Origin of the sequence: Stenotrophomonas sp. P2112 (genome assembly GCF_041897515.1) — a bacterium.
Taxonomy (GTDB): Bacteria; Pseudomonadota; Gammaproteobacteria; order Xanthomonadales; family Xanthomonadaceae; genus Stenotrophomonas; species Stenotrophomonas sepilia.
In genome coordinates this window covers 2,741,599-2,854,938 of sequence record NZ_CP169216.1, presented here as the reverse complement: position 1 = coordinate 2,854,938, position 113,340 = coordinate 2,741,599, and the positions used below count along the sequence as shown (strand labels likewise).

Here is a 113,340-nt window from a genome sequence, read left to right as displayed (position 1 = left end):
CTGCTGAACAACAAGCTGAAGGCGCCGTACTCGGACCAGTTCAGCCTGGGCATGAGCAACCAGATCGGCGACTGGCTGACCGACGCCACCATCGCACGTACCCTGAGCTACGACGGCTTCGCCTTCACCTTGGGCAACCGTTATCCGACCGGCCAGTTCTTCGATGATCCGCGCCTGTGCGGTGGCACCTCCCCGGGCCTGAGCCAGGCCTGGAGCTGCAACGTACCGGGCTTCGGCAGCCTGATCATCGGCCAGCAGGGCATCAAGACCCGTGCCACCCAGGTCCTGCTGTCGGCGCAGAAGCCGTTCACCAAGGAAAGCGGCTGGGGCACCTCGATCGCCTATACCTGGACCACCGCGCGCCACAACCGCGACATCAACGAGAAGTACGCCTTTGATCGCGGTCTGATCGGTGACTACCCGACCATCCGCTCCAACGGCGCACCGCGCCACCGCCTGGTGGTGACCGGTTCGTACGCGGGCTTCTGGGGCATCACCTTCGGCGGCAAGATCACCCTGGCCACCCCGACCGCCGTCAACGACTGGTACCCGGTGATGCAGGCCAGCGGCTACACCCTGCCGACCCCGCAGGCGGCCGTGCCCAACGCAACCGGCAAGTTCCTGGTGGGTGGCAAGATCTTCGGCTACCGTTCGGTCGACCTGCAGGCGACGAAGACGTTCAAGCTGGCGGGCAACACCGAGCTGTACGCCCGCCTGGACATCATCAACGTGTTCAACTTCGACAACTTCTCCACCTACAACTACGTCAAGACCAACGGCAAGCTGCAGGCCAGCTACAACGAGACCGGCGACATCATCGGCACTCCGCGCCAGGTCAAGGCCGAAGTGGGCTTCCGCTTCTAAGCGGCGCCGCCTGTTGCTGTATCCGATGCCGCCGGTCCGCCGGCGGCATCGATTGTGTGAGAACGGCAATGGCCGGCCCCGTGCCGGTCCATTGCCCACGCCGCTGCCGGGCAGGGGGCAGCGGCGTGGGCAATGATCGCGGTGTCAAACCACGTTTTTCGTGGTTTTTTAAGAGCGCATCTTGTAAACGATTTCAGATCATTGGACGGTATGCTTTCCCATCGATCAGACCACCGGAGGAACCGCGCCATGCAGGCACGCCATCTGTTGTCCGCGGCAGCGTTGAGCCTGGCCGTCGCCGCCTGCCAGCCGGCCCAGCAGGAGCCTGCCAAGCCGCGTCCGCCGGTGATCCTGATCGAGGCCGATGCACCGCCGCGGCCGATGAAGCCGGAGCTGCCGCCGCTGTTCGATGACATCGAGCGCCGCACCTTCCAGTTCTTCTGGGACACCACCAACGAGATCAATGGCCTAACCCCGGACCGCTATCCGTCGCGGCCGTTCGCAAGCATCGCGTCGGTGGGTTTCGCGCTGACCGCTTATCCCATCGGTATCGAGAACGGCTGGGTCAGCCGCAACCAGGCGATCGACCGGACCCTGACCACCCTGAAATTCTTCCGCGACGTGCCGATGGGCCCGCAGCGCACCGGCAAGGCGGGCTACAAGGGTTTCTACTATCACTTCCTGGACATGCAGGAAGGCCGTCGCTACGACAGCTGGGTCGAACTGTCCTCGGTGGATACCGCACTGCTGATGATGGGCGTGCTGTTCGCGCAGTCGTACTACGACGGTGACGATCCGCGCGAGAAGGAAATCCGCCAGATTGCCGATACCTTGTACAAGAAGGTCGACTGGCCGTGGCTGCAGCAGCGTGCACCGCTGATCTCGATGGGCTGGTTCCCCGAGAGCGGCTTCATCGACCACGACTGGATGGGCTACAACGAGGCGATGATGGTCTACATCCTCGCCCTGGGCTCGCCCACGCACCCGGTCAGCCCGGACGCGTGGACGGTGTGGACGCGCACCTATGACAACGACTGGGGTGTCTACCAGGGCCAGGAATACCTTTCCTTCGGCCCGCTGTTCGGCCACCAGTACAGCCACGTCTGGATCGATTTCCGCGATATCCAGGACGCGTACATGCGCGAGCGCGGCAGCACCTATTTCCTCAACAGCCGCTCGGCCGCGCTGGCCCAGCGCGAATACGCCATCGCCAACCCGATGCAGTGGAAGGACTATGGCGAGAACGTCTGGGGCCTGACCGCCAGTGATGGCCCGCAGAACACCACGCAGGAGTACCGCGGCGAACAGCGCCAGTTCCGCCATTACTCCTCGCGCGGCGCCGGCCTGCGCGAGAACTTCGATGACGGCACCATTGCCCCGACTGCGGCGATCGCCTCGGTGGTGTTCGCGCCCGAGCAGGTGATCCCGGCCACGCTGGAAATGCACAAGCGCTACGGCGACTACATCTATTCCAGCTACGGCTTCCTGGATTCGTTCAATCCCAGCTTCAACTATGACATCCCGATCAAGACCGGTCGCCTGGTGCCGGATCGCGGCTGGGTCGCCAGCGACTACATCGCCATCGACCAGGGGCCGATCCTGACCATGATCGCCAACTACCGCAACGACTTCGTCTGGGAAGTGATGAAGAAGAATCCGTACATCCGCAAGGGCCTGGAGCGGGCCGGATTCAGCGGCGGCTGGCTGGCGCCGGAAGGGTCGTTCCAGCCGCTGGAACTGCAGAAGGACGAAAAGGCCGCGGCAGCACGCGCGGTGGGTATCGCCGAATCACGCGCGGCTGCCGCGCAGGAACAGAAGAACAATGCCAACCGCACCACAGGCCAGGGCAAGTAACCCGATGCCGAACTGGATCGACCGCCTGCGCCGCTGGGCGCTGCCTGCCCTGGCCGCCCTGGCCGTGGCCGGCTGCGCCCGCACCGAACCGGGCACCACCACCGTGCGCTTCTGGGCGATGGGCCGCGAAGCCGAGGTGGTCAGCGAGCTGATCCACGAGTTCGAGGCCGAAAATCCCGGCATCAAGGTGGATGTGCAGAACATCCCGTGGACCGCCGCGCACGAAAAGCTGCTGACCGCGTTCGCTGCCGACGGACTGCCGGACGTGTGCCAGCTCGGCAATACCTGGGTGCCGGAGTTCGCCGAACTCGATGCATTGACCCCGCTGCAGCCGTTCGTGCAGCGCTCCACCGTGGTCGACCCGAAAGATTACTTCCAGGGCATCTGGGACACCAACGTGATCCACGGTGAGCTGGTCGGCGTGCCGTGGTACGTCGATACGCGCCTGATCTACTACCGCAAGGACCTGCTGGCCAAGGCCGGCTACGACCACCCGCCGCGCACGTGGCCGGAGTGGGAGGAGCAGATGGCGGCGATCAAGCGCATGCAGGGCCCGAACCGCTACGCGGTGCTGATGCCGATCAATGAGTTCGAGCAGCAGCTGTCGCTGGCCCTGCAGCAGCCCGATCCGCTGCTGCGCGACGACGATACCCGCGGCAATTTCGCCAGCCCGGGGTTCCGCCGCACGCTGTCCTTCTACGCCAACATGTTCGAGCAGGGCTGGGCGCCGAAGATGTCCGAGACACAGATCTCCAACGTCTGGGATGAATTCTTCCGCGGCTTCAACGTGTTCTACATCTCCGGTCCCTGGAACATCCGCGAGTTCAAGAAACTGCAGCCGAAGGAACTGGAAGGGCAGTGGGGCACCGCTGCGCTGCCGGGGCCGGACGGTCCGGGCGCGGGCATCGCCGGTGGCACCAGCCTGGTGATCTTCCGCAAATCGCAGCAGAAGGAGGCGTCCTGGAAGCTGATCGAATTCCTGTCGCGCCCGGAAATCCAGGCACGCTTCCATTCGATCATCGGCGATCTGCCGCCGCGCCGCAGTGCCTGGAACGCGCCGTCGCTGGCCAACGATCCACTGGCCGCCGCGTTCCGTGATCAGCTGGAGCGGGTCAAGCCGACGCCGAAGGTGCTCGAATGGGAGCGCATCGTGCAGGAAATGCGCATTGTCACCGAGAAGGTCGTGCGCGGTGGCCTGCCGCAGGACAAGGCCGTGGCCGAACTGGACCAGCGCGTGGACAAGGTGCTGGCCAAGCGCCGCTGGATGCATGAACAACAACGCCTGCAGGAGCGCGCGCCGTCGCCGCGCTCGAGCAGCGCAGTGGCCGCCGGGAGCGCGCAATGAAACGTACTTCGCTGGCCGGCTGGATCTTCGCCGGCCCCTCGCTGATCGTGCTGGGCGTGTTCTTCGGCCTGCCGGTCGCCTCGGCGCTGGCGCTGAGCGTGACTGACTTCGACCTCTATGCACTGGCCGACAGCAGCAACCTGCGCTTCGTCGGCCTGGGGAACTACATCGACCTGCTGCAGACGCCGATGTTCTGGAAGTCGCTGTGGAACACCACCTACTTCGTGTTGATCGGCGTACCGTTGTCGATCGGCGTGTCGCTGGGCGCGGCCATGCTGCTCAACGCACCGGCCGCGCGCTTCAAGGCGCTGTTCCGTACGGCACTGTTCGCGCCGGTGGTGACCACGCTGGTGGCGGTGGCGGTGATCTGGCGCTACCTGTTCCATACCAGCTATGGCCTGGTGAACTACGGGCTGGGCCACCTGGGCATCAGTCCGATCGACTGGCTGGGTGATCCCAACTGGGCAATGCCGACCATCATGCTGTTCGCGGTGTGGAAGAACTTCGGTTACAACATGGTGATCTTCCTCGCCGGCCTGCAGGCGATCCCGCATGACCTGTACGAAGCCGCGCGCATCGACGGTGCTTCGCGCTGGAAGCAGTTCCTGCACATCACCCTGCCGATGCTCGGCCCGGTACTGCTGGTGGTCGGGGTGATCACCGTGTCCGGCTACTTCCAGCTGTTCGCCGAGCCGTACGTCATGACCCGCGGCGATCCACTGCAGAGCACCGTCAGCGTGCTGTATTTCATGTTCGAGGAAGGCTTCAAGTGGTGGAACCTGGGACGCGCATCGGCTGTAGCGTTCCTGCTGTTCCTGATCATCCTGGCGGTGACCACCGTGATGCTGCGTTTCGGCCGCAAGAGGCAGTTGGTATGAGTCGTGAAATCGGCCAGTCGCGCTGGTATCCGTGGATGATCAATGGTGCGCTGCTGGTGCTGGCCCTGGTCAGCCTTGCACCGCTGCTGTGGATGCTCTCGGTCTCGTTCATGCCGCAGGGTGAGGCCAGTCATTTCCCGCCGCCACTGCTGCCTTCGAGCATCACCACGCACAACTACCACGAGCTGTTCGCGCGCACCGGCATGGGCGGCAACTTCGCCAACAGCCTGCTGGTGTCGCTGGCTATCACGCTGGGTTCGCTGCTGCTCAACACCATGGCCGGCTACGCCTTCGCCAAGCTCAACTTCGTTGGCCGCGAACGCCTGTTCCAGGTGCTGATGGCAGCACTGGTGATTCCGGCGCAGGTGGCGATGCTGCCGCTGTTCCTGCTGATGAAGCAGCTGGGCCTGGTCAACAGCTTTGGCGGGGTGATCGTGCCGGCGCTGGCCAGCGTGTTCGGCATCTTCCTGGTGCGCCAGTACGCGCGTTCGATCCCGGACGAGCTGCTTGAAGCGGCGCGCATCGACGGCGCGGGGGAGTTGCGCATCTTCTTCCAGATCGTGCTGCCGATGCTCAAGCCGGTACTGGTGACCCTGGCGATCTTCACCTTCATGGGTGCATGGAACGATTTCATGTGGCCGCTGATCGTGTTGACCGACCAGGAGCACTACACTTTGCCGGTGGCGCTGGCCACCCTCTCGCGCGAGCACATCATGGACGTGGAAATGATGATGGCTGGCGCGGTCGTCACCGTGGTTCCGGTGCTGGCACTGTTCCTGGTGCTGCAGCGTTACTACATCCAAGGTCTGTTGCTGGGGAGCGTCAAGGGATGAAGCGAGCGATCGCCGTTGGACTGGGCCTGTTGTGGACTTCCCTGGCGATCGCCGCACCACCGGCACTGCCGGCGCCGAAGGTACTGGACGATTTCGACGACATCGGCGCCTGGAAGCTGGTGCTGTCCGACCAGGTCAGCGGTTCGCTGCGGCCGGTGAGCGGTGCCGGTGGCGGCCGCGCGCTGTGCCTGGACTACGATTTCCACAAGGTGTCGGGCTACGTCGGCATCCGCCGCGCGCTGGGCATCGAGTACCCGGCCAACTACCGCTTCGGCTTCCAGCTGCGGGGAGATTCGCCGGGCAACGACCTGCAGTTCAAGCTGATCGATGCCAGCGGCGATAATGTCTGGTGGGTCAATCACCCGGGCTACAGCTTCCCCAAGGCGTGGACGCCGGTCGAATACCGCCGTCGCCAGATCGACAAGGCGTGGGGGCCGTCGCCGGAGAAGGAGATGGCGCGCAGCGCTGCGGTCGAGTTCACGATCTACAGCAAGGTCGGCGGCCGTGGCACGGTGTGCTTCGACAAGCTGACCCTGCAGGGCCTGCCGCCGCAGGATGATTCGGCGCTGGTGCCATCGGTGATCGCCGACACCGCCACCGCGCTGCAGGACCGGATGATTGACGGAAAGAGCGATACGTTCTGGATCAGTGGCGGGGTCAAGCAGCAGACCATCAGCCTGGACCTGCACAAGAGCCGCGAGATCGGCGGTGCGGTGATTGACTGGCTGCCGAACCTGGAAGCCAATCGCTACACCGTGCGTACGTCCGAGGATGGCCGGGACTGGCGCACCGTGCGCGAGGTGGCCGGCGGTGCGGGCGGCCGCGACTGGCTGGCGCTGCCGGATACCGACGCGCGCTACGTGCGCTTCGATCTGCACGATGGCCCGAACTGGCGCTATGGCATCCGTGACATCACGCTCAAGCCGCTGGCGTTCGCGGCCACGCCGAACGCATTCCTGTCCTCGGTGGCGGCCGACCTGCCGCGCGGCTCGCTGCCGCGCGCATATGTGGGCGAACAGCCGTACTGGACCCTGCTCGGCCTCGATGGCGGCCAGGAGCAGGCACTGATCAGCGAGGACGGTGCGCTGGAACCGGCCAAGGGCAGTTTCAGCATCGAGCCGTTCATCCGCGTGGACGGCAAGTTGCTGGACTGGTCGAAGGTGGCCATCACCCAGTCGCTGCAGGATCGCTACCTGCCCATCGCCAATGTCGACTGGGTGCATGAGAAGGCCGGCCTGGCGGTAACCAGCTTCGTGCAGGGCACGCCGGAGCGCGCGCAGCTGATCGGTCGCTACCGGTTGAGCAATCCGGACAAGGTGGCGCACGAGTACACCCTGGCGCTGGCGATCCGGCCGTGGCAGGTGAACCCGCCGACCCAGTTCCTCAACACCGTCGGCGGCTTCAGTCGCATCGATGCGCTGGATGTGGGCGAACAGCTGGTGCGCATCAACGGTGAGCCGCGCATCTATCCGTTGCAAGTGCCGGATGCGCGCTTCGCCAGCACGTTCGATGGCAAGCTCGACGCGATGCATCTGGCCTCCGGGAAATACCCGGCCAGCACGGCGGTGAAGGACAGCACCGGCATGGCGTCCGGTGCGCTGCTGTATACGATCAGGCTGGAGCCTGGCCAGAGCCGAGAAGTGGCGGTGGTGTTGCCACAGACCGGAGGCTGGGCGCCGCAGGCGCTGGATGTGGCCAAGGCGCAGGCGCAGGTCGCAGAGCAGTGGCGGCAGAAGCTGGGGGTGGTCTCGTTGCAGGTACCGGCTGCGGGCCAGGCACTGGTCGATACCCTGCGCACCGCCGTGGCGCACATGCTGATCTCGCGGGTCGGCCCGCGCCTGCAGCCGGGCACGCGCTCGTACGCACGCAGCTGGATCCGCGATGGCGCGATGATTTCAGAGGGCCTTCTGCGCATGGGGCGCAGTGATGCGGTGCGTGATTACATCAACTGGTATGCGCCCTATCAGTTCGAGAATGGCAAGGTGCCGTGCTGTGTCGATGCCCGTGGCAGCGATCCGGTGCCGGAGAACGACAGCCATGGCGAGCTGATCTACAGCATTGCCGAGTATGGGCGCTATACCGGTGACAGCACCTTCGCCGAACTGATGTGGCCGCATGTGCAGGGCGCCTACAACTACATGGAACAACTGCGCGCCAGCGAGCGCACGGACGAGAATCGGACGCGCAATCCGGCGTTCTACGGGATGATGCCGGCGTCGATCAGCCACGAAGGCTATTCGGCCAAGCCGATGCATTCGTACTGGGACAATTTCTGGGCGTTGCGCGGCTACAAGGATGCGGCATCGCTGGCGGCCCAGCTGGGCAAGGTCGAAGCCATGCAGATTGCCGAATCGCGTGACCAGTTCCGTGATGACCTGCAGGCCTCGCTGCTGTCGGCGATGCAGCAGCACAACATCGATTACCTGCCGGGCTCGGCCGAACTGGGCGATTTCGATGCGACCTCGACAACCATCGCGCTGGCTCCGGGCGGTGAACAGGGGCGCCTTCCGCAGCAGGCGCTTGATGCCACTTTCGAGCGCTACTGGAAGGAATTCGTGGCCCGTCGGGACGGCAAGCGCGAGTGGAAGGACTACACGCCCTACGAGTGGCGCAACGTGGCCGCCTTCGTCCGCCTTGGCTGGCGCGATCGCGCCTGGCAGGCGACTGAGTTCTTCTTCAAGGACCGTGCGCCGCAGGCCTGGAACCAGTGGGCCGAAGTGGTCTCGCGCACGCCGCGCAAGCCGTTCTTCGTCGGTGACCTGCCGCATGCCTGGGTCGCCTCGGACTTCGTGCGCTCGGCCCTGGACATGTTCGCCTACAGCCGTGACATGGACGATGCGCTGGTGTTGGCCGCCGGCATTCCGACCGCCTGGCTGCAGGGCGACGGCATCGCTGTGCAGGGCCTGCGCACGCCGCAGGGCCAGCTCAACTACCGCCTGCAGCGCAGCGACAAGCAGCTGGTGCTGGAGGTGCAGCCGGGCCTGGTGCCACCGGTCGGTGGCGTGGTCTTGCCGTGGCCGTACGCCGGTGATCCGGGCGAGGCGACCATCAACGGCGAAGCGGCCGAATGGACCGACAGGGAACTGCACGTGCACCAGCTGCCGGCGCGGGTCGAGATCGATGTACCGGGCGCGGTGCGCCGCGCCGAGCGCAAGGGGCAGTAACGATGAAGCAGCAGGGGGGAAGGGTGCGCACGGCCGTGCGTGCCCTGGGACTGGCCATTGCATTGGCATTGCCGGGTGCCGTGATGGCAGCCGTGCCAACCGCCGCGACAGCGGCTGACATCGCCAGCGCACCAGGCATGAGCATGGTGACCTTCAACCTGCATCACGACCGCGAGGACTGGCCGAGCCGCCGCCGCACCATCCTGGCCGAGCTCAAGCGCCTGCAGCCGGATGCGGTTGCCCTGCAGGAGGTGATCCAGCGCCGCAACGTGCGCAACCAGGCGCAGTGGCTGGCCAGCCAACTCGGCTACAAGTACGTGTTCGTGTCCACCGATCCGGTGGGTGCGCCGAAACGTTACGGCAATGCGCTGCTGACCCGGCGACCGATCCTCGCCCAGGGTGAGCACCTGCTACAGCCGCTGGACGACTACCGGACGGTCGCCCATCTGCGCATCAATGTGGACGGCAAGGCGGTCAACGTCTATGCCACCCACTTCAACGAGCGCAGCGACGAAAATGGCCAGCGCATCCGTCGCACCCAGGTCGAGGACCTGCTGCGCTTCATCGCCAGCACCTCGGCCGGCGCACCGGTGGTGATCGCGGGCGACTTCAACGCGCTGGTCGATGCCAGTGACCTGAGCGAGCTGCGCAGCCATTACGGTGACAGCTACGGCAGCGTGCACGTCAACACCGACCTGGCCGGGGTCAGTACGCTGAACAGGCACTACTACCCGGTGGCCTCGCGGATCGACCACATCTTCTTCCAGCAGGACGCGATGGTCGCACGTGAGGCCAAGCTCCTGTTCGACCAGCCCGATGACAGCGGTCGCTGGGCCTCGGACCATTATGGCGTGTGGACCCGCCTGCAATTCGCTCCGGCGCACTGATGTCCTGGTAGGTGCCACCCTTGGTTGGCACGGACGTGTCCGCGTTCGCTCCAACAACGGCGCCGACCAGGGTTGGCCTCTGCCAGAGCGCTGCACGCGCCCGGCGCACAAACAGAAACGGCGGGGATCATCGATCCCCGCCGTTTTTTCACGCGATCAAAGCGCGATCAGTTCGCCGGCGGCGTGCGCTTGGCGCCTTCTTCATCTTCTTCGTCGGCCTTGGCTTCGGCCGCCTGGGCTGCCGCATCGGCGTGGCCATCGGCGACCGGATCGATCGACGGTGTCACCACTGCATTGGCAACCGGGGCCGCAGCTTCCACCGGTGCGGCTTCAACTGCCACCGGCGCGACCGGCTGTTCGGCGACCGGTGCGGTCTCGACGACCGGTTTGGCTTCAAATGCAGGAGCGGCTTCCGCCACCGGGGCAGCCTCAACGGCCAGCGGCTTGGCTTCGACCGCCGGAGCGGCTTCAGCGATCTCCGGCTTCGATTCCACGACCGCAGCAGCCTCGGCCTCGGCCACGGCCGACTTCACTTCGACCACCGCAGTGGCTTCAGCGACCGGGGCAGCCTCAACCACCACCGGCTTCGCTTCGACCGCCGGGGCTGCCGCTACCGCTGGCTGGGCCGGGGTTGCAGCGTCGATGGCATCAAGCATGCTGGTCTGCACCGGCGACGCCGCCGGTTCGGCCTTGGCGACGGCTTCGACCGGAGCCTGTACCTTCGCCACGACCGGTGCAGGAGCGTCGATCACGGCGCTGCTCACCACCGCGACCGGTGCGGCGACAGCAGCGGCGGCGGCGCGGACCGGCTTCTCGGCTTCGGCAGCGGTCGGTTCGGCTTCGTCATCGAATTCGAACTCCGGCTGCGAACGCGCCGGCTGTGCCGCGGCCACCGGAGTGGTCCCGGCAACGCTGTCGTTGCTCTGCCCGGCGACATCAGCGGCATCGGTGTCATCACCGTCGTCCGCGTCGTCCTGATCATCGCCCAGGCCATCGCTGCCGGCAGCGTTCTCGGCGCCACCACGACGGCGGCGACGGCCACCACGACGGCCACGGCGGCGGCGGGTTGCGCCTTCACCGGCCTGCTCGCCGTTGGCGTCGAGGGCAGCCTCTTCACCGGTCACGGCAATCGCCTCGGCCTCATTGGCGGCGTTGGCAGTGCTGTCGGCCGGTGCAGTGACTGCCGCCGGAGCGGAGGCAGCCGGTGCAACCGGCGCCACTGGCGCAGTGGCTTCCTGCGCGGTCACGACGTTGGCAGCGACGGCCGTAGCGGCTACGGCTGCCGCCACGGCCTCGGCCGGCAGCTCGGCGGCGCTGCGCTGCGGCTTTTCGGCCGGCTTGTCACCGTCCTGCTGCTGGCGCGGCTGCTTGGGCTGCTTCAGCTTCGGCTGGTTCTGGTTCTGGTTCTGGCCCTGCTGCTCGTTGCGCGGCTTGTTCTGCTGCTGCGGCTGCTGCTGGCCATCCTTCTGCTGCGGTTCTTTCTGCCTGCCCTGCTGTGGCTGCTGCTGGGCATTGCCGTTGTTGCCGTTGCGGCCGTCCTTGTTGCGCTGCTCACCACGGTCCTTGCGGTTGCCGCCATCCTTCTGCTGCTGCGCGTTACCGTTGCCACCGTTGCCACGGTTTTCGTCGCGACGGTCCTTGCGATCCTTGTTGCGATCCTTGTTGCGGTCCTTGCGACCACCGTCCTGCTGCTGGCGCGGAGCCGGGGCGGCCGGAGCCGGCGCTGGTGCCGGCTCGCCACCGAACACGCGCTTGAGCCAACCGATCACGCCGCCGCTCGAAGCCGGCGCCACTGGCGCTGCCACGACCGGAGCCGGAGCGGCTGCAGCCGGAGCCGCTTCCTCGCGCACCGGGGCGGGAGAGGTGTGCTTGACCTGGGTCACGGCCGGCGGCGGGATGTTCAGCTGGCCCTTGGTCAGGGCGTGCACCGGCAGCTTGCGCGGGGTGCCGCGCTGGTAGCTGGGCTTGCTGCTCTCTTCACCGAGCTCGTTCTCACGCAGGCGGGTGACGGCATAGTGCGGGGTGTGCAGCTGCTCGTCGGCGACGATCACGATCGGCGCTTCGTGGCGCTGCTCGATCTCGCGCAGGGCGCTGCGCTTCTCGTTCAACAGGTAGTTGGCGATCTCCACCGGCGCCTGGACCAGCACCTGCCCGGTGTTCTCCTTCATCGCGTGCTCTTCGGCGACGCGGATGATCGACAGCGACAGCGACTCGACGCTGCGCATGCGGCCGTGGCCGTCGCAACGCGGGCAGACGATCTGGCTGGATTCGCCCAGGCTCGGGCGCAGGCGCTGGCGGCTCATTTCCAGCAGGCCGAAGCGCGAGATGCGGCCGACCTGCACGCGGGCACGGTCGTACTTCAGCGCGTTGGCCAGGCGGTTCTCGACCTCGCGCTGGTGCTTGTTGGAGGCCATGTCGATGAAGTCGATCACCACCAGGCCGCCCAGGTCGCGCAGGCGCAGTTGGCGAGCCACTTCCTCGGCCGCTTCCAGGTTGGTCTGGAACGCGGTGTCCTCGATGTCGCTGCCCTTGGTGGCGCGCGAGGAGTTCACGTCGACTGCGGTCAGTGCTTCGGTCTGGTCGACCACGATCGAGCCACCCGACGGCAGGCGCACGTTGCGCTCGTAGGCACCTTCGATCTGCGACTCGATCTGGAAGCGGTTGAACAGCGGGATGTCGTCCTTGTAGTGCTTGAGCTTGCGCAGGGTCTGCGGCATCACCTGCTGCATGAACTCGCGGGCGTGCTCGTACATCTCCTCGGTGTCCACCAGGATCTCGCCGATGTCGGCGCGCAGGTAGTCACGCAGGGCGCGCACGATCAGGCGTGATTCCTGGTAGATCAGGAACGGGGCCGGCTTGCTCAGTGCGGCTTCGGCGATGGCGCGCCAGACGTTGAGCAGGTAGTCCAGGTCCCACTGCAGCTCTTCCGCATCGCGACCGACGCCGGCGGTGCGGATGATCACCCCCATGTCGTCGGGAATGTTCAGCTTGTCCAGGGCCTCCTTCAGCGCGGCACGGTCTTCGCCCTCGATGCGGCGGGACACACCGCCGGCGCTGGGCGAGTTCGGCATCAGCACCATGTAGCGGCCGGCCAGCGAGATGAACGTGGTCAGGGCGGCGCCCTTGTTGCCACGCTCTTCCTTGTCGACCTGGACAACGATCTCCTGGCCTTCCTTCAGCAGCTCGCGGATACCGGCCTTGTTGTGGTCGACACCGGCCTGGAAGTAGTCGCGGGAAATCTCCTTCAGCGGCAGGAAGCCATGGCGGCCACCGCCATACTCGACGAAGGCGGCTTCCAGCGAGGGCTCGATGCGGAAGATCCGGCCCTTGTAGATGTTGGACTTCTTCTGTTCCTTCGACGGCTGTTCGATGTCGATGTCATACAACGACTGGCCATCCACGATGGCAACACGCAGCTCTTCAGCCTGCGTGGCGTTGATCAGCATTCGCTTCATTGTTGCGTTCCTCGCAAGCGGCTACCGCGCGGAACGCCATGGGGTTTCGCCTCTGGACACGGCTCGCCGCCCATTCGCGCAAGCGCGGGGAGGGCGGCTTGGGTTTCCAGCGCTACGACACCACGGCAGGCCGCGGGAGCGCTTCACTCTTATGGGTTTTTGGGTGTTGCAGGGCCGCAGGCAGCTGTCAGCCAGGCTGGAGCGCCACGCGGGACATGTTCAGCACGGTTGCGTGTCAGGCATCCGGCGATGGCCGGGAAGGCCGGTGAGCCGCTAACATGGCCGCCCCGCGGGCGGTGGTCGCGCACTGTGCCGGATTCGTCGGAAGCTGGGCTTCTGGCCCTGAGTAACTTCCAACGAAATCAATCCCTTATCTCGCCCCCCGAGTGTAACAGAATAAACAGCCTGATGACCGCCCAAGACCCGACCAAACCCGCTGGCGACAAGCCTTCCGTGCGCATGATCACCGTTCCCGCCGACCGCGCCGGCCAGCGCCTGGACAACTTCCTGCTCGGCCAGCTGAAGGGAGCCCCGCGCAGTCTGGTGTACAAGCTGGTGCGCAGTGGGCAGGTTCGGGTGAACGGCGGCCGCGCCAAGGCCGAGCGCAAGCTGGAGGCGGGCGATGAGGTGCGTGTGCCGCCGGTCCGTCTCAGCGAGGAAGGAGACAAGGCCGGTCCGCCAGAGGCGTTCATGCGCCGCCTGGAGCAGGCCATCGTCTTCGAGGACGCCCGGCTGCTGGCCCTGAACAAGCCCTCCGGCGTGGCCAGCCACGGCGGCAGCGGCATCAGCTTCGGTGCCATCGAGACCCTGCGCGCCTTGCGCCCGGGACAGACACTGGAGCTGGTCCATCGGCTGGATCGCGACACCTCGGGCCTGCTGATCGTGGCCAAGAAGCGTTCGGCACTGAGCGAACTGCAGGCGCTGTTGCGTGAAGACCACGGCGCCGGCATCCGCAAGCGCTATCTGACCCTGCTGGCCGGCCGCATGCCGGACGGCGTGATGACCGTCGACGCGCCGCTGCACGTGGGCCTGCGCCAGGGCGGCGAGCGCCATGTACAGGTCAATGCGATCGGCAAGGAATCGATCAGTCACTTCCGGGTGCTGGAGCGCCGCGGCGGCCATTCGTACTGCGAGGTGCGCATCGAAACCGGCCGCACCCATCAGATCCGCGTGCATGCCCAGCATCTGGGCCATCCGGTGGCCGGTGACGACAAATACGGCGATCCTGCGGTCAACAAGCGGCTTCGTGAGCAGATCGGACTGAAGCGACTGTTTCTGCACGCGGCCTCGCTGGAGTTTGCACTGGACGACGGCAAGAGTCCGTATGTGCTGAACGCGCCGCTGGCCGATGAGCTGGTCGAGGCGCTGGACCGGCTGCGCTGACGGCGGTTCGGCGGCGCCGGGTGCTTGGTCGGCGCCGTCGCTTCCCTGCGGAGAGTGGGCTTGTCACTTTCTTTGCTCGTGCAAAGAAAGTAACCAAAGAAACACGCCGCCATCCGCGAGCCGGCGCCGCGCGCCGGTGCCCTGCGCTCCTCGGTCCGCCGAGGGACGGCGCGGAACTCGCTGCGCTCAGACACCCGCGCCTCTTCGCCCTCGCCGGACCTGCGGTGCTCGGCTCGCTACAAGGCGGACCCGGACATCCGCAGCGTAGGCCCATACCCGCCCGTGACCTCTCGATACTGTGGGACGTACCAGCCGCGAGGGGGCTCAGCCCGTTGGCTGCAAATCCCTCACCACTTGAACAGCACCAGGCTGATCGCCAGCGAGCCCATGCCCGCCACCAGCCCATAAACGGTCTCGTGGCCCTTCGCATAGCGCTTGGCGGCCGGCAACAGTTCATCCAGTGCCAGGAACACCATCACGCCGGCAATCAGCCCGAACACCCAGCCGAAGGTGGCGTGCGAAAGCGACCCGGACAGCAACCAGTAGCCGAGCGCCGCGCCCACCGGCTCGGCCAGACCCGACAGCAGGCTGGCGCTGAATGCATAGGCCTTGTTCTGGGTGGCGAAGTACACCGGCACCGCGATCGCGATGCCCTCGGGGATGTTGTGGATGGCAATCGCAAAGGCCAGTGGCATGCCCACCGACGGGCTTTCCAGCGTGGCGAAGAAGGTCGCCAGCCCTTCCGGGAAATTGTGCGCGGTGATCGCGACGGAAGTCAGCAGCGCGACCCGCTTCAGGTACTCGCGGCTGTTCTCGCGGAACGCAGGATCTTGCTTGTCCAGGCTGTCATGCGGGTTGGGAATGAAGTGGTCGATCAGCACGATCACGATCACGCCCAGCAGGAACGCCAGGGTGCCGTAGGTGAAACCGGTGCGTTCGCCATGGGCCAGTGCGAACGAAGCAATGGACTTGTTGAGGATTTCCGACAGCGACACATAGACCATCGCGCCGCCGGCGAAGGCCAGGCCGAAGGCCAGCAGGCGCGGGTTGGGGCGGCGCGAGAACAGCACCAGCAGGCTGCCGATCGCAGTGGCGAGGCCGGCCGCGAGGGTGACCGCCAGCGCAATCCAGATGTTTTCGGGGGGAATCTGCAGCATCTACCGACGCAGTCCTGGTCAACAGACAACCGCCCCGGACAGGGCCGGGGCGGCGAGGGCGAGGCGGGCGCCGGCTGGCCTCGTCGGGTGCGTGCGATCAGCCGCCGCGGCGCAGGCGCTCTTCAATGGCGAAGCACTGGTCCGGCTTCGGCTGCGGCGGGTTGAAGCTGACCGGCACCTGGATGGTGGCCGGCACCGCCTGGCCATTGCGTGTCGCGGCCTTGAACTGCCAGCCCTGCACGGCGGTTTTGGCCAGTTCGTCCAGCTGCGGGTTGCCCGCGCCAGTCAGCAGGGCGACCTCGCTCGGCTTGCCGTCGGTGCCGATGGTCACCTTGAACGTACTGGTGCCGCCCACGCCCATGCAGGCCAGTTCAAGCGGGTACTGCGGCGGCGGCGTCTTCACTGCTGCGACTTCGGTTGGCGGCGGCGGCGGTGGTGCCGGCGGTTCGGACGAGCCGCAGCCGGCCAGGCCGGCCGCAGCGATCAGGGACAGGCTCAGCAAGCGTACGTTCATGGCAGTTGCTCCGTCAGGGCCGAAGTCTTGGCCGCGCAGATGAAGTCGTTCTCGCTCAGACCGCCCACGTCATGGGTGGAAAAGCGCACGACCGCGCGGTCGTAGTGCACGCCCAGGTCCGGATGGTGGTCCTCGCGATGGGCAATCCAGGCCAGCGCGTTCACGAAGGCCATGGTGGCGTAGTAATCCTTGAAGCGGAAGGTGCGCGTCAGGGCCTGCCCGCCCTCGCTCAGCTCCCAGCCGGGAACCTGCGGCAGCAGTTCGGCCAGGCGGGCTTCGCCGAGCTTGTGGTCGCTGCCTTTGCGTGGCACGCAACGGGCCTGGGCCAGTGGAATCAGGTCGGCCATGGGAATCTCCACCTCGTGTTGACTGAACAATGCGCCGGACGGTGTATAAACCGAATGAGCGGCTGACGCTTACTTGGCTAGAATAGCCTGATGATCCAGATCTCCGACACTGCCCAGACCCATTTCCGCAAGCTGATCGAACGCGAGGGCGTGCCTGGCATGGGCGTGCGCCTGAGCGCGGTCGACCCCGGTACTCCGCGCGCCGATGCCCGGCTGGAGTTCGCCGAACCCACCGACCTGCTGGGCGACGAGTGGGCGGTGGACTGCGATGGCTTCACCCTCTATGTCGATGCTGGCAGCGTTGGCTGGCTCGACGGTGCCGAGATCGACATCGTCGCCGGCACCGCCGGTGCCCAGCAGTTGACCATCAAGGCGCCGCGCATCAAGGGTGAAGCGCCCGGTGATGCGGCCTCGCTGGTCGAGCGCGTGCACTGGGTGGTGGAGAACGAAGTCAATCCGCAGCTGGCCTCGCATGGCGGCAAGGTGGCCGTGCAGGAAGTCTCGGCCGACGGCGTGGTGCTGCTGCGCTTCGGTGGTGGCTGCCAGGGCTGCGGCATGGCCGACGTGACGCTCAAGCAGGGCATCGAAAAGACCCTGATGGGCCGTGTGCCGGGCGTGACCGCCGTGCGCGACGCGACCGACCACGACAGCGGCCACGCGCCGTACATCCCGCGCGACAACGTCGCCTGATCGCTGACGCGTGCCTCTGACCCGGGCCGAGCAACTCATCGATCTGCTGCTGGCCCGCCAGCAGCCCCGCGCCGTCCTTGAGAAGACCACGCGCCTGCCTTATGGCTGGGCGCTGTGGCTGCGCTCGCTGGGGCCGCTGCCGCGGCCGTTGCATGCCCGCGAAGTGATTGCGGTATTGCTGCCGCGTCCGCTGCCCGGCCGGCCAGGCCAATCGCCGCAGTTGTCACCGTGGCAGGCGTTGCGCCGTCTGTTCTGGCAGGACTGGGACGCTGCGCCGCGCGACCAGCGCTGGATGCGCTGGACCTCGGCGCTGATCAGCGCACTGCTGCACCTGCTGTTCTTCATGCTGCTGCTGTGGGTGGCGGTGATCCGCACCACTGCGCCAGACGAAGAGGGCGCCGAGGGCGAGCGCGTGCAGGTGGAGTTCGTCGGCCGCGCGACCCAGGAAGGCGGGGGCGATCAGCCCGGCGCCGAAGTCGCTGCGGCCGCTGCGGCAGGTCGGGTTGCGACGGGGCAGCAGGCGGACGCCGCCACAGCTCCTGCCCCGCGTCCGGCGGCTGCCGAAGCCGCCGCATCTTCCCCTGCATCCGCGCCGACCGCCGGTGTTCCTCCGCCGCCAGCCGAAGCCGAGCCGGCGCCGGTTGCCGCGCCGCCGCCTTCACCGGTCCAGGCCACCGAGGTGGCGCAGGCCAGCACGGATTTCGTGGTGCCGCCGGTCAGCGTGCCGCGAACCGAAGTCAGCGTCGTACCACGTGACAGCACGCCCGTTGTGCGCGAGCGCAGCGTGCAGCCGGTGCAGGCGCCGCCGACGCCAAGCCAGATGCGCAGCCCGGAACTGGCCGTGCGCACGCCGCAGGTGCGTGACATCCAGGTGCGCGAACGCGAAGTCAGCATCGTCGAAGCGCCCGTCGCGCCCAAACCGCTGCGCAGCCCTGAAATGCAGGTTCGCGTGCCACAGCAGGACGTGCAGGTGCTTGAACGTGAAGTGCAGGCCGTGGCCGATCCGCAGGTGCGGATGGCGGCGCTGGCCGGGCGTGAGCCCGCCGTACGCGCGCCCACCGGCCGTGATGTACAGGTGCGGGAGCGTGAAGTGGCCCCGGCACCGGCGGTGGCACCGGCATCCTCCAGTGGCAGTGCCACCGTGACGCCTGCGGCTGCGGCCCAAGGCCGCGCGGCGCAGACGAGCAGCAGCACGCGTCCGTCAGCCTCCAGCAGCACACCGGCAAACGCAGGAGCGCGCCCGGCCCCCGATCCCGGCAACTGGGCGACACCGGCCAAGGGCGATGACTGGGGATCTTCCAGCCGCAGCCGCGACGGCAGCAATGGCGGTGCCCGCCAGGCCAGTGCCGCCGGCAGGGGCAATGGCCTGTTCAATGCCGATGGCAGCGTACGCGTGCCGGGCCAGGACGGCGACGGCCACGCCGAGCGAGGTGCGCCCGGTGGCGCCAACGACGGCTGGAGCAAGGAGCGCATCGCGCAATCGGGCACATGGCTGAAACGTCCGCCGTACGACTACACGCCGACGTCGTTCGACAAGTACTGGGTGCCACAGGAATCGCTGCTGGCCGAATGGGTGCGCAAGGGCGTCAAGGCGATGGAGATTCCACTGCCGGGCACCAACACGAGGATTTCCTGCGTCATTTCGATCCTGCAGGCCGGCGGTGGCTGTGGCCTGACCAACCCCAACATGCAGGACCAGCCGGCCGTGGCACGGCCGCCGCCGGACATTCCGTTCAAGAAAGAACTGCAGGAAGACAACGGCAGCCGCTAGCGGCTGCCGTTGTCCACGCATGTTCCCTTATCCCCGCGCCGTTGGCGCGCCCCCTTGAACAACAAGGGGGCTTTTCGCTGGACCAACAGCGGGATGTGGCGGTCGTGCTGGCGTGCTTTGGTGGGTGCCAACCTTGGTTGGCACAGAAGCGCCGACCAAGGTCAGCCTCTATCAGGGCGTTGCCCTTACGTGCTCTGTGACAGGAACACCCAGAACGGTACATCGCGACCGACCCAATCGCGGCTGGCTTCATCCATCACGTCCAGCAGGGTGTCGAAGTCCCTCTGTGCGTTGGCACGCAGTGCATCCACGTCGGCCAGGAACAGCGCGTAGCCGTTGGCCGGCAGCCATTGCAGATCACGCAGATTGTCTGACAGTGCATCCCAGTTGCCGCCGAAACCGGCCGGGAAATCCAGTTGCGCGGCGAGCCGGGCGAGCAGGGTGCGCTTGTCCGTCACGCCTTCCAGATCAATGCGGATCACCTTCAGGCTGGCATCGCGCATTGCTGCGGCCAGTGCGCCGATGTCATCGCTGTCGATGGCATAGACGCCGGCATTATTGATGTCATGCAGGCCGAGGCCGAAATCATCGTGGCTCATCACTGCGCTCCCTGGGCCGGTACGGTGAAGCTGCGGAACGATTCGTAGTGGTCGTCGGTGTAGTACCACGCCTCCGGCGGATCGCCGCCGGTGACGATGCGGCGCGTGCCACGCGTGCGTGCACCGGGGGTGTTGACGGTGTACTCGCGGTAGTAGCCACGCGGACGTTGCGGCAGCTGCTGCTCGCGGTTGCCGAAGGTGGTGCCGTCCTGGCGGTGCGGGAATGGACCGCCTCGCTGGATCAGGGCAATGGTCTGGCGTGCTTCGGTGGGCAGGAACGCGGGGAGGCCGTTGTCCCGTCCGGGCGTGGCCGTGGCAGGCGCCCGTGCGGTCGGTGTTCCCTGCAGGTCCGGTGCGAACTGTGGCGCCGGCGGCCGCTGCAGGAAATGGTTGGCGACCAGGCCGAGCAGCAGCAGGGCGATGGCGGTGATCAGCAGCCGGGGGTTGCGCATGGGCAGGGGCGGGCGAGGGGTGGTGCACGCACTGTAGCGCCTGCGCGCTGCATGGCGCATGAGGAGGGCGCCGCGTCACTGCTGCGTAACAATTGCCGTCGTGCTCACTGGCAGGACGCAATTTCCTTTACATCCCCCTTGGTAATCTGCGGGTCTGTCCCCATCATTCACGGCGCACCGCCCGACATCGTCGGGTGCCCTCGCAATCAGGAGATGCATCATGGCCTACACCCTGCCCAAGCTGTCCTACGCCTACGACGCGCTGGAGCCGCATATCGATGCGGCGACGATGGAAATCCATCACACCAAGCATCACCAGACCTACATCAACAACGTCAACGCGGCGCTGGAAGGCACCGAATACGCTGACCTGCCGGTCGAAGAGCTGGTGAAGAAGCTCAAGTCGCTGCCGGAGAACCTGCAGGGTCCGGTGCGCAATAACGGTGGTGGCCATGCCAACCACTCGCTGTTCTGGACCGTGATGGCCCCGAACGCGGGCGGCAACCCGGTGGGTGACGTGGCCAAGGCCATCGACAAGGACCTGGGCGGTTTCGACAAGTTCAAGGATGCCTTCACCAAGGCGGCGCTGACCCGTTTCGGCAGTGGCTGGGCATGGCTGAGCGTGACCCCGGACAAGAAGGTCGTGGTCGAGAGCACCGGCAACCAGGACAGCCCGCTGATGGAAGGCAACACGCCGATCCTCGGCCTGGACGTTTGGGAGCACGCGTACTACCTGAAGTACCAGAACCGCCGCCCGGAATACATCGGCGCGTTCTTCAACGTCATCGACTGGAATGAAGTCGAGCGCCGTTACCAGGAAGCGATCGCCTGATTGCGGTGATGGGATGAGTGGAAAGGCCGGGGGAGACCCCGGCCTTTCCTGTTGCAGGATTCATTCGGTAGCGCCGGCCGCTGGCCCGCAATCGTGTGGTCCCCGGGGAGCCGGCCTGCGGCCGGCACGACCTATTCGGCAGTGGCCGTATCGTCCTGCAGGCGCAGGGTTGCCAACACGCCGAGGCGCAGTCCGGGCAGGTCGCCGTCGGCGGGCAGCAGGATCGGCTGCTGGCGGATGCCGCCGAAGTGCTTGACCTGGAACAGCACGTCCAAGCCGTGGCCACTGGCGCCGCCACCACTGGCTGCAGGCGGCTCGGCGCGGCCGCCGGGATTGCGCCGTGCCGGCTGGAAGCCGGGCGTGCTACGCACCAGCTCAACCGTGCTGGCCGAAAAGTCGCCCGCGATCAGGCTGGGCATGCCTTCGGCGGTGGCGCCGATCCAGGTCATCAGGTCGCTGGTCTGGTGTTGGCGGGCGGTGGCCTCGTCCGGGTCCGGGCGGAGCCGCGCCACATAGATGTTGACCAGCGCCTCGCCCAGCTTCAGCCGCATCATGCCGGCCGCACTGAAGGTGCCGGGAGGATGCAGCAGGGTCACGCCGTCCTCGCTCACCGGCAGCCGGGTCAGCATGGCGTTGCCATGGCGCAGTGGCTGGCTGGGTGGGTCGGCGGTGACGAAGTCGCAGCTGTAGCGCAGCCGGCTGGCCAGCCAGCAGGCCGGGTTGCGGCCTTGCTGCTGCAGCACCTGCTGCACCGAGATCACGTCCGGCTGCAGGTCGGTCAGCAGTTGTGCGACCTGCTCGCGGCGCTGCTTCCATTGCGCGTCATCGCGGCTGGGCAGCTCCAGCGCGGCTACCGTCAGCTGCCGAGGTTCGCTCTCACGGGCAACGGCGGCCGGCGCCTGTGGTCGTGCCTGCGCCTGCAATGCCAGCAACAGCGCAAGGCAGCTGAGCAGGAGGCGGGCGGGGGCGAGGGGGCGCATAACGATAAGTTTACGCTTTTGCCGTGCAGATGCCGTGACTTCCGGCAGGGCCTGCACTGCCTGCCACGGATTGGCACCGTTGTCATGCAGCCCTGCAGCGTGCTTCGCAAGCCCCGGTTCCGGTAACCTTGCGCCTTTCGCTTTGCAGGAATGCCTTACAGGATGAGCCACGACGCAGTCGCCCCCATCGCCGGCCAAGGAAAGATGCCGCGCCAGATTCCGTACATCATCGGCAATGAGGCCTGCGAACGGTTCAGTTTCTACGGGATGCGCAACATCCTGGTGCAGTTCCTGATCACCTCGCTGCTGCTGCAGGAAATCACTGCGGAAGGCCGTGCCGGTGAAGCCAAGGACATCATGCACAGCTTCATGATCGGCGTGTATTTCTTCCCGCTGCTCGGTGGCTGGCTGGCCGACAGGTTCTTCGGCAAGTACCACACGATCCTCTGGTTCAGCCTGGTCTACTGCGCCGGCCACCTGTGCCTGGCGCTGTTCGAGAACAGCCGCGAGGGCTTCTTCCTTGGCCTGGGCCTGATCGCGCTGGGTGCCGGTGGCATCAAGCCGCTGGTGGCCTCGTTCATGGGCGACCAGTTCGACCAGAGCAACAAGCACCTGGCCAAGATCGTCTTCGACGCCTTCTACTGGATCATCAACTTCGGCTCGCTGTTCGCCTCGCTGCTGATCCCGCTGGCACTGAAGAACTGGGGGCCGCAGTGGGCGTTCGGTATCCCGGGCATCCTGATGTTCATTGCAACCTTCGTGTTCTGGCTGGGCCGCAAGCGCTACGTGCTGGTGCCGCTGCCGCCGAAGGATCCGCATTCGTTCGCCAATGTGGTGCGTACCGCGCTGACCACGCGCGTGGCCGGCCAGGGCCGTCCGGGCCTGGTGATCGCCGTGCTCGGCCTGGCGCTGGCTGCAGCCTCGTTCGGCCTGGTCGGCTCGCTGGGCATCGTGATCTGCCTGTGCCTGGCGCTGGTGTCGATCCTGGCGGGCATCGGTGGTGGCACCTGGCTGCAGCTCGATCGCGCCCGCGGCCAGCATCCGGCCGAAGCCGTGGAAGGCGTGCGCTCGGTGCTGCGCGTGCTGGTGATCTTCGCGCTGACCACGCCGTTCTTCTCGCTGTTCGACCAGAAGGCCTCGACCTGGGTCCTGCAGGGTCAGCAGATGCAGATGCCGAGCTGGTTCACCGCCTCGCAGATGCAGGCGCTGAACCCGCTGCTGGTGATGATCCTGATTCCGTTCAACAACCTGGTGCTGTACCCGGCCCTGCGCCGCTTCGGCTTCGAGCCGACCGCGCTGCGCCGCATGACCGCCGGCATCGCCTTCAGCGGCCTGGCCTGGATCGTGGTCGGCGGCATCCAGGTGGTGATGGACGGCGGCAACGCCATGTCGATCTTCTGGCAGATGCTGCCGTATGCGCTGCTGACCTTCGGTGAGGTGCTGGTCTCGGCCACCGGCCTGGAGTTCGCCTACAGCCAGGCGCCGCAGGCGATGAAGGGCGTGGTGATGAGCTTCTGGAACCTGACCACCACCATCGGCAACCTGTGGGTGCTGCTGTCGAACGCTGCCGTGCGCAACGATGCCGTGACCCACAGGATTGCCAGTACGGGCCTGAGCGAAGCGGCGTTCCTGATGTTCTTCTTTGCCGGTTTCGCCTTCGTCGCGGCGTTGGCCTTCGGTTGGTACGCGAAACGCTATCGTATGGTCGACAACTACCGTAGCGCCTGAGCCTGACATGACCCCCGTCAATCTGCTGTTGATCGCCATCACCGCCATCCTGTCGTGGATGGCGTTCAACAACCGCAAGCTGGCCGATCGCCTGATCCTGTGGCCGCCGGCCGTCGACCGCCATCGCCAGTACGACCGGCTGGTGACCTATGGCTTCATCCACGCCGACTGGTCGCACCTGATCTTCAACATGATCACCCTGTTCTTCTTCGGGGGATTCATCGAGAGCGTGATGGTGCAGCTGACCGGCAGCTACCTGACCTACCCGGCGTTCTACATCGGCGCGCTGCTGGTCTCGATCCTGCCCAGCTACCTGAAGAACCAGAAGAATCCGAACTACCTCAGCCTCGGGGCATCCGGTGCGGTGTCGGCGGTCCTGTTCGCCTTCATCCTGATCAAGCCGTGGTCGATCATCCTGGTGTTCTTCATCCCGGCACCGGCGATCATCTATGCCGCGTTCTACGTCGGCTACAGCATCTGGATGGACAAGCGCGGCGGCGATCGCATCAACCACAGCGCGCACCTGGCAGGTGCGGCGTTCGGCGTGATCTTCATGCTGGCCATGCAGCCGAGCATCTTCAACCACTTCCTGCGCGAACTCTCCAACCCGACCTTCCGCCTGGGCGGCTGAAGCGTGCCGGGGTCGGATCCTGTGGATCCGGCCCCGGCGTATCCGGTTTCAGGCCTGGGTCGTGTGGCCGTAGGTATCCAGCAGGCGGGCGAATACTTCCTCGCCGATGCGCTGGAAATCCTGATCCTCGGTCTGCCCTTCCACCGCCAGTTGCAGCAGGCCCTCCAGCAGGGCGCGGTCGGTATCGGAATGGGAATCGCTGGCGTGCATGGGAGCCTCCACGGTGGTGCGCATGATCAACGGTCGCAAGGGTCGTGCCAGCCTAGCCGTACCCCGCCATAGGCGATAGCGGCCGGCGACCCTCCAGCTTGAGGGCGAAAACTGACGTGAATGGACTGGACTTGCCCCTGTTCAGGCTTCACGCGATCATGGCGCCCGGCTGCGCACCATCCACGCAGTCGCCGCAGGAGACAGTTCCATGGCTTCGGTCACGCCCCCCGGTCTGGCCTACGAGGTCGAACACGATCTGGCCAACCACCGCTTCACCGCCCGTGTGCGAGGACAGCTGGCGGTGCTGGACTACCAGATCAAGCGCAAGCGCATGGTCATCACCCACACCGAGGTGCCTGAGCCGATCGCCGGCCGTGGCATCGCCGGTGAACTCACCCGCGTGGCACTGCGTTTCGCCCGCGAGCAGAAGTACAAGGTGGTGCCGGCATGTTCCTACGCCGAGGCCTTCCTGCAGCGGCACGAGGAGTACCACGACCTGCTCGTTGGCTGAATGCCAGCGGGCCACGCTTCAGCCATGGCAGGCGATGATGTACAAACATGAACAGGGGATCCCGATGAAGATTGGAAACAACCGGCCACTGCACGGCAGCGTGCTGGCCGGCGTGGTGGGCGTGCTGTTGCTGGCCGGTTGCCAGCGTGAAAGCGAGCCGGCGCCGGTAACCGACGCGGCGCCCGCCGCCGAAGCCACCGCCGCCGGCGAGACGCCGGCCACGGAAGCGCCGCTGGACCTGCGCGACGTGATCGAAAACAACGAGCGCGAAGTGGTGGGCATCAGCTACCCGGCCGGTATCGACCGCTACCCCGGCCTGGCGCGCGCGCTGCAGAGTTATGCGACGAGTGCACGCAGTGACCTGCAGCAGGCTCTGGACGGGCTGGGCAATGACAAGCCGACCATGCCCTACGAGCTGTCGCTGAGCTTCGAGAAGCTGCTGGAAACCCCGCAGCTGGTGGTGGTCAGTGCCGATGGCAGCCGCTACACCGGTGGCGCCCATGGCGAACCGCTGGTGGCGCGCTTCGTATGGCTGCCGCAGCAGCAGCAGATGCTCAGTGCCGACAAGCTGGTGACCGATGCCAAGGGCTGGAAGGCAATCAGCGATTTCGTCTCCGACGAGCTGCGCGAACGCGTGGCCACGCGGCTCAGCGGCGAGGACATGGACCCGGCCCAACTGCAGGAATCGCTGCGCAACGCATCGCGCATGATCGCCGACGGGACTGGCCCGCAGGCCGACAATTTCAGCCAGTTCCAGCCACTGACCGACGACAAGGGGCAGATCACCGCGCTGCGCTTTGTTTTCCCTCCGTACCAGGTGGGTCCATACTCGGACGGCACCCAGACCGCCGATGTACCGGCGGCGGTGCTGTTGCCGCACGTGGCCAAGGACTACGTGGAGCTGTTCGCACGCGGTTGACCGCAGTCGAGGAGGTGACGTGGATACAGGGTTGCAGGAGCGGGTCGCCGGCCTGCTCCACGAAGCCGGGGTCCGCATCGGCGGTACCCAGCCACAGGACATCCAGGTGCATGACCCGCGCTTCTTCGCGCGGGTCATGGGCCAAGGCTCGCTCGGCCTGGGCGAGAGCTACATGGAAGGGTGGTGGGATGCGAACGTCCTGGATGAATTCCTCGCCCACCTGATGCAGGCGCACCTGGATGAACGGGTGCACGGCTGGCGCGAAGTGGCCGATGCGCTGAAGGCGCGCCTGTTCAACCTGCAGGCGGGGCAGGGCAGCTACGAGGTCGGGCGCCGTCATTACGACCTGGGCAACGATCTCTACCAGGCCATGCTGGGCCAGCGCCTGGTCTACAGCTGCGGCTATTGGCGCAACGCCGATGATCTCGACGCCGCACAGGAAGCCAAGCTCGACCTGGTCTGCCGAAAGCTGGGCCTGCGCCCGGGCCAGCGCGTGCTGGACATCGGCTGCGGTTGGGGCGAAGCGCTGAAGTTCGCCGCTGAGCGCTACGGTGTGAGTGGCGTCGGCGTGACGATTTCGCAGGAGCAGGCCGAGTTCGCGCGGAACCTGTGCGCGGGCCTGCCGATCGAGATCCGACTGCAGGACTATCGCGAGCTGGACGAACCGTTCGATGCGATTTTCTCGATCGGCATGTTCGAGCACGTCGGTGACAAGAACTACGCGGGCTTTTTCGAGGTGGCCAAGCGCTGCCTGTCGCAGCGCGGCCTGCTGCTGTTGCACACCATCGGCACCAACATCTCCCGGCATCGCACCGATCCGTGGATCGCGCGCTACATCTTTCCCAACTCGATGCTGCCGTCGGCGGCGCAGATCACCCGGGCGTTCGAAGGCCGTTTCGTGCTGGAAGACTGGCACAACTTCGGCACCGACTACGACCTGACCCTGCAGGCCTGGCGGCGCAACGTAGAGGCGGCGTGGCCACGGCTGGATGCGCGCTACGACGAGCACTTCCGCCGCATGTGGCGCTTCTACCTGGCCGGGTCGATGGCCACCTTCCGCTGCCGGCACGCGCAACTGTGGCAGCTGGTGCTGTCGCCGGAAGGCGTGCCGGGTGGGTACGTGGCGCCACGATGAAGCCAGCGCGGGGTCGGAGACCCCGGGGTCAGATCCCTTTTCACAGAAAAGGGCTCTGACCCCAACCACAACAAAAAAACCGCCCGGTCTCCCGGGCGGTTTTCGTTTCACGCTACCGCGCAGGTGATCAGTTGCCGGCGCCGGTCAGGCCACGCTTTTCCAGCAGCGGTTCGATCTGCGGCTCGTGGCCGGCGAAATCGCGGAACAGCTGCATCGCGTCGACGCTGCCGCCCTTGGACAGCAGGGTGGCACGGAAGTGGTCGCCGTTCTTGCGGCTCAGGCCGCCATTGTCCTTGAACCACTTCTGGGTGTTGGCATCGAGCACTTCCGACCAGATGTAGGCGTAGTAGCCGGCCGAATAGCCGCCCATGATGTGGCTGAAGTACGGGGTCTTGTAACGCGGCGGAACCGGAGCGTAGTAGATGCCGTCCTTCTCCAGCGCGGCGCGCTCGAAGGCCATCACGTCCTTGGCCGCCGGCACCTGGTCCGGGCCGATCTGGTGCCAGCGCTGATCCAGCATGGCCGCACCCAGGTACTCGGTGGTGGCGAAGCCCTGGTTGAACTTGGCCGCCGCCAGCACCTTGTCCAGCAGCGCCTGCGGCATCGCCGAACCGTTCTGGTAGTGCTTGGCGTAGTTCTTCAGGATGACCGGGTTGTCAGCCCACATCTCGTTGACCTGCGAGGGGAACTCGACGAAGTCACGCGGCACCGAGGTGCCCGAGAAATACGGGTACTTCACGTTGGAGAACATGCCGTGCAGGGCGTGGCCGAACTCGTGGAAGGTGGTGTTCACCTCGTCCCAGGTCAGCAGGGTCGGCTGGCCGGCCGGCGGCTTCGGAATGTTCAGGTGGTTGGCGACCACCGGCTTGAAGCCGGTCAGCTTGGACTGCGAGACGTAGGAGTTCATCCACGCACCACCGCGCTTGGAGGCGCGTGCATACGGGTCGAAGATGAAGATCGCCAGCTGGCTGCCGTCGGCGTCGAACACGTCGTAGACGGTGACGTCATCGTGGTAGACCGGCAGGTCGGTGCGCTGCTTGAAGGTCAGGCCGAATTCCTGGCCCGCGGCGTAGAACACGCCGTTCTCCAGCACGTTCTTCATTTCGAAGTACGGCTTCAGCTGCGACTCGTCGAAGTTGTACTTGGCCTGGCGCACCTTCTCGCTGTAGAAGGCCCAGTCCCACGGTTCCAGCTTGAACGTCGGCTTGCCGGCGGCCTTCTGTTCCTGGTCGATCATCGCCTGCAGGTCGGCGGCTTCACGCTTGGCGTTGGCCACCGCGGCCGGGGCCAGCTTGCCCAGCATTGCGTTGACCGCTTCGGGGGTCTTGGCGGTCTGGTTGGTCAGGTTGTAGGCGGCGAAGTTCGGGAAGCCCATCAGCTTGGCCTTGTCGGCACGCAGCTGCATGATGCGCGAGACCAGCGCGGTGTTGTCGAACTCACCGCCACGGCTGCCACGGCTGACCGACGCTTCGTAGATCTTCTGGCGCAGGGCGCGGTTGGCCAGGTTGGTCAGCGGCGGCTGGCCGGTGGTGTTGAGCAGGGTGATCACGTACTTGCCGTCCTGGCCGCGGGCCTTGGCGGCTTCGGCGGCGGCGGCGATCTGCTCCTTGGACAGGCCGTCCAGCGCCTTGACGTCGTCGACGGTGATTGCCGAAGCGTTCACTTCCGACTGCACGTTCTGGCTGAACTTGGTGCCGAGGTTGGCCAGCTCGGCGTTCATCTCCTTCAGCTTGGCCTTGTCGGCCTCGGACAGCTTGGCGCCTGCGCGCACGTAGTTGTCGTAGTACTTCTCGACCAGGCGCACGCCTTCGGCGTCCAGGCCCAGCTGGCTGCGGGTGTCATACAGCGCCTGGATGCGGGCGAACAGCTTGCCGTTCAGCGCGATCGCATCGCTGTGCGCGGCGAACTTCGCCGAGTAGTCGGCCTGCAGCTTCTTGCGGGTGTCGTTGGTATCGGCGCCGACCAGGCTGAAGAACACGGTGGTCGCGCGGTCGAGGATGTCACCGCTTTTTTCCAGGGCGATGATGGTGTTGTCGAAGGTCGGCTTGGCCTTGTTGTTGGCGATGGCCTCCACTTCCTTCAGCTGCTGCGCCATGCCGGCGTCGAAGGCCGGGGCGAAGTCGCTGTCCTTGATCCTGTCGAACTGCGGATAATGCAGGGGCAGCGGGCTTTCGGCGAAGAACGGATTGGCCTGCTGGGCATGGGTGCTGGCAGACGGGGTGACGGCGCTGGCCGAGAAGGCGGGCAGGGCAAGGCCGAGGGACATGGCCACGGCAAGGGCAAGGCGGGTGGTCAAGGCAGGGACTCCGGTAAGGCAAACAAGGGCCCGAGGGTAACCCGGCCGGCGGCGCCCGCACTTGTGTCAAAAGGCATGTTGCCGGCTCCGGGCGCGGGTACCATGCATTCACCACCCACGGCCCGCCATCATGACCAGCGCCTACGATTTCAGCTTCCGTGACCTCGACGGCCAGCCGCAGGCGCTGGCCCGTTATCAGGGCCACCCGTTGCTGCTGGTGAACGTCGCCAGCCGCTGTGGCTTCACCCCGCAGTACACCGGCTTGGAACAGTTGTGGCAGGACTACCGCGAGCGCGGCCTGGTGGTGATCGGCTTCCCGTGCAACCAGTTCGGTGCGCAGGAGCCGGGGGGCGCGGCGCAGATCCGCCAGTTCTGTTCGCTGGACTATCCGGTCAGCTTTCCGCTGTCGGAGAAGATCGAGGTCAACGGCGAGGGCGCTGATCCGTTGTGGGCCTGGATGACGCACGAAAAGCGTGGCCTGCTCGGCAGTGCCCGCATCAAGTGGAATTTCAGCAAGTTCCTGGTCGATCGCCAGGGGCAGGTGGTGTCGCGGCATGCGCCCACCACCAGGCCGGAGCAGTTGCGCAGCGCGATCGAAGCGCTGCTGTGAGGTAGTGCCGGCCGCTGGCCGGCAATCCCATGGTGCCAGGAAGCGCGGGCCAGCGGCCGGCACTGCCGTTGCAGCATCATTTCTCGACGAACGCGCGCTCGAACACGTAGTGGCCCGGTTGGCCGATGCGCGGCGAAACCTGGAAACCCCGGGCATCGAGCACGGTGCGAAGGTCGGCCAGCATCTGCGGGCTGCCGCAGATCATCGCGCGGTCGTTTTCCGGGCTCAGTTCCGGCAGGCCGAGGGTGCGCTGCATCTCGCCGCTCTCCATCAGCTGGGTCAGGCGGCCCTGGTTGGCGAACGGCTCGCGGGTGACGGCCGGGTAGTACAGCAGCTTGTCGCCGATCATCTCGCCGAGGAACTCGTGCTCACGCAGTTCCCTCTCGAAGTAATCGCGGTAGGCCAGGTCCTTTTCGTAGCGCACGCCGTGGCACAGGATCACCTTCTCGAAGCGCTCGTAGGTTTCCGGGTCCTTGATGACCGACAGCCACGGCGCCAGGCCGGTGCCGGTGCCCAGCAGGTACAGGTTCCTGCCGGGATGCAGGTCGCTGATCAGCAGGGTGCCGGTGGGCTTCTTGCCGACCAGTACCTTGTCGCCCGGCTTGATGTGCTGCAGGCGCGAGGTCAGCGGGCCGTCCTGCACCTTGATGCTGAAGAACTCCAGCTGTTCTTCCCAGTTGGCACTGGCAATGGAATAGGCGCGCAGCAGCGGTCGCGCCTCGGTTTCCAGGCCGATCATCACGAACTGGCCGTTCTCGAAGCGGAAGCCGCTGTCGCGGGTGGTGGTGAAGCTGAAGTAGGCATCGGTCCAGTGACGGACCTCAAGCACCGTTTCGGCGCCGAAAGCGGAGGACATGGGCGTATCTATCGAAAGTCGTCGGGGGTAATTCTATCTCAAATGAGACAAGTTCTCATTGGGCGGAACGAGAGGCGTTCTCAGCGGTAACCCGCCGCCTGCAGCTCGAACAGCTCGGCATAGCGGCCGCCCTGCGCCATCAGCTGCGCATGGGTGCCGCTGGCCTCGATCCGGCCATCGGCCAGCACCAGGATGCGGTCGGCCATGCGTACCGAGGAAAAGCGGTGGGAAATCAGTACTGCGGTGCGATTATCCGCCAGTTCCCTGAACCGCTGGAACACCTCGAACTCACTGCGGGCATCCAGCGCTGCCGTTGGCTCATCCAGGATCATCACCTGCGCATTGCGCATCCATGCGCGGGCAATGGCGATCTTCTGCCACTGGCCACCGGACAGGTCCACGCCCTGCTTGAAGCGGCGGCCGATCTGCTGGTCGTAGCCGCCGGGCAGGTCGTCGATGACTTCCTCGGCCATGCCGCGTCGCGCCGCGTCAGCGATGCGTGCCTGGTCGTCCATCGCCTCGACCTGGCCGACGCCGATGTTTTCGCCGGCGCTGAGGTTGTAGCGCACGAAGTCCTGGAAGATCACCCCGAGGTTGGCGCGCAGGTCATCCAGGTCGTAATCGCGCAGGTCGCGGCCATCGAGCAGGATGCGGCCTTCGTCCGGTTCGTACAGCCGCGCCAGCAGCTTCACCAGGGTGGTTTTGCCGGCGCCGTTCTCGCCGACCAGGGCCAGCACTTCGCCGGCGTGCAGCTGGAAATCCAGGTGACGCACCGCCCACTGTTCGGCATCGGGGTAGCGGAAGCCGACGTTCTCGAATACGAAGCCCTGGCGGATCGGTTGCGGCACGCGCACGGCCCCATCGCGCGAGTGGATTTCCGGCTGGATCTGGAAGAACGAGAACAGGTCATCCAGGTACAGCGCCTGGCTGGCCACCTGCGAAAAGCCGATCAGCAGGCCTTCCAGCAGCTGGCGCAGGCGCAGGAAGCTGCCGGCGAGGAAGGTCAGGTCGCCGATCGAGAAGTCCCCACGCACCGTGCGCCATGCGATGTAGGCGTAGGCGGTGTAATACCCCAGCGTGCCCAGCGCAGCCAGCAGCGTGCCCCAGAACGCGCGGCGCCGTGCCAGGGCGCGGTTGGCCTGGAACAATGCCACCGACAGGCGCCGGTAGCGCTCCACCAGGAAGCGGTGCAGGTTGTAGATCTTCACTTCCTTGGCCGTTTCCACGCTGGCGCCCAGCTGGCGCAGGTAGTCGAGCTGGCGGCGCTCGGGCGTCCACTGGAAGTTGAGGCTGTAGCCGGCCGCGTTGAAGTGCGATTCGCCGATGAAGGCCGGCACCAGTGCCAGCGCCAGCAGCAGGATCAGCCACGGCGCGTAGACCAGCAGGCCGACGGCGAGGCTGGCCACGGTGATCGCGTCCTGCACCTGGCCGAACAGCTGGCTCATCAGGTTCATCCGGCCCATGGTCTGGCGCCGCGCACGGTCCAGCTTGTCCTGCAGGTCCGGGTCTTCGAAATCCTCCAGGTCCAGCGTCGCGGCGTGTTCCATCAGGCGGATGCTGGTGGCGTTGGCGAACAGTTCGGAAAGCAGAGCGTCGGCGTAGCTGACCAGCCGGCCGAGCAGGTCCGAGGCGATGGCCAGGCCGAATTCCAGTGCCAGCAGGCCCAGCAGTGGATTGAGCAGGCCGCTGGACAGCGCCTCGCCCAGCGGCGGGAAGCCGGCATCGTGCTGGCTCAGGTGCAGGGCGCTGTCGATGATCAGCTTGCCGACGTAGAGCATCGCCACCGGCAGCAGCGCACGGATCAGGCGCAGCCCCAGGCTGGCCAGGGTCAGCGCCGGACTGGTCTTCCAGACCATGCGCAGGAAGGGGGGCAGATTGCGCATCGCCCTGAAGCGCTGGCGCAGGCTGGGTTTCTTCGCGGCGGCAGTAGGCATGCCGCCATTGTGCGCGCGCACGGCGTGCAGATGGGGTCATATGGGGTCAGATCCCTTTGCAGCGCAAAGGGCTCTGATCCCGCCACCGCGCCTCGGAGTCAGAGCCCTTCGCCATGCGAAGGGATCCGACCCCGCTCTCCGTTACGGCAGCGGTGGCAGCAGCCCCGCACCCAGCCGGTTCCAGGCATTGATCACCGCGATGCCCATGCTCAGGTCGCTGATGCCCTTCGCATCGAAGTGCGGTTCCAGTGCATCGAACGCCGCTTGCGACGGCGCTCCGTCGGTCAAGCGGGTCAGCGCCTCGGCCCAGCCCAGTGCTGCGCGTTCGCGCGCATCGAAGAAGCGGCTTTCGTGCCAGGCGGGCAGGGTGTCCAGCTTGCGCGGCTCGATGCCACCCTTGCGCAGCGCGGTGCCGTGCATGTCCATGCAGTAGCCGCAGCCGTTGAGCTGCGACACGCGCAGGAACACCAGTTCCATCAGGGTCGGGTCGATCGAGCTGTCATGCACCGCCTGGCTGGTGGCCAGCAGGCCCTTGAAGGCCTCGGCGGCCAGGCGGGTGTAGGGGACGCGGGGGAAGGTGTGATCGGACATCGTGGGCTCCACGGCGGCCACGATGGCCGCCTTTCATCACAAGGACGCCGCAGCGTCGTGGTGCGTGACAACCTTCGGCAATTTTTCTGGATTCAGCACGCTGTACACGTTGGCGATGCGACCATCGACCACTTCGATGGTGGTGATCGAGTGCAGGCGGTCACCCTGGAAACGCAGGATCGCCGGTTCGCCGTTGACGTAGCCCAGCTGCGCCGGATGCGCCGCGCCGCGGCGGGCGATGGCCCAGAACAGGCGGCCGATGCGTTCGGCGCCCAGCAGGGGCCGTACCGCCGCAGTGACTACGCCACCGCCGTCGGAGACCAGTACCGCATTGGCGTGCAGCAGGGCCTGGATCGCTTCGCTGTCGCCGCGCTGCGAGGCATCCATGAAGCGCGCCAGCAACTGCCGGTGCTGGATGGCGTCGGCGTTGAAGCGCGGCCGTCCGGCCTGCAGGCGCTGCCGGGCACGGTGCACCAGCTGCCGGCAGTTGGCTTCGCTGTGGCCGATCAGGTCGGCGATCTCACGGTAGTCGTGGTCGAAGGCCTCCTTCAGCAGGAAGGCGGCGCGTTCTTCGGGGCCGAGCTGTTCGAGCAGGGTCAGGAAGGCGACCGAGACCTCGTCGGCCAGCGCATGCAGCTGGGCCGGGCCGGGCGCGGGGTCAGGCTCCAGGGTGACCGCCAGCGGTTCGGCCAGCCATGGGCCGACATAGTGGACACGCTCGCGCTTGGCCGCTCGCAGGCGGTCCAGGCCGAGCCGGGTGGTGGTGGTGACCAGCCAGGCCTCTGCATCGCGGACACTGGCAGGATCGGCGCCGGACCAGCGCAGCCAGGCGTCCTGCACCACGTCTTCGGCGTCGGCGCGGCTGCCGAGCAGGCGATAGGCCAGCGCCATCAGGCGCGGGCGGTGGGTCTGGAAAACGGTTTCGGCGTTCATGTGTGCAAGGACGCCGCAGTGGCGCGTGGCGTGACAGAGCGTCGGGGGGAATCTTGCCGGCCAGCGGCCGGCACTACCACCCCGGGGCCGGGGGAGGGGGTAAAATGGGCGGATTACCCCCGCCAGCCTCGAGCAAGCGAGCAAGCCGTGACATCGATCAAGCAGGAAGACCTCATCCAGTCCATCGCCGACGCGCTGCAGTACATCTCGTACTACCACCCGGTCGACTACATCAAGAACCTCGCCGCCGCGTACGAGCGCGAGGAGTCGCCGGCCGCGAAGGAAGCGATGGCCCAGATCCTGATCAATTCGCGGATGTGCGCCGAAGGCCACCGTCCGATCTGCCAGGACACCGGCATCGTCACCGTGTTCCTGGAAATCGGCATGGACGTGCGTTGGGATGACGCCACCATGGGCGTGGAAGACATGGCCAATGAAGGCGTTCGCCGCGCCTACATGCATCCGGACAACAAGCTGCGCGCCTCGGTGCTGGCTGATCCGGCCGGCAAGCGGATCAATACCAAGGACAACACCCCGGGTGTGGTCAACGTCAAGGTGGTGCCGGGCAACAAGGTCGACGTCATCGTTGCCGCCAAGGGCGGTGGTTCGGAAGCGAAGACCAAGTTCGCCATGCTCAACCCGTCCGACTCCATCGTCGACTGGGTGCTGAAGACCGTGCCGACCATGGGCGCCGGCTGGTGCCCGCCGGGCATGCTCGGCATCGGCATCGGTGGCACCGCCGAGAAGGCGATGCTGCTGGCCAAGGAGGCGCTGATGGAACCGATCGACATCACCGAGCTGCAGGCCCGTGGTGCCTCCAACCGCATCGAGGAGCTGCGCCTGGAGCTGTATGAGAAGGTCAATGCATTGGGCATCGGTGCGCAGGGCCTGGGCGGCCTGACCACTGTGCTGGACATCAAGATCAACGACTATCCGACCCATGCGGCCAACCTGCCGGTGGCGATGATCCCGAACTGCGCCGCCACCCGCCATGCGCACTTCACCCTGGATGGCAGTGGCCCGGTGATGCTGGACCCGCCGTCGCTGGAAGACTGGCCGAAACTGACCTATGACGCGTCCAAGGGCACCCGGGTGGACCTGGACACGATCACCCCAGAGGACGTGGCCAGCTGGAAGCCGGGCCAGACCCTGCTGCTCAACGGCAAGCTGCTGACCGGCCGCGATGCCGCGCACAAGCGCATGGTCGACATGCTCAACAAGGGCGAGGAACTGCCGGTCGACCTGAAGGGCCGCTTCATCTATTACGTCGGCCCGGTCGATCCGGTGCGCGACGAAGTGGTGGGCCCGGCCGGCCCGACCACGGCGACCCGCATGGACAAGTTCACCGAGCAGGTATTGGCACAGACCGGCCTGCTGGGCATGGTCGGCAAGGCCGAGCGCGGCCCGGCCGCCATCGAGGCGATCAGGAAGCACAAGTCGGCCTACCTGATGGCCGTTGGTGGTTCGGCCTACCTGGTGTCCAAGGCGATCAAGGCGGCCAAGGTCGTTGGCTTCGCCGACCTGGGCATGGAAGCGATCTACGAGTTCACCGTGCAGGACATGCCCGTGACCGTGGCGGTGGATTCCACCGGCGAATCGGTGCACAAGACCGGCCCGCGCGAATGGCAGGCCCGCATCGGCAAGATTCCGGTGGTTGTGGAGTAAGCCCTTCATCCCGGACCAGACAACGGCGCCCCTGTGGCGCCGTTGTTGTGTGGGCAAAAATATTGATGTTCCGGTAGCGGTTGTTCTGCTACGGTCGGAACACCCTCGCACAGGACGTGTCCATGGCCCTGCATCGGTTCATCGTGGTAGGCGTGCTGCTGGCCCTGGCCGGTTGCAGCACCCCGGCGTCGTACGAAGGCGCGGATTTCCCCGCATCGGCGCAATGCCGCGTGCAGTGCCAGGCCGGCTATCGCAGCTGCATGGCGCAGAATGACTCCCTCGGCAGCCGCCAGAGCAACTGCGAGCAGCAGGTGGTGCCGGCGCCGGACAAGCGCTGCAAGGACGTGGACAATCCGGACCTGCGCCGTGCCTGCGAACTGAAGACGCACGACTGCGCGATGCGCGCGCCGATGATGTCCTGTGGCGAGCGCCGGGATTCCTGCATGAGCAGCTGCGGCTGAGCCATGATCGCGCGCGTGGGCGCATAATCGGCTGATCCACCCGCACAGGATCTTCCGCATGAGCACCACGCTGTATGGTTCGACCAGTACCGCCGCGCTGGTCGTGCACTGGCTGCTGATCGAGCTCGGCATCGAGCATGAACTGGTGCTGCTGGATTTCGACGCGCGCGAGCACAAGTCGGCGCAGTACCTGGCGCTCAATCCGGCCGGTGTGGTGCCGACACTGTTGATCGATGGCCTGGTACTGACCGAAGCGGCGGCCATCGCCCTGTACCTGGCCGATCGCCACCCGGAGGCCGGCCTGCTCCCGGTGCCGGGCACGCCGCAGCGTGGCGATGCCTACCGCTGGATGTTCTGGTGTGCCAATACGCTGCAGCCGGCCTATCGGGCCTGGTTCTATCCGCATGAAATGGCCGGCCAGGCGAACGTCGAGGCCAGCCGCGAGAGGGCGCGTCAGCGGCTCGAAGCGGCCTGGCAGCACGTTGCCGCTCACCTGCAGGCGCACGGCCCGTACCTGCTGGGCGCCAGGCCCTGCGTGGTCGACTACATGCTGGTGATGCTGATGCGCTGGTCGCGCAACATGCCCAGGCCCAGTGACACCTGGCCGGTGCTCAAGGCGCATGCCACCTCGATGAAGGCGCGCCCGGCGTTCGCCGAGGTCTACCGACGCGAAGGCATCACCGACTGGCGGTGACCAAAAAAGGGGACGGAGGGAATTAGGTCGTTTGTGCACAAACGACTTAATTCCCTCCGTCCCTTTTTCGGGTTACAGGATCTCCAGCACTGTTTCCGGTGGGCGGCACAGCCGCGTGCCCTTGGCCGTACGCACCACGGGGCGATTGATCAAACGGGGGTGTTCGCTCATCGCCGCCAGCAGCGTGGCGTCGTCGGCGCCGTCCAGGCCCAGTTCGGTGAACAGCGCCTCCTTGCTGCGTACCAGTTCCTGTGCGTGCAGCCGGGATTCGGCCAGTACCTGGCGCAGCGTGACTGCGTCCGGCGGGTTGCCCAGGTAGTCGATCACCACCGGCTCGAAGCCCGCATCGCGGATCAGCTTCAGTGCGCCGCGCGAGTTGCTGCAGGCCGGGTTGTGCCAGATCGTCACGTCCATCAGAACCACTCCAGCAGAGACACGCCCACACCCACATAGGTAGCCTTGTGGTTGTAGTCGATCAGGCTTTCGCCGTAGCCGTCGAAGACCTGCACATGACCACGCAGCAGGTTGCTGATCGGGAAGCCGTAGTCCAGCTGCAGCGCACCGTGCGAACGGCTTCCGGTGCGCAGTGAATGGCGCGCCATCAGCGAGACCTCATGCCCATTGCGGTTCCAGGTCAGGGTGGCGTCGCCGCGGCCCATGTAATCCTCGATGTCCGGATTGTTGTCTTCGCTGCGGCTTTCGGGAATGCGGTACCAGGGACGCAGCACCAGCGCCCAGTTCTCGCGGTCCAGACCGATGTTGAGCATGACCCGGTTCCAGCTGCGTGACAGCGGGTCGGCGCGTCCATTGGACTGGTGGTTCAGCGCGATGCCGGTCATGCGCCCGCGCCAGCCACCGATCGAGTAGCCGTTGCGGAACACCATCATCACTTCCGGCTCGTAATTGGTTTCGCGGAACGGGCGCGAATCCTCGCTGTTGTAGGCCTGCCAGCGCGAACTCTGGGTGTAGCCGGCCCAGATGTCGCCGTTGTCGCCGAACAGGTTCTCGACGATCTTGGTCTTGAAGCTGATCTGGAACTTCAGCTCGGCACTGTCGAGTACCTGCGGGGTGGTTACGCTGTTGGCCGGGTTCGGCGAGTGCGGCATGGTGTTGCGATCGCTGGTCCAGAAGGCGGGCAGCAGGTACACCGGCTTGTAGGCGCGCAGTTGGAACGGCCCCAGCTTGGAGTCCTCGGCCAGTTCCCAGCGGCTGTCCAGCAGCGAACCGCGGCCGGCGTTGGCCAGCGCGCTGTCCGGCGTCGCCGGGCGGAACAGGTCGCTCACCCGCTCGCGCAGCTTTTCCTCGCCCTGGCTCACGCGCGCGGTCTGCCGTTCTTCGCGGCGGGCCTGTGCAGCCGCTTCGGCGGCAGCATCAGCGGCGGCGGTAGCCTCCGGGGTATGCCCGAACAGGCGGTCATAGCAGGCCAGCCGGGCCGCGTCGGTGGTAATTGCCGCGCAGGCGGCCGGTGAGGTATCGGCGGTAGGCGCGAACTCCTGCGCAGCCAGCGGTGCACTGGCCAGGGCAAGCGCCAGCGGCGCCAGACGGGGAGACAGCGTGGGGAGGGTCATTGCAGCAGGCCCTTCGATGAATTCGGGAATCACACAGTGTGGCGGCTGTGCCGGATCGCGGCCAGCCCCACGGTTTATGCACGGTCACAGCGTGCGCGTGGCGTGAAGGCCCGGTGGCTCAGAAGAACCAGGCGAACGCGAACAGGCCCAGCATCGCGATCACAACCGCCAGTTTCAGTGCCAGGCCAAGCAGGATGCCGAGCCAGGTGGCCAGACCGACCCTGGTCGAGCGGCCGAGTTCGCGGGTGTGCCAGTACTCGCCGAGCAGGGCACCGACCAGCGGTCCGGCGAACAGGCCGATGGGCATGAAGAACAGGCCGACGATGCTGCCGACGAAGGTTCCCCACAGCGCCTTGCGGCTGGCACCGACACGCTGCGCGCCGACCACCGTGGCCAGCACGTCCACCAGCAGCGAAAGCAGGGTCAGTACCCCAAGCGCGACCAGGGTAGGCCAGCCGACGTGGGCAAAGCCGTCGGCCCAGGCGGCCAGCAGCAGTCCGATGAACACCAGCGGGATGCCCGGGAGGGCCGGCAGGATGATGCCGGCGATGCCTATCAGGACAAAAATGACCGCTAGCAGATACAAGATGAATGAGAGTCCCATGCTGTCCCGTATGGAGTCCGTTTTGGGGTTGACAGTGAAAGATTTTGCCAGTTGCTTTTTCGTTTTGGCCGGGTTAAGTTGCAGTCGCTGAGCTTGGCAAGGTCACCGTGGATCGTGGCCTGATGAAGCAAGATCTTCCCGATCCGCTGCATCGATGCACCTCGCTTCCCCCTTGCTTGTCAGCCGCCCACCAGGCGTTTCCAACAACAAGAGAGAGTCAAAGGGAGTTAGTGAGATGGCTGATCGCGAGACCGGTACGGTAAAGTGGTTCAATGATGCGAAGGGCTTCGGCTTCATCAGCCGGCAGAATGGCGAGGACGTGTTCGTGCACTTCCGCGCCATCGAGACCCAGGGCTTCAAGAGCCTCAAGGAAGGCCAGAGTGTGAGCTTTGAAGTCGTGCAGGGCCAGAAGGGCCTGCAGGCTGACAAGGTCCAGCCGATGTAACACCTGCCGTCCGTCGGCATGAAAAAAGGCCCGCGCAAGCGGGCCTTTTTCTTTGCCTTTGGCCCGCGGCAGGTCAGCGCAGGATGACCTTGCCGTTGACCACGCGCACATAGGTGTTCTCACGGATGCCACCCAGGTCACGCTGGTTGACCACGATGGTGCGGCCATCATCCATGCGCACGCTGATGTCGTAGGTATCGCTGGTCACATTCTTCTGGATCTGGTTGCCGGCCAGGGCGCCACCGACTGCGCCTGCAGCGGCGGCAATGTTCTTGTTGCCACGGCTGCCACCGGTGTGGTCGGAGATTTCATGGCCGGCCACGGCGCCAACGATGCCGCCGAGGATCGCGCCGGTCGCGCTGGGCGCGGTGCGGCCCGAGGGCACGGTGTTGATGCGGGTGACGATGCCACAGTCCGCGCAGCGGCCCTGGTTGTAGCCGCCGTTGTTGCCGTAGCCGCCGTTGTTGTAGCCGTTGTTGTAACCACCGCCACTGTAACCGGGCGAGGTGGCACAACCGGCCAGCGCGAGGGTAGCGATGGCGCTGGCGGCGATGAGCTGAATCTTCATGGGGCGTCTCCTGGCCGTGAAGGCGGGTATGTTGGGTGGTACTGCGTCATGCAGCAGGGTGGACGAATCGTCTCCCTTCGAACGTGAACAACGCGCCAACCACGCACCCGATGCCCGGCTGCAGGATGAACGCGCCTCAGCGGAAATCCTGGTGGCAGGCCTGGCAATCGGCCTGCAGCGTTTCCACGAGCTGGGCCAAGGCCCTGCAGTCGCTTGGCGGTGCAGCCAGCGCCGTGTTGAGGTTGCCGCGAAGTCGGCTGGCGTGCTGCTGGAACTGCGTGCTGTCCTTCAGCCCGGGAAACGCCAGGTCCAGGTCATTGGACAACAGGCGTAGCGCCTGCAGCCGCGGCACGCTGTCGGCCAGGCTGCAGCGGTTCTGCTGCTGGGCCCGCTGCAGCAGCTGCGACTGCCGCTGCATCACCTGCATCAGGCTGTCCGGGAACGGGTCGCGACGCGCCTGCAGGGCGCGGCCTACCATCACCGTGGCGACCAGGCCGATCAGCAGGCCCAGGCACAGTACGAACAGGTAGCGATGGGCAGGGGACAGGCGGCGGGGCGGGCTGGCGTTCATGCGGGCTCTCCGGGCGTGCAACGGTGGGTTCGACGCCGGCGTGCTTTGGGCGCTGGCACCTGCACGTTAAAATAGCCCGATGAACGAACAGGTCAAACAACGCTTTGCCGGCATCGAACGGCTGTATGGCGTGGGTGCGCTCGAGCGCCTGCAGGGCAGCCGCGTGGCGGTGGTCGGCATGGGCGGCGTCGGCTCGTGGGTGGTGGAGGCGCTGGCCCGTTCGGCGGTCGGTCATCTGACCCTGATCGATGCCGACGACATCTGCGTGTCCAACACCAACCGGCAGCTGCCGGCGATGGAAGGCAATTACGGGCGCAACAAGGCCGAGGCGATGGCCGAGCGCTGCCGTGCGATCAATCCGGGGATCGACGTCGATGCCGTGCAGGCATTCCTGACGATGTCCAACATGGCTGAGCTGCTGGACCGCGGGTTCGATCTGGTGATCGATGCCTGCGACAGCTTCCGGGTCAAGGTCGAGGCGATCGCCTGGTGCCGCCGCCGCAAGCTGCCGCTGCTGACCGTCGGCGCTGCCGGTGGCCGCACCGACCCGACCCTGGTACGTATCCGCGATGTCTCGCGCACCGAGCATGACGCCATGTTGGCACTGATCCGCAAGAAGCTGCGCAGCGAGTTCAACTTCCCGAAGAACGCCAAGCGCTATTTCGGCGTGCCGGCGGTGTATTCGCTGGAGAATGTGAAGTACCCGCAGGCCGATGGCAGCGTCTGCGGCATTCGTCCGAACCTGGGTGCCGATGCGGCGTTGAAGCTGGACTGCGGCGCCGGTCTGGGCGCGGCGACCCACATCACCGGCGCGTTCGCCTTTGCGGCGGTGGGCAAGGCGCTTGAGATGCTGCTGGAGCCGAAGAAGGCGAAAACCGAGGTGACCGAGGCCTACGCCGACGCGTGACGGTGGTGCCGGCCGCTGGCCGGCATTGGGTTCGTCGCCGTCGTTACAGCGTGCCGGCCAAGGTCGGGCCCCCGCCGTCACATTGCCGGCAGCGCGAACAGCCGCCGTGCATTCTCTGTCGTGGCCTGTGCCAGGGCCTCCAGCTCCATTCCGCGCAGCGCGGCCACGTGCCGGGCAATGGTTGCCAGCCGTGCCGGTTCGTTGCGCTGGCCGCGGACCCCTGCGTCGGGCTGGTCGGGCGCGTCGGTTTCCAGCAGCAGCTGCTCCAGCGGCATTCCGCGTACCAGCCGTTGCAGGCGCTGCGCCCGCTCGTAGGTCAGCGGACCGCCAAGGCCCAGCAGGAAGCCGTGCCTGTGCAGTTGCGCGGCCTGTTCGGGGCTGCCGGAAAAACTGTGCACCACGCCGCGCAGGCCGCCGACGCGACGGATCGCGGCGATCACCGCATCCACCGCGCGTCGCGCGTGCACGATCACCGGCAGATCGAATTCTCGGGCCAGTTCCAGCTGGCCGATGAAATACGCCTGTTGAGCCTCGGCATCCAGTCCTTCGACGAAGAAGTCGAGGCCGCATTCGCCGATCGCGCAGGGGCGTTCGCGCTCGATCCACTCGCGCAGCAGTGGCAGGTGCCCAGGCTGGTGATCGGCCAGGAACATCGGGTGCAGGCCGAAGGCCGGGTACAGCCCGGGCGCCTGCTGGCAGACCTCGCGCAGTTTCGGCCAGCCGGCAGCGGTGACCGCTGGCACCACCTGTTGGCGCACACCCACGGCCTGCGCCCGCTCGATCACCGCGGCACGGTCAGGGTCGAACGCGCTCGCGTCGAGATGACAGTGGCTGTCGACCAGCACGCTCAACGCTGTTCCAGCGGCGGTGGCGTGCTGGCGTTGCGGCTCTTCCAGTTCGCCAGCAGCAGCGTGCCGAAGCCCAGCACCAACTCATCGATGAACGGGATCGGGTCCGGGATGAACAGCGTCAGCACGAACAGGCCGGCGGTGAGCTTGAACAGGGTGGGGTAGCGCAGCCGGCGCGCCCATTGCAGTACTGGCAGCAGCATCGGGTTGGCCATGGCGGGGATCCTCGTGGGGAATATGCAAACGCTACCACGGGCCCTGCATTTCCCGATGCTGAATGGGTTACAGCAATGAGCAGGAAATGTGGAGATTCCGTTCAGGCAGCGCGTGCTGCAATCTGTCCCGAGAACGTTGCGGATGGTCCGCAAGGAGCAGGTCATGAAAAGCACAACTACAACTGTCCTGGTCGCAGCGGGCGCGCTGCTGGTTGGTGGCATCGCCACCGCCGCCTTCATGAAGAGTGGCGACCGCTCGCCCGACTCCATCAGCGCCGCAACCCCCAATGGCGAGTCGCGCCTGGTCGATGGCAACGCCACCGACGATGGCGTACGTGGTGACAAGCTCGACCCGACCGCGCCGCGCGGGCTGGAATATGCCGATGTGCTGAAGGTCGACCCGATCACCGAGAAGCAGAAGGCCTATGCCACCGTGATCGGCACCGATCCGGTGCGCGAGACCTCCACCACCCAGACTCCGCACGAGGTCTGCCAGGACGTGACGGTGCAGGAACGCCTGCCGGAGCGTGATGGCAACGTCGGCGGTACCGTGGTCGGCGCGGTGGTGGGTGGCCTGCTCGGCAACCAGGTCGGTGGCGGCAACGGCAAGAAGGCCGCGACCGCAGCCGGTGCGGTGGCCGGTGGCTTCATCGGCAACCAGATCGACAAGCGCCATGTGGGCGGCCGCGTGGTCAATCGTACCGAGCGCCAGTGCCACACCGAAACCGCAACGTCCGAGTCGAGCCGCGTCACCGGTTACAACGTGACCTATCGCAACGAAGACGGCACCACCGGCACCATGCGCATGGCCAGCAAGCCGGGCAGCCGCATCGCCATGGGTACCAATGATGTGGTGAAGGGCTACAACGTGACCTATCGCTATGATGGCGCCGAGAAGACCGTGCGCATGGACAACAAGCCGGCCAGCGATCGCCTGCCGGTGGTCGATGGCCAGCTGGTCACGCAGACCGCTGCTGCCGGCGCCACTGCGGCCACGCGCCAGTAATCCAGAACACCCTGCTGCACCCGACGGGCCGGCTCATGCCGGCCCGTTTCGTTGTGCGCACAGGCATTGATCCGTGGGGAAAAGGAATCGACCATGATGGATGCCCCCCCCCCCTTTCGACAAGGAGTCGGCATGAGCATCTTCGACCTGCGCCTGGAAACCGAGCGGCTGATTCTGCGCCCGCTGCTGCGCGAGGACTACGAACCGTACCTGGCATTCTGTGCCGACGAGGAAACGATGCGCACCCTGGGGGGTGTTCAACCGCCCTCGGTGGCATGGCGCGGCTTCTGCAGCCTGGCCGGCGCCTGGCAGCTGTTCGGCTTCTCGATGTTCAGCGTGATCGAGAAATCCAGCGGTGACTGGATCGGCCGGATGGGACCGTGGCAGCCGCAGGACTGGCCTGGAACCGAGGTCGGTTGGGGTATTCGGCATGCCAGCTGGGGCCGGGGCTATGCACCGGAAGCGGCGGTTGCTGCCATCGACTGGGCATTTGACACGCTGGGCTGGGACGAGGTGATCCACACCATCGCCGAGAACAACGACAACTCGAGGGCGGTCGCGCGCAAGCTGGGCAGCACGCTGCTGCGCATGGGAGAGCTGCCGCCACCGTACAACGACAAGCCGATGCAGATCTGGGGCCAGTCGCGAGAACAGTGGCGGCAGCGCGTGCGCTGAGCGTTGCCGGTAGTGCCGGCCGCTGGCCGGCAACCTCGATGTGGCAGGATTCGTGCGATTGCCGGCCAGCGGCCAGCGTTACCGTGTTGCCATGCTGCATCCGCGCTTGGCATTCACCGGCGGGCTTGCCAGACTGCGTGCAGCTGGCCGCCGGCCGGATCCGAGGAAGCAGGCAATGGTGGAAGAGCGCGTCCCGTTGACGGTGCATGGCATGTCGGTGTCCGGCAATTGCCACAAGGTCCGCCTGCTGCTGGAGCAGCTCGGCAGCCGCTACCGCTGGGTGGAAGTGGACAGTGCCCATGGCCAGACCCACACCGCCGAGTTCCTTGCGCTCAATCCCAACGCCAAGGTGCCGTTGATCGTCCGCGACGATGGCCGCGTGTTGACTGAATCCAATGCGATCCTGTTCTGGTTGGCCGAAGGGACGCCCTACCTGCCTACCGACGGTTGGGAACGCGCGCAGGCATTGAGCTGGATGTTCTTCGAGCAGTACACGCACGAGCCATGCGTGGCGGTAGCGCGCTTCATCCGCGGCTGGACACCGCCCGATTCACCGCGCCGTGCTGAACTGCCACGCCTGCACGAGCGCGCCGCCACCGCGCTGGCGGTGATGGAGCAGCACCTGCGCGAAGCGCAGTGGTTCACCGGAAGCGCATACGGTATCGCCGACATTGCGCTGTTCGCCTATACCGACGTCGCAGGCGAGGGCGGCATCAGCCTGGCGCCCTTCCCGGAAGTGCGCGCCTGGCTGCAGCGCGTGCGCGCGCAGCCGCGCTTCGTGGCGATGCCAGCGGTGACCGCCGAGGTGCGCGCGCGCTTCGAGGCTGCCTGATCCCACAGGGTAGCGCCCGGCGTTGCCGGGTGGAATGCAACAACGACACGGAGGGTGTTCGATGTTTGCTGTGGTCCCAGATCCGATTCCTGCGCGCATGCGCGTGCTCAACCGCGCCGAAGTGTGCGACGCCAATTTCCTCGACGCGGTGCGTGGCTGGCGAGGCACACCGCGCGCACGTCCTGCACCGGACGCGCCGATCCTGCCGGGCAGCTTGCTCAGCGCTGCGGCCTTCGGTGAGCTGTTCGATTCCCAGCTGGCCAGTCGCCAGCTGGACCTGATGGCGCGCGTATTGCGCGTGCAGAACAAGGTTTTCTATACCATCGGGTCGTCCGGCCATGAAGGCAACGCGCTGCTGGCGCGGGCCTGCCGGCATACCGACCCCGCATTCCTGCACTATCGCTCCGGCGCCTTCATGGTCGAGCGCTCGCGCCAGGTGCCGGGCATCGACCCGTTGCGCGATGCGGCGCTTTCATTCGCGGCCAGCGCCGATGACCCGGCCAGTGGCGGCCGGCACAAGGTGTGGGGCAGCAAGCCATTGTGGGTATTGCCGCAGACCTCGACCATCGCCTCGCACCTGCCGAAAGCGCTGGGCACCGCGCTGGCCATCGAGAGTGGCAAGCGGCTGGGCCATGCGCTTCCCATTCCGGCCGACAGCATCGTGCTGTGCTCGTTCGGCGACGCCTCGGCCAACCATGCCACTGCGCAGACCGCATTCAACACCGCGATGTGGGCGGCCTACCAGAAACTGCCGGCGCCAATCCTGTTCGTCTGCGAGGACAACGGGCTGGGCATCTCGGTGAAGACGCCGGACGGCTGGATTGCCGAGCGCTTCAGCCACCAGCCAGGGCTGGACTATTTCTTTGCCGATGGCCTCGACCTGGCCACTGGGCACGCCCAGGTGCAGGCCGCAGTGGACCACTGCCGGCGGACGCGGCGACCGACCTTCCTGCATCTGCGCACCACGCGCCTGATGGGCCACGCCGGCACCGACTTCGAGGTGGAATGGCGTGCATTGCCGGAATTGTGCGCGGCCGAGGCACAGGATCCGCTGTTGCGCTCGACGCAGATCGCGCTGGAATCGGGCTGGATGGATGCAGCCGCCATCGAAGTGGCCTACGAGACGATGCGCGCGCGCTGCATGGCCGCCGCTGCCGATGCCGAAGGCCGTGCGAAGCTGCAGTCGCTGCAGGAGGTCATGGCGCCATTGGCACCCTATACGCCCGCAGCGGTGCAGGCCGAAGCCCGGCGCGAGGTCGCCGACGAAGCGCGCGAGGCACTCTATGGCGGTACCGAGGCCTTGCCGGAACGACAGGCGCCACGGCATCTCGCGATCCAGATCAACCACGGCCTGCTGGAACTGCTTGCGAAGTATCCGCAGAGCCTGCTGTTCGGCGAGGACGTGGCTCAGAAGGGCGGTGTCTACACCGTCACCAAGGATCTGCTGCGCCGCTTCGGTCCACGCCGGGTGTTCAACACGCTGCTGGATGAAACCATGATCCTGGGCATGGCGCAGGGCCTGGCCAACCTGGGCATGCTGCCGATTCCGGAGATCCAGTACCTGGCCTACCTGCACAACGCCATCGACCAGCTGCGTGGTGAAGCCTGTTCGCTGCAGTTCTTCTCCAACGACCAGTACCGCAACCCGATGCTGGTGCGGGTGGCCGGGCTGGGCTATCAGAAGGGTTTCGGCGGGCACTTCCACAACGACAACTCGATCACCGCGTTGCGCGACATCCCCGGGCTGGTGGTCGGCTGCCCCTCGCGCGGTGACGATGCGGTGATGATGCTGCGCACGCTGGCCGCATTGGCGCGGGTGGATGGGCGCGTGGCGGTGTTCCTGGAGCCGATCGCGCTGTACATGAGCAAGGACCTGCACGAAGCAGGGGATGGCCAGTGGCTGTTCGACTACCCGGCACAGGGCCAGGCGCTGGTGCCGGGCGAGGGCCGGGTGTATGCACCGGAGGCCGGAGACCTGGTGATCTACACCTATGGCAATGGCGTGCCGATGGCGTTGCGCGCGGCGCGGGCGATCGAGCAGCAGCTGGGCTGGCAGGTGCGGGTGGTCGACCTGCGCTGGCTGGTACCGTTGGATGCCGGCTTCATCGCGGCCCAGGCCGCGAGCGCGCGGCGGGTGCTGGTGCTGGACGAAGGCCGCCACAGCGGCGGAGTGGGTGAGGGCGTGGTCACGGCACTGGTCGAGGCCGGCTTTGGTCACCTGCCGCTGCGCCGCGTCTGTGGCGCCGACACCTACACGCCACTGGCAGGGGCAGCAATGTTCGGGCTTCCAAGCGACAATGCGGTGATTGGCGCCGCCCTCGACCTGGCGCAGGAACCCTGATGCATGTGTGGATTGGCGGGAATGTTGTTGCCGGCGCCGCTGGCGTCGGCCGAGGCGCTGCAGGCGCAGGCGCTGGCCATGGGCCAGGCGCTGCACCATCGCGGGCCGGATGATGGCGGCAGCTGGGTCGATGCCGAGGCGGGCATCGCGCTGGCGCATCGACGCCTGAGCATCCTCGACCTGTCCCCGCTGGGCCACCAGCCGATGGCCTCGGCGGACGGCCGCTACGTGATGGCCTACAACGGCGAGGTCTACAATTTCGCGGCCCTGCGTGAACAGCTGGAGCCGCTGGGGCACACCTTCCGCGGCCATTCCGACACCGAAGTACTGCTGGCGGCGATCCTGCAGTGGGGCGTCGAAGACACCCTGCAGCGCTGCAACGGCATGTTCGCCATCGCGCTGTGGGACCGTCAGGATCGTTGCCTGTGGCTGGCCCGCGACCGCGTCGGCAAGAAGCCGCTGTACTACGGCTGGGCCGGCGACGCGCTGGTGTTCGGTTCGGAACTGAAGGCGCTCTGGCAACACCCGGCGTTCGACAACGACATCGACCGCGATGCGCTCACCTTGCTGCTGCGGCTGGATTACATCCCGGCGCCGCACAGCATCCACCAGCGCTGCTACAAGCTGATGCCGGGCCGGGTGCTGCGGCTGGATGCAGCGGCTGTGGCCGCTGGCGCCGCGGCACACCGCCCGGAGCAGGCGCAGCGCCCGTACTGGGATGCGCGCGCACGCATGCAGGCGGCGTTGGCCGCCCCGTTCCAGGGCCGCATCGAGGAGGCCGAGGAACAGCTGGATACGCTGCTGCGCGATGCGGTGGCGCTGCGCATGGTGGCCGACGTGCCGGTCGGCGTGTTCCTGTCCGGCGGCACGGACTCATCGCTGGTGGCAGCGCTGATGCAGGCGCAGAGCGGGCAGCCGGTGCATAGTTTCAGCATCGGCTTCACCGACTCGGGACATGACGAAGCTCCGCTGGCCAGGGAGCTGGCGGCTCATCTCGGCTGTGATCACACCGAGTTGTACGTCAGTGGCGCCGACGCGCTGGCGGTGGTGCCGCAGTTGCCGGCGATGTTCGATGAACCTTTTGCCGATGCGTCGCAGGTGCCGACCGCGCTGGTGGCACGGCTGGCACGGCAGGGCGTGACCGTCGCGCTGTCCGGCGACGGTGGCGATGAGCTGTTCTTCGGCTACACCCGCTATGTACGCGCGCTGCGCAACTGGCAGATGCTCGGACGCGTGCCGGGGCCGCTGCGGCGCTGGATGGGCGCACGCTCGCAGCAGCAGGGCGAGGCCTCGCGGACCGGTGGCCTGGCGGCGCTGCTGGCCGAGACAGGCGCACGTGGCATCGGCGACGTCTACCGCAACCGCATCTCGCGCTGGCGCGACCCTGCCGCAGCGGTACCCGGTGCGCAGGCGGCCGGCAGCTTCTACGACCTGGCCGATCCGCTGCACGGCGCGGGGACACCGGCCGACGCGATGATGCTGGCCGATTTCGTGACCTACCTGCCCGATGACCTGTTGTGCAAGGTCGACCGGACCTCGATGGCGGTCAGCCTGGAGGCGCGCGCGCCATTGCTGGACTGGCGCGTGGCCGAGTTCGCCTGGTCGCTGCCGCTGGGCTTCAAGCGCAGTGAGACGACCAGCAAGGTGCTGCTCAAGCGCGTGCTGGGCCGTTACGTGCCGCATTCAATGGTGCACCGTCCCAAGCGCGGTTTTGGCGCACCGGTCAGTGACTGGTTGAAGGGCGACCTGCGACCCTGGGCAGAGGACCTGCTGCAGCCGGCGCGGCTGGAGCGTGAGGGCGTGCTGTCGGCGGCGGCGGTGCAGCCGCTGTGGCAGCAGTTCCTGGGGGGGCAGCGCAAGTGGCATACCCACTTGTGGAACGTGCTGATGTTCCAGGCCTGGCAGGCGCATTGGCGGCAGGCGCGGACCGGCGTGACCGGCGGCTGATCTTCACCGGATGGCACGGGCCTGGCGACTAGGCTGGGCCTCCCGCACCGTGAGGAGTATGTCCCGATGTCCGTCCCCACCATCGCCGTGTTCGTTGGCAGCCTGCGCAAGGATTCCTGCAACCGCAAGCTGGCCCATGCGCTGGAGAAGCTCGCCGGTGATCGCGCGCGCTTCCAGTACGTGCAGATCGGCGATCTGCCGTTGTACGACCAGGATTTCGACGCTGATTATCCGCCACAGGGCACCCGGCTGAAGGATCAGGTGCGCGCCGCCGACGCGGTGCTGTTCGTGACACCCGAGTACAACCGGTCGGTGCCCGGCGTGCTCAAGAACGCCATTGATATCGGATCGCGCCCGTACGGTGACAGTGCGTTTGCCGGCAAGCCGGCGGCGGTGATCGGCGCCTCCATCGGCCAGATCGGTACCGCCGTGGCCCAGCAGCACCTGCGCAACAGCCTGGCCTTCCTGGACATGCATGTGCTGGGCCAGCCCGAGGCATTCATCCACTTCAAGGACGGCCTGATCGATGCCGATGGCACGATCCACAACGAAGGCACGCAGAAGTTCCTGCAGGGCTACGTGGACCGGTTCCTGGCGTTGATCGCAGTGCACGTCAAGGGCGATTGACGCCGGCGGGGTCAGAGTCCCCTGCGTCGCAGAGGATCCGACCCCGGGGCGTTGATCTGCGATAATGTCCCGCTCGGGCGCCGCAACGGCGCCCGTCGCAGGCAGTGCGACGCTTTCACGCCAGTCTGGCCAGGTACCGGCGGATATCCCCCGTTTTCCCACGGCTTATCCACAGGCTTGTCCATGGCTGCCGGGGTCGGCACATGCCTACACTCGTCTGGCCCACTTTTGCAGGAAACACCGCAGCATGTCCGCTCGTCCCGGCTTCCGTTCCAACCGCAGAGAGCGCGGTGATGGCTTCGATCGCGATCGCGACGAGTCGCGCATCGACCAGTTGCGGGTACCGCCCCATTCGGTGGAAGCCGAGCAGGCGGTGCTGGGTGGCCTGATGCTGGCGCCCGAGGCGTATGACCGTGTCAACGACCAGCTGACCGAAAGCGACTTCTATCGTCGCGATCACCAGATGATCTATCGTGCGATCCGCGAGCTGTCCGAACGCGAACGGCCGTTCGACGCGGTGACGCTGGGCGAGTGGTTTGAATCGCAGGGCAAGATGGAACTGGTGGGTGACGGCGCCTACCTGATCGAACTGGCCAGTACCACGCCGTCAGCTGCCAACATCGTGGCCTACGCCGAGATCGTGCGCGACAAGGCGGTGCTGCGGCAGCTGATCCAGGTCGGCACCGACATCGTCAACGACGGTTTCCAGCCAGAGGGGCGCGACAGCAGCGAGCTGCTGGCCTCGGCGGAAAAGAGCGTGTTTGCAATCGCCGAACAGGGTGCGCGTGGCCGTACCGATTTCGTGGCCATGCCCGGTGCACTGAAGGATGCCTTCGAGGAGCTGCGCAACCGCTTCGAGAACGGCGGCAACATCACCGGCCTGCCGACCGGTTACAACGATTTCGACGCGATGACCGCTGGCCTGCAGCCGACCGACCTGATCATCCTCGCGGCGCGCCCGGCAATGGGCAAGACCACCTTCGCGCTGAACATCGCCGAGTACGCGGCGATCAAGTCGAAGAAGGGCGTGGCGGTGTTCTCGATGGAAATGTCGGCGTCGCAGCTGGCGATGCGCCTGATTTCCTCCAATGGACGCATCAACGCGCAGCGCCTGCGTACCGGCCAGCTGGAAGACGAGGACTGGAGCCGCGTCACCAGCGCGATCAAGATGCTGAAGGAAACCAAGATCTTCATCGACGACACGCCGGGCGTGTCGCCTGAAGTGCTGCGTTCCAAGTGCCGCCGCCTCAAGCGCGAGCATGACCTGGGCCTGGTGGTGATCGATTACCTGCAGCTGATGAGCGTGCCGGGCAACAGCGAGAACCGCGCGACCGAAATCTCGGAAATCTCGCGTTCGCTGAAGGGCCTGGCCAAGGAACTGAACGTGCCGGTGATCGCGCTGTCGCAGCTCAACCGCTCGCTGGAAACGCGTACCGACAAGCGCCCGGTGATGGCCGACCTTCGCGAATCGGGCGCAATCGAGCAGGACGCGGACATGATCGTGTTCATCTACCGCGACGACTACTACAACAAGGAAAACTCGCCGGACAAGGGCCTGGCCGAAATCATCATCGGCAAGCACCGTGGTGGCCCGACCGGCTCGTGCAAACTGAAGTTCTTCGGTGAGTACACCCGCTTCGACAACCTGGCCCACGACTCGGTCGGTTCGTTCGAATAGCGGTCATGCCGGCCGCTGGCCGGCAACCACCATCGGGCGAGCCAAGGCACCGGCAGGAGCTGCTGTCAGCGCGGGTTCCATGCGGTCGCCACGAAGCGCAGCCGGGCATGGGCATGGGCATGGGCGTGGCGTTGCACTGCGCTGGGCCGGTTTCATCGCCGCCAGCCCGGTTTCGTCGCAAACTGTTTGCCGGCGCCAGGGTAGGGCGCCAAGGTGTCCGCAGGCGGCAGGGTGCCGTCCCAAGGAGACCGTGATGAAGACCCTGTTCGCGCTCGGTGTGTGGTGCCTGCTGTTCGTACTGTGCTGGCCGCTGGCGATCCTCGCCCTGATCGCCTGGCCGTTCGTGTGGCTGCTGAGCCTGCCGTTCCGACTGGTCGGCATCACCTTCTCGGCGCTGTTCGCCTTCCTGCGCGCGCTGTTCATGCTGCCGGCGCGCATGCTCGGTGGCCGGGCGGTGCCCGCATGAGGGCGGTGGTGCTGGTCGGTCTGGCCCTGTTGGCGGGCCCGCTACAGGCCGCTCCTCCAGCACCGCCTTCGGTGTGGCTGGAGCGCCAGCAGGCAGCCGGTGCCGACGAAGCGAATGCTGCTGGGGCGAAGGCTTCGACGGGGCCCGGGGACAGGGAGCGCTGCCGGGTCACGAAGGAATGGAAGGTCGGCGAGACGGTGGTGCAGCATCGGATCTGTGACGATCCACCGAACAAGCCCGCTGGAAAGGTGTAGCGCCGAGCCCAATGCTCGGCGCTACAGGAAAATGAGCAACAAAAAACCCCGCCGAGGCGGGGCTTCTTGAATCCGGGTGAAGCCGGCCAGCGGCCGGCACTACCAGGTGGACGATCAGTTCGCTTTGTGGATGGCGCGCTTGCTGACCGCCATCGCGGCGTCGTGGATCACTTCCGACAGCGACGGGTGGGCGTGGCAGATGCGGGCCAGGTCATCGGCCGAGCCGCTGAACTCCATGGTCAGCACGCCTTCGTGCACCAGTTCGGAGACGTTGGCGCCAACCAGGTGCATGCCGAGGATGCGATCGGTTTCGGCATGGGCCAGGATCTTCACGAACCCCGCCGGCTCGATCATCGCTACGGCACGGCCGTTGGCGGCGAACGGGAAGCTGCCGGCCTTGTACGGAATGCCCTCGGCCTTCAGCTGGGCTTCGGTCTTGCCGACCCAGGCCAGTTCCGGCTCGGTGTAGATGACCCACGGGATGGTGTCGAAGTTGACGTGGCCCGGCAGGCCGGCGATCAGCTCAGCCACCGCGATGCCTTCCTCGAAGCCCTTGTGCGCCAGCATCGGGCCGCGCACGCAGTCGCCGACCGCCCACACGCCGTTGACGCCGGTGTGGCAGTGCGCGTCGACTTCGATCTGGCCGCGCTCGTTGACCTTGACGCCGGTGCCTTCGGCCAGCAGGCCCTTGGTGGCGGCGCGACGGCCGACGGCCACCAGCAGCTTGTCCACGGTCAGGGTCTTTTCGCCTTCCGCGTCAGTGTAGGTGACGATGACTTCCTTCTTCTTGCCCTTGCCGGTGATCTCGGTCTTGGAAACCTTGGCATTGAGCTTGATGTCCAGGCCCTGCTTCTTGAATTCCTTGGCAGCGGCCTTGGCCACTTCGGCATCGGCAGCCGCCAGGAACTCCGGCATGGCCTCAAGGATGGTGACTTCAGCGCCCAGGCGCTTCCACACGCTGCCCAGTTCCAGGCCGATCACGCCGGCACCGATCACCGCCAGGCGGTTCGGCACTTCGGTGAAGTCCAGGCCGCCGACGTTGTCGACGATGGTCTCGCCGTCGAACTTGGCGAACGGCAGTTCGATCGAATCCGAACCGGCCGCGATGATGACGTTGGTGCCCTTCAGCTCGACTTCCGAACCGTCGTGCTGCTTCACCTTGACCACGTTGCCCGGCTGCAGCTGGCCGAAGCCGTAGTAGGCGGCGACCTTGTTGGCCTTGAACAGCATGCCGATGCCGCCGGTGAACTGCTTGACGATCTTGTCCTTGCGGCCAATCATCGCCTCGACGTCGATCTTGGCATCCTTGAAGCTGATGCCGTGGTCGCCAAAGATGTGGCCCATGTTCCAGAACTGGCGCGAGGAATCGAGCAGCGCCTTGGACGGGATGCAGCCCACGCGCAGGCAGGTGCCGCCGAGGGCCGGCTTGCCGTCCTTGCCCAGCGCTGCGTCGATGCAGGCGGTCTTCAGGCCCAGCTGGGCCGCGCGGATGGCAGCGTGGTAACCGGCCGGGCCGGCACCGATGACGACGACGTCGAATTGTTCAGCCATTGAATTATTCCTTGATGCATTACCAGAACCCCTCCGCGCAGGCGCGGAGGGGCGGGAGGTTTCTTACAGGCCGAACAGCATGCGGCCCGGGTTTTCCAGCTGGTTCTTGATGTCCACCAGGAACTGCACCGAGTCCTTGCCGTCGATGATGCGGTGGTCGTAGGACAGCGCCAGGTACATCATCGGCGCGATCACGACCTGGCCGTTCTGGGCGATCGGACGCTCCTTGATGGCGTGCATGCCCAGGATGGCGCTCTGCGGCGGGTTGATGATCGGGGTCGACAGCAGCGAACCGAAGGTGCCGCCGTTGGTCACGGTGAAGGTGCCGCCCTGCAGTTCTTCCAGGCCCAGCTTGCCGTCACGTGCCTTCTTGGCGTAGTCGGCGATGGTCTTCTCGATGTCGGCGAACGACATGCGCTCGACGTTGCGCAGGACCGGCGTGACCAGGCCCTTCTCGGTCGACACGGCGATCGAGATGTCCGAGTAGCCGTGGTAGATGATGTCGTCGCCGTCGATCGATGCGTTGACCAGCGGGAAGCGCTGCAGCGCGTTGGCAGCGGCCTTCACGAAGAAGCTCATGAAGCCCAGCTTGATGCCGTGGGCCTTGACGAACTCGTCCTGCAGCTCCTTGCGCGCCGCCGACACCTTGGACAGGTCGACTTCGTTGAAGGTGGTCAGCATGGCGGTGGAGTTCTTCGACTCCATCAGGCGCTCGGCGATGCGCTTGCGGATGCGGGTCATCGGCACGCGCTCTTCCGGACGTGCACCACCGGCCTTGCCGGCGCCGCCGTTGCGGGCGAAGTTGACGATGTCTTCCTTGGTCACTGCACCACGACGGCCGGTGCCGTCGACGTCGGCCGGGTTCACGCCTTCGGTGATGGCGGTGAAGCGGGCGCCCGGCGGCAGGGTGTCGGCGGCCGACTTGGCAGCCGGAGCCGGAGCGGCGGCAGCGGCCGGAGCAGCGGCGGCCGGTGCGGCTTCAGCCTTCTTCTCTTCAGCGGCCGGGGCCGGAGCCGCAGCCACGGCGCCTTCTTCGATGATCGCCACGACCTGGCTGGAGGTCACGGTATCGCCTTCCTTGAACTTGATTTCCTTCAGCACGCCGTCAACCGGCGACGGCACTTCCAGCACGACCTTGTCGGTTTCCAGGTCAAGCAGGTTTTCGTCGCGCTTGACGGCGTCGCCCACCTTCTTGTGCCAGGTGGCGATGGTGCCGTCGGCGACGGATTCGGGCAGTACCGGGGCTTTGACTTCGGTGGCCATTGCGGGAGCTTCCTGGTTTGTCTTCTAAATAGGGGGAGGATTATTCAGCGAACGTGTCGTTGAACGGGTTGACCAGTGCGTCGGCAATCAGCTGCTGCTGCTCGCGGACGTGGTCAGCCATGTGACCGGCAGCCGGCGACGCCGAACGTGCGCGACCGGCGTAGTGCAGGTTCTGGCCATCGGCCAGGCAGAACTGCAGGTGGTGGCGGATCTGGTACCACGCGCCCTGGTTCTGCGGTTCTTCCTGCGTCCACACCACGTCGGTGGCCTTGCCGTACTTCTTCAGCTCGGCAGCCAGCAGCGCACGCGGGAACGGATACAGCTGCTCCACGCGGATGATCGCCACGTCGTCCTGGCCACGCTTGGTCTGGTCTTCCAGCAGGTCGTAGTAGACCTTGCCCGAGCACAGCACCACGCGCTTGACCTTCTTGGCATCGGCATTGGCGTCGCCGATCAGGTGCTGGAACTCGCCATTGGCCAGTTCGTCCAGGGTCGACACGGCCAGCTTGTGGCGCAGCAGCGACTTCGGCGACATCACCACCAGCGGCTTGCGGGTGGTCATGTGCAGCTGGCGACGCAGCATGTGGAAGGCCTGCGCCGGGGTCGACGGCACGACAACCAGCATGTTCTCCAGGGCGCACAGCTGCAGGAAGCGCTCCAGGCGCGCCGAGCTGTGTTCCGGGCCTTGTCCTTCATAGCCATGCGGCAGCAGCAGGGTCAGGCCGGAAATGCGGCCCCACTTGGCTTCACCGGCGGCGATGAACTGGTCGATCACCACCTGGGCACCGTTGGCGAAGTCGCCGAACTGGCCTTCCCAGATGCACAGCGTGTTCGGATCGGTGGTGGAGAAACCGTACTCGTAGGCCATCACCGCTTCTTCGCTCAGCAGCGAGTCGATGACGGTGGCCTTCTCCGGCGAATCCACCAGCTGCCGCAGCGGCATGTAGTAGTTGTCGGTCTTCTGGTCGTGCAGGATCGCATGGCGGTGCGTGAACGTACCGCGGCCGACGTCCTGGCCTACCAGGCGCAGCGCGTGGCCTTCGTCGAGCAGGGTGGCGTAGGCCAGGTTCTCGGCAAAGCCCCAGTCGCCCGCGATCTCGCCGGCGGCCATCTTGCGGCGGTCGTCGTAGACCTTGGCCACGCGCGAGTGCAGCTGCACTTCGTCCGGGATGGTGTTGATCAGCTTGGCCAGCTCGACCAGCTTGTTCTTCTCGACCTTGGTCGAGACCGGGTCGGACAGCTTGCCTTCCAGCAGCTTCGGCCAATCGACGAACAGCGGGCTGGTCGGCGGAGTCTTCTCGACCTTGGCCAGCTCGGTGGTCACTTCACCGGCGTCCAGCTTCTCGCGGTAGGCATCGACCATGGCCTTGCCGGCACCGGCGGCGATCACGCCCGCCTTTTCCAGCTGCTCGGCATACATCTCGCGGGTGGTCGGGTGCTTGCGGATCACCTGGTACATCAGCGGCTGGGTGATCGCCGGCTCGTCGGCCTCGTTGTGGCCCCAACGGCGGTAGCACATCAGGTCGATGACCACGTCCTTGGCGAACTTCTGGCGGAACTCGAAGGCCAGCTGCGCGGCGAACACGACGGCTTCCGGATCATCGCCGTTCACGTGCAGCACCGGGGCGGCGATCATCTTCGCCACGTCGGTGGCATAGCGCGTGGAGCGCGTATCCAGCGGGTTGGAAGTGGTGAAGCCGACCTGGTTGTTGACCACGATGTGCACGGTGCCGCCGACGGCGAAGCCGCGGGCCTGCGACATCTGGAACAGCTCCATGACCACGCCCTGGCCGGAGAAGGCCGCGTCGCCGTGGATCAGGATCGGCATGACCTGCTTGCGTGCGGTGTCCTTGCGGCGCTCCTGGCGTGAACGCACGGAACCGGCCACGACCGGGTCGGCGATTTCCAGGTGCGACGGGTTGAACGCCAGTGCCAGGTGCACCGGGCCACCGTCGGTGGCGACGTCGGCGGAGAAGCCCATGTGGTACTTCACGTCGCCGGCCGACGCGTGCTCGTCGTGCTCGAACTTGCCTTCGAATTCGTCGAACAGCTTGCGCGGGTTCTTGCCCAGGGTGTTGACCAGCACGTTCAGGCGGCCGCGGTGGGCCATGCCGATCACCACGTCCTTGACGCCATCCTTGCCGGCGCTGCGGATGATGGTGTCCATCATCGGGATCAGCGAGTCGCCGCCTTCCAGCGAGAAGCGCTTCTGGCCGACGTACTTGGTGTGCAGGTAGCGCTCCAGGCCTTCGGCCGCGGTCAGGCGCTCCAGGGTGCGGCGCTGGGTGTCAGCGTCCAGCTGGTAGTTGCCACCGGCCGCTTCCAGCTTCTTGTAGATCCACTGGCGTTGCTCGACCTCGGAGATGTGCATGAACTCCGCACCGATCGAGCCGGTGTAGGTCGCCTTCAGGCGTGCGAGCAGGTCGCGCAGCTTCATGCGCGGCTGGCCGCCGACGCCGCCGGTGCTGAACTCGCTGTTGAGATCGGCATCGGACAGGCTGTGGAACGGCAGGCCCAGGTCCGGGGTGTTCACCGGCGCGGCCAGGCCCAGCGGATCGAGGCGGGCGTCCAGGTGGCCGCGCGAGCGGTAGGCGGTGATCAGACGACCGACATTGCGCTCGCGCTCGTCGCCCGCACCGGTGCCGGTGCCAGCTTTCAGCGCATCCTTGGCCGCGTCCGCGATGTGGGAGATGACGGCCGAGTGCGGAATGTCACCTGCTTCGCGGCCCTTGAAGCCGTCGAAGTAGGTTTTCCATTTGGGATCGACACTATCCGGGGAGACCAGGTACTGCTCGTACAGGTCCTCGACATAGGAGGCGTTGCCGCCGGCGAGTTGCGAAGATTGCGCAAACTGCTTCAGTTGATTGTCCACGATGGAGGGTGTTGATTCGCTTTGTGGGGTATGGCTTCAGAAGGACCCGGCAGGAAGATGAATAGCCCTGCGCGGGCGCGTTCAAACAGCCAAATTGTACCCCCAACGGGACACGAAGGGGCACCACTGCGGGCATCCCACGTCCGCCGGTGCCGGTTCCAGACAGGTTGGGTCAGCGGCGCCGGTTCAGATGCCGAGCGCGCGCAGTTCGCTGCAATCGCGCGAACGGTCCCAGACGCGCTGCAATTGCTGCCCGAACGGCTGCGAACGTGCCGGCAGCGCGATACCGGCCTCGCCGTCGAGGCGATGGCCGATCAGACGAAAGTAGAAGTCGCCCGCATCGTTGAGCAGGCAGGAAGAGGCCAGCGCGCGGTCGACCGGGTCGCTGACCTCGCGGAACTGGATCACGCTTGGCAAGCGCTGGGCCAGCGCCAGCAGCGGTGCCCCGGCAGAGGCGATCGCAGCGGCATCGTGCACGATCACCCGCAGCTGCTTGTCGTGGCGGGCGGTGACGAAGCGGCGCAGGGCGGCCTGCACCGGCGCCGCGTCGAGCAGTCCCGGGTCCAGCTGGCGGCTGTGCAGCCACAGCTGGCGGCGGGCGCGGTGGACGATGGCCGTGGTGATGGCCACCGCCTCGGCGCGGCAGTCGATCGCGCTGGTCGCGCCCAGCCGGCGGCGCATCTGCTGGTGGCCGATGCCGGCCTCCTCGAACGCCTCGCCTTCCGGCAGGAAGCCCTGGCGGGCATAGAAATCGCGGGCGGGTAGTTGGGCGTGCAGGTGCAGCTCGGCCAGGCCGAGCCTGCGCCCGGCCTCGACCAGTGCCTCCAGCAGGGCCTCACCGACCCCGTGGCTGCGATGGCTGGCCAGCACGGCCATACGGCCGATGCGGCCGTCCGGGGCCAGCCGGCCGGTGCCGACCGGCTGGTTGTCACTGTCCAGTGCCAGCACATGGGCGCTGACCGGGTCCAGCGCATCGCGTTCCAGTTCCGCGGCGATGCCCTGTTCCTGCACGAACACGCGTTGGCGCACGTCGTGGATGGCAACGTGGGCGTCGGCGTGGCTGACCTGCTGGACCCGGATCATGGTGAGGGCTCAGGCCCGGCCAGTGCTGTCGTCTTCGTCGTCGTCCTCGAAGTTGACGATGACCTCGATACCGTCGTCGTGCACGGTCACGGAGTGGACATCGTCGGACACCGCGTCGGCGTCGATCGCGTCGACGCGGTCACGGCCTTCGACTACTTCGCCGAGGACCACGGCGTCTTCGCCGTCGTCCTCCTCTTCAGCGTCGTACACCTCGTTCGGATCGATCAGCTGGAACACGCCACCGACCAGCAGCTGCTGGAGCACGGCACGGCCCTTGTCGGACAGGCCGCGATAGGCGGCGGCGTCGAGCTGCTCGGCACCGGCCAGGCGCTGGGCGTCCTTCACCGGCAGCGCGAAGTCCTGGCCGCTGACGTACAGGCTGGCGCCGCGCTTGGCCCGGCGCCAGGCCAGGCGTGCCCACGGGTGGCGCTGCAGCAGCAGGCCGGAGGCCAGCGCCTGGACCACTTCCTCCGGTGCCGGTGCGGCCTGGTGGGCCATCACTTCGCCGGCGGCGCGGTAGGTGGTGATGAAGCGACCGAACCAGTCACCCAGCTTGTCCGGGTCGTTCATGCGGATGGCGTTGAGCGCGGTGATCACCCGCGCCATCGCCACCGTGTCGATTTCGTTCGGGTCGGCCGGCACCTTGAGGTCGGCATCCTGGTAACGGATGTTCTCGTCGGCATCGGCGATCAGGGTGTCGAGGTAGTCGCTGATCAGCTCGGCCGAGGACGGCGCGCGCATGCCGAAGGAGAACGTCAGGCAGGGATCCTCGGCGACGCCGTGGTGCGGCACGTTCGGCGGCAGGTACAACATGTCGCCCGGTGCCAGCACCCAGTCGTGGGTCGGCTTGAACACCTTCAGCAGCTTCAGTTCCACGTCCGGGCGGAAGCCCAGCGGTGGCTGCTTGCCCTTGATCGATTCGCTGGCGTCGATCTGCCAGCGGCGGTGGCCGTGGGCCTGCAGCAGGAACACGTCGTACTGGTCGACATGGGCGCCGACCGAGCCGCCGGTGGCGGCGAAGCTGATCATCACATCATCCATGCGCCAACGCGGCAGGAAGCTGAAGTGCTCGATCAGGGCGCGCACGTCCGGGTCCCACTTGTCCACGTCCTGCACCAGCAGGGTCCAGTCCTGGTCGGGCAGGGCGGGGAACACGTCTTCCTGGAACGGGCCGGTGCGCACGCGCCAGCCGTCCCGGGTCTTGTCGTGCTCGATCAGGCGCGCCAGCACGCCTTCCTCGCAGGCCAGCCCGGCCAGGTCTTCCGGCTGCACCGGGGTCTGGAAGTTGGGGAAGGCGTTGCGGATCAGCAGCGGGCGTTTCTGCCAGAAGTCGCGCAGGAAGGTGGCCGGCGCCATGCCCAGCGGCTGGCCGGGGCGGGCGGTGACTTCGATGAGGGGGGCGGAGGACTTGCGGGCGGCCATGGGGGAATCCTTGCAGCGGAAAGCGGGAGGGGCGGCGTGGCGGGCCGCCGAGGTCTCCATTGTCCGACGTTCGTGGGGATTGCGCACGTGTGGTGGTTTGTCGCGGGGTGTCCGGCCAACGGCGGAGCCCCTCGTGGCGGGGACGGGTTCACAAGCAAAAGCCGCGCTTGGCCGGGCGGGTGGGCTGCGCGGGGGACGCTGCAAGTACGTCCCTGTAAGTTTGGCCGCCGCATCCATGCGGCGGACACCCCCGCGCAGCCCACCCGCCCGGCCCCTGACAGTTTCCTGCGCGGCCCGCCACGGAATGAAAGAAGAAAATCAAAGGCAAAAGCGGGTCGCGCGCTGCGCTTGCTCATGTAGAGCAGAGCCAACGCTCGGCTTGCTGTTGCCCGTGCCCAAAAGCAGCCGAGCACGGGCTCGGCTCTACAAAAGACCCTCAAACAAAGAGGGACGCGGCGAAGCCGCGTCCCTCTTTCAAATTCCGTCCCGACAACCCAATGCTCTTCGATCCGTCACCGGGAAACTGTCAGAGGTGGGGCGGGTTGGGTTCGCGGGGGTGTCCGCGGCATGGATGCCGCGGCCAAGCCCCCAGGGACGGGTTCACGGCGTCCCCCGCGAACCCAACCCGCCCCGCCAAGCGAGGCAGTAACCCAGAGCCGCCTTTGACGTTGCAGTTGCAGTTAAGCCTGCCGCAGGCAGCGCCCGCGGCCGCCGCCGCAAGCAAACCCCTTAGATCTTCTTTGCCAGCGCCTCGGCCAGGCCGGTGTAGCTGCCCGGGGTCATCTCGAGCAGACGCTGCTTCGCATCCGTCGGCAGCTCCAGCCCCTGCACGAACGCACGCATCGACTCGGCCGTGATCCCCTGGCCGCGGGTCAGCGCCTTCAGCTGCTCGTACGGGTTCGGCAGGCCATGGCGGCGCATCACCGTCTGCACGGCCTCGGCCAGCACTTCCCAGGCCGCGTCCAGGTCCGCATCCAGGCGCTGCGGGTTCACCTCCAGCTTGCCCAGGCCCTTGGCCAGCGAATCCAGTGCCACCTGGCTGTGGCCGAACGCGGTGCCCAGCGCACGCAGCACGGTGGAATCGGTCAGGTCACGCTGCCAGCGGCTGATCGGCAGCTTCGCGCTGAAGTGCTCGAACAGGGCGTTGGCGATGCCGAAATTGCCTTCCGCATTCTCGAAGTCGATCGGATTGACCTTGTGCGGCATCGTCGACGAGCCGACTTCGCCTTCCTTCAGGCGCTGCTTGAAGTAGCCCAGCGAGATGTAGCCCCAGATGTCGCGGGCCAGGTCGATCAGGATGATGTTGGCGCGGCGTGCGGCATCGCCGATCTCGGCCACGTTGTCGTGCGGCTCGATCTGCGTGGTGTACGGGTTGAATACCAGGCCCAGGCCGGTCACGAAGCGCTCGGCGAAGGCAGGCCAGTCCACGTCCGGGTAGCTGGCGATGTGGGCGTTGTAGTTGCCGACCGCACCGTTGATCTTGCCGGTCAGTTCGACCGCGGCAATCTGCCTGCGCTGGCGCTCCAGGCGGGCGACCACGTTGGCCAGTTCCTTGCCCAAGGTGGTCGGCGAGGCGGTCTGGCCGTGGGTGCGCGACAGCATCGGCTGGCCGGCCTGGGCGTGGGCCAGGCTGCGCAGGGTGCTGGCGATGCCGTCCAGGGTCGGCAGCAGCACTTCACGGCGGGCCTGTTCCAGCATCAGGCCGTAGCTGAGATTGTTGATGTCTTCGCTGGTGCAGGCGAAATGCACGAATTCCAGCGCCGGAGCCAGCTCGGCGTCGTCCTTCAGCTGTTCCTTGATGAAGTACTCCACCGCCTTGACGTCATGGTTGGTGGTGCGCTCGATCTCCTTCACGCGTGCAGCCTGGGCCGGGCTGAAGCTGGCGGCCAGGGCGCGCAGACGGGCGACGGCGGCGTCGGAGAACGGGGCCAGTTCGACGATGCCCGGCTCGGCGGCCAGCGCCAGCAGCCATTCCACCTCGACCGTGATGCGGGCCTTGATCAGGCCGTACTCGGAGAAGATCGGGCGCAGGGCGTCGACCTTGCCGGCATAGCGGCCATCGAGCGGGGACAGGGCGAGCAGGGCGGAATCGGACATGTCGGCAGGGCTGGGGCGAGCGGCGGGGGCCATATTCTACGACGTGCCGGTCAGGTAGTGCCGGCCGCTGGCCGGCAACCACGCCCGGCCTACGCTTCCATGGATTGCCGGCCAGCGGCCGGCACTACCCCTGCGCGTGCACAACGGCCGTGCAGACGGAACGATCTGGCCCGCGCTCGTCATCCCACGCTGCGGGCAAGGGAGTATCGTTGGCGCAGCCGCCAGCCCGGGAAGCGACACCCTGCCAGCCGCCGCTTCCCTTTCCCCAACTGAAGTAGTGCGGAGTTGATGCAATGAGCAAAGCTGCAAGCAAGGGTTTCAGAATCGAACACGACAGCATGGGCGAGCTGCAGGTGCCTGCCGACGCCCTGTGGGGCGCGCAGACCCAGCGTGCCGTGCAGAACTTCCCGGTGTCGGGCCAGCGCATGCCGCGCGGTTTCATCCGTGCCCTGGGCCTGGTCAAGGGCGCCGCCGCGGGCGTCAACGCGGAGCTGGGCCATCTGCCGAAGAACGTGGCCAAGGCCATCCAGACCGCTGCCGCCGAAGTGGCCGCCGGCAACTGGGATGCGCAGTTCCCGATCGATGTCTACCAGACTGGTTCGGGCACGTCGTCGAACATGAATGCCAATGAGGTCATCGCCACACTGGCCAACCGTGCCGGCAAGGCGGGCAAGACCGCCGTGCACCCCAATGACCACGTCAACCAGGGGCAGAGCTCCAACGACGTGATTCCGACCGCGCTGCGCGTGTCGGCGGTGTTGGCGACGCATGAGCAGCTGCTGCCGGCGCTGGTGCACCTGCGCAAGACCCTGGACAAGAAGGGCCGCAGCCTGCGCAAGGTGGTCAAGACCGGCCGTACCCACCTGATGGACGCGATGCCACTGACCTTCGAGCAGGAGTTCGGCGCATGGTCGGCACAGCTGGCCTCGGCGCAGGAGCGGATCGAAGACAGCCTCAGGCGCGTGCGCCGCCTGCCGCTGGGTGGCACCGCCATCGGCACCGGCATCAATGCCGACCCGCGCTTCGGCGCGCAGGTGGCCAAGGCACTGAAGCAACAGACCGGTTTCAAGTTCGACAGCGCCGAGAACAAGTTCGAGGGCCTGGCCGCGCAGGATGATGCCGTGGAACTGTCGGGCCAGCTCAATGCACTGGCCGTGGCGCTGATCAAGATCGCCAATGATCTTCGCTGGATGAATGCCGGTCCGCTGGCCGGGCTGGGCGAGATCGAACTGCCGGCGCTGCAGCCGGGCAGCTCGATCATGCCGGGCAAGGTCAACCCGGTGATTCCGGAAGCGACCGTGATGGCCTGCGCGCAGGTGATCGGCCACCACACGGCAATCACCGTGGCCGGGCAGACCGGAAACTTCCAGCTCAACGTCACCCTGCCGCTGATCGCGGTGAACCTGCTCGATGGCATCGGCCTGCTGGCCAATGTGTCGCGGCTGCTGGCCGACAGCGCGATCGCCGGGTTGAAAGTGCGCGAGGACCGTGTGGCCGAAGCGCTGGCGCGCAATCCGATCCTGGTCACGGCATTGAATCCGATCATCGGCTACGAGAAGGCCGCGGCCATCGCCAAGCGTGCCTACAAGGAACAACGCCCGGTGTTGGACGTGGCACTGGAAGACAGCGGGCTGGAGGAGGCCGAATTGCGGCGCCTGCTGGATCCGACCGCACTGACCGCAGGTGGCATCCAGGCTGGCGGTGGTGGCGCCGGCGGTTGATCTGCTGGTTGTAGAGCCGAGCCCATGCTCGGCTCAGGTTCCGGGCAGCAGCCGAGCATAGGCTCGGCTCTACAAGAGGAAACGCCGCCCTGGGGCGGCGTTTCTGCTTCAGCGACGGTCGGCGACGATGTTGCCGAACGTGTCGGTGTAATCCTTGAACTCGGGTATGCGCTGGACCAAGTCCGCCGGAATCACTTCCATGCCCTCCGGCGGCTGGATCTTCACCGGTTGCATGTTGGGATCGGCCGGGGCGGCGACCAGGGTGTTCTGGCGCAGCACCTGCAGCTTGCCGAACATCGTCTGCAGCATCTGCTTCTGCCCCTGGTCCAGCGGGATCTGGATCTCGTCCACCTTCATCGTGCCATCGCCGAGGATGATGATGTTCGGTGCCGGCGGGCGACGCACGGTCACCATGCCTTCGCTGACGGAAATCTTGGGCTTGCCGCGCTCGGCGCGGTGATTGCGGTAATCCTTGTCACAGCCGACCAGGCCCAGGCAGAGCAGGGCGGCCAGCAGCAGGAACAACTTCTTCATGGCATTCGGTTCGGGGGCGTCCGGGGCCGCCATTGTAAGCCGGTCGGCACGTGACGGCCGGCAGCGGGGCGCCGCTGCCGGCCGGGTGCGCTGATCTGTCACAGGCCTAGCGCTGGACCACGGTGTCCTTGCCGCAGTCGTCGACGTCACTCTGGTCCATTGTGGCGTAGGGCTTGAACGCGGGCAGCGAAGCGGCCAACGCCTGCTGGCTGGCCAGCATCGCCGGCATGCGGTTGCAGATGCGCTTGGCCTGGGCTTCGATCTTCTCCGCCTCGGCATTGATCCGCTTCTCGATGCCCTCGCTGTCGCCGCTGAAGATGCCCTTCAGGGCCTCTCCGGCAGCACTGGCGCCGAGCTTGGCACCGGCCAGGCCGACATCCATGCCGTCCATTGCAATGGCGACCACGTGGCCGCGGTACTCCTGCAGTTGGCGGCGCTGGGTTTCGTTGGCGGCCACTTCCTTGCCGGCGATCAGCAGGCGGCCATCCGGGGTGATCTCGGCACGCGGCTGCTTGTCGGCCGAGATCTTGATGTTGCCCTCGGTGATGTCCTTGCGGGCATCGTCCATGGCCTCCTTGACAGTCTGGCCGACGCCGCTGGTGGCCTCGGCGACGCTCTTGCCGATGGTCTTGTCGGGTGCGGAAGAAGTGCCGCCGCAGGCGATCAGCGGCAGGCACAGCAGGGTGGCAGGCAGCACGCGCAGCAGATTCATGGCAGTTTCCTCGATCGATCCGTTAGCGGTTACTTCTTACGGGGCAGGGTGACGGTGCCACTGACGTTGCGGTGGCCGACATCGCCGCTGCCGCTGTGGTCGACGGTCAGGCTGCCGCGCACGCCATCGACCTGGATGTCCCCCGAGCCGTGGCTGCGCACATGCACATTGCCGCCGATGTCGGACAGATCAACATCGCCCGAGCCGACCACACCGACCTCGACGTTGCCTTGCACGCGCTTGAACCCGATGTCGCCGGAACCGACCGTGTCCAGTCGTGCGTTGCCGCGGACATCGCTGATCTTCAGGTCACCCGAACCGACAGTGCCGGTGACCGCATCGCCACCGATGTTGCGCACCTTGACGTCGCCGGAACCCAGCGAAAGCAGGTTCAGCGAACTGCCGCCATCAATGTCCAGGTCGCCCGAACCCACCGCTGCGTGGATGCTGCCGCGGGTGCCACGCACGATGGCATCACCGGAGCCGACATCCACGCTCAGCGACTGCGCGTTGTCTACGCTGGCGTCGCCGGAGCCGACCTTCAGCTGCAGGGGCAGGTTGTCCGGCACGCTGCCACGGATGTCCAGCCAGGCGTAGCTGCTGCCCAGGCTGATGCCGCTGTCGCGGCCCTCGCGGCGCAGGCTCACCACCAGCTTGTCGCCCACCCTGCGCTGGTCCAGTACCAGCTGGTCCAGCCATTCCTGGCTGGACGCGCAGGCGCGGCCATCGAGCTGGCCAGTGCCCTTGCCGGCGACGACCTTCAGGTCGTGCTGGTTGACCTCGAGCACCACAGCCCTGGCACCGGCCACATCCAGCTTCAGCGTGCGGGCGGCGGTGAACTTGCAGTTCGGAGCATCGGCGGCCAGCGCCGACAGCGGCAACAGCAACAACGCAGAACAGGCGAGCAGGGAACGCATGGGTGGTGCCTCCGGGTGGATGGAATCAGATCTCGCCGGCGCGCTTGCGCAGACGGATGGCAAGGACGATGAACACGGCGCCGACGGCGGCGCCGATCCACAGTTCCGGCATCGCCAGTGACTTCAGCTGCGAGGCCGGCGACATCAGGCTGACCACCGATTCGAGGTCGCGACGCGTGCCTTCCTCGGCGCTGAGGCGATACACCAGGTCCGTGCCCGGTACGCCGCCCAGCAGCAGCCGGCCAACGATGTTCTGCCAGAACCAGCCCGTGGTCAGGCCGATCAGCGGCATCACCTTGGTCGTGCTGACGATGACGCCGGCGAACAGCGGCAGCATCACCGCCCACAGGAACGGCTTGCTGCGGGCCCAGGACGAGCACAGCAGCAGCCAGCCGGCGGTGGGCAGGGCCCACAGGGCGTAGACCGGGATCCAGGCCAGGTGGCCGGCGGCCAGGGTCAGCGGGCTGGCCGGGCCCCAGATCAGGGTCATTGGGCTGCCGCCGTGCATCAGCGCGACGATGCTGATCACCAGCATGAAGCCGAACATGGTGATGATGCCGGCGATCACCGCGATCAGCGGGGCCACGATCAGTGCGCTGATCACCTTGGACAGCACGGTCTGGGTATCCGACAGCGGCAGTGACTTCCAGAACAGGATGCTGCGGTCGCGGCGGTCGTCGTACAGGGCACCCAGGCAGTAGAAAAACACCACGAAGGCCAGTACCAGGAACGGCCAGGCCGAGCTGAGCACCAGGGTCAGGTCGAGGCCGTTGCCGAGGTCAGCCAGATCCTTGGCACTGATGTCGCGGGTCAGCAGGGCCAGGTCCAGGCCGTTGATGTTCACGTCTTCGCCGTCGATGTGCAGGCCACCATCACGCGCGGCCCGGTGCAGGGCGAACAGGCCGAAGGCGATGCCGATGGTGCTCATCACCAGCGAGATCAGGCCGGCGATCAACGGTGCATACAGGAAACCGCCACGGTTCTCCCAGTACTCGCGCTTGAGCAGCCAGCGCAGGGTGCCCATCGGGCTGACGGGGTGGTTGACGGCATTCATGCGTAGGTCCCCTTCATGATGGCGACGAACAGATCGGCCAGGCCCGGGCTGCGGGTCTCGCCAAGCGTGGAAAGCTGGGCGCGCGGCACGCCATCGAACAGCATCACGGTCTTGCCGAACGCCAAGCTGCGCTCGTCGATCGGCTTCAGCGCACGCGCGGTCTCCAGCTGGTCGGCGTTGACCAGCAGCTCGGTGTAGCGCTGGCCGACATCGTCCATGTCCGCGTCGAGCACGATGCGGCCATCACGGATGAACATGACGTCGCTGAGGATGTGCTCGATCTCTTCCACCTGATGGGTGGTGACGATGATGGTCTTCTGTTCGTCGAAGTAGTCCTCCAGCAGGCGCTGGTAGAACTCCTTGCGATAGAGGATGTCCAGGCCGAGAGTGGGCTCGTCCAGCACCAGGATGCGGGCGTCGATGGCCATCACCAGCGCCAGGTGCAGCTGCACGATCATGCCCTTGGACAGTTCGCGCACGCGCTGCTTCGGTTGCAGCTTGGTATTGGCCAGGAAGCGCTCGCAGCGGGCCCGGTCGAAGCGCGGGTGCACGCCGGCGACGAAGTCGATCGCCTCGCGCACCTTCAGCCAGCGCGGCAGCACGGCGACGTCGGCGATGAAGCAGATGTCATTCATCAGCTCGTCGCGATGCAGTCGCGGATCGCGGCCGAGCACGCTCAGGTCGCCTTCCACCGAGGTGAGGCCGAGGATGGCCTTCAGTGCGGTGGTCTTGCCGGCGCCGTTGGGGCCGATCAAGCCGACGATGCGCCCGCTCGGAATGCTGAAGCTGGCGTTGTCGAGGGCTACCGTGGTCCTGTAGGCCTTGCGCAGGCCTCGCGCGGTGATGACGGGTTCGCTTGCAGTGCTGTTCATCAGACGTTCCCCTGGGGCAGCAATTCGTCGAGGCTCAGGCCCAGGCGCTGAATGCGCTCCAGCACCGCGGGCCATTCTTCGTTGAGGAAGCGCTCGCGCTCGCTGCTGCGCAGCTGCGTGGCCGCCTGCTCGGTCATGAACATGCCCAGGCCGCGGCGCTTCTCGACCAGGCCTTCATCGGCCAGTTCCTGGTAGGCGCGCGAAACGGTGATGGGGTTGAGTTGATAGTCGGCGGCCACCTGGCGCACCGAAGGCAGGGCATCGCCCGGCTTCAGGATTCCGTCGAGCATCATGGCGATCACGCGCTCCTTCAATTGACGGTAGATGGGAGCGCCGTCGCTCCACTGGATGTCGCTCATATTCAGCTCCGTGGGGTCAGCGGCTGGGCGAACGAGAAATACGGCATGGACAGGGAGCTGTGCAGCCGACGCGGGGGAGGGGGGGAGGAATCGGCGTTCCCGGCCGGTGCAGCGGTTGCGTCCTGCGCACTGTCGGGAGAGGCGGGGGTGGTGGGCGTGGCCAGCCAGGCCAGCACGATCAGGGTCGAAACAGCAGCGGCCGCGGGTGCGGTGAGGTTGCGACGGATGCGGGCGTTCACGGCTTCCCCCTGTCTCAGGTGACTGGTGTTGTATGCAACTATAACACCGGCACGCCTGGGTGCAACCCCCTGCCGTCCCCAACTGATGGCAGGGGTGGTCAAATTGCTGAAATATCCTCTTATCCATTTGATTGGAAAGGGAAATAAATTTGATGTGCGGGCTGGTCCAGTTCCGCCTGCCATTCAGTGTTGTCCATGCTATGTCATCACTGCGCCGTCGTTGGCAAGGCCAGCGGGAAGACGCCACGCCGCGCAAAGCCGCTGGCGCTTGCCGCAACGGGGGGGCGGGGGGCGGTGCTATAGTTCGGCCGATTCCCGGCCGCTACCGGCCGGCCCTGTGAATGGCTACCGCGGACCGCTCTCGATGCCCCTGCCGACCGTTATCCCGCGCCGCCTGCGCGGCCTGTCCCTGCTGACCCTGCTGGTGGCCGGCCTGGCCGGTTCCGGCCATGTGCTGGCGGCCGATCTGCTGGACCTGGAGTACCGCCCACTGGCCAGCAAGCAGCAGGTCAACCTGCAGCAGCGCTACCACGGGCAGGTACTGCTGGTGGTCAATACCGCAAGCAAGTGCGGCTATACCCCTCAGTACGAAGGCCTGGAGGCGCTGCAGAAGCGTTATGCCGGCCGCGGCTTTGCCGTGCTCGGTTTCCCGTCCAACGATTTCAAGGGCCAGGAGCCCGGTGACGAAAAGCAGATCCAGGATTTCTGCACGCTCACCTACGGCGTCAGGTTCCCGATGTTCGAGAAGGTGCATGTCGTCGGTGCACAGGCCACGCTGCTGTACCAGAGGCTGACCGCGGCCACCGGCGTGGCGCCGGGCTGGAACTTCCACAAGTACCTGGTCGGCCGCGATGGCAAGGTCATTGCCCAGTTCGCCAGCAAGGTAACGCCGGACGATCCGCAGCTGACCGCCGCCATCGACAAGGCGCTGGCCGCAGCCGCCACGCATTGATATCCGGCACGGATGCCTCGACATCGACGGCATGCGTGCGACAATGTTTCTTTTCGCGCCGACGTCGGCGCCCAGACACTTCCAGGAATGCAGCGAATGAAGATGGGAATGCGCGGCGCCGCGGCGTCGGTTCTGATTCTGGCGATGGGCACTTCGGGTGTCGCTCTGTCGCAACAACCGGCTGCCCCCGCAGCCGTCAAGGAGACCGCAACCTTGAATTCCCCCAAGCAGAAGCTCGGCTACGCCATCGGCCTTGATGTCGCCAAGTCGTTCACCCCGATCGCCGATGAGATCGATGTGGCCGCGCTGCGCACTGCCGTGGAGCGTTCGTTCGAAGGCCTGCAGCCGCAGATCACCCAGGAACAGGCCAAGGCCACCGATGCCGCGTTGCGCCAGGTCGTGATGGCCCGCAGTGGCCAGCAGGTGCCGGGCATGGCGCCGGGTTCGCAGCCGCCGAAGGTCGATCGCGTCAAAGTGTCGCAGATGATCGGTTCGTACTCGGTCGGCCCGTCGCTGGCACAGCTGAAGGACGACATCGATGTCGCCTCGCTGTTTGACGCGATCAGCACAGGCCTGAGCAAGGGCCAGCCGAAGATGACGGAAGCTGACGCGACCGCCACCATCCAGGCCTTCATGGGCAGCAAGCAGGCCGAGATGCAGGCCAAGGCCGCCGCCGCTGCGCAGACCAACCGCGAGGAAGGCAACGCGTTCCTGGCCAAGAACAAGACCCAGCCGGGCGTGGTGACCACCCCGTCTGGCCTGCAGTACCAGATCATCCGCCCGGGTAGCGGCGAGCGCCCGCTGCCGAGCAGCAAGGTGCGTGTGAACTACGAAGGCAAGCTGCTCAACGGCACCGTGTTTGACAGCTCCTATGGTCGCCAGCCGGCCGAGTTCGGCCTGGACCAGGTGATCAAGGGCTGGACCGAAGGCGTCGCGCTGATGCCGGTCGGTTCGAAGTACCGCTTCTGGATCCCGGGTGAGCTGGCTTACGGTGAGAACGGCACCCCGGGTGGCCCGATCGGCCCGAACGCGACTCTGACCTTCGACGTCGAGCTGCTGGGCGTCCTGCCGTAAGCGACCACGGAGCCTGCACGGACATGCGCGTTGCGATTTTCGGTACCGGTTATGTAGGGCTGGTGACCGGTACCTGCCTGGCCGACGTCGGCCACCAGGTGGTCTGCGTCGATATCGACCGGGCCAAGGTCGATGGCCTCAACCAGGGCATCATCCCGATCTATGAGCCGGGCCTGGAACCGATGGTGAAGGCCAACCACGCGGCGTCGCGGCTGGCGTTCACCACCGATGCCGCGGCCGCGATCGGCCACGGCCAGGTCGTGTTCATCGCCGTCGGCACGCCGCCGGACGAGGATGGCAGTGCCGATCTGCAGTACGTGCTGGCTGTGGCCCGTACCATCGGGCGGCACATGAGCGTGCCGACCGTGGTGGTCAACAAGTCGACGGTGCCGGTGGGCACCGCCGACAAGGTGCGTGCTGCCATTGCCGCAGAGTTGGCGGCACGTGGCGCGGACATCGCCTTCGATGTGGTGTCCAACCCGGAATTCCTGAAGGAAGGCGACGCTGTCGCCGACTGCATGCGCCCGGATCGCATCATCATCGGCGCGACCAGCGCCGAGTCGGTGGCGGTGATGCGGCGCCTGTACGCACCGTTCAACCGCAACCACGACCGCGTGGTGGAAATGGACGTGCGTTCGGCGGAGCTGACCAAGTACGCCGCCAACGCGATGCTGGCGACCAAGATCTCGTTCATGAACGAAATCGCCAACATCGCCGAACGTGTCGGCGCCGATGTCGAGCAGGTCCGCCAGGGCATTGGCTCGGATCCGCGCATCGGCTGGCATTTCATCTACCCGGGCGCCGGTTACGGCGGCTCGTGCTTCCCCAAGGATGTGCAGGCGCTGGCCCGCACCGCGCAGCAGGCCGGCCTGGAGCCGAAGTTGCTGAACGCCGTGGAAGCGGTCAACGACGCGCAGAAGGGCCATCTGTTCGCTCTCATCCAGCGTCATTACGACAAGGGTGAAGACGAAGGTGTGCGTGGCAAGACCTTTGCCGTGTGGGGCCTGGCGTTCAAGCCGAACACCGATGACATGCGCGAAGCCTCCAGCCGTCGCCTGCTGGCGCAGCTGTGGGAAGGCGGCGCGACGGTGCGTGCCTACGATCCGGAAGCGATGCACGAGTCGCAGCGCATCTTCGGCGAGCGCGATGATCTGGTGTTCTGCAGCAGTGCCGACGAGGCGCTGCAGGGGGCCGATGCACTGGTCGTGGTGACCGAGTGGAAGCAGTTCCGCAGCCCCGATTTCCAGATGCTGCGCGAGCAGTTGAAGGACGCGGTGGTGTTCGACGGCCGCAACCTGTACGAGCCGGCGGATGTGGAAGCGGCGGGCCTGGCGTACTACGGCATTGGCCGGGGGCGCTCGCTGCATGTCTGATCTGCTGCCAACCGAACGCGAGCAGGCGCTGGAAGCGCGCCTGGTCGAACTGGAAATGCGCGTGTCCTTCCAGGAACAGGCGCTGGCCGAACTGAGCGATGCGCTGGCCGATGCCCGCATGCAGGGCATGCGCAACGCCGACGTGCTGCGCGTGCTGCTGGAAGACCTGGGCAAGGTCCGCAACGCGCTGAATTCTTCCGATCCGGCGAGCGAACCGCCGCCGCCGCACTACTGATCCGAATCCTATGAGCGATACCCTCCGCGACCAGCTGATGGGCCTGGGCTTCAAGCCTGCGCCCAAGCCCGAGCGCAAGAATGATGGCCCCCGCCGTGATGGTCGCCCGCAGGGCAAGGGTGGCAACGGCAATGGAAAGCCGCAGGGCGCTGGCAAGGGCGAGCACACGCCCGGCGAGCGTCGTGGACATGGCCATGGCGGCCCGGGCAAGCCCGGCCAGTCGCGTGGCCCGGGCCAGCAGGGCCCGCGCAAGCCGCGCAGCGCCGAAGAGATGGACCTGGCCAAGGCCTATGCCATCCGCGCGCAGAAGGAAAAGGAAGAGCGCATCGAGACCGAGCGCCTGAAGCAGGAAGAAGCGCGTGTGCGCCGCGAGGCCAAGGCCAAGCTGGAAGAACTGCTGAAGGACAAGAGCCTGAACTCGGAAGTGGCCGATATCGCCCGCCACTTCCCATATGGCGGCAAGATCAAGCGCATCTATGTGACCGCCGAACAGCTGACCGCGCTCAACGCCGGTGAGCTGGGCGTGGTCCAGCTCAATGGCCGCTACCTGCTGGTGACCGCCGAGGTGCTGGCGCAGTCCGAGGCGGTGTTCGCCGCATCGGTGGCGCTGAAGGTCGATCCGAACGCGCCGGCCGAGGAAGATCCGTACGCGGACCCGCAATACCAGGTGCCGGACGACCTGGTCTGGTAATGGACTGAGTTGCCTGCCACGCCCGCCGACGTGGCAGTTGGGGGAGGGGCAGGATGACGGCTGATGCAGGGCGCGGTTACGTACCGCACATCGATGGACTGCGCGCGATCGCCGTATTGGCGGTGATCGTGTTCCACCTGGATCCGGCCTGGCTCCCGGGTGGCTTCACCGGCGTGGACGTGTTCTTCGTCATTTCCGGTTTCGTGGTGAGTGCTTCGGTGCACCGCCTGCCGCCACTGTCGCTGGGGGCATCGATGCTGCGCTTCTACGCGCGCCGCATCCGCCGTATCGCTCCGGCCCTGGTTGCCTGCCTGATGGTCACCGCGGTGGCCAGCGTGCTGTTCATCCCCGAATCGTGGTTGAGCGAGGCCAGTGACAAGACCGGGCTGATGGCCTTCTTCGGCTTCAGCAACTGGGTGTTGGCCGCGGTGGGCAACGACTACTTCGCGCCCAAGGCCGAGTTCAATCCCTATACCCACACCTGGTCGCTGGGTGTGGAAGAGCAGTTCTACCTGCTATTTCCGCTGCTGTTCCTGGCCTGGGCACGGGGCGCGCGTGGGCGCTGGCTCAGCGTGGGCCTGTTCGCGCTGGTCAGCGTCGCATCGCTGCTGCATGCGGCGGTACTGGGCCTGCGCGAGGCCCCGCCTTCCTGGGCCTTCTACGCAACGACCACGCGGTTGTGGCAGCTGGGCGCAGGTGTGCTGCTGTTCCAGCTGTTGCACGTGCGCGCATCGCTCGATCCACTGACCCAGCGCTCGCTGGCCCGCAGCAGGTGGGTGTTCTCGCTGCTGGCCGCGCTGTCGCTGGCCCTGCTGGGCTGGGCGCTGTGGACGGCGCGCGCCGGGCATTCACCTTGGCCGGACGGCCTGCTGCCGGCCTTCGCGACGGCGGGCCTGCTGTGGGCCCTGCACAACCATCCGCAGGCCTGGATCGGCCGCGTGCTGGCCTGCGCGCCCATGCGCCGCATCGGCCTGCTGTCCTACTCGCTGTACCTCTGGCATTGGCCGGTGTTCGTACTGATGCGCTGGACCGTGGGCCTGGATACGCCGCTGCAGATGCTTCTTGCGATGCTGTTGGTGGGCGTGTTGTCCTGGCTGTCGTGGCGCTGGGTGGAACAGCCTTTCCGTGGCCCGTTGGCGCCGCGGGCGACTTCGCTGCGCTGGGTGGTGATGGGGGCGCTAGTGTTGGTAGGTGCCGGCGGGATCCAGTTCGGCCTCTATCGCGAGGCGCACTGGATTTCGTTGAGCACGGTCACCCGACATCCTGCCGACTGGTATCCGGAAGGTCGCGGTGCGGCGGCTGACTATCCCGGTTGCGAACTGGTGGCAGGCAAGCATCCGTTCGCTGGCGGCAATGCCCGCTCATTCGCGCGTCGCGCATGCGACCACGCGCGGGTCGAGGGTTTCCCGCAACGGATCTTCGTCGCCGGTGACTCGCATGCGATGGCATATACCGAACTGTTGAGACGCGTAGCCCTTGAGACGGGCGCTACCGTGATCCTGTACGGGCGCGGTGGTTGCCCGCAGGTAAGCCTGCAGCGATGGCGGGGGGCTGGTGGTGGCTGCAGCGACTACGATGCTGCCGTGCGCGCCGACATCCAGCACCAGGCACGGGCAGGCGATGCGGTAGTGCTGGTGTCGCTGCGCATGCCGCGCCTGTCCGACCAGTACATCCTCTTCGATGCTGCCGAGAAGCTGGCGGATGAACGATCGCCGCGTGCGGCTGAACTGCGCTCGGCCGAGGTGCCCGAGGAGATCGCGCTGTGGAAGCCTGTGGCCGAACAGGGCGTGCGTATCGTGCTGGAAGCGCCCAAGCCGGTATTGCCGGCACCGCCGTATCGCTGTTCAGACACCTTCAACGCCAGGAACGCCATTTGTCGCAATGGTGTCGACAGCACCCGCGCGGACATGGATGCGCTGCGTGCACCGATGCTGGGCAGCCTGCAGCAGGTGGTTGATGGCCTGCCCGGCGCAGTGATGTGGGATCCGCTGCCGGTGTTGTGCGATGCCACCCTGTGCCCGGCACAGCGCGATGGCCGGCCGCTGTACTTCGATGGCGATCACCTTAGTGGCTATGGCAACCGCGTGCTGCTGCCGTCGCTGCTGCAGGTACTGCGGCAGCACTGAAGCGGGGCAGAGCGCTCAACCCGTGCGTGCGCCGCTGCGCCGCGCACGGATCAACGGCAGGCTCAGCGCGAAGAAGCAGAGCAGGGCGCCAATCAGGGCGAAGCCGCTGCCGGCCAGGAACGCGGTGCGGCCGTCGTCGATCTTCCACAGTTGGCCGGCAATGAGCGCGCCCAGCACACCGCCGACACCGGACGAAAAGCCGTACAGCAGTCCTTGGCCGTGGCCGTTGAGACGACCGGGGAAGTAGGTCGCCAGCATCTGCATCGCTGCAGCGAAGAACGCGGCAAAGCCCAGCGCGTGCGCGGTCTGCGCCAGAAGCATCACCGGCAGGTTCTCCGGGAACAGTGCGGTCACGGCCCAGCGCAGGCAGGAACTGACCAGCGCGATCAGCAGCATCCAGCTGGCGTCGTAGCGGCGGAAGAAGCGGCCGATGGTGAAGAACACGCCCACTTCGAAGACCACGCCGATGGTCCACAGCAGGCCAAGGGTGGAGGTACGGTAGCCGTGATGGTCCATGTAGACCGAAAAGAACGTGTAGTACGGGCCGAACGACAGCTGTTCCATGAAGGCGGCCAGGAAGAACGCCAGCACCGGCGGTCGGCGCACGATCTGCCAGAAGCCGCTGGTGTCACCCGCAGTCTTGCCGATGCCGCGCGCGTAGTGGTTGCTGAAGGCCGAGGCAACCAGCAGCACGAACAGGGGCAGCATCATCCACGGCAACAATCCGGCGTGGTTGCCGGCGCCATCGCCTTCGATCAGCCAGCCGAACAAGGTGACCACGGCGATGAAGCCGAGCGAACCCCAGACCCGGATCAACCCGTAGCGGTGGCTGTCGTTGCCCAGGTGGGTGAGGGTGATCGACTCGAACTGCGGCATCACCGCGTTGTAGAAGAAGCAGAACACGATCATCGCCGGGTACATCCACGGCTGCGGCAGTGGCAGCAGGAAGGCAGCGAAGCTGAGCAGGGTCAGCACGCAGCCGACGCGCAGCAGGCGGATCGGCCGCGGTGATGCGGCCGCCAGCGAGGTCCAGGTACTGGGTGCGATCACGCGGGTGGCGTACCACAGGCCCATCATCACGCTGATCGCGGTCACGCTCATGCCGCGCGCGGTCAGGAACAGGCTCCAGTACGGCGTGAACGCGCCGAGCGCCGCGTAGTAGAACAGGTAGAAACTTGAGAGGCGGGCAACGGGAACGGTCATCGCCGAATGATGAAGCAAAAAAGGGGACGGAGGGGATTAAGTCGCTAATGCACAAACGACTTAATCCCCTCCGTCCCCTTTTTGTGTCATTCGGGGTCGTAGTCGAGGTTGGAGGCCAGCCAGCGTTCGGCTTGGGCGCGGTCCACGCCCTTGCGCCGGGCATAGTCGGTGACCTGTTCGCGGCTGAGCCGCCCGACCACGAAGTACTGGCTCTGCGGATGGCTGAAGTAGTAGCCCGAGACAGCGGCCGTGGGCAGCATCGCGAAGCTCTCGGTCAATTCCATGCCCGCGTTCTTCTCAGCCTGCAGCAGGTCGAACAGGCGGCGCTTCTCGCTGTGCTCGGGGCAGGCCGGGTAGCCCGGTGCCGGACGGATGCCGCGGTACTGCTCGTCGATCAGGGCCTCGTTGTCCAGCGTCTCGGCGCGGTCGTAGCCCCAGAATTCGGTACGCACGCGCTGGTGCAGGCGCTCGGCCAGCGCCTCGGCGAAGCGGTCGGCCAGTGCTTTCAGCAGGATCGCGTTGTAATCGTCGTGCTCGGCTTCGAAGCGCGCGACGTGGGCGTCGATGCCGATGCCGGCAGTGACGGCGAAGGCGCCGATCCAGTCCTGCTTTCCGCTGTCGGCCGGCGCAATGAAATCGGCCAGGCAGAAATCCGGGCGTTCGGCTGGCTTGTCCACCTGCTGGCGAAGGAAGTGCAGGGTGGTTTCGCCCTGTGCGTGCTGCACGCGGACGTCGTCGCCGATGCTGTTGGCCGGCCACAGGCCGAACACGGCCTTGGCCGTCAGCCACTTCTCGCCGACGATGCGCTCGAGCATCGCACGGGCATCCTTGTACAGCTCGCTGGCCTGGGTACCGACGATCCCGTCGGTGAGGATCGCCGGGAACTTGCCGGCCAGCTCCCAAGCCTGGAAGAACGGCGTCCAGTCGATGTAGTGGACCAGTTCGGCCAGGGAATAGTCGTCGAACACGTGCAGGCCGGGCTGATTCGGTGTCGGTGGAGTGTAGTTGTCCCAGCCGCCATGGAATTTCTGCGCGCGCGCATGTTCCAGCGTGACCAGGCGCTTGGCGTCGCCCCGGTTGCGGTGGCGTGCGCGGATTTCGGCATAGTCGGCTTCGTTGGCGGCAACGAAGGCCTCGCGCAGATCACGCGAGATCAGCGACTGCGCCACGCCAACCGCGCGCGACGCATCCTTCACCCACACCGTCGGCGCCTTGTAGTGCGGGTCGATCTTCAGCGCGGTATGCGCACGCGAAGTGGTCGCGCCCCCGATCAGCAGCGGCAGGTCGAAGCCCTGGCGCTCCATCTCGCGGGCGACGTGGCTCATCTCCTCCAGGGACGGGGTGATCAGCCCGGACAGGCCGATCAGGTCTGCGTTGTGCTCGCGGGCAGCATCGAGGATCTTCTGCGCCGGCACCATCACGCCGAGGTCGACCACGTCGAAGTTGTTGCAGGCCAGTACGACGCCGACGATGTTCTTGCCGATGTCATGCACATCGCCCTTCACCGTGGCCATGATGATCCTGCCGTTGCTCTTGGCGGTGTCACCGCTGCGCGCCTTTTCCGCTTCGATGTAAGGCAGCAGGTAGGCCACGGCCTTCTTCATCACGCGCGCGGATTTCACCACCTGTGGCAGGAACATCTTGCCGGCGCCGAACAGGTCGCCGACGATGTTCATGCCGTCCATAAGCGGTCCTTCGATCACGTCCAGCGGGCGGCTGGAGGCCTGCCGGGCCAGTTCGGTGTCTTCCTCGACGAAGGCATCCAGGCCGTGTACCAGGGCATGTGCCAAGCGCTGTGCCACCGGCTTGTCGCGCCAGGCCAGATCTTCGGTCTTCGCCGCGCCTTTCTTGCCCTTGTAGCGCTCGGCGATCTCCAGCAGGCGCTCGGTGGCATCGCTTCGGCGGTTGAGGATCACGTCCTCGACACGCTCGCGCAGGTCCGGCTCCAGGTCGTCGTAGATCGGCATCGCGCCGGCGTTGACGATGCCCATGTCCATGCCGGCGGCGATCGCGTGGTACAGGAACACCGAATGGATGGCCTGGCGCACGGTTTCGTTGCCTCGGAACGAGAACGAGACGTTGGAGACGCCGCCGGAGACATGGCAGTGCGGAAGGGTCTGCTTGATGATGCGGGTGGCTTCGATGAAGTCCACCGCGTAGTTGTCGTGCTCTTCGATGCCGGTGGCGACGGCGAAGATGTTCGGGTCGAAGATGATGTCCTGCGGCGGGAAGCCGATCTCGTCGACCAGGATGCGGTAGGCGCGTGTGCAGATCTCGACCTTGCGCGCACAGGTGTCTGCCTGCCCGGCCTCGTCAAACGCCATCACCACTGCCGCGGCACCATAGCGCAGCACCTTGCGCGCGTGCTCGCGGAACAGCGCTTCGCCTTCCTTCAGCGAGATCGAGTTGACCACGCTCTTGCCCTGCAGGCATTTCAGGCCGGCCTCGATCACGCTCCACTTGGAGGAGTCGACCATCACCGGGATGCGCGCGATGTCCGGCTCGGACATGATCAGGTTGAGGTAGCGCGTCATCGCCGCTTCCGAATCGATCAGGCCCTCGTCCATGTTGACGTCGAGGATCTGCGCGCCGCTGGCCACCTGCTGGCGGGCCACGTCCACCGCCTCCTCGTAGCGGCCTTCCTTGATCAGCTTGCGGAACTGCGCGCTGCCGGTGACGTTGGTGCGTTCGCCGACATTGATGAACAGCAGGTCCGGGGTGATGACCAGAGGTTCCAGGCCGGACAGGCGGGTAGGGCGGACAGGCGTCATGGCAGGCGTCGGCTCAACAGCAGTAGGGCGGGAAGTGCGGGACAGTGGCGGCAACGTTCATGCGGCCTGCTCCCGGGTGCCGGGCAGTGCGCGCGGCGGCAGTCCGGCCACGGCATTGGCAATTGCACGGATATGCTCGGGGGTGGAGCCACAGCAGCCGCCGACCAGGTTCAACAGGCCATCCTCGGCGAAGCCGCGCAGGGTGGTGGCCATCTCTTCAGGGCTTTCGTCGTACTCGCCGAACGCGTTGGGCAGGCCTGCATTGGGGTGGGCGCTGACGTAACAGTCGGCGACCTGCGAGAGGGTTTCCACATGCGGGCGCATCGCATCGGCACCCAGCGCGCAGTTCAATCCGATCGACAACGGCCGGGCGTGGGCGAGAGATGCGTGGAAGGCCTCGGCGGTCTGCCCGGACAGGGTGCGACCGGAAGCGTCGGTGATGGTGCCGGAGATCATCACCGGCAGCCGCGCGCCGCGCGCATCGAACGCTTCCTCCAGCGCATACAGCGCGGCCTTGGCGTTGAGCGTGTCGAAGATGGTCTCGACCATGAGGGTGTCGGCGCCGCCGTCGATCAGGCCCTCGATGGCTTCGCGGTAGGTGTCGCGCAGCTCGTCGAAGCTGGTGTTGCGGAAGCCGGGATCGTTGACGTCAGGGCTGATCGAAGCGGTGCGGCTGGTTGGGCCGATCACCCCGATCACGAAGCGCGGCTTGCCCGGGGTGGTTGCGGCCACTGCATCACAGCACGCGCGCGCGACCGCAGCGCCGGCCTTGTTCAACTCGTACACCAGGTGCTCGAGGTGGTAGTCGGCCTGGCTGACCGAGGTTGCATTGAAGGTGTTGGTTTCGACCAGGTCCGCACCGGCCTCGAGGTAGGCGGTGTGGATGTCGGCGACGATCTGCGGCCGGGTCAACAGCAGCAGATCGTTGTTGCCCTTCAGGTCATGGCCTTCCGGTGTGGCGTGATCGCAGCCGGAGCCATGCAGATGGTCATAGCCACCGGCGAAGCGTTCGCCACGGTAATCGTCTTCCTGCAGGCCGTGGCGCTGGATCATCGTGCCCATCGCACCATCGATGATCAGGATCCGCTCGCGCAGGGCGTCGAGCAGGGCGTTGGCACGATCTGGATGCAACCAGGGCAGGGCGGGCATGGCGGTCTCGGGCTCAGGGCTTGTTGGCGATCAGCGAAATCACTTCGAAGTGCGGCGGACGCTTCTCGCGGGTGACCGTCTCCAGGCTGGACACCTGCAGGCCGGCCTTGTCGACGAACCTGCGCAGTTCCTTGTCGCTGAAGCCGAGGTTGACGTGGCCATAGGCCTCCACGGCCGCCTTGTGCTCGTGCCGGGCCAGGCTGCACAGCAGCAGGCGGCCACCCGGTCGCAGTACGCGCGCGGCTTCGGTCACTGCCTGCGCCGGTTTGCTGGCGTAGGTCAACGCGTGCATCAGCACGACCAGATCGAAGCTGCTGTCCTTGAACGGCAGGGCATGCATGTCGCCCTCGCGCACTTCCACGTTGGGCAGGCGGCGCAGGCGTTCACTGGCGGCGGCAACCACGCGCGCGCTGGTGTCGATGCAGATGTAGCGCTTGGCATGCGGGGCAACCAGTTCGGCCAGCACGCCATCACCAGAGGCGATATCCAGCACGTCGCCGGTCTCAAGCAGCGGCAGCGCGGTGCGGGCCAGCGCTTCCCAGGTGCGCCCTGGCGAGTAGTGGCGTTCCATGTCGCCGGCCACGCTGTCGGCCCAGTTCTGGTCGGAGGCGCGGTGGGCCAGCACGGCGGCCACGCGTTCAGCGTCCTGGCGCAGCAGCGGGTCATCGCTTCCGTTGCTCAAGGCATGCCACAATGCACGCTGCGCGGGGTCCAGCTGGGCCTCGTCGAAGCGGTAGTAGGCCGACACGCCGGCACGGCGGTCGCGGACCAGGCCGGCTTCCTTCAGGCGTGCCAGGTGGGTGGACACGCGCGGCTGCGCCAGCCGGGTGATCGCCGACAGTTCGGCCACGGTCAGTTCCTCCTGCTCCAGCAGCGCCAGCAGGCGCACGCGAGTGGCATCGGCGAACACCTTCAGGCGGGTCGACCAGTCTTCCAGATCCATAAACATCTACCTATCGCGATATAGAGATATATTCGCTGAAGGGGCTGTCGCGGTCAAGTCGCCAGCGTACGGAAACTGCCGGGCCCCGGTACAATCGGAGCACCTGGGCGCGCCGTATGCGGCCCATAACTTCATGTACCCGGGAGGGTGTTGTGGATTTCAGCTTTACCGAAGAGCAACTGATGCTGCAGGACGTTGCGCGGCGCATCGCGCAGGAGAAGATCGCCCCCAGTGCGGAGCATCATGACCGCACCGGCGAGTTCCCGCTGGACAACATCCGCCTGCTGGGCGAGAACGGCCTGATGGGCATTGAAGTGCCGACCGAATACGGCGGTGCGGGCATGGACCCGGTTGCGTACGTGCTGGCGATGGTGGAGGTCGCCGCCGCCGACGCAGCCCATTCGACCATCATGTCGGTCAACAATTCGCTGTTCTGCAACGGCATCCTGACCCACGGTACCGAGCAGCAGAAGCAGACCTACGTACGTGCCATCGCCGAAGGCACGGCCATCGGCGCGTTCGCGCTGACCGAGCCGCAGTCCGGTTCCGATGCCACCGCCATGCGCTGCCGCGCGGTGAAGCAGGCCGACGGCACCTTCGTCATCAATGGCAAGAAGAGCTGGATCACCTCCGGTCCGGTGGCCAAGTACATCGTGCTGTTCGCGATGAGCGAGCCGGACAAGGCCGCGCGCGGCATCACCGCCTTCATCATCGATACCGACAAGGCCGGTTTCGGTCGTGGCAAGACCGAGCCCAAGCTGGGCATCCGCGCCTCGGCCACCTGCGAGATCGAGTTCAACGACTACGTGGCGCAGGCCGAAGACGTGCTGGGCCAGGAAGGCGAGGGATTCAAGATCGCCATGAGCGTGCTCGATGCCGGTCGCATCGGCATCGCTTCGCAGGCCATCGGCATCGCCCGTGCCGCCTATGAAGCGACGATTGAATACGTCAAGGAGCGCAAGGCATTCGGCGCGGCCATCGGTACCTTCCAGATGACCCAGGCCAAGATTGCCGACATGAAGTGCAAGCTGGACGCAGCGCTGCTGCTGACCCTGCGCGCGGCGTGGGTGAAGGGCCAGGGCAAGCGCTTCAGCAATGAGGCTGCCATTGCCAAGCTGACCGCCTCTGAGGCGGCGATGTGGATTACCCACCAGGCGGTGCAGATCCACGGCGGCATGGGGTATTCCAAGGAAATGCCGCTGGAGCGCTACTTCCGTGATGCCAAGATCACCGAGATCTACGAAGGTACTTCGGAGATCCAGCGCCTGGTGATCGCCCGCAACGAAACCGGGCTGCGCTGAGTCGCAGGGCCGCGCCGCCGCAATGGCGGCGCGGCGGTAGGTCCACGCCACGCGTGGATGATGGTCATCCAGATGACGTCATTGCCGTTGGCCTGCAGAGACGCATGCTGCTCTAATGCAGTCCGTTTCTTCGAGGATGACGACGTGATCTATCGCGGTTGGGGAATCATGACGCTGGTGACGCCGATTGCAGCGATCCTGCTGCTGGCGTACTTCTTTCCGCATGACGGCCCCAGGGGCAATACTCCGCTGTCACAGGTTCTGTTGGGCGCAGGCCTCGGCGCAGCGGTGAACGTGGTGCTGGGCCTGTGGCTCAACCGTGCGCCGCGGCGGAAGGGGGAGGCCGCGCCCCACCATTTCTTCTTCGTACCCATGCAGTGGGCCTCGCTGATTCTGGTGGCGGTGTGCGCCGTGGTCGCGGTGATGCGCTGAGGCGTTGCCCGAACAGCGCCAACCAAGGTTGGCGGCTACCGGCAATGCCGTTGTTCCGGTAGATGCCAACCTGGGTTGGCATGAATTCAACTGTGGCAATAAAAAGGCCCCGGATCGCTCCGGGGCCTTCTCGTTCTCAGCGCAGCACCGGATCAACGATCCGGACGATGTGCGGCATCCGCATCGCGCTGGCGTTCCATGAACTCCTTGGACGGTTCGTCCAGCTTGTCGCCCAGCATGCGGCGCACGACCACGAAGAACACCGGGATCATCAGCAGGCCGAGCAGGGTGGCGAACAGCATGCCGCCGATCACGCCGGTACCGATGGCGTGGCGGGAGTTGGCGCCGGCACCGGTGGAGATCGCCATCGGGATCACGCCCATGATGAACGCGAACGAGGTCATCAGGATCGGGCGGAAACGCAGGCGCGCCGCTTCGATGGTGGCATCACGCAGGTTCTTGCCCGCTGCGCGCTGCTCCACCGCGAACTCCACGATCAGGATCGCGTTCTTCGCCGCCAGGCCGATCACGGTGATCAGGCCGATCTTGAAGAACAGATCGTTGGGCAGGCCGCGCAGCATCGACAGGCCGAGGGCACCCAGCACGCCCAGCGGCACCACCAGCAGCACCGCCACCGGGATCGACCAGCTTTCATACAGGGCGGCAAGGCACAGGAACACCACCACGATGGACAGCACCAGCAGCAGGGTCGCAGCGTTGCCGGCCAGGATTTCCTGGTAGGACATGCCCGACCAGTCGTAGCCGAAGCCGGCCGGCAGGTCGTCGTTGACGATGCCTTCCATGGTCTGCATCGCCTCACCCGAGCTGGTGCCCGGTGCCTGCGAACCGACGATGTTGATCGCCGAGTAGCCGTTGTAGCGGCTCAGCGACGGCGGCGCCGACACCCATTCGGACTTGACCACCGTGTTCAACGGGATCATCGCGTTGGTGCCATCGGCGTTCTGGGTCAGGCTGGACGGGCTGTAGAAGCTCTTCAGCGATTCCTGGCCAGTGCGGTACGGACCATCGGCCTGCATGGTCACGCGCTTGATGCGGCCTTCGTAGAAGAAGTCGTTGACGTACACCGGGGCCAGCATCAGCTGGATGGTGCTGTACACGTCCGACACCGACATGCCCATCGACTGCGCCTGCACGCGGTCCACGTGCAGCTGCAGCTGCGGCGCGTTTTCCAGGCCGTTGGGGCGCACGCCAACCAGGTGGTCCGGCTTCTGCGCGGCCTGGCCGAGCAGGATGTTGCGGGCCTGGGTCAACTGTTCGTAGCCGGCACCGCTACGGTCCTGCAGCCACATGTCAAAGCCACCGAACTGGCCGAGGCCCTGCACGGTGGGCAGGTTGACCACGAAGATCTGCGCTTCCTTGATGCCGTAGAACGCGCCGTTCATGTTCTGGATGAACTCGGGCGCGGTGAACTTGCGTTCCTCCCACGGCTTCAGGCGGATGAAGCCCATGCCCACGTTCTCGCCGGAACCGACGAAGCTGAAGCCGGCCACCTGCAGCATGCCTTCATAGCCATCCTGCTTTTCCAGGATGCCACGCATCTGCGCGAACACTTCGTTGGTCTGGCCCTTGGTCGAGCCCGGCGGCAGCTGCACGATCGCCAGCGCATAGCCCTGGTCTTCTTCCGGCAGGAAGCTGCCCGGCATGCGGGTGAACAGGAAGCCGCACAGCGCGGTCAGCACCACGAACAGGATCATCCAGCGCGGCGCATGGCGCACCGCCGAGGTGATGTGCCCCACGTAGGTGTGGCTGATCTTGTCGTAGTACTTGTTGAAGGTGCGGTAGACGATGTTCGGGTTGTCGTTGTGCGTCGGCTTGAGGAAGGTCGCGCACAGCGCCGGGGTGAAGCCCAGCGCCAGGAACGCCGAGAACGCCATCGAGATGGCGATGGTCAGCGCGAACTGCTTGTAGATCTCACCGGCGGCACCGCCCTGCAGGGCGGAGGGGATGAACACTGCGGCCAGCACGACGGTGATCGCCACCACCGCGCCGGTGATCTGGGTCATCGCCTTCTGCGTGGCCGGCTTCGGCGCCAGGCCCTCCTCGGTCATGATGCGTTCGACGTTCTCGATCACCACGATCGCGTCGTCGACCACGATGCCGATCGCCAGCACCATCGCGAACAGCGTCAGCTGGTTGATCGTGAAGCCGATCATCCACATGCCCAGGAAGGTACCGAGCAGCGCCACCGGGATGACCAGGGTCGGGATCAGCGTGGCGCGGAAGTTCTGCAGGAAGATCAGCATCACCAGGAACACCAGGAACACTGCTTCAAACAGTGTCTTGACCACTTCCTGGATCGAGATCTTGACGAAGGTGGTGCTGTCGTACGGCGAGAACCAGGTGACGCCGGCCGGGAAGCTGGGCTGCAGCTCGTCCATCTTGGCGCGCACCGCTTCGGCCACGTTCAGGGCGTTGGCGCCCGGCAGCAGCTGGATGGCGAAGGCGCCGGTCGGCTTGCCGTTGTACTGGGTGTCGAAGCCGTAGTTGTTGGCACCGAAGGCGACGCGGGCGATGTCCTTCAGGAGCACGCGCGAGCCATCAGCGTTGGCACGCAGGATGATGTTCTCGAATTCCTGCGGCGAGCTGAAGCGGCCTTCGGCCGAGACCGTGGCGGTGAAGTGCTGGCCTTCCGGCGACGGATCCGAACCCAGCGCGCCGGCGGCGAACTGCACGTTCTGCGCACGCACCGCGGCCAGTACCTGGCTGGCCGACAGGCCGTAGCCCTGCATCTTTTCCGGGTTCAGCCAGATGTTCATGGCGTACTCGGAACCGAACTGCTGGGTGCTGCCGACGCCGGGGATGCGCGAGACCTGGTCGAGCACGCGCGAGCCCACGATGTCGTTCAGCGCGTCACGGTTGATGGTCGGGGTATCGGACTGCAGCGCCACCACCATCAGGAAGCCGGCGTTGGCCTTGGCCACCACCACGCCCTGCTGGGTGACTTCCGAAGGCAGGCGTGGCGTGGCCAGCGAGACCTTGTTCTGCACCTGCACCTGGGCGATGTCCGGATCGGTACCGGTCTCGAAGGTCAGGGTGATCTGTGCACGGCCGTTGGAGGCGGACGAGGAGCTGAAGTACAGCAGGTGATCGATGCCGGTCAGCTGCTGCTCGATCACCTGGGTGACCGACTTTTCCGTGGTATCGGCGCTGGCGCCCGGATAGGTCGCCGAGACGGTGACCTGCGGCGGGGCGATGTTGGGATAGGACTCCACGCCCAGGTTGAGGATCGCGATCACGCCGCTGAGCGAGATCAGGATCGCAACCACCCAGGCGAAGACTGGATGTTCGATGAAAAATTTAGGCATGACGGAAGGTTCCCGTTACTGCTTGTTCGAATCGGTGGCGGCCGGCTTGGCCGCATCGGCCTGCTCGGGCTTGGCCGCGTCGGCCGGTGCCTTGCCTGCAGCCGGTGCAGCGCCCGCCGGGGCGGCGCCGCCTGCGGCCGGCTTGCCGTTGGCGTCCTGGCCAGGGGTCCACGGCTTGGCCACCGCCGGTGCACCTTCCTTGACCTTCTGCACGCCGGCCACGATCACCTTGTCACCGGCGGCCAGGCCGTCGCTGACCAGCCAGTTGCCGTTCTGCGCGCCATCGGTCTTCACGTTCTTGCGCACGACCTTGCCGTCGGCGCCGACCACCATCACGTAGCCGCCGGTGGTATCGCGCAGCAGGGCCTGCTGCGGCACCAGGAAGGCGTTGTTGCGCTCGCCCAGGTTGGCCTGGAAGCTGACGAAGGCGCCCGGCAGCAGGATCTGCTGCGGGTTCGGCAGCAGCGCGCGCAACGACACGGCGCCGGTGGCCGGGTCGACCGTGGTCGAGGAGAAGTCCAGCGTGCCCGGCTCACCATAGGTGGTGCCGTCGGCGAGCTTGACGTTGACCGTGGCCTTGCCGTCGCCGGACAGCGCCAGCGCGCCCTTGGCCTGCTGCGCGCGCAGCTGGGTCAGCTCGTCCACGCTCAACGAGAAGTTGACGTACAGCGGGTCGAGCTGGTCGACGGTGGTCAGCAGGGTCACATCGCCCTGGCCCACCAGCGCGCCCTCGGTGACCTGCTGCTTGTTGGCCACGCCACTGATCGGCGCGGTCACTTCGGCATAGCCCAGGTTGATCCGCGAGGAGGTCACTGCCGCTTCGGCCTGTTTGACCGCGGCCAGCGCGGTGCGCTCGGCCGATTCGGCGTTGTCCAGGTCGGACTTGGAGACGAACTGCTGCGGGGCCAGCGAGCGTGCGCGGTCGGCGGCGACCTTGGCGTTGGCGTAGGTCGCGCGGGCCGAGGCCAGCTGGGCCTCGGAGGCGTTGAGCGAGGCACGCAGCGGCGCCGGGTCGATCAGGAACAGGGTCTGGCCCTGCTTGACCTGCGAGCCTTCCTGGTAGACGCGCTTGAGCAGCACGCCGGGCACGCGTGCGCGGACGTCGGCGCTGCGGAACGGCGACAGGCGGCCGACCAGTTCGCGCTGCAGCGGCAGGGTCTGCGGCTTGGCGTCGATCACGCCCACCTCCGGCGGCGGGGGCGTCTGCTGTTCCGGCTTCTTGCAGGCAGCCAGCGCGACAGCAACGGCGCACGTCAAGGCAAGGGTGCGGAGTGGGGCGGTCATCAGGAGGAACTCCGGGGTTGGTTTGTAGACGGGGCCGGCGACGGCTGAGGCGCGAAGGCGCGCAGGAAGCTGTCGACGGAGAACTCTGCCCAGCGCCGACGCAAGAGCGCGTCATCACGGTGGGGGGTATGGAAGCGCTGTTTGTCGAAATCCTGACCGGCGATCATGCTCAGCAGCAGTTCGGCCATGAAGTGCGGGTCGTCATGCCGGAGCTGGCCCTGCATGCAAACGGTTTCAATCCATTCAGCAAGATGAAGCGACAACGCGCCGGCACCATGCCGGTAGAGCGTACGCGCCTCTTCGGGAAACTGGGCCGCCTCGGCCGCGATCAGCCGGCAGGCCTGCCCTACGTGCGGTTGGTTGAAATGCTCCAGGAAGTCGGTGGCGAACTGGAGCAGGCTGGCACGCAGGTCGTCACTGCGGAGTGCACGAACCATGGCCCCGGTGGCGTGGCCGACGTGGCGCTGCATTACCCGGCGCAGCAGTTGCTGCTTGCTGCCATAGCGCGAGTAGAGGGTCTGCTTGGAACAGCCGGCATGCTGGGCCACCGCGTCCATGCTCATCTGGATGCCCTGCTGGGCCAGCAGTTCGCGCACGGCATCGAACACGCGCTCATCGCGTGCGTCGAGGGCAACGGGGAGGTAGGCCGGGTTCACGCGGTGGACTATACCGTCCAGTTCAGGATTGTGGAATCGAATCGGCGTCGCCGCGTGTGTCTTCCGGTAACACGCTTTGCCGATCCTGTCGGCAGTGCTGAAGCAGGCGCCAGCTCCATACCGGAGCGAACTGAATAGGCGTCTAAACCGCAGCAAACCCGAATCTGCTTATTCCGTCCTGCAGCAAGGCCTTTTCGTGCGGTAGGGCTACAATTTCATTTTCCCAACTGAGCAAGCGCATCGCTCTGCCATGAAACCGCAAAAAACCGCAGCCAAGACCGTGAAAAACAAGACGAAACCAGCAGAGTCGGAGGTCGCAGTGACCGCTGGTTTCTCCCTGGAGCCGGTGTACACGGCCTTGCGCAAGCGCTACCCCGCGGCCGCACAGGCCGAAGCAGTGGCCTTCGCCACTGACTTCTACAAGCGCATGGAGTCGGACGAGTTCCCGCACCACAGCGCTGAAGAGTGGGCCGCTCTCGCGGCTGAGACGCTGGAATTCGCCCGGGCCCGCAAGGCTGGCAAGGCCAACGTCCGCGTGTTCAATCCGACCGCGAAGGCCAACGGTTGGGAATCGCCGCATACCGTGCTGCAGATCGTCAACGACGACATGCCGTTCCTGGTCGATACCGTCACCATGTCGCTGGCCGAGCAGGGCGTGGGCGTCCACGTGCTGGGCCACCCGGTACTGCGTTTCACCCGCGACAAGGCCGGCAAGCTGGTCAAGGTCGGCGAAGGTGATGCCGAGTCGGTGATGCTGCTGGAAATCGACCGCCAGCCGGCCGATGCGATGGCCGCCATCGAGCAAGCCATCAACAAGGCGCTGGATGAAGTGCGTGCAATCGTGCGCGACTGGCAGCCGATGAAGGACAAGGCGCTGGCACTGGCCGACGACCTGGGCAGCCGCCAGCTGCCCGTCGACGACGCGTCGCGCAAGGAAGCACAGGAGTTCCTGCGCTGGGCCGCTGACAACCACTTCACCTTCTTCGGCTACCGCGAGTACCGCGTCGAGAAGCAGGGCAAGGAAGAGGTGCTGGCGCCGCTGAACGACACCGGCCTGGGCCTGATGCGCGGCAAGGACAAGTCCGCCGCCCGTCCGGTCAAGACGCTGGCCGCGCAGGGCCTGAATACCACGTCCGGTTTGAAGGATGCGCTGATCCTGACCAAGACCAATGCCCGTTCGCGCGTGCACCGCGCCGGCTACATGGACTACATCGGCGTGCTGGAGTTCGACGCCAAGGGCAAGATCATCGGCGAGCAGCGTTTCCTCGGCCTGTTCACCTCCAGCGCCTACAACCGTCGCCCGTGGGAAATCCCGCTGGTGCGCCAGCGCCACGAGCACGTGATGAAGCAGTCCGGGCTGGCCCCGGCCAGCCACAGTGGCAAGGCCCTGCGCCATATCCTGGAAACCCTGCCGCGCGAAGAACTGTTCCAGTCCAGCGAGGACGAACTGTTCCGCACCGCGATGGGCGTGCTGGGCCTGCAGGAACGGGTGCGCAGCCGCCTGTTCCTGCGCCGTGACAAGTACAGCCGTTTCATCTCCGCGCTGGTCTACCTGCCGCGCGAGCGCTTCAACACCGACGTGCGCCTGCGCATCGAAGCGATGCTCAAGGACGCGCTGCACGGCGAGTTCGTCGACAGCTCGGTGGTGCTGGGCGAATCGCCGCTGGCGCAGGTTCACCTGATCGTGCGCCCGAAGCCGGGTGAAATGCTCGACGTCGATACCGCCGAACTGGAGCAGAAGCTGGCCCAGGTGCTGCGCAACTGGCAGGACGACCTGCGCGAAGCGCTGGTGAGCCGCCACGGCGAGACCGAAGGCCTGCGCATCGCCGCCCGCATCGGCAAGGCGCTGCCGGCCGGCTACATCGAAGACAACAGCACCGCCGTTGCCGCCAACGATGTCAGCCAGCTCGACGCGCTGACCGGCCCGGACGACCTGCGCCTGAGCCTGCAGGCCGTGCCGCGCGAAAGCGGCGATGGCCTGCGCCTGAAGCTGTATCGCCAGCTGGATGACATCCCGCTGTCGGACGCGCTGCCGATGATGGAAAACATGGGCCTGCGCGTGATCGCCGAGCGTCCGTACCGCCTGTCGGTCGACAACGCGCCGGTGTACGTGCAGGACTTCGAGGTCGAGTCGACCGCTGGCGTGATCGATGCCGCCAGTGTCGATGAAGCCTTCGGCGAGACCTTCGCCCGCGTCTGGCACGGCGACGCCGAGAACGACGGCTTCAACCGCCTGGTGCTGGCTGCTGGCCTGCACTGGCGCCAGGTCGCCATGCTGCGTGGCTACTGCAAGTACCTGCTGCAGACCGGCGTGCCGTTCTCGCAGGCCTACGTGGAAGGCACGTTCGCGCGTTACCCGCTGCTGGCCCGCCTGCTGGTCGAACTGTTCGAAGCGCGCTTCGATCCGGCCACCGGCCATGAGAGCAAGGACGACATCGCGGCCGGTCAGGCCCAGCTGAAGGCGCACTTCGATGTGCTGGCCGCTGGCGACGATGCCACCCTGAAGGTGCTCAAGAGCGTGGTCGATGCCCGCAAGGGGGACCGCGACGCGCAGATGCAGGCCGCGCGCGATGCACTGCTGAAGCTGATGGATCGCGTGTCCAGCCTGGACGAGGACCGCATCCTGCGCTCGTTCATGGGCGTGATCGACGCGACCCTGCGTACCAGCTACTACCAGACCGATGCCAACGGCCAGCACGGCCATGTCATCAGCTTCAAGTTCGATTCGGCGCTGGTGCCGGACCTGCCGAAGCCGCGTCCGTACCGCGAAATCTTCGTCTACGGCCCGCGCGTGGAAGGTACCCACCTGCGCTTCGGCGCGGTTGCCCGTGGCGGCCTGCGCTGGTCGGATCGTCGCGAAGACTTCCGTACCGAAGTGCTGGGCCTGGTCAAGGCACAGATGGTCAAGAACACCGTCATCGTGCCGGTCGGCGCGAAGGGTGGGTTCTTCGCCAAGACCCCGCCGGTGAACGGCGATCGCGACGCGATCTTCGCCAACGGCGTGGCCTGCTACAAGCTGTTCATCCAGGGCCTGCTGGACATCACCGACAACATCGTCAACAACAAGATCGTGCCGCCGGTGGATGTCGTGCGCCACGACATGGACGATCCGTACCTGGTGGTGGCCGCCGACAAGGGCACTGCGACCTTCTCCGACATCGCCAACGGCCTGGCCATCGCGCACGGCTTCTGGATGGGCGATGCATTCGCCTCCGGTGGTTCGGTCGGCTACGACCACAAGGGCATGGGCATCACCGCGCGCGGCGCGTGGGAATCGGTCAAGCGCCACTTCCGTGCGCTGGGCCGCGACAGCCAGAGCCAGGACTTCACTGCGGTTGGCGTCGGCGATATGTCCGGCGACGTGTTCGGCAACGGCATGCTGCTGTCGCGCCACATCCGCCTGGTCGCTGCGTTCGACCACCGCCACATCTTCCTGGACCCGAATCCGGATGCGGCCACGTCGTTCATCGAGCGTGAGCGCCTGTTCACCCTGCCGCGTTCGAGCTGGGCGGACTACGACACCAAGCTGATCAGCAAGGGCGGCGGCGTGTACCCGCGCAGCCTGAAGTCGATCGAGATCACCCCGCAGGTGCGCGAAGCGCTGGGCCTGGACGAGAACGTCAAGGCGCTGTCGCCGAACGATCTGATGAGCGCGATCCTGAAGGCACCGGTCGACCTGCTGTGGAATGGCGGCATCGGTACCTACGTCAAGGCCGCCAGCGAGCAGCACAGCGATGTCGGCGATCGCGCCAACAACGCGCTGCGCGTGAACGGTGGCGAGCTGCGCTGCAAGGTGGTGGGCGAGGGCGGCAACCTGGGCATGACCCAGCTGGGCCGCATCGAGGCTGCCCAGGCCGGCGTGCTGCTCAACACCGACTTCATCGACAACTCGGCCGGCGTCGATACCTCCGACCACGAAGTCAACATCAAGATCCTGCTCAACGATGTGGTGCGGGCCAAGAAGCTGACCGTCGAGCAGCGCAACAAGCTGCTTGCGTCGATGACCGATGAGGTCGCCGAGCTGGTGCTCAACGACAACTATCGCCAGAACCAGGCGCTGAGCCTGATGGAGCGGATGGCAGTCAAGCGCCTGGGGTCCAAGCAGCACTTCATCCGCACCCTGGAACAGCAGGGCCTGCTCGATCGCCAGATCGAGTTCCTGCCGTCCGATGCCGAGCTCTCGCAGCGCAAGGCACGCGGCCAGGGCCTGACCCGTCCGGAACTGTCGGTGCTGCTGTCCTATTCCAAGCTGGTGGCGTTCAACCAGCTGCTGGATTCGGACATTCCGGAAGATCCGTACCTGTCCAAGGAGCTGCAGCGCTACTTCCCGACCCCGCTGCAGAAGAAGTACGCCGACGCGATGGAGCGTCACCGCCTGAAGCGCGAAATCATCGCCACGGCCGTGACCAACCAGACCATCAACCGCATGGGCGCCACCTTCCTGATGCGCATGCAGGAAGACACCGGCCGTTCCATCGCCGAGGTCGCCAAGGCCTACACCATCAGCCGTGAAACGCTGGATGCACGCGCACTGTGGGCGCAGATCGACGCGCTCGACGGCAAGGTGCCGGAGTCGGTGCAGATCGACGCACTGGAAGTGATCTGGAAGCTGCAGCGTTCGTTCGTGCGCTGGCTGCTGTCGCGCCCGGGCGCGATGCCGGGCATCACCGAGGCGGTCAACCGCTACCAGGGCCCGTTCAACGACATTCGCGTTGCTTCGGGCGTGCTGCCGGATTCGCAGCGTCCGACCTACGAAGCCCTGGTGGCCGAGTGGAAGGAAAAGGGCCTGCCGTCCGCGCTGGCACAGCAGCTGGCCGAACTGCACTTCCTGGAGCCGGCGTTCGACATCATCGAACTGGCCCGCACCCGCAAGCTGAAGCCGGTGGACGTGTCCAAGGTCCACTTCCGCCTGGGCGATGCCCTGCAGCTGCCGTGGCTGTTCGAGCAGGTCGACGCGTTGGAGGTCAACGGTCGTTGGCACGCGGTGGCGCGTGGCGTGCTGCGTGACGAGCTGGCAGCCAACCACCGCAACCTGGCCGGGCAGGTGCTGGGCACCAAGGGCAACAGTGCCGAGGCCAAGGTCGCTGCCTGGATGGGCCGCGACGACAACAGCCTGCGCTTCACCCTGGCGATGCTGGCCGAACTGGCCGAGCAGAAGACCCTGGACTACCCGACCGTCTCGGTCGCGGTGCAGCGCCTGGGCCAGCTGGCCGCGCATGGTGCGTAAGCGCATTCGCGCTGACGCCCCACGGATTGCTCTGCAAACCGTGGGCCCCGTGCCAACCATGCTCCCAGACCCCCGCGCCGTTGGCGCGCCCCCCTGACTCAGGGGGGCTCCTGATCTGCAGCAGTTGGAGGAACGGCCCCGCGAAAGCGGGGCCGTTCTGCATTGTCTGGTAGTGCCGGCCGCTGGCCGGCAACCTCATGAATCGCAACCGGGTGCAGCAGCCGGCCAGCGGCCGGCACGACCGGGTATGCTCTTGCTGGCACACCCACCCGGATCCACCGATGAGCGACACCCCCCGCATCGCTTTCCTGGCCAGCACCGCCGAACCTGCACAGATGGCCCGCGCGGCGATGATCTCGCGTTATGGCGATCACGCGCCCGAGCAGGCCGACGTGCTGTGCCCGCTGGGTGGCGACGGTTTCATGCTGCAGACCCTGCACCGGCACGGGCACCTGGGCAAGCCGGTGTTCGGCATGAAGCTGGGCACCGTTGGCTTCCTGATGAACCAGTACCGCGGCGACGATGACGTGCAGGCCCGCATTGCGCGTGCCGAACCGGCCAACCTGCGCCCGCTGGAAATGGTGGCGCTGACCGAGTCCGGGACCAGCACCGGCTCGCTGGCGTACAACGATGTCTCGCTCCTTCGCCAGACCCGGCAGGCGGCCCATATCGGCATCGACCTCAACGGCCAGGAGCGGGTGGCCGAGCTGATCGGTGACGGCGTGCTGGTGGCCACCCCGGCCGGCAGTACCGCCTACAATTATTCCGCGCACGGCCCGGTGTTGCCGCTGGGGTCGCATACCATCGCGCTGACGCCGCTGGCTCCGTATCGGCCGCGACGCTGGCGCGGGGCGATCCTCAAGGCCGACACCGAAGTGCGCTTCCGCGTGCTCGATCCCTACAAGCGTCCGGTGAGCGTCACCGCTGATTCGCACGAGACCCGCGATGTGGTCGAGGTGACCATCCGCGAGTCGAGGGACCGTCGTGTGACCCTGCTGTTCGACCCGGAGCACAACCTGGAAGACCGGATCCTGAGCGAACAGTTCGTTTTTTGAGGACAATGGGCGGCCGGCCCCGCCGACCGCTTGAAGGACCCCCACCGATGGGCGACAACTCCCCCCGTTTGCTGACCGTCGCGGTCACCTCGCGCGCGCTGTTCGACCTCGAGGAAAGCCATGCGCTGTTCGAGAGCGATGGCGTGGCGGCCTATGCCGAGTTCCAGCGCCAGCATGAGGACGATATCCTCGGTCCCGGCGTGGCCTTTCCCGTGGTGCGCAAGCTGCTGGCACTGAACCAGGGCGCCAGCCCGGAGAACCCGCGGGTCGAGGTGATCCTGCTGTCGCGCAATTCGGCCGATACCGGCCTGCGCATCTTCAACTCGATCCAGCATTACGGCCTGGGCATCATCCGTGCGACGTTCACCGCTGGCGAGCCGACCTGGCCGTATGTGAAGCCGTTCGGCACCGACCTGTTCCTGTCGGCCAACCCGGAATCGGTGCGCAGTGCGCTGCGCCATGGCATCGCGGCGGCGACCATCCTGCCCAAACCACCGGGCGAGACCGCTGCGGCAGCGGCCGACCAGATCGATACCGGTCGCCCGGCCGGCCAGCTGCGCATTGCCTTCGACGGTGACGCAGTGATCTTCGGTGACGAGAGTGAGCGCATTTCGCGCGAGCAGGGCGTGGAAGCCTTTGGCCGCCACGAACGCGAACGCGCCCGCGAACCACTCAGTGGCGGCCCCTTCCGCGGCTTCCTGTCGGCCCTGCACACGCTGCAGGAAGTGTTCCCGGCTGGCGACAGCGCGCCGATCCGTACCGCACTGGTGACCGCGCGGTCGGCCCCGGCGCACGAGCGGGTGATCCGTACCCTGCGGGAATGGGGCGTGCGCCTGGACGAAGCGCTGTTCCTCGGCGGCCGGCACAAGGGACCGTTCCTGCAGGCCTTCGGTGCCGACATCTTCTTCGATGATTCGCAGCACAACATCGACAGCGCCCGCGAGCATGTAGCCGCCGGCCACGTCCCGCACGGCGTCGCCAACGAGGGCTGAGCCCGGTAGCTGTTGGCATCGCGGCGCAGCCGCGCCCACCAAGGTGGGCGTCTACCAGAGCGGGGTACAAGGCGGCGGCAGCGCCGGGCCATGCCCGGCGAGCGCAGCGGCATGGGGCTACGGGCTGCCCGACATCCCCAGCTGCAGGTCCACCACTTTCCAGCGCAGGCCCTGCGGCTCCAGCACCACCTTCATCGGTGGCTGGCCGGGGCCGCGATCCACATCGATCACGAAGCGGTCCAGCGCTTCGAAATGATGTTCGGCATTCTTCAACGGCCGCGCCGGTTCAGTTGCGCCGAAGGCGTCGCCACCCTGCAGTTCATTGCGGCCACGCTTCCACAGCACGTGGCCCTGCAGCATCGCGCCGATCCCGGTCGGGGTCACCATGGTTTCCACCGCGGCCCCCCCGAGCTGGTCGCCGAGGCCGTAGAGGAGGGCACCGAACGGGCTGGCCGCCACGTCTGGGCCGGCCTGGCGTACCAGGTAGTCATTGAGCTGCGCGCGCAGGCTGCTGCGCACGCGCGGGAAATCGACGTAGCGCTCCAGGCGCGCAGTGTCGCGCTGCTCGATGGCCTTGGACAGGCCATTGACGGTCAGGTACGGGCCGCCGAACCACCAGGCCGCCAAGGCCAGGACCAGCAGCACAAGTAGTGCGGTGAGCTTCTTCATGCCGGACAGACTGCCGCAACGGCGGCAGTGCCGGGTGAAGACTCACTGACTGGGCGAACCACGGCCATCACCGAAGGCATCGACCAGTCGTTGGCGTTCCGCCGGAGTCAGCGCCTCCAGCCGCGTCGCCAGCACTTCGTCCAGGCTGCGGGTGCGGGTGGTGCCGAGGATGCCGCTGGCAACGCCGGGATGGCCCAGCGCATAGGCGAAGGCGGTCTGGGCCGGGCGCTGGCTGTGGATCGTGGCCACCGCGCGCCGCATCTGGCGGGCACTGCGCATCAGCTGGCGGCTGCTGGGCTTCAGCCACGCGCGCGCCAGATACCAGCCATCGGCCAGCCGTGGCAGGCGCGCACGCGCGGGCAGCAGGTGTCCTTGCGCCAGCACGGTGCCGGCCAGCACGCCGATGCCCACTGCCTGCAGCCGATCGATAAGCGGTTCCCGGTCCTGCTGCAGGGCGTTGTAGTCCAGCAGTACCACATCGAAGGCGTCCGGATGGGCGATCATCCAGCGCAGGGTCGAGGCCGAGTGGGTGTTGATGCCGGTGTACCGGATCAACCCACGTTCGCGCAGGCGCTGCAGTGCCGCCAGCAGGTCGTCACTGATGTCGTGTTCGCTGGCGCCATGCAGCTGGTAGACATCAAGATGGTCCAGGCCGAGGTTGCGCAGCGACGCCTCGCAGCTGGCGGTGATGGCCGCGGGCGAGAAGTTGCGTTGCTCGGCGCCACTGATGCCGGCCTGGCCGGTCAGCGTGCCGCCCTTGCTTGAGATCACCAGTGAATCGCGCGGGTACTGCTTCAGCAACGGGCGCAGGATGCGGCCCAGGCGCGGCTCGGCATGGAAGCCGGAATAGTTGTGACCGGTATCGAGCAGGTTCACCCCGTGGGCAAGCGCATGTTCGACCACGGCAGCCGCCTCATGCTCGGGGAAGCGGCGATGACCCCAGAAGCCGGAGCAGCCCAGGCCGATCGGTGAAACGGCCAGGCCGGTGCGGCCGAGCACGCGCCGCTGGCGGGCCAGCGGAAGATTCTGCGACATCAGAATTCCAGGTCCAGCGCAGCGCACAGGTAGTCGACGAACGGGCCGAGCGCGGCCAGGTCCTTGCCCAGCGTGGACAGCAGGCGTGGGCCGGTCATCGTGGCGTCGTCCAGCGAGCGCCACATCACCCAGTTGCGGTGCTTGAGGTCGTCGATGAACTCGAAGTCGGCCGGGAAGCCACAAGGGGGGCGCACCAGCTTCTCGCTCTCCTCGAAATCGAAGCGCTTGCGCAGGGCCGGCGCGTGCGCGGCGGCCTTCCAGCTGCCCGGGTTGTCGAGGATGAAATGGCGCACGCGGCGCTGGGTTTCCGGTTCCGGATGCCACAGGCCGGCGCCGACGAAGCTCTCGCCGGGTTGCAGGTGCACATAGAAGGACGGCGCGGCCACCTCTCGGCGGCGCTCATGGAACAGGCGCGCACCCTGCCAGGTCTTGTACGGTGACTTGTCGTTGGAAAAGCGCGCGTCACGGTGGATGCGGAACAGCGAGCCACCGACGCCGCGGGTATCGGCGCGGAAGTGCTCGCTGACCTCGGCCAGTGCCGGCTGCAGGTCGCCCAGCAGGCGCAGGAACGGCTGCCGGACGTGGTCTTCATACTGCTGGCGGTGGTCGTTGAACCAGGTCTTGTCGTTGTGCCGCGCCAGGCTGCGCAGGAACTTGAAACTGGCGTCCGAGAAATAGGTGCTCACAGCGTCTCCTGCAGGTGCTGGCCCCAGTCGCGCAACGATTGCAGCAGGGCCTGGCGCCGCGCGTCGCCGGGCGCCTCGGCGGCCAGTGCATCAAGCTGTTGCTGGTACTGGGGCAGGTTGAGTTCGCCCAGGCCGCCGTCGCCGAGCAGGCGCTGGCGGCGGTAATCCTGCCAACGCTGGTGTTCAGCCGGCGCGAGGCTGCCGGGATGGTTGCGTGCGCGGTAGCGGAACAGCAGCTCTGGCAGGCGCGGGTCGCGGAAGCGGCCTTCCAGCGCGGCCAGCTGCTCCGGCGCGGTGGTGCGTGCCAGCGCGAGCAGCGGCTTGTCGCCGTTGCCGAGGAATCCGTCGTACAGCGAGGCATCGACATCGGCCACGGTCGCGACGCGGGGCTGGTTGTAGACCTGGCGTGCCTTCTCGGCCAGCTGTGGAGCGAACGCGCGCAGCCGTTCCACCTTGGCCTCGATCGCGGCCACGTCCAGGCCGAGGCGCGCATGATCGTCGGCGCGCAGGTGGTTCCATGCGATCAGTGCCGGCACCTTGTTCAGGTGTACTTCCTTCAGCGGCACGCGTGCCACGCCTTCGGGCAGCTCGCTGGCCCGCATGTACAGGCGCTGTGCGATCACCTCGGCCGGCAGCTCCAGCAGGTCGTCGATCTCGCCTTCCAGGTCGAACACGATCACCCGGTTGTTGATGGTTGGGTGTACGGCCAAGGGCAGAACCGGTGCGGCGCAAAGGCGGCTGGCAGGGTAGCGCATGGAAATGTGCAGGACCGGCTTCATCGCGGCCACGTCCAGCAGGCCGCCGACGAAGCGCTTGTCGCGCAGCTTCAGTGCGTACTCCCACAGGCGCGGCTGCGACTGCTTGAACAGCCGAGCCATGCCGATGGTGGCGCGCACGTCTGACAGCGCTTCGTGCGCATCGCCTTCGCGCACGTTGTTGGCCTCGGCCAGGTGCTCGAGCTTGAACGAGGTGGCGCCGTCTTCGCGCAGCGGCCACCGGATGCCGTCCGGGCGCATCGCGCGCATCAGCCGCAGCATGTCCAGCAGGTCCCAGCGCGAATTGCCATTGCGCCACTCGCGCTCGTAGGGATCGTGGAAGTTGCGGAACAACCCGTAGCGGACGAACTCATCGTCGAAGCGCAGGGTGTTGTAGCCAAGTGCGCAGGTGCCGGGGCGCGACAGCTGCTCGTTGATGCGGTCGAAGGCTTCGGCCTCGCTGATGCCCTCGGCCAGGGCCTGCTGCGGGGTGATGCCGGTGACCAGGGTGGCCATCGGCGAGGGCAGCAGGTCGTCTGCCGGGCGCACGAAGAAGCTGACCGGCGTGTCGATCTCGTTGAGGTCGGCATCGGTGCGGATCGCGGCGAACTGCGAGATGCGCGTGCGCCGCGGGTCCTGGCCGAAGGTTTCCAGGTCGTAGAACAGGAAGCTGTCTGCCATCAGTGCGCGCCCTCCAGGACCGGCAACTGCGCGTGGACCTGCGCTTCCAGTGCGGCCCAGTCGATGTTGTCCAGTGAATCGTGACCGGCGGTGGCTGCAACCAGCAGGTCGCGCTGCAGTTCGGTGCGGCGCAGCGCCTCGGCGTAGGGCGTGTGCAGGAAGGTGACCATCGTGTAATGCGGCACGAAGCGGGTCGGCCAGCGCCGCTGCAGTTCCTGCTCCAGCTCGCGTTGCAGCAGGAATGCAGGGTCGGCCACGCGGTCGCGCATCTCCAGGTAGTTCTCAAGCGCCATCTGCTGGATGGCACGTGCATTCGGTTTGCGCTCGGCTTCGAACGCGGCGAACGCGCTTTCCAGGTCATCGGCCTCCATCAGCTGGCGGGCCAGTGCAACGCAGTCCTCGAATGCGCAGTTCATGCCCTGGCCGTGGAACGGCACCATCGCATGCGCGGCGTCACCGATCAGCACGGCACGGCCCTGCTGATGCCAGCGTTCCAGGGTGAGCGTGCCGAGCAGGCCCGGCGGGTGTTGTTCCCAGTCCTTGCGCAGGTTGGGAATCAGCGGCAGGGTGTCGGCGAACTCGCGCGCGAACAGCGCCTCGGCCTGCGCACCGGTGTTGACCGTGGCAAAGCTGGGATCGCCCTGGTTGGGCAGGAACAGGGTGACCGTGAAAGTGCCTTCGTGGTTGGGCAACGCGATGCACATGTAGTGGCCGCGCGGCCAGATGTGCAGCGCATTGCGCTCGATGCGGAAGCCGCCGTCGGCGGCCGGCGGGATCTCCAGTTCCTTGTACGAATGGTCAAGGAAGGCGATGTCCTCGCCCAGCGGCGCACGACGGTTCATCGCCGCGCGCAGTGCCGAGCCCGCGCCGTCGGCACCGATCAGGGTGTCAAAGCGGATGTCGTGCGGGCTGTCGTCACGGTCATCGATGAAACGCGCGTAGCCCGCATCGAAATCCACGGTATGCAGGCGGCGATGGAAGTGCACGGTGGCACCGGCCTGTTCGGCCAGTTCCAGCAGCGTGGTGTTCAGATCGCTGCGATGGATCGACCAGATCACCTCGCTGTCGTCGCGGCCATAGCGCTGCAGCTGCGGTTCGCCGTCGCGTGGATGCACCATGCGCCCGCGCATCATCACCGCGCGCGCCATCACCTCGTCTTCCACGCCGGCCTGGCGCAGTGCATTGCGCCCGCGCTCGGCCAACGCCAGGTTGATCGAACGACCGCTCTCGTAGTCGGCAATGCGGGGATCGCCACGGCGTTCGTACAGGGTGATGCGCCAGCCTTGCCGTGACAGCAGGATGGCCAGCAGGGACCCGGCAAGGCCGGCACCGATAATGCTCAACGAGCGGGAGGCGTGTGCGATCAACGAACTGTCCAGCAGCAGGGGAGGGGTCGGCTTACAGGCCGGCCCAGGCTTCCACTTCCTCGACGAAATGGTGCACGTCCAGGTAGCGGTTGTAGAGCGGGGTGGGCGAGATGCGGATCACGTCAGGCTCGCGCCAGTCGCCGAGCACGCCGATGCCGCGCAGGTGCTCGAACAGTGCACGGCCACGCTCGCGGCCACCGATCACGCGCAGCGACAACTGGCAGCCGCGGCGCTGCGGATCGGCCGGGGTAATGATGTCCAGCACCTGCGGCAGGCGTGCGCGGACCAGTGCTTCGAGCAGGCCGGTCAGCGCCAGCGATTTGCTGCGCAGCGCCTCCATGCCGGCACGCTCGAACAGGTCCAGCGAGGCACGCAGTGGTGCCAGGCCGAGGATCGGCGGATTGCTCAACTGCCAGCCTTCGGCACCGATGGCGGGGGTGAACTGGGGTGCCATCTGGAAGCGGGTCGATTCCTCATGGCCCCACCAGCCGGCAAAGCGCGGCAGGGTGGTGTCGCGATGGTGGCGCTCGTGCACGAACGCGCCGGCCACCGCGCCCGGGCCGCTGTTGAGGTATTTGTAGTGGCACCACACGGCGAAATCGGGCGCCACCTCATGCAGGCGCAGCGGCAGGTTGCCAACCGAGTGCGCCAGGTCGAAGCCGATGCGTGCGCCCTGCAGGCGTGCGGCGCGGGTGATCGCATCGAGGTCGAAGGCCTGGCCGGTGCGGTACTGCACGCCGGGCCACAGCACCAGCGCCAGGCGCGGGCCGTGCTCGGCGATGGCGCGTTCGATCGCGGCCAGCGAAATCGTGCCGTTGGCTTCGTCCGGCTGCACTTCCACCAGACACTCGGCCGGGTCGAAACCATGGAAGCGGATCTGAGCTTCCACCGCGTGGCGGTCGGTCGGGAATGCGCCGGCTTCCATCAGGATCACCGGGCGCTGCGTGGTCGGCCGGTAGAAGCTGACCATCATCAGGTGCAGGTTCACGCTCAGCGTGTTCATCGCTACCACCTCGCTGGGCAGTGCGCCGACCACTCGGGCCAGCTGCGCGCTCACCAGGCGGTGGTAGGACAGCCACTGCGTCGGGCCGGTGAAGTGGCCTTCCACCGCCAGTTCGCCCCATTGTTTCATCACTTCCTGCACCGCTGCCTGCGCACCGCGCGGCTGCAGGCCCAGCGAGTTGCCGACGAAGTAGGTCTGCTCGCCGCCTCCATGGCGCGGAATCAGGAATTCGCCACGCAGCGGGCGCAGCGGATCGGCGGCGTCCAGGGCGATGGCGTGGGTGCGGCTGAGCAGGTCGGACATGGTCGGGCAACAGGCTGCAACGGGACCGCCAGTGTAGCGCCTGGCACGGCGTAGCCGGTGGCGGGGATGCGTGCCTGCCGCCGAACCTGTAGAGCCGAGCCCATGCTCGGCTACGTGGGCCCACTGCCGAGCATGGGCTCGGCTCTACAGAAGCAGGTGGTCAGCCCGCCGCCGGCACCGGCAGCGGATCCACGTGCCCGCACTGGCTGCAGGTACGCAGTTCCAGGCTGGCGTGGTAGCGCGCAAACACCTTGGGCAGGTCGGTTTCGATGTTCTGCAGCGGGAAGTACTCTTCGTGCAGCTTGTGGTTGCAGCGCTCGCAGTGCCAGATCACGCCGTCCATCTCATGCGGCAGCCGCTTGCGCTCGACCACCAGGCCGATGCCCCCGGGCGGGCGCCGCGGCGAGTGCGGCACCTTCGCCGGCAACAGGAAGATCTCGCCGGCGCGGATCGGAATGTCGCGTACCGCGCCGTCCTCCTGCACCTTCAGCACCATCTCGCCTTCTAGCTGGTAGAACCACTCGGGGCCTTCGTCGTAGTGGTAGTCGGTACGCGAGTTCGGCCCGCCGACCACCATCACGATGAAATCGCCGTTGTCGATCATCTTGTTGCCCACCGGCGGCTTCAGCAGGTGGCGGTTCTCTTCGATCCAGGCGTGCAGGTTGATCGGTGGAGCGAGCATGGTGGTCATCCGTGTGGGGATCAGTCGCGACGGCCCTTGCGCGGCACGAAGGACAGCGCTTTTTCATACGCTGGCTGCAGCTCTTCCAGCGAACCGACGTCGATGCCCATTTCACGCACGCGTCCGTCTTTCAGGCTGTAGACCCAGCCGTGCACCATCAGCTTCTGGCCGCGGGCCCAGGCATCCAGCACGATGGTCGAGCGGCAGAGGTTGGCGACCTGCTCGATCACGTTCAGCTCGCACAGCCGGGCGTGCTTGAGTTCGTCGTCTTCGATGGCGTCGAGGATGCCCTGGTGCTTCTGCACCACGTCACCGACATGGCGCAGCCAGTTGTCGGCCAGGCCGACGCGGGTGTTGTGCAGGCAGGCATGCACGCCGCCGCAGCCGTAGTGGCCGACGATCAGGATGTGCTTGACCTTCAGTTGATCCACCGCGTACTGCACCACGCTCAGGCAGTTAAGGTCGGTGTGGGCGACCACGTTGGCGACGTTGCGGTGCACGAACACTTCGCCCGGCGCCATGCCGATGATCTGGTTGGCCGGCACGCGCGAATCGGAGCAGCCGATCCACAGGTACTCGGGATGCTGCTGCTTGGCCAGCTGGTGGAAGAAGTCGGGGTCCTCCTTCTCGATGCGGTCGGCCCAGTCGCGGTTGTTCTGCAGCAGCTTGTGGATGTCTTTCATGTTCGGTCCCTGGCGTCGGGTGGGGCGCACCGCAGCCATCCAGCTGCGACGTCGCGGGAATCGGGGGTGTTCAGCCGCTGCGGGCGGCCTGTTCGCGGTGCCAGCGCATCCACTGCGCCAACTCGGTGGAGGAAGGGGTGCCCAGCTGTTCCAGTTCGGCGATCACGGCGCGCTGGTTGGCGTCGGGATGGTTCTGGCTCAGCTTCAGCTTCAGCTGCACGTGTTCGACCTGGAAACGGAAGCCGACGATGGCACGCAGTTCCGGGCCATGTTCGGCACGCGTGGCATCGAACTGCCAGGCCTGGCCGACGCTGGCTTCGAAGTGGTCGCTGATCGCGCCGACCAGCCCGGCCAGCGCATCGGTGTCGTCGAAGGTGTGCAACTGGCCACGCAGCTCGGCGGCGGCGTAGTTCCAGGTCGGCACCCGTGCGGCAGGCTCCTTGTCCGGATACCAGCTGGCCGAGACGTAGCCGTGTGGTCCGTCGACCAGCACCTTGGCCGCACCGCCGTGGCGCGACTGCGGGTTGGCGCGGGCCCAGTGCCCGCGCAGCTCGATGCGCTCGCCCTCGCGCCGGTACAGCACCGGCATCCGGGTCAGCTCCGGCAGGCCATCGCTGCCGGGGGTGAGCACAGTGACGAATGGATCACGCGCCAGCAGGCGGTCCAGCCAGAGCAGGTCGGTCTCGGCGAAGGCGCGTGGAGTGAACATGCCTGGATCAGGCGCGCGCGCCCAGCGACTGGATCATGCGGCCGCGCAGGCCTTCGTCGTTGTCGGCCTGCGGCGGCTGCACTTCGTGCAGGCTGAAGCCGCGCACCAGCGCGTCTTCCTCGTCCAGACCGTCATATTCGACGAATTCGGCGTCGAACAGCTGCGAGCGGGCGGTGTCTTCGCTGTCATAGCTCAGCGTGTTGCCGTCGCTGTCGAGCACTTCGGCGGTGCCGGCCGGGCGAACGCGCAGGCGCGCCCAGATCAGGGTGTTGCCGAGGCTGGCCAGCCACCAGCTGTCGCGCGAGGCGGAAATGTCATTCATGGGGGTTACCAGAGCGAGGCCAGCCAGAGCAGGGCGGCCATGCCCAGTCCGGCCAGCAGGGTCAGCAGCGATACCCAGGCCGGCGTCGCCAGCCCGGACAGCGAGCGGTCCGGCTGCTGGCGATAGTCGCGGCGCAACAGCCAGGCCAGGGCATCGGGCTTGAGGAAGGCGCCGCTGCCGAAGCGCTCGGCGAGCGCCGGATGGCGGTCGCGAACGTGCACCAGGGTCAGCGGCCAGAAGATCACGAAGGCACTGAACCCGGCCACTGCAACGCCGACGAAACACAGGGCGAAGAACAGGGTCATGGGAGCCGTACCTCCGTGGACGTGTGGGGCTTAGAAGTCCGCGCTGCCCGGGGCGCGCGGGTAGGGGATCGCATCGCGGATGTTGGACAGCCCGCAGACGTATACCACCAGGCGTTCGAAGCCCAGGCCGAAGCCGGCGTGAGGCACCGAGCCATAGCGGCGGAAGTCGCGGTACCAGCTGTAGTGCTCACGATCCAGGCCGAACTGGGCCATGCGCGCGTCCAGCACGTCGAGGCGCTCCTCACGCTGGCTGCCACCGATGATCTCGCCGATGCCCGGGGCCAGCACGTCCATCGCGGCAACGGTCTTGCCGTCGTCGTTCAGGCGCATGTAGAAGGCCTTGATGTGCTCCGGATAGTTGGTCACCACCACCGGACGGCCGACATGCTCCTCGGTCAGCCAGCGCTCGTGCTCGGTCTGCAGGTCCAGGCCCCATTCCACCGGGAAGTCGAACTTCCTGCCGGACTTCTGCAGCAGGCTGACCGCATCGGTGTAGTCGATGCGCTCGAACGGTGCGTTGATGAAATCTTCCAGCTTGGTGATCGCGTTCTTGTCCACGCGCTCGGCGATGAAGGCCAGGTCGTCGCTGCGCTCGTTCAGCACGGCGCGGAACAGGTACTTCAGGAACTCTTCGGCCAGGCGTGCGTCTTCGGCCAGGTCGGCGAAGGCGATTTCCGGCTCGATCATCCAGAACTCCGCCAGATGGCGGGTGGTGTGGCTGTTCTCGGCGCGGAAGGTCGGGCCGAAGGTGTAGACCTTGCTCAGCGCCAGGCAGTACGCCTCGACGTTCAGCTGGCCGGACACGGTCAGGAACGTTTCCTTGCCGAAGAAGTCGCGGCTGAAGTCGATCGCGCCCTTCTCGTCACGCGGCAGGTTCACCATGTCCAGGGTGGACACGCGGAACATCTGGCCGGCGCCTTCGGCATCGGAGGTGGTGATGATCGGGGTGCTGATCCAGTTGAAGCCGTTCTCGTGGAAGAAGCGGTGCACGGCCTGGGCCAGGCAGTTGCGGATGCGGGTGACTGCGCCGAACAGGTTGGTGCGCGGGCGCAGGTGCGCCACTTCGCGCAGGAACTCCGGCGACATCGGCTTGGGCTGGATCGGGTAGGTGAGTGGGTCTTCGACCCAGCCGACCACGTCCAGTGCGCTGGCCTGGATCTCGAACGACTGGCCCTTGCCCTGCGACTTCACCAGGGTGCCGGTGCCGATGACCGAGCAGCCGCTGGTCAGGCGCTTGATCTCGTCGAAGTTGGCCAGGGTGTCGTTGGCCACGATCTGGATCGGGGCGAAGCAGGAGCCGTCGCTCACATTCACGAAGGCCAGATTCGCTGAACCGCGCACCGTGCGCACCCATCCGCGTACCGTGACTTCGCCGCCTTCCGGGATCTTCCCGGCAAGCGCATGTTCAACGCTGACCACCGTCATGACTTGAATCCTCTGCTGATCGACTCGATCTGTGAACACGGGAGTTTACCGGTTGCAGCGTTCTGCTTGCGAGGCATTTTTCGCGGCAACGGCTCCTTATAATGTTCCCGTACCTCTGGAGTAGCCCCATGGCCGTCAGCCTGACCCCCATTGCCTTCGAGCGCGTGCAGCGCTTTGTCGCCCAGACCCCCGGCGCGCTGGGCCTGCGTTTCGGCGTGACCAGGACCGGCTGCTCCGGTTGGGGCCACGTGACCGACCTGGCCCGCGACGAGCGCGAGGGCGATACCGTGTTCGACCAGGACGGCGTGAAGATCTATGTCGACGCCAAGAGCCTGGCGCTGGTGGACGGCACCGTGATCGACTTCGGCAAGCATGGCCTGAGCGAGACCTTCACGTTCAGCAACCCGAACGCCACCGCCGAGTGCGGCTGCGGCGAAAGCTTCACCACCGACGCCGACAAGGCCTGACGCGCGGCTTTGGCGCCCGCCGGACATGGCCCGGCGCTACCCGCCTGGTGGGTGCCGACCTTGATCGGCACCGGGGCAGGGCACCCCGGTTCAGAAGGTCGGGTGCCCCCGGTTGCCCGCCATCCCCATCTGCGCCATAATGCGCGGCTTCCTGCCTTCCTGGCGGGAATCCTTGCCCCACCGCGGTCTCAACGGCGGGGGGCTGTCCGGCCGAAAGGCCACATCCGAAAGGTAGAAAAAACATGAGTCGTCATTACGAAATCGTGTTCATGGTCCACCCGGACCAGAGCGAGCAGGTCCCGGCCATGATCGAGCGCTACAAGTCGCTGGTCGAGAACGGCAACGGCACCATCCACCGCCTGGAAGACTGGGGCCGCCGCCAGCTGGCGTACCCGATCCAGAACCTGGTGAAGGCCCACTACGTGCTGATGAACATCGAAGCCGACCAGGCCGTTCTGAACGAACTGACCGAGAGCTTCCGCTTCAACGACGCCGTGCTGCGCAACCTGGTCATCAAGCGTGACGAGGCTGACACCGAGCAGTCGCTGATCATGAAGAGCAAGGACGAGAAGGGTGACAAGCCGGAGCGCGGTGAGCGCCGTCGTCGTGACGACGAAGAAGGCGAGTCCACCACCACCGCTGACAACGAAGCCGGCGACGACGCCGCTTCCGCCGCCTAAGGAGCCTTCCCATGTCCAAGTTCTTCCGTCGCCGCAAGTTCTGCAAGTTCACGGCTGAAGGTGTGAAGGAGATCGACTACAAGGATCTCAACACCCTGCGCCAGTACCTGACCGAGAACGGCAAGATCGTGCCGAGCCGCGTCACCGGTACCAAGTCGAAGTACCAGCGCCAGCTGGCGACCGCCGTCAAGCGCGCTCGCTTCCTGGCCCTGATCCCGTACACCGACAACCACGACGTCTGATGCCGGTGGGGCGGCCCGGTGCCGCCCCCGCTGTGCCAGCTATTCGGACAGCCTTTGTTGCGGGGCATCGCCTCGCTAACGAATAACTCATCTGGAGCAATACCATGCAGCTGATCCTCCTGCAGAAAGTCACCAACCTCGGCAACCTGGGCGACCTGGTCGACGTGAAGCCGGGCTACGGCCGTAACTTCCTCGTGCCGCAGGGCAAGGCCGTGCCGGCCACCGAGAGCAACAAGGCCGAGTTCGAAGCCAAGCGCGCCGAATACGAAGCCAAGGCCCAGGCCATCCACGCCGAAGCTGACGCCCGCAAGGCCAAGCTGGACGGCGCGAGCGTGACCATCCCGGCCAACGCTTCGACCGAAGGCAAGCTGTACGGCTCGGTCGGCGCCCGTGAAATCGCCGATGCCTTCACCGCTGCCGGCCTGCCGGTCAGCAAGAGCGAAGTCATCCTGGGCGAAGGCGCCTTCCGCAACATCGGCGAGTACGACGTGCTGATCCACCTGCACGCCGACGTCGAGACCACCGTCAAGGTCGTCGTCGTCGCCGAAGCCTGATCCCACGCCGCAAGGCCTGGCATCACCGCAGAACGGGCGCCCGCAAGGGTGCCCGTTTTTCATTGAAGAAATGGGCGTTGTGTCATTGACATGTGGGCGTGCCATAGTGACACTTCTTTCACTTCGGAAAATTTCTACTATGGCAAAGACAAAAAAAAGCAATCCAGATAACGAAGGCACTCTTGTGAAGTTAAAGCCTTCTATACTCCCTATGGGCTTCGCAATTGGGCAAGTTGAGGAGGATTTTATTGTCATAGAGTTCATAGACTCTTTTGATGGGGTGACGACAATTATTGAGTCGATTGCGCTTCCGAAATCTAAGGCGTCGCAGCTCGCGAACGCGTTGACAAAGGCTCTTGAGAGCGATGTCGAACAATCTTAAGAAAGAACTATCTCCCCCTACTGGCGGCTTTACATCGCGCTCAGGGATTGGTGATAAATTTTCAGTTGCGCAGAGTCACTTTTTTAAGGCGGATTTTAAGAAGAGTCAGGTTTCCGCTGTTTATTTGAAAATGAATAATGTTGTGGCGCGAAGGGGGCCATATGCTGATGCGCTCGATGCAGCGCATTGTGCTAGTTATGCTGAGTGGGTAGATTTTGTTGAAGGGATGTCGTTTGATTTCTCTCGATTATCTGCAGTTCGGGAAGAAATTAGATCGCTGAGATCGTCGGGCAGCTTTGATTTTTGGAGCTCGATGTTTCATAAAATTGAATCTGCCGTTAGATCGTATGATGAATTCCGGTTATCGGCTTTGGGGGCGCCTTCTATTTCGGAAGAGTCCGGAAAGCGATTGTTTCTTTTAATACCTGTTCTGGCTGGTCGCGAGCCAAATTTCCATGTCGATGCCAGCGATGGTTGCTTCAGTGTAGATTTGGGGGCTGGCGGTGGGCGAATTATGAGCGTGCATGTTGGTCATTCTGGGCACGTCAATTTTTCCTACGTGGGGAAGAATCGGAAAATTCTTAAGATAACAGGAACCGCCAAGTTTCGAGATTTTGGTGATTTCGAAGAATTTGAACGAGTTCTGAGGATGCTATGACTAATATGGATGTTGCGGGCCATGCTCTTCTAGAGGGGGACGCCTCTCGCTACTTCAAGCTGGATTGGATCAAAGACGGTCGAGTGGCTGGTGAGGCCTTTGATCTGCGTCAAGGCGAGCACCCAGAAACTTATGTCTCCCACTTTCTTGTGGAGGGAGATGGGGCTCTCGCTAAGTATCGATCTGCGTACGAGATTATTCATAAGCGGATGCGCGGGGGGGCGTCAGGAAAGTTGAGGCCGTTGAATGGCGGAATTTCTCTTCTGAGTATTGAGCAGGTTCTTGAGGAGGTTAACTTTGATTCGCCATTGGTTCAGTATAGGGGGGAAGGTCTTCCTCATTGCGGGCTTTACTATTTGACTGAAAATGCACGGGATCGTAATGAGGCAAAAGCGACTCTTTGCTACATGGCCGGTCAAAATATGATGTCCGCTCCTGCTTTGGTCGGAGAGCAGTTGTTAGTAAGGATGCTTGTAGCAGAAGGGGAGGGTGCCTAAGCGTCGCGCCAACATCTGACCCGCCGATTTCCGGCTAGCTTCAGTAATTTGTACTTCGCGGCCATTGGCAGTTGATCCTACGTGCCGGCCACATCGGTATACTCAGGGCGTCCCACCCGTTCCACGGGCATCGATCCCAACAGGATCAATGACTTGGAGGGTAAACGCAGGCCGCTTGCCGGCCCCAGTCCGGAACCCCTATGCGTCTTTCCACGATCAAGCTGTCCGGCTTCAAGTCGTTCGTCGATCCGACCACCCTGCACCTGCCGACCAACATGACCGGCGTGGTGGGCCCCAATGGCTGCGGCAAGTCGAACATCATCGACGCCGTGCGCTGGGTCATGGGCGAGAGCTCGGCCAGCCGCCTGCGCGGCGACTCGCTGACCGACGTGATCTTTTCCGGTTCCAATGCCCGCAAGCCGGTGTCGCAGGCCACGGTCGAGCTGATCTTCGACAACTCCGACCACACGATCTCCGGCGAGTACGCCGCGTTCAACGAAATCTCGGTCAAGCGCACGGTCAGCCGCGACGGTACCAGCAACTACTACCTCAACGGCACCAAGTGCCGCCGCCGCGACATCACCGACCTGTTCCTCGGCACCGGCCTGGGCCCGCGCAGCTACTCGATCATCGAGCAGGGCATGATCAGCCAGATCATCGAGGCGCGCCCGGAAGACCTGCGTGTGTACCTGGAAGAGGCAGCCGGCATCTCCAAGTACAAGGAGCGCCGCAAGGAGACCGAGACCCGCATCCGCCACACCCGCGAGAACCTGGACCGGCTGGGCGACCTGCGCGACGAGATCAGCAAGCAGCTGGAGCACCTCAAGCGCCAGGCCAAGCAGGCCGAGCAGTACCAGGCCCTGCAGGAAGAGCGCCGGGTCAAGGACGCCGAGTGGAAGGCGCTGGAATTCCGCGGCCTCGACGGACGCCTGTCGAAGCTGCGCGAAGGCCTGTCGCAGGAAGAGACCAGGCTGCAGCAGCTGATCGCCGACCAGCGTGATGCCGAGGCGCGCATCGAGACCTCGCGCGCGCGGCGCGAAGAGGCCGCCGACGCGCTCAACACCGCGCAGGCCGCGGTCTACCAGGTCGGCAGTACGCTGGCGCGCCTGGAACAGCAGATCCAGCACCAGCGCGAGCTGTCGCAGCGCCTGCACAAGGCGCGCGATGAAACCCAGCAGGCGCTGGCTGAACTGGGCCAGCACATCAGCGGCGACGAGGCCAAACTGAGGGTGCTGCGCGAGGCGGTGGAGGCCGCCACTCCGCAGCTGGAAGCACTGCAGGAAGAAAACGAGATCAAGCAGGAAAGCCTGCGTGAGGCTGAAGAGCGGCTGGCCAGCTGGCAGCAGCGCTGGGAACAGCACACCTCGCAGAGTTCGGAAGCCTCGCGCGCCGGCGATGTCGAGCGCACGCGCGTGGACTACCTGGACAAGCAGATCCTCGACGCCGACCGGCGTCGCGAGGCCCTGGCCGCCGAACGCGCAGGCCTGGACGTGGACGCGCTGGAAGAAGCCTTCGAGCAGCTGCACCTGCAGCACGACACGCAGAAGGCCGCACTGGATGAATTGAGTGAAGACGTCGAGCTGCGCAAGCAGGGCGTGACGGCAGTGCAGGAACAGCAGCGCAATGGCCAGAACGAACTGGCTGAACTGCGCAAGCAGGCCAACGGCCTGCGCGGTCGCCTGGCCTCGCTGGAAACCCTGCAGCAGGCCGCGCTGGGCCAGGAGCAGGGTGCAGCCGTGGCCTGGCTGAAGGCGCGCGGGCTGGATTCGGCGGCGCGCGTCGGCGAACGCCTGGACGTGGATGCCGGCTGGGAAAACGCGGTGGAAAGTGCGCTGGGCCAGCTGATCGAAGGCGTGCTGGTCGATGACCCGGCCAGCCTGGTCGGCGCGCTGGGCGAACTTGGCGAAGGCCACATTGCGCTGGTCGCCGACGATGCTGCTGAACTGAAGGTGGCGCCGACCTCGCTGGCGGCACGCGTGCGCGGCCCGGCGGCGATCCGTCGGCTGCTGGCCCATCTGCATGGTGCGAAGGACCTGTCCGAGGCGAAGGCCCTGCAGGCCAGCCTGCCGGAAGGCGATTCGATCATCACCCAGGGCGGCGAGCGGCTGGGCCAGGGCTGGCTGCGCGTGTCGCGCTCCGGTGCCGCCGAGCAGGGTGCGCTGCTGCGCGAGCGTGAGATCAACAAACTGCGTGAGCAGATCGAGCAGCTGCAGGACCGCGAGGCCGAGCTGGAAGAGCAGCTGAGCGGTTTCCGTGAGCAGCTGCAGGCGGCCGAGCAGCAGCGCGAGGATGCGCAGCGCGCGCTCTACCAGGCCCACCGCGCGGTGTCCGAGCTGGCCGGCCAGCTGCAGGGCCAGCAGGGCAAGGTGGAAGCGGCACGCACCCGCATCGACCGCATCGAGGGCGAGCTGAAGCAGTTGCAGGAAACGCTGGAAGCCAACAACGAGCAGGCGCGTGAAGCGCGCTCGCGGCTGGAGAGTGCGGTCAGCAGCATGGGCGACCTGGAATCGACCCGGCAGCGGCTGGAGGGCGAACGTCGGCAGTTGACCGAGGCCCGCGACCTGGCCCGCGATGCCGCCCGCGCGGTACGCGAGCGCGCGCATTCGCTGGCCTTGACCCTGGAATCGCAGCGCGCGCAGCTGGACTCGTTGAGCCAGGCGCTGGAACGCATGGGCACCCAGCGCGGGCAGCTGGACGCGCGGCTGGGCGAGCTGCACTCGCAGCTGGACGAAGGGGATTCGCCGGTCGAATCGCTGCAGGCCGAACACCAGAACGCGCTGGAAGAGCGCGTGCGGGCCGACCGTGTGCTGACCGAGGCGCGAACGCTGCTGGACGGCATCGACGCCGAGCTGCGCAACTACGAGCAGACCCGCCACCAGCGCGACGAGCAGGCGTTGGCCCAGCGCGAGCGCATTTCGCAGCGCAAGCTCGACCAGCAGGCCTTGGTGCTCAGCGCCGACACCCTGCAGGCGGCGGTGGAAAAGGCCGGCTTCGTGCTGCAGGACGTGCTCAATGCAC

General features: G+C 66.1%; 101 protein-coding genes (2 of these 101 cut by a window edge). 49 read left to right on the top strand and 52 right to left on the bottom strand.

Going from position 1 to position 113,340, the window contains the following annotated elements:
• The 7 genes from ACEPA4_RS13270 to ACEPA4_RS13240 all read left to right on the top strand — a co-directional run.
• Positions 1-864, top strand: partial view of a TonB-dependent receptor domain-containing protein gene (locus ACEPA4_RS13270; RefSeq protein ID WP_049414530.1) — the 3' portion only. The gene continues 2,193 nt to the left of window position 1, outside the view; only the last 864 of its 3,057 coding nucleotides appear in the window; the start codon falls outside the window, past its left edge; its stop codon occupies positions 862-864.
• A gap of 249 nt (positions 865-1,113) precedes the next feature.
• Positions 1,114-2,718 (top strand): glucoamylase family protein, encoded by a 1,605-nt coding sequence (locus ACEPA4_RS13265; RefSeq protein ID WP_005417626.1) that lies wholly within the window; start codon positions 1,114-1,116, stop codon positions 2,716-2,718.
• Between the two features lie 4 nt (positions 2,719-2,722).
• The gene (locus ACEPA4_RS13260) at positions 2,723-4,063 is read left to right on the top strand and encodes a sugar ABC transporter substrate-binding protein (protein WP_053497855.1); all 1,341 of its coding nucleotides are present in this window, start codon (positions 2,723-2,725) and stop codon (positions 4,061-4,063) included.
• Complete coding sequence (locus ACEPA4_RS13255; protein ID WP_005410323.1) at positions 4,060-4,941, top strand: carbohydrate ABC transporter permease; 882 nt, start codon at positions 4,060-4,062, stop codon at positions 4,939-4,941. The genes ACEPA4_RS13260 and ACEPA4_RS13255 overlap by 4 nt, the downstream gene beginning before the upstream one ends.
• Positions 4,938-5,774, top strand: coding sequence for a carbohydrate ABC transporter permease (locus tag ACEPA4_RS13250; RefSeq protein ID WP_005417620.1), 837 nt, complete (start codon positions 4,938-4,940; stop codon positions 5,772-5,774). The genes ACEPA4_RS13255 and ACEPA4_RS13250 overlap by 4 nt, the downstream gene beginning before the upstream one ends.
• A complete protein-coding gene (locus ACEPA4_RS13245) occupies positions 5,771-8,938 on the top strand; it encodes a discoidin domain-containing protein (protein ID WP_262090805.1) in 3,168 nt (1,055 codons plus the stop codon). Before ACEPA4_RS13250 ends, ACEPA4_RS13245 begins: the two co-directional genes overlap by 4 nt.
• A 2-nt stretch (positions 8,939-8,940) precedes the next feature.
• Complete coding sequence (locus tag ACEPA4_RS13240) at positions 8,941-9,825, top strand: endonuclease/exonuclease/phosphatase family protein (protein ID WP_032954315.1); 885 nt, start codon at positions 8,941-8,943, stop codon at positions 9,823-9,825.
• A 167-nt stretch (positions 9,826-9,992) separates the two neighbouring features.
• On the opposite strand, the gene rne is transcribed toward ACEPA4_RS13240, so the two are convergent.
• A complete protein-coding gene (rne, locus tag ACEPA4_RS13235) occupies positions 9,993-13,280 on the bottom strand; it encodes a ribonuclease E (RefSeq protein WP_262090804.1) in 3,288 nt (1,095 codons plus the stop codon).
• Positions 13,281-13,688: 408 nt separating this feature from the next.
• Here rne and ACEPA4_RS13230 point away from each other — a divergent pair, with 408 nt between their 5' ends.
• Positions 13,689-14,663 carry an RluA family pseudouridine synthase gene (locus tag ACEPA4_RS13230; protein ID WP_031269982.1) on the top strand — a complete coding sequence of 325 codons (975 nt, stop codon included), beginning with the start codon at positions 13,689-13,691 and terminating at the stop codon, positions 14,661-14,663.
• Between the two features lie 347 nt (positions 14,664-15,010).
• On the opposite strand, the gene zupT is transcribed toward ACEPA4_RS13230, so the two are convergent.
• From zupT to ACEPA4_RS13215, 3 genes are all read right to left on the bottom strand, one after another.
• Positions 15,011-15,820: a zinc transporter ZupT gene (zupT, locus tag ACEPA4_RS13225; RefSeq protein ID WP_065186060.1), complete on the bottom strand. Its 810-nt coding sequence runs from the start codon at positions 15,818-15,820 to the stop codon at positions 15,011-15,013.
• A 97-nt stretch (positions 15,821-15,917) separates the two neighbouring features.
• Positions 15,918-16,334 carry an energy transducer TonB gene (locus ACEPA4_RS13220; protein ID WP_065178285.1) on the bottom strand — a complete coding sequence of 139 codons (417 nt, stop codon included), beginning with the start codon at positions 16,332-16,334 and terminating at the stop codon, positions 15,918-15,920.
• Positions 16,331-16,681, bottom strand: coding sequence for a 4a-hydroxytetrahydrobiopterin dehydratase (locus ACEPA4_RS13215; RefSeq protein ID WP_021203009.1), 351 nt, complete (start codon positions 16,679-16,681; stop codon positions 16,331-16,333). The genes ACEPA4_RS13220 and ACEPA4_RS13215 overlap by 4 nt, the downstream gene beginning before the upstream one ends.
• 90 nt (positions 16,682-16,771) lie before the next feature.
• Between ACEPA4_RS13215 and ACEPA4_RS13210 the strand changes: the two genes are divergently transcribed.
• Complete coding sequence (locus tag ACEPA4_RS13210; RefSeq protein WP_049417239.1) at positions 16,772-17,371, top strand: NfuA family Fe-S biogenesis protein; 600 nt, start codon at positions 16,772-16,774, stop codon at positions 17,369-17,371.
• Between the two features lie 10 nt (positions 17,372-17,381).
• Positions 17,382-19,142, top strand: coding sequence for a hypothetical protein (locus ACEPA4_RS13205; RefSeq protein WP_164093187.1), 1,761 nt, complete (start codon positions 17,382-17,384; stop codon positions 19,140-19,142).
• A 185-nt stretch (positions 19,143-19,327) separates the two neighbouring features.
• Here the strand turns inward: ACEPA4_RS13205 and ACEPA4_RS13200 are convergent, their stop codons facing one another.
• Positions 19,328-19,741 (bottom strand): barstar family protein, encoded by a 414-nt coding sequence (locus ACEPA4_RS13200; RefSeq protein ID WP_005417606.1) that lies wholly within the window; start codon positions 19,739-19,741, stop codon positions 19,328-19,330.
• Complete coding sequence (locus ACEPA4_RS13195) at positions 19,741-20,193, bottom strand: ribonuclease domain-containing protein (protein ID WP_095378112.1); 453 nt, start codon at positions 20,191-20,193, stop codon at positions 19,741-19,743. Before ACEPA4_RS13195 ends, ACEPA4_RS13200 begins: the two co-directional genes overlap by 1 nt.
• Positions 20,194-20,413: 220 nt before the next feature.
• On the opposite strand from ACEPA4_RS13195, the gene ACEPA4_RS13190 reads away from it, so the two are divergent.
• Entirely contained in the window at positions 20,414-21,025 is a 612-nt protein-coding gene (locus ACEPA4_RS13190) for a superoxide dismutase (protein WP_005410310.1), read from the top strand.
• A gap of 131 nt (positions 21,026-21,156) precedes the next feature.
• On the opposite strand, the gene ACEPA4_RS13185 is transcribed toward ACEPA4_RS13190, so the two are convergent.
• Complete coding sequence (locus tag ACEPA4_RS13185; protein ID WP_065186062.1) at positions 21,157-22,005, bottom strand: endonuclease/exonuclease/phosphatase family protein; 849 nt, start codon at positions 22,003-22,005, stop codon at positions 21,157-21,159.
• 162 nt (positions 22,006-22,167) lie between these two features.
• Here ACEPA4_RS13185 and ACEPA4_RS13180 point away from each other — a divergent pair, with 162 nt between their 5' ends.
• Together ACEPA4_RS13180 and ACEPA4_RS13175 are read left to right on the top strand one after the other, a co-directional pair.
• On the top strand, positions 22,168-23,733 hold the full coding sequence (locus ACEPA4_RS13180) for an oligopeptide:H+ symporter (protein ID WP_065186063.1): 1,566 nt from the start codon (positions 22,168-22,170) through the stop codon (positions 23,731-23,733).
• Positions 23,734-23,740: 7 nt separating this feature from the next.
• The gene (locus ACEPA4_RS13175; RefSeq protein WP_005417591.1) at positions 23,741-24,364 is read left to right on the top strand and encodes a rhomboid family intramembrane serine protease; all 624 of its coding nucleotides are present in this window, start codon (positions 23,741-23,743) and stop codon (positions 24,362-24,364) included.
• Positions 24,365-24,412: 48 nt separating this feature from the next.
• Here the strand turns inward: ACEPA4_RS13175 and ACEPA4_RS13170 are convergent, their stop codons facing one another.
• Entirely contained in the window at positions 24,413-24,574 is a 162-nt protein-coding gene (locus ACEPA4_RS13170; RefSeq protein ID WP_162911592.1) for a hypothetical protein, read from the bottom strand.
• 208 nt (positions 24,575-24,782) lie between these two features.
• Here ACEPA4_RS13170 and ACEPA4_RS13165 point away from each other — a divergent pair, with 208 nt between their 5' ends.
• From ACEPA4_RS13165 to cfa, 3 genes are read left to right on the top strand one after another with little or no spacing between them, the layout of a single operon-like run.
• On the top strand, positions 24,783-25,085 hold the full coding sequence (locus ACEPA4_RS13165) for a GNAT family N-acetyltransferase (protein ID WP_005417588.1): 303 nt from the start codon (positions 24,783-24,785) through the stop codon (positions 25,083-25,085).
• A 37-nt stretch (positions 25,086-25,122) separates the two neighbouring features.
• Positions 25,123-26,004 (top strand): DUF3298 and DUF4163 domain-containing protein, encoded by an 882-nt coding sequence (locus ACEPA4_RS13160; RefSeq protein WP_262090803.1) that lies wholly within the window; start codon positions 25,123-25,125, stop codon positions 26,002-26,004.
• A 19-nt stretch (positions 26,005-26,023) separates the two neighbouring features.
• Positions 26,024-27,139 carry a cyclopropane fatty acyl phospholipid synthase gene (cfa, locus tag ACEPA4_RS13155; protein ID WP_065186064.1) on the top strand — a complete coding sequence of 372 codons (1,116 nt, stop codon included), beginning with the start codon at positions 26,024-26,026 and terminating at the stop codon, positions 27,137-27,139.
• A gap of 127 nt (positions 27,140-27,266) precedes the next feature.
• Here the strand turns inward: cfa and ACEPA4_RS13150 are convergent, their stop codons facing one another.
• Entirely contained in the window at positions 27,267-29,435 is a 2,169-nt protein-coding gene (locus ACEPA4_RS13150) for a M3 family metallopeptidase (RefSeq protein WP_065186065.1), read from the bottom strand.
• 130 nt (positions 29,436-29,565) lie between these two features.
• Here ACEPA4_RS13150 and ACEPA4_RS13145 point away from each other — a divergent pair, with 130 nt between their 5' ends.
• Positions 29,566-30,045, top strand: a complete 480-nt coding sequence (locus ACEPA4_RS13145) for a glutathione peroxidase (RefSeq protein ID WP_065186066.1) — start codon at positions 29,566-29,568, stop codon at positions 30,043-30,045.
• Between the two features lie 76 nt (positions 30,046-30,121).
• Here ACEPA4_RS13145 and ACEPA4_RS13140 read toward each other — a convergent pair whose 3' ends face one another.
• The 4 genes from ACEPA4_RS13140 to ACEPA4_RS13125 all read right to left on the bottom strand — a co-directional run bounded on the left by ACEPA4_RS13140 (position 30,122) and on the right by ACEPA4_RS13125 (position 34,359).
• Positions 30,122-30,901: a ferredoxin--NADP reductase gene (locus ACEPA4_RS13140; RefSeq protein ID WP_005417572.1), complete on the bottom strand. Its 780-nt coding sequence runs from the start codon at positions 30,899-30,901 to the stop codon at positions 30,122-30,124.
• An 80-nt stretch (positions 30,902-30,981) separates the two neighbouring features.
• Positions 30,982-32,835: an ABC transporter ATP-binding protein gene (locus ACEPA4_RS13135; protein WP_065186077.1), complete on the bottom strand. Its 1,854-nt coding sequence runs from the start codon at positions 32,833-32,835 to the stop codon at positions 30,982-30,984.
• A gap of 141 nt (positions 32,836-32,976) precedes the next feature.
• Positions 32,977-33,426 (bottom strand): carboxymuconolactone decarboxylase family protein, encoded by a 450-nt coding sequence (locus ACEPA4_RS13130; RefSeq protein ID WP_053497828.1) that lies wholly within the window; start codon positions 33,424-33,426, stop codon positions 32,977-32,979.
• A gap of 36 nt (positions 33,427-33,462) precedes the next feature.
• Entirely contained in the window at positions 33,463-34,359 is an 897-nt protein-coding gene (locus tag ACEPA4_RS13125) for an RNA polymerase sigma-70 factor (protein ID WP_065178295.1), read from the bottom strand.
• A gap of 147 nt (positions 34,360-34,506) precedes the next feature.
• Between ACEPA4_RS13125 and ACEPA4_RS13120 the strand changes: the two genes are divergently transcribed.
• The 3 genes from ACEPA4_RS13120 (at position 34,507) to ACEPA4_RS13110 (ending at position 37,179) form a co-directional block, all read left to right on the top strand.
• Complete coding sequence (locus ACEPA4_RS13120) at positions 34,507-36,024, top strand: fumarate hydratase (protein ID WP_005417564.1); 1,518 nt, start codon at positions 34,507-34,509, stop codon at positions 36,022-36,024.
• A gap of 122 nt (positions 36,025-36,146) precedes the next feature.
• Positions 36,147-36,485 carry a hypothetical protein gene (locus ACEPA4_RS13115; protein WP_005417563.1) on the top strand — a complete coding sequence of 113 codons (339 nt, stop codon included), beginning with the start codon at positions 36,147-36,149 and terminating at the stop codon, positions 36,483-36,485.
• 58 nt (positions 36,486-36,543) lie between these two features.
• The gene (locus tag ACEPA4_RS13110; RefSeq protein WP_139727365.1) at positions 36,544-37,179 is read left to right on the top strand and encodes a glutathione S-transferase family protein; all 636 of its coding nucleotides are present in this window, start codon (positions 36,544-36,546) and stop codon (positions 37,177-37,179) included.
• 72 nt (positions 37,180-37,251) lie between these two features.
• Here the strand turns inward: ACEPA4_RS13110 and arsC are convergent, their stop codons facing one another.
• From arsC to ACEPA4_RS13095, 3 genes are all read right to left on the bottom strand, one after another.
• Positions 37,252-37,593, bottom strand: a complete 342-nt coding sequence (gene arsC, locus ACEPA4_RS13105) for an arsenate reductase (glutaredoxin) (RefSeq protein ID WP_139727363.1) — start codon at positions 37,591-37,593, stop codon at positions 37,252-37,254.
• The gene (locus ACEPA4_RS13100) at positions 37,593-38,747 is read right to left on the bottom strand and encodes a phospholipase A (protein ID WP_005417552.1); all 1,155 of its coding nucleotides are present in this window, start codon (positions 38,745-38,747) and stop codon (positions 37,593-37,595) included. Before ACEPA4_RS13100 ends, arsC begins: the two co-directional genes overlap by 1 nt.
• A gap of 118 nt (positions 38,748-38,865) precedes the next feature.
• Positions 38,866-39,351, bottom strand: a complete 486-nt coding sequence (locus tag ACEPA4_RS13095; protein ID WP_005417547.1) for a DUF456 domain-containing protein — start codon at positions 39,349-39,351, stop codon at positions 38,866-38,868.
• A 235-nt stretch (positions 39,352-39,586) separates the two neighbouring features.
• Here ACEPA4_RS13095 and ACEPA4_RS13090 point away from each other — a divergent pair, with 235 nt between their 5' ends.
• The gene (locus ACEPA4_RS13090; RefSeq protein WP_005417546.1) at positions 39,587-39,796 is read left to right on the top strand and encodes a cold-shock protein; all 210 of its coding nucleotides are present in this window, start codon (positions 39,587-39,589) and stop codon (positions 39,794-39,796) included.
• Positions 39,797-39,869: 73 nt separating this feature from the next.
• On the opposite strand, the gene ACEPA4_RS13085 is transcribed toward ACEPA4_RS13090, so the two are convergent.
• Both ACEPA4_RS13085 and ACEPA4_RS13080 read right to left on the bottom strand, forming a co-directional pair.
• Entirely contained in the window at positions 39,870-40,364 is a 495-nt protein-coding gene (locus ACEPA4_RS13085; RefSeq protein WP_005417545.1) for a glycine zipper 2TM domain-containing protein, read from the bottom strand.
• 136 nt (positions 40,365-40,500) lie between these two features.
• Positions 40,501-40,935, bottom strand: a complete 435-nt coding sequence (locus tag ACEPA4_RS13080; RefSeq protein ID WP_262090801.1) for a hypothetical protein — start codon at positions 40,933-40,935, stop codon at positions 40,501-40,503.
• A 79-nt stretch (positions 40,936-41,014) separates the two neighbouring features.
• Here ACEPA4_RS13080 and ACEPA4_RS13075 point away from each other — a divergent pair, with 79 nt between their 5' ends.
• The gene (locus ACEPA4_RS13075) at positions 41,015-41,842 is read left to right on the top strand and encodes a tRNA threonylcarbamoyladenosine dehydratase (RefSeq protein ID WP_262090799.1); all 828 of its coding nucleotides are present in this window, start codon (positions 41,015-41,017) and stop codon (positions 41,840-41,842) included.
• Positions 41,843-41,919: 77 nt separating this feature from the next.
• Here ACEPA4_RS13075 and ACEPA4_RS13070 read toward each other — a convergent pair whose 3' ends face one another.
• Both ACEPA4_RS13070 and ACEPA4_RS13065 read right to left on the bottom strand, forming a co-directional pair.
• Positions 41,920-42,693 carry a TatD family hydrolase gene (locus ACEPA4_RS13070; protein WP_262090797.1) on the bottom strand — a complete coding sequence of 258 codons (774 nt, stop codon included), beginning with the start codon at positions 42,691-42,693 and terminating at the stop codon, positions 41,920-41,922.
• Positions 42,690-42,905, bottom strand: coding sequence for a DUF6116 family protein (locus tag ACEPA4_RS13065; protein WP_262090796.1), 216 nt, complete (start codon positions 42,903-42,905; stop codon positions 42,690-42,692). The genes ACEPA4_RS13070 and ACEPA4_RS13065 overlap by 4 nt, the downstream gene beginning before the upstream one ends.
• A 163-nt stretch (positions 42,906-43,068) precedes the next feature.
• Between ACEPA4_RS13065 and ACEPA4_RS13060 the strand changes: the two genes are divergently transcribed.
• The 8 genes from ACEPA4_RS13060 to ACEPA4_RS13025 all read left to right on the top strand — a co-directional run bounded on the left by ACEPA4_RS13060 (position 43,069) and on the right by ACEPA4_RS13025 (position 52,477).
• Entirely contained in the window at positions 43,069-43,911 is an 843-nt protein-coding gene (locus ACEPA4_RS13060; RefSeq protein WP_315974268.1) for a glycine zipper 2TM domain-containing protein, read from the top strand.
• A gap of 132 nt (positions 43,912-44,043) precedes the next feature.
• Positions 44,044-44,586 (top strand): GNAT family N-acetyltransferase, encoded by a 543-nt coding sequence (locus ACEPA4_RS13055; RefSeq protein ID WP_005417537.1) that lies wholly within the window; start codon positions 44,044-44,046, stop codon positions 44,584-44,586.
• 175 nt (positions 44,587-44,761) lie between these two features.
• Positions 44,762-45,418 (top strand): glutathione S-transferase family protein, encoded by a 657-nt coding sequence (locus ACEPA4_RS13050; RefSeq protein ID WP_032954328.1) that lies wholly within the window; start codon positions 44,762-44,764, stop codon positions 45,416-45,418.
• Between the two features lie 61 nt (positions 45,419-45,479).
• The gene (locus ACEPA4_RS13045; RefSeq protein WP_262090795.1) at positions 45,480-47,759 is read left to right on the top strand and encodes a transketolase C-terminal domain-containing protein; all 2,280 of its coding nucleotides are present in this window, start codon (positions 45,480-45,482) and stop codon (positions 47,757-47,759) included.
• A gap of 3 nt (positions 47,760-47,762) precedes the next feature.
• Positions 47,763-49,706 (top strand): asparagine synthase (glutamine-hydrolyzing), encoded by a 1,944-nt coding sequence (asnB, locus tag ACEPA4_RS13040; RefSeq protein ID WP_253135317.1) that lies wholly within the window; start codon positions 47,763-47,765, stop codon positions 49,704-49,706.
• Positions 49,707-49,772: 66 nt separating this feature from the next.
• Complete coding sequence (locus ACEPA4_RS13035; protein ID WP_049410520.1) at positions 49,773-50,333, top strand: NADPH-dependent FMN reductase; 561 nt, start codon at positions 49,773-49,775, stop codon at positions 50,331-50,333.
• Between the two features lie 247 nt (positions 50,334-50,580).
• Complete coding sequence (locus tag ACEPA4_RS13030; protein WP_005417526.1) at positions 50,581-52,011, top strand: replicative DNA helicase; 1,431 nt, start codon at positions 50,581-50,583, stop codon at positions 52,009-52,011.
• 253 nt (positions 52,012-52,264) lie between these two features.
• Entirely contained in the window at positions 52,265-52,477 is a 213-nt protein-coding gene (locus ACEPA4_RS13025) for a hypothetical protein (RefSeq protein WP_005417525.1), read from the top strand.
• A gap of 368 nt (positions 52,478-52,845) precedes the next feature.
• Here the strand turns inward: ACEPA4_RS13025 and lpdA are convergent, their stop codons facing one another.
• From lpdA to purB, 6 genes are all read right to left on the bottom strand, one after another.
• Positions 52,846-54,282: a dihydrolipoyl dehydrogenase gene (gene lpdA / locus ACEPA4_RS13020; RefSeq protein WP_005417523.1), complete on the bottom strand. Its 1,437-nt coding sequence runs from the start codon at positions 54,280-54,282 to the stop codon at positions 52,846-52,848.
• 63 nt (positions 54,283-54,345) lie between these two features.
• Positions 54,346-55,545, bottom strand: coding sequence for a dihydrolipoyllysine-residue succinyltransferase (gene sucB, locus ACEPA4_RS13015; protein ID WP_053499860.1), 1,200 nt, complete (start codon positions 55,543-55,545; stop codon positions 54,346-54,348).
• Positions 55,546-55,585: 40 nt separating this feature from the next.
• On the bottom strand, positions 55,586-58,417 hold the full coding sequence (locus tag ACEPA4_RS13010) for a 2-oxoglutarate dehydrogenase E1 component (RefSeq protein ID WP_053499858.1): 2,832 nt from the start codon (positions 58,415-58,417) through the stop codon (positions 55,586-55,588).
• Between the two features lie 186 nt (positions 58,418-58,603).
• Positions 58,604-59,500: a GNAT family N-acetyltransferase gene (locus ACEPA4_RS13005; RefSeq protein WP_253135323.1), complete on the bottom strand. Its 897-nt coding sequence runs from the start codon at positions 59,498-59,500 to the stop codon at positions 58,604-58,606.
• 9 nt (positions 59,501-59,509) lie between these two features.
• Positions 59,510-60,922 (bottom strand): cupin domain-containing protein, encoded by a 1,413-nt coding sequence (locus ACEPA4_RS13000; protein ID WP_262090790.1) that lies wholly within the window; start codon positions 60,920-60,922, stop codon positions 59,510-59,512.
• 729 nt (positions 60,923-61,651) lie between these two features.
• Complete coding sequence (gene purB / locus ACEPA4_RS12995; RefSeq protein WP_065178598.1) at positions 61,652-63,019, bottom strand: adenylosuccinate lyase; 1,368 nt, start codon at positions 63,017-63,019, stop codon at positions 61,652-61,654.
• Positions 63,020-63,312: 293 nt separating this feature from the next.
• On the opposite strand from purB, the gene ACEPA4_RS12990 reads away from it, so the two are divergent.
• On the top strand, positions 63,313-64,740 hold the full coding sequence (locus ACEPA4_RS12990) for an aspartate ammonia-lyase (RefSeq protein WP_005417504.1): 1,428 nt from the start codon (positions 63,313-63,315) through the stop codon (positions 64,738-64,740).
• Positions 64,741-64,848: 108 nt separating this feature from the next.
• Here ACEPA4_RS12990 and ACEPA4_RS12985 read toward each other — a convergent pair whose 3' ends face one another.
• From ACEPA4_RS12985 to ACEPA4_RS12955, 7 genes are all read right to left on the bottom strand, one after another.
• Complete coding sequence (locus tag ACEPA4_RS12985) at positions 64,849-65,274, bottom strand: hypothetical protein (protein ID WP_065178659.1); 426 nt, start codon at positions 65,272-65,274, stop codon at positions 64,849-64,851.
• A gap of 106 nt (positions 65,275-65,380) precedes the next feature.
• Complete coding sequence (locus tag ACEPA4_RS12980) at positions 65,381-65,986, bottom strand: hypothetical protein (protein WP_065178600.1); 606 nt, start codon at positions 65,984-65,986, stop codon at positions 65,381-65,383.
• A 29-nt stretch (positions 65,987-66,015) separates the two neighbouring features.
• On the bottom strand, positions 66,016-66,903 hold the full coding sequence (locus tag ACEPA4_RS12975; RefSeq protein ID WP_053499448.1) for a GIN domain-containing protein: 888 nt from the start codon (positions 66,901-66,903) through the stop codon (positions 66,016-66,018).
• Between the two features lie 25 nt (positions 66,904-66,928).
• Positions 66,929-67,957, bottom strand: a complete 1,029-nt coding sequence (locus ACEPA4_RS12970; protein ID WP_262090940.1) for an ABC-2 transporter permease — start codon at positions 67,955-67,957, stop codon at positions 66,929-66,931.
• The gene (locus ACEPA4_RS12965) at positions 67,954-68,829 is read right to left on the bottom strand and encodes an ABC transporter ATP-binding protein (protein WP_061480097.1); all 876 of its coding nucleotides are present in this window, start codon (positions 68,827-68,829) and stop codon (positions 67,954-67,956) included. Before ACEPA4_RS12965 ends, ACEPA4_RS12970 begins: the two co-directional genes overlap by 4 nt.
• Positions 68,829-69,188: a GntR family transcriptional regulator gene (locus ACEPA4_RS12960; protein ID WP_005417481.1), complete on the bottom strand. Its 360-nt coding sequence runs from the start codon at positions 69,186-69,188 to the stop codon at positions 68,829-68,831. Before ACEPA4_RS12960 ends, ACEPA4_RS12965 begins: the two co-directional genes overlap by 1 nt.
• 2 nt (positions 69,189-69,190) lie before the next feature.
• The gene (locus ACEPA4_RS12955) at positions 69,191-69,427 is read right to left on the bottom strand and encodes a hypothetical protein (RefSeq protein ID WP_032954303.1); all 237 of its coding nucleotides are present in this window, start codon (positions 69,425-69,427) and stop codon (positions 69,191-69,193) included.
• A gap of 364 nt (positions 69,428-69,791) precedes the next feature.
• Between ACEPA4_RS12955 and ACEPA4_RS12950 the strand changes: the two genes are divergently transcribed.
• The 6 genes from ACEPA4_RS12950 to ACEPA4_RS12925 all read left to right on the top strand — a co-directional run bounded on the left by ACEPA4_RS12950 (position 69,792) and on the right by ACEPA4_RS12925 (position 75,878).
• Entirely contained in the window at positions 69,792-70,379 is a 588-nt protein-coding gene (locus tag ACEPA4_RS12950) for a glutathione peroxidase (protein WP_262090939.1), read from the top strand.
• Positions 70,380-70,475: 96 nt separating this feature from the next.
• Positions 70,476-71,453 carry an FKBP-type peptidyl-prolyl cis-trans isomerase gene (locus ACEPA4_RS12945; protein ID WP_139727356.1) on the top strand — a complete coding sequence of 326 codons (978 nt, stop codon included), beginning with the start codon at positions 70,476-70,478 and terminating at the stop codon, positions 71,451-71,453.
• A 23-nt stretch (positions 71,454-71,476) separates the two neighbouring features.
• A complete protein-coding gene (locus ACEPA4_RS12940; RefSeq protein ID WP_374082870.1) occupies positions 71,477-72,826 on the top strand; it encodes a UDP-glucose/GDP-mannose dehydrogenase family protein in 1,350 nt (449 codons plus the stop codon).
• A complete protein-coding gene (locus tag ACEPA4_RS12935; protein ID WP_005410256.1) occupies positions 72,819-73,061 on the top strand; it encodes a SlyX family protein in 243 nt (80 codons plus the stop codon). Before ACEPA4_RS12940 ends, ACEPA4_RS12935 begins: the two co-directional genes overlap by 8 nt.
• A 10-nt stretch (positions 73,062-73,071) precedes the next feature.
• Positions 73,072-73,752, top strand: a complete 681-nt coding sequence (locus ACEPA4_RS12930; protein WP_139727353.1) for a DUF2058 domain-containing protein — start codon at positions 73,072-73,074, stop codon at positions 73,750-73,752.
• A gap of 53 nt (positions 73,753-73,805) precedes the next feature.
• Positions 73,806-75,878: an acyltransferase family protein gene (locus ACEPA4_RS12925; protein WP_164092712.1), complete on the top strand. Its 2,073-nt coding sequence runs from the start codon at positions 73,806-73,808 to the stop codon at positions 75,876-75,878.
• 15 nt (positions 75,879-75,893) lie between these two features.
• Here the strand turns inward: ACEPA4_RS12925 and ACEPA4_RS12920 are convergent, their stop codons facing one another.
• The 4 genes from ACEPA4_RS12920 to ACEPA4_RS12905 all read right to left on the bottom strand — a co-directional run bounded on the left by ACEPA4_RS12920 (position 75,894) and on the right by ACEPA4_RS12905 (position 81,944).
• On the bottom strand, positions 75,894-77,081 hold the full coding sequence (locus tag ACEPA4_RS12920) for an MFS transporter (protein WP_139727351.1): 1,188 nt from the start codon (positions 77,079-77,081) through the stop codon (positions 75,894-75,896).
• Positions 77,082-77,167: 86 nt separating this feature from the next.
• Positions 77,168-79,852 carry a methionine synthase gene (metH, locus tag ACEPA4_RS12915; protein WP_262090938.1) on the bottom strand — a complete coding sequence of 895 codons (2,685 nt, stop codon included), beginning with the start codon at positions 79,850-79,852 and terminating at the stop codon, positions 77,168-77,170.
• A gap of 57 nt (positions 79,853-79,909) precedes the next feature.
• Positions 79,910-81,001 (bottom strand): homocysteine S-methyltransferase family protein, encoded by a 1,092-nt coding sequence (locus tag ACEPA4_RS12910; RefSeq protein ID WP_262090937.1) that lies wholly within the window; start codon positions 80,999-81,001, stop codon positions 79,910-79,912.
• A 13-nt stretch (positions 81,002-81,014) separates the two neighbouring features.
• Positions 81,015-81,944: a metalloregulator ArsR/SmtB family transcription factor gene (locus ACEPA4_RS12905; protein WP_049465810.1), complete on the bottom strand. Its 930-nt coding sequence runs from the start codon at positions 81,942-81,944 to the stop codon at positions 81,015-81,017.
• Between the two features lie 152 nt (positions 81,945-82,096).
• Here ACEPA4_RS12905 and ACEPA4_RS12900 point away from each other — a divergent pair, with 152 nt between their 5' ends.
• The gene (locus tag ACEPA4_RS12900) at positions 82,097-83,245 is read left to right on the top strand and encodes an acyl-CoA dehydrogenase family protein (RefSeq protein WP_005417433.1); all 1,149 of its coding nucleotides are present in this window, start codon (positions 82,097-82,099) and stop codon (positions 83,243-83,245) included.
• Between the two features lie 60 nt (positions 83,246-83,305).
• The gene (locus tag ACEPA4_RS12895) at positions 83,306-83,677 is read left to right on the top strand and encodes a hypothetical protein (protein WP_231109101.1); all 372 of its coding nucleotides are present in this window, start codon (positions 83,306-83,308) and stop codon (positions 83,675-83,677) included.
• A gap of 152 nt (positions 83,678-83,829) precedes the next feature.
• On the opposite strand, the gene ACEPA4_RS12890 is transcribed toward ACEPA4_RS12895, so the two are convergent.
• Genes ACEPA4_RS12890 through ACEPA4_RS12880 form a run of 3 tightly spaced genes read right to left on the bottom strand, consistent with a single transcriptional unit; the run spans position 83,830 to position 88,943 of the window.
• A complete protein-coding gene (locus ACEPA4_RS12890) occupies positions 83,830-87,003 on the bottom strand; it encodes a multidrug efflux RND transporter permease subunit (protein WP_053499470.1) in 3,174 nt (1,057 codons plus the stop codon).
• Between the two features lie 15 nt (positions 87,004-87,018).
• Positions 87,019-88,287, bottom strand: coding sequence for an efflux RND transporter periplasmic adaptor subunit (locus ACEPA4_RS12885; RefSeq protein ID WP_069139730.1), 1,269 nt, complete (start codon positions 88,285-88,287; stop codon positions 87,019-87,021).
• On the bottom strand, positions 88,287-88,943 hold the full coding sequence (locus tag ACEPA4_RS12880; protein ID WP_005417420.1) for a TetR/AcrR family transcriptional regulator: 657 nt from the start codon (positions 88,941-88,943) through the stop codon (positions 88,287-88,289). Before ACEPA4_RS12880 ends, ACEPA4_RS12885 begins: the two co-directional genes overlap by 1 nt.
• A gap of 250 nt (positions 88,944-89,193) precedes the next feature.
• Between ACEPA4_RS12880 and ACEPA4_RS12875 the strand changes: the two genes are divergently transcribed.
• The 3 genes from ACEPA4_RS12875 to ACEPA4_RS12865 all read left to right on the top strand — a co-directional run bounded on the left by ACEPA4_RS12875 (position 89,194) and on the right by ACEPA4_RS12865 (position 96,217).
• The gene (locus ACEPA4_RS12875; RefSeq protein ID WP_070490443.1) at positions 89,194-94,170 is read left to right on the top strand and encodes an NAD-glutamate dehydrogenase domain-containing protein; all 4,977 of its coding nucleotides are present in this window, start codon (positions 89,194-89,196) and stop codon (positions 94,168-94,170) included.
• 281 nt (positions 94,171-94,451) lie between these two features.
• Complete coding sequence (locus tag ACEPA4_RS12870; RefSeq protein ID WP_005417415.1) at positions 94,452-95,225, top strand: NAD kinase; 774 nt, start codon at positions 94,452-94,454, stop codon at positions 95,223-95,225.
• A gap of 47 nt (positions 95,226-95,272) precedes the next feature.
• Positions 95,273-96,217, top strand: a complete 945-nt coding sequence (locus ACEPA4_RS12865; protein ID WP_005417414.1) for a 5'-nucleotidase — start codon at positions 95,273-95,275, stop codon at positions 96,215-96,217.
• A gap of 117 nt (positions 96,218-96,334) precedes the next feature.
• On the opposite strand, the gene ACEPA4_RS12860 is transcribed toward ACEPA4_RS12865, so the two are convergent.
• The 12 genes from ACEPA4_RS12860 to asnS form a co-directional block, all read right to left on the bottom strand.
• Positions 96,335-96,886, bottom strand: a complete 552-nt coding sequence (locus tag ACEPA4_RS12860; protein ID WP_171957308.1) for a DUF2939 domain-containing protein — start codon at positions 96,884-96,886, stop codon at positions 96,335-96,337.
• Between the two features lie 42 nt (positions 96,887-96,928).
• On the bottom strand, positions 96,929-97,921 hold the full coding sequence (locus ACEPA4_RS12855) for an aldo/keto reductase (protein ID WP_171957309.1): 993 nt from the start codon (positions 97,919-97,921) through the stop codon (positions 96,929-96,931).
• The gene (locus tag ACEPA4_RS12850) at positions 97,921-98,607 is read right to left on the bottom strand and encodes a DUF2461 domain-containing protein (RefSeq protein ID WP_262090934.1); all 687 of its coding nucleotides are present in this window, start codon (positions 98,605-98,607) and stop codon (positions 97,921-97,923) included. The genes ACEPA4_RS12855 and ACEPA4_RS12850 overlap by 1 nt, the downstream gene beginning before the upstream one ends.
• Positions 98,604-100,043 carry an exodeoxyribonuclease I gene (sbcB, locus tag ACEPA4_RS12845; RefSeq protein ID WP_100478382.1) on the bottom strand — a complete coding sequence of 480 codons (1,440 nt, stop codon included), beginning with the start codon at positions 100,041-100,043 and terminating at the stop codon, positions 98,604-98,606. Before sbcB ends, ACEPA4_RS12850 begins: the two co-directional genes overlap by 4 nt.
• Positions 100,043-101,410, bottom strand: a complete 1,368-nt coding sequence (locus ACEPA4_RS12840) for an NAD(P)/FAD-dependent oxidoreductase (RefSeq protein ID WP_053500712.1) — start codon at positions 101,408-101,410, stop codon at positions 100,043-100,045. The genes sbcB and ACEPA4_RS12840 overlap by 1 nt, the downstream gene beginning before the upstream one ends.
• A gap of 31 nt (positions 101,411-101,441) precedes the next feature.
• A complete protein-coding gene (kynU, locus tag ACEPA4_RS12835; RefSeq protein ID WP_005417408.1) occupies positions 101,442-102,716 on the bottom strand; it encodes a kynureninase in 1,275 nt (424 codons plus the stop codon).
• Positions 102,717-102,876: 160 nt separating this feature from the next.
• On the bottom strand, positions 102,877-103,398 hold the full coding sequence (locus tag ACEPA4_RS12830; protein ID WP_049439577.1) for a 3-hydroxyanthranilate 3,4-dioxygenase: 522 nt from the start codon (positions 103,396-103,398) through the stop codon (positions 102,877-102,879).
• A 20-nt stretch (positions 103,399-103,418) separates the two neighbouring features.
• On the bottom strand, positions 103,419-104,081 hold the full coding sequence (gene can, locus ACEPA4_RS12825) for a carbonate dehydratase (protein ID WP_005417406.1): 663 nt from the start codon (positions 104,079-104,081) through the stop codon (positions 103,419-103,421).
• 70 nt (positions 104,082-104,151) lie between these two features.
• Complete coding sequence (locus ACEPA4_RS12820) at positions 104,152-104,790, bottom strand: FMN-binding negative transcriptional regulator (RefSeq protein WP_065178617.1); 639 nt, start codon at positions 104,788-104,790, stop codon at positions 104,152-104,154.
• Positions 104,791-104,797: 7 nt separating this feature from the next.
• Positions 104,798-105,112 carry a hypothetical protein gene (locus ACEPA4_RS12815; protein ID WP_005417404.1) on the bottom strand — a complete coding sequence of 105 codons (315 nt, stop codon included), beginning with the start codon at positions 105,110-105,112 and terminating at the stop codon, positions 104,798-104,800.
• Positions 105,113-105,117: 5 nt separating this feature from the next.
• Complete coding sequence (locus ACEPA4_RS12810; protein WP_005417403.1) at positions 105,118-105,417, bottom strand: hypothetical protein; 300 nt, start codon at positions 105,415-105,417, stop codon at positions 105,118-105,120.
• A gap of 30 nt (positions 105,418-105,447) precedes the next feature.
• Positions 105,448-106,842, bottom strand: coding sequence for an asparagine--tRNA ligase (asnS, locus tag ACEPA4_RS12805; protein ID WP_005417402.1), 1,395 nt, complete (start codon positions 106,840-106,842; stop codon positions 105,448-105,450).
• Between the two features lie 128 nt (positions 106,843-106,970).
• On the opposite strand from asnS, the gene ACEPA4_RS12800 reads away from it, so the two are divergent.
• The 7 genes from ACEPA4_RS12800 to smc all read left to right on the top strand — a co-directional run.
• Positions 106,971-107,309: an iron-sulfur cluster assembly accessory protein gene (locus ACEPA4_RS12800; RefSeq protein WP_005417401.1), complete on the top strand. Its 339-nt coding sequence runs from the start codon at positions 106,971-106,973 to the stop codon at positions 107,307-107,309.
• Between the two features lie 242 nt (positions 107,310-107,551).
• Positions 107,552-107,989, top strand: a complete 438-nt coding sequence (gene rpsF, locus ACEPA4_RS12795) for a 30S ribosomal protein S6 (RefSeq protein ID WP_006452997.1) — start codon at positions 107,552-107,554, stop codon at positions 107,987-107,989.
• A gap of 11 nt (positions 107,990-108,000) precedes the next feature.
• Positions 108,001-108,231 carry a 30S ribosomal protein S18 gene (rpsR, locus tag ACEPA4_RS12790; protein ID WP_002804494.1) on the top strand — a complete coding sequence of 77 codons (231 nt, stop codon included), beginning with the start codon at positions 108,001-108,003 and terminating at the stop codon, positions 108,229-108,231.
• A 104-nt stretch (positions 108,232-108,335) separates the two neighbouring features.
• Complete coding sequence (rplI, locus tag ACEPA4_RS12785) at positions 108,336-108,785, top strand: 50S ribosomal protein L9 (protein WP_043398478.1); 450 nt, start codon at positions 108,336-108,338, stop codon at positions 108,783-108,785.
• Positions 108,786-109,150: 365 nt separating this feature from the next.
• Positions 109,151-109,825 carry a hypothetical protein gene (locus tag ACEPA4_RS12780; RefSeq protein ID WP_262090933.1) on the top strand — a complete coding sequence of 225 codons (675 nt, stop codon included), beginning with the start codon at positions 109,151-109,153 and terminating at the stop codon, positions 109,823-109,825.
• Complete coding sequence (locus ACEPA4_RS12775) at positions 109,822-110,322, top strand: hypothetical protein (RefSeq protein ID WP_262090932.1); 501 nt, start codon at positions 109,822-109,824, stop codon at positions 110,320-110,322. The genes ACEPA4_RS12780 and ACEPA4_RS12775 overlap by 4 nt, the downstream gene beginning before the upstream one ends.
• Before the next feature lie 200 nt (positions 110,323-110,522).
• Positions 110,523-113,340: the 5' portion of a chromosome segregation protein SMC gene (smc, locus tag ACEPA4_RS12770; protein WP_262090931.1), read on the top strand. 686 nt of this gene lie beyond the right edge of the window; 2,818 of the gene's 3,504 nt are visible here — the first part of the coding sequence; its start codon is at positions 110,523-110,525; the stop codon falls past the right edge of the window.

Coding starts and splice junctions, on each gene's coding strand:
- ACEPA4_RS13265 (WP_005417626.1), top strand. CDS start 1,114: ATGCAGGCACGCCATCTGTTGTCCGCGGCAGCGTTGAGCCTGGCCGTC.
- ACEPA4_RS13260 (WP_053497855.1), top strand. CDS start 2,723: ATGCCGAACTGGATCGACCGCCTGCGCCGCTGGGCGCTGCCTGCCCTG.
- ACEPA4_RS13255 (WP_005410323.1), top strand. CDS start 4,060: ATGAAACGTACTTCGCTGGCCGGCTGGATCTTCGCCGGCCCCTCGCTG.
- ACEPA4_RS13250 (WP_005417620.1), top strand. CDS start 4,938: ATGAGTCGTGAAATCGGCCAGTCGCGCTGGTATCCGTGGATGATCAAT.
- ACEPA4_RS13245 (WP_262090805.1), top strand. CDS start 5,771: ATGAAGCGAGCGATCGCCGTTGGACTGGGCCTGTTGTGGACTTCCCTG.
- ACEPA4_RS13240 (WP_032954315.1), top strand. CDS start 8,941: ATGAAGCAGCAGGGGGGAAGGGTGCGCACGGCCGTGCGTGCCCTGGGA.
- rne (WP_262090804.1), bottom strand. CDS start 13,280: ATGAAGCGAATGCTGATCAACGCCACGCAGGCTGAAGAGCTGCGTGTT.
- ACEPA4_RS13230 (WP_031269982.1), top strand. CDS start 13,689: ATGACCGCCCAAGACCCGACCAAACCCGCTGGCGACAAGCCTTCCGTG.
- zupT (WP_065186060.1), bottom strand. CDS start 15,820: ATGCTGCAGATTCCCCCCGAAAACATCTGGATTGCGCTGGCGGTCACC.
- ACEPA4_RS13220 (WP_065178285.1), bottom strand. CDS start 16,334: ATGAACGTACGCTTGCTGAGCCTGTCCCTGATCGCTGCGGCCGGCCTG.
- ACEPA4_RS13215 (WP_021203009.1), bottom strand. CDS start 16,681: ATGGCCGACCTGATTCCACTGGCCCAGGCCCGTTGCGTGCCACGCAAA.
- ACEPA4_RS13210 (WP_049417239.1), top strand. CDS start 16,772: ATGATCCAGATCTCCGACACTGCCCAGACCCATTTCCGCAAGCTGATC.
- ACEPA4_RS13200 (WP_005417606.1), bottom strand. CDS start 19,741: ATGAGCCACGATGATTTCGGCCTCGGCCTGCATGACATCAATAATGCC.
- ACEPA4_RS13195 (WP_095378112.1), bottom strand. CDS start 20,193: ATGCGCAACCCCCGGCTGCTGATCACCGCCATCGCCCTGCTGCTGCTC.
- ACEPA4_RS13190 (WP_005410310.1), top strand. CDS start 20,414: ATGGCCTACACCCTGCCCAAGCTGTCCTACGCCTACGACGCGCTGGAG.
- ACEPA4_RS13185 (WP_065186062.1), bottom strand. CDS start 22,005: ATGCGCCCCCTCGCCCCCGCCCGCCTCCTGCTCAGCTGCCTTGCGCTG.
- ACEPA4_RS13180 (WP_065186063.1), top strand. CDS start 22,168: ATGAGCCACGACGCAGTCGCCCCCATCGCCGGCCAAGGAAAGATGCCG.
- ACEPA4_RS13175 (WP_005417591.1), top strand. CDS start 23,741: ATGACCCCCGTCAATCTGCTGTTGATCGCCATCACCGCCATCCTGTCG.
- ACEPA4_RS13170 (WP_162911592.1), bottom strand. CDS start 24,574: ATGCACGCCAGCGATTCCCATTCCGATACCGACCGCGCCCTGCTGGAG.
- ACEPA4_RS13165 (WP_005417588.1), top strand. CDS start 24,783: ATGGCTTCGGTCACGCCCCCCGGTCTGGCCTACGAGGTCGAACACGAT.
- ACEPA4_RS13160 (WP_262090803.1), top strand. CDS start 25,123: ATGTACAAACATGAACAGGGGATCCCGATGAAGATTGGAAACAACCGG.
- ACEPA4_RS13145 (WP_065186066.1), top strand. CDS start 29,566: ATGACCAGCGCCTACGATTTCAGCTTCCGTGACCTCGACGGCCAGCCG.
- ACEPA4_RS13140 (WP_005417572.1), bottom strand. CDS start 30,901: ATGTCCTCCGCTTTCGGCGCCGAAACGGTGCTTGAGGTCCGTCACTGG.
- ACEPA4_RS13135 (WP_065186077.1), bottom strand. CDS start 32,835: ATGCCTACTGCCGCCGCGAAGAAACCCAGCCTGCGCCAGCGCTTCAGG.
- ACEPA4_RS13130 (WP_053497828.1), bottom strand. CDS start 33,426: ATGTCCGATCACACCTTCCCCCGCGTCCCCTACACCCGCCTGGCCGCC.
- ACEPA4_RS13125 (WP_065178295.1), bottom strand. CDS start 34,359: ATGAACGCCGAAACCGTTTTCCAGACCCACCGCCCGCGCCTGATGGCG.
- ACEPA4_RS13115 (WP_005417563.1), top strand. CDS start 36,147: ATGGCCCTGCATCGGTTCATCGTGGTAGGCGTGCTGCTGGCCCTGGCC.
- ACEPA4_RS13110 (WP_139727365.1), top strand. CDS start 36,544: ATGAGCACCACGCTGTATGGTTCGACCAGTACCGCCGCGCTGGTCGTG.
- arsC (WP_139727363.1), bottom strand. CDS start 37,593: ATGGACGTGACGATCTGGCACAACCCGGCCTGCAGCAACTCGCGCGGC.
- ACEPA4_RS13100 (WP_005417552.1), bottom strand. CDS start 38,747: ATGACCCTCCCCACGCTGTCTCCCCGTCTGGCGCCGCTGGCGCTTGCC.
- ACEPA4_RS13095 (WP_005417547.1), bottom strand. CDS start 39,351: ATGGGACTCTCATTCATCTTGTATCTGCTAGCGGTCATTTTTGTCCTG.
- ACEPA4_RS13090 (WP_005417546.1), top strand. CDS start 39,587: ATGGCTGATCGCGAGACCGGTACGGTAAAGTGGTTCAATGATGCGAAG.
- ACEPA4_RS13085 (WP_005417545.1), bottom strand. CDS start 40,364: ATGAAGATTCAGCTCATCGCCGCCAGCGCCATCGCTACCCTCGCGCTG.
- ACEPA4_RS13080 (WP_262090801.1), bottom strand. CDS start 40,935: ATGAACGCCAGCCCGCCCCGCCGCCTGTCCCCTGCCCATCGCTACCTG.
- ACEPA4_RS13075 (WP_262090799.1), top strand. CDS start 41,015: ATGAACGAACAGGTCAAACAACGCTTTGCCGGCATCGAACGGCTGTAT.
- ACEPA4_RS13065 (WP_262090796.1), bottom strand. CDS start 42,905: ATGGCCAACCCGATGCTGCTGCCAGTACTGCAATGGGCGCGCCGGCTG.
- ACEPA4_RS13060 (WP_315974268.1), top strand. CDS start 43,069: ATGAAAAGCACAACTACAACTGTCCTGGTCGCAGCGGGCGCGCTGCTG.
- ACEPA4_RS13055 (WP_005417537.1), top strand. CDS start 44,044: ATGAGCATCTTCGACCTGCGCCTGGAAACCGAGCGGCTGATTCTGCGC.
- ACEPA4_RS13050 (WP_032954328.1), top strand. CDS start 44,762: ATGGTGGAAGAGCGCGTCCCGTTGACGGTGCATGGCATGTCGGTGTCC.
- ACEPA4_RS13045 (WP_262090795.1), top strand. CDS start 45,480: ATGTTTGCTGTGGTCCCAGATCCGATTCCTGCGCGCATGCGCGTGCTC.
- asnB (WP_253135317.1), top strand. CDS start 47,763: ATGTGTGGATTGGCGGGAATGTTGTTGCCGGCGCCGCTGGCGTCGGCC.
- ACEPA4_RS13035 (WP_049410520.1), top strand. CDS start 49,773: ATGTCCGTCCCCACCATCGCCGTGTTCGTTGGCAGCCTGCGCAAGGAT.
- ACEPA4_RS13030 (WP_005417526.1), top strand. CDS start 50,581: ATGTCCGCTCGTCCCGGCTTCCGTTCCAACCGCAGAGAGCGCGGTGAT.
- ACEPA4_RS13025 (WP_005417525.1), top strand. CDS start 52,265: ATGAAGACCCTGTTCGCGCTCGGTGTGTGGTGCCTGCTGTTCGTACTG.
- lpdA (WP_005417523.1), bottom strand. CDS start 54,282: ATGGCTGAACAATTCGACGTCGTCGTCATCGGTGCCGGCCCGGCCGGT.
- sucB (WP_053499860.1), bottom strand. CDS start 55,545: ATGGCCACCGAAGTCAAAGCCCCGGTACTGCCCGAATCCGTCGCCGAC.
- ACEPA4_RS13005 (WP_253135323.1), bottom strand. CDS start 59,500: ATGATCCGGGTCCAGCAGGTCAGCCACGCCGACGCCCACGTTGCCATC.
- ACEPA4_RS13000 (WP_262090790.1), bottom strand. CDS start 60,922: ATGGCCGCCCGCAAGTCCTCCGCCCCCCTCATCGAAGTCACCGCCCGC.
- purB (WP_065178598.1), bottom strand. CDS start 63,019: ATGTCCGATTCCGCCCTGCTCGCCCTGTCCCCGCTCGATGGCCGCTAT.
- ACEPA4_RS12990 (WP_005417504.1), top strand. CDS start 63,313: ATGAGCAAAGCTGCAAGCAAGGGTTTCAGAATCGAACACGACAGCATG.
- ACEPA4_RS12985 (WP_065178659.1), bottom strand. CDS start 65,274: ATGAAGAAGTTGTTCCTGCTGCTGGCCGCCCTGCTCTGCCTGGGCCTG.
- ACEPA4_RS12980 (WP_065178600.1), bottom strand. CDS start 65,986: ATGAATCTGCTGCGCGTGCTGCCTGCCACCCTGCTGTGCCTGCCGCTG.
- ACEPA4_RS12975 (WP_053499448.1), bottom strand. CDS start 66,903: ATGCGTTCCCTGCTCGCCTGTTCTGCGTTGTTGCTGTTGCCGCTGTCG.
- ACEPA4_RS12970 (WP_262090940.1), bottom strand. CDS start 67,957: ATGAATGCCGTCAACCACCCCGTCAGCCCGATGGGCACCCTGCGCTGG.
- ACEPA4_RS12965 (WP_061480097.1), bottom strand. CDS start 68,829: ATGAACAGCACTGCAAGCGAACCCGTCATCACCGCGCGAGGCCTGCGC.
- ACEPA4_RS12960 (WP_005417481.1), bottom strand. CDS start 69,188: ATGAGCGACATCCAGTGGAGCGACGGCGCTCCCATCTACCGTCAATTG.
- ACEPA4_RS12950 (WP_262090939.1), top strand. CDS start 69,792: ATGCCCCTGCCGACCGTTATCCCGCGCCGCCTGCGCGGCCTGTCCCTG.
- ACEPA4_RS12945 (WP_139727356.1), top strand. CDS start 70,476: ATGAAGATGGGAATGCGCGGCGCCGCGGCGTCGGTTCTGATTCTGGCG.
- ACEPA4_RS12940 (WP_374082870.1), top strand. CDS start 71,477: ATGCGCGTTGCGATTTTCGGTACCGGTTATGTAGGGCTGGTGACCGGT.
- ACEPA4_RS12935 (WP_005410256.1), top strand. CDS start 72,819: ATGTCTGATCTGCTGCCAACCGAACGCGAGCAGGCGCTGGAAGCGCGC.
- ACEPA4_RS12930 (WP_139727353.1), top strand. CDS start 73,072: ATGAGCGATACCCTCCGCGACCAGCTGATGGGCCTGGGCTTCAAGCCT.
- ACEPA4_RS12925 (WP_164092712.1), top strand. CDS start 73,806: ATGACGGCTGATGCAGGGCGCGGTTACGTACCGCACATCGATGGACTG.
- ACEPA4_RS12920 (WP_139727351.1), bottom strand. CDS start 77,081: ATGACCGTTCCCGTTGCCCGCCTCTCAAGTTTCTACCTGTTCTACTAC.
- metH (WP_262090938.1), bottom strand. CDS start 79,852: ATGACGCCTGTCCGCCCTACCCGCCTGTCCGGCCTGGAACCTCTGGTC.
- ACEPA4_RS12910 (WP_262090937.1), bottom strand. CDS start 81,001: ATGCCCGCCCTGCCCTGGTTGCATCCAGATCGTGCCAACGCCCTGCTC.
- ACEPA4_RS12905 (WP_049465810.1), bottom strand. CDS start 81,944: ATGGATCTGGAAGACTGGTCGACCCGCCTGAAGGTGTTCGCCGATGCC.
- ACEPA4_RS12895 (WP_231109101.1), top strand. CDS start 83,306: ATGGTCATCCAGATGACGTCATTGCCGTTGGCCTGCAGAGACGCATGC.
- ACEPA4_RS12890 (WP_053499470.1), bottom strand. CDS start 87,003: ATGCCTAAATTTTTCATCGAACATCCAGTCTTCGCCTGGGTGGTTGCG.
- ACEPA4_RS12885 (WP_069139730.1), bottom strand. CDS start 88,287: ATGACCGCCCCACTCCGCACCCTTGCCTTGACGTGCGCCGTTGCTGTC.
- ACEPA4_RS12875 (WP_070490443.1), top strand. CDS start 89,194: ATGAAACCGCAAAAAACCGCAGCCAAGACCGTGAAAAACAAGACGAAA.
- ACEPA4_RS12870 (WP_005417415.1), top strand. CDS start 94,452: ATGAGCGACACCCCCCGCATCGCTTTCCTGGCCAGCACCGCCGAACCT.
- ACEPA4_RS12865 (WP_005417414.1), top strand. CDS start 95,273: ATGGGCGACAACTCCCCCCGTTTGCTGACCGTCGCGGTCACCTCGCGC.
- ACEPA4_RS12860 (WP_171957308.1), bottom strand. CDS start 96,886: ATGAAGAAGCTCACCGCACTACTTGTGCTGCTGGTCCTGGCCTTGGCG.
- ACEPA4_RS12855 (WP_171957309.1), bottom strand. CDS start 97,921: ATGTCGCAGAATCTTCCGCTGGCCCGCCAGCGGCGCGTGCTCGGCCGC.
- sbcB (WP_100478382.1), bottom strand. CDS start 100,043: ATGGCAGACAGCTTCCTGTTCTACGACCTGGAAACCTTCGGCCAGGAC.
- kynU (WP_005417408.1), bottom strand. CDS start 102,716: ATGTCCGACCTGCTCAGCCGCACCCACGCCATCGCCCTGGACGCCGCC.
- ACEPA4_RS12830 (WP_049439577.1), bottom strand. CDS start 103,398: ATGCTCGCTCCACCGATCAACCTGCACGCCTGGATCGAAGAGAACCGC.
- can (WP_005417406.1), bottom strand. CDS start 104,081: ATGAAAGACATCCACAAGCTGCTGCAGAACAACCGCGACTGGGCCGAC.
- ACEPA4_RS12820 (WP_065178617.1), bottom strand. CDS start 104,790: ATGTTCACTCCACGCGCCTTCGCCGAGACCGACCTGCTCTGGCTGGAC.
- ACEPA4_RS12815 (WP_005417404.1), bottom strand. CDS start 105,112: ATGAATGACATTTCCGCCTCGCGCGACAGCTGGTGGCTGGCCAGCCTC.
- ACEPA4_RS12810 (WP_005417403.1), bottom strand. CDS start 105,417: ATGACCCTGTTCTTCGCCCTGTGTTTCGTCGGCGTTGCAGTGGCCGGG.
- asnS (WP_005417402.1), bottom strand. CDS start 106,842: ATGACGGTGGTCAGCGTTGAACATGCGCTTGCCGGGAAGATCCCGGAA.
- ACEPA4_RS12800 (WP_005417401.1), top strand. CDS start 106,971: ATGGCCGTCAGCCTGACCCCCATTGCCTTCGAGCGCGTGCAGCGCTTT.
- rpsF (WP_006452997.1), top strand. CDS start 107,552: ATGAGTCGTCATTACGAAATCGTGTTCATGGTCCACCCGGACCAGAGC.
- rpsR (WP_002804494.1), top strand. CDS start 108,001: ATGTCCAAGTTCTTCCGTCGCCGCAAGTTCTGCAAGTTCACGGCTGAA.
- rplI (WP_043398478.1), top strand. CDS start 108,336: ATGCAGCTGATCCTCCTGCAGAAAGTCACCAACCTCGGCAACCTGGGC.
- ACEPA4_RS12780 (WP_262090933.1), top strand. CDS start 109,151: ATGTCGAACAATCTTAAGAAAGAACTATCTCCCCCTACTGGCGGCTTT.
- ACEPA4_RS12775 (WP_262090932.1), top strand. CDS start 109,822: ATGACTAATATGGATGTTGCGGGCCATGCTCTTCTAGAGGGGGACGCC.